Source organism: Streptomyces sp. SPB162, from assembly GCF_029504575.1.
Lineage (GTDB): Bacteria > Actinomycetota > Actinomycetes > Streptomycetales > Streptomycetaceae > Actinacidiphila.
Window position 1 is genome coordinate 1,772,501 of sequence record NZ_JAQFII010000001.1, and the last position, 112,870, is coordinate 1,885,370.

Annotated in this window: 104 protein-coding genes, 4 pseudogenes and 1 riboswitch (2 of these 109 cut by a window edge); of the genes and pseudogenes, 49 read left to right on the forward strand and 59 right to left on the reverse strand. The window is 72.2% G+C overall.

Annotated elements, in window-relative coordinates:
• Both tyrS and M2266_RS08225 read right to left on the reverse strand, forming a co-directional pair.
• Positions 1-1,167: the 5' portion of a tyrosine--tRNA ligase gene (gene tyrS / locus M2266_RS08220; RefSeq protein ID WP_277437566.1), read on the reverse strand. The gene continues 93 nt to the left of window position 1, outside the view; only the first 1,167 of its 1,260 coding nucleotides appear in the window; its start codon is at positions 1,165-1,167; the stop codon falls past the left edge of the window.
• A gap of 112 nt (positions 1,168-1,279) precedes the next feature.
• On the reverse strand, positions 1,280-1,942 hold the full coding sequence (locus M2266_RS08225; protein ID WP_277437567.1) for a DNA-3-methyladenine glycosylase: 663 nt from the start codon (positions 1,940-1,942) through the stop codon (positions 1,280-1,282).
• A gap of 101 nt (positions 1,943-2,043) precedes the next feature.
• On the opposite strand from M2266_RS08225, the gene M2266_RS08230 reads away from it, so the two are divergent.
• From M2266_RS08230 to M2266_RS08240, 3 genes are all read left to right on the forward strand, one after another.
• Positions 2,044-2,826, forward strand: a complete 783-nt coding sequence (locus tag M2266_RS08230; protein ID WP_277437568.1) for a sporulation protein — start codon at positions 2,044-2,046, stop codon at positions 2,824-2,826.
• Between the two features lie 82 nt (positions 2,827-2,908).
• On the forward strand, positions 2,909-3,448 hold the full coding sequence (locus M2266_RS08235; protein ID WP_277437569.1) for a YbhB/YbcL family Raf kinase inhibitor-like protein: 540 nt from the start codon (positions 2,909-2,911) through the stop codon (positions 3,446-3,448).
• Between the two features lie 442 nt (positions 3,449-3,890).
• Positions 3,891-4,394 (forward strand): HNH endonuclease, encoded by a 504-nt coding sequence (locus tag M2266_RS08240; protein ID WP_277437570.1) that lies wholly within the window; start codon positions 3,891-3,893, stop codon positions 4,392-4,394.
• A gap of 111 nt (positions 4,395-4,505) precedes the next feature.
• On the opposite strand, the gene M2266_RS08245 is transcribed toward M2266_RS08240, so the two are convergent.
• The 4 genes from M2266_RS08245 to M2266_RS08260 all read right to left on the reverse strand — a co-directional run bounded on the left by M2266_RS08245 (position 4,506) and on the right by M2266_RS08260 (position 7,960).
• Positions 4,506-5,273, reverse strand: coding sequence for a sulfite exporter TauE/SafE family protein (locus tag M2266_RS08245; RefSeq protein ID WP_277437571.1), 768 nt, complete (start codon positions 5,271-5,273; stop codon positions 4,506-4,508).
• A gap of 49 nt (positions 5,274-5,322) precedes the next feature.
• Entirely contained in the window at positions 5,323-6,273 is a 951-nt protein-coding gene (locus M2266_RS08250; RefSeq protein ID WP_277437572.1) for an SPFH domain-containing protein, read from the reverse strand.
• A 127-nt stretch (positions 6,274-6,400) separates the two neighbouring features.
• The gene (locus M2266_RS08255; RefSeq protein ID WP_277437573.1) at positions 6,401-6,823 is read right to left on the reverse strand and encodes an NfeD family protein; all 423 of its coding nucleotides are present in this window, start codon (positions 6,821-6,823) and stop codon (positions 6,401-6,403) included.
• A gap of 345 nt (positions 6,824-7,168) precedes the next feature.
• Positions 7,169-7,960: an ABC transporter ATP-binding protein gene (locus M2266_RS08260; RefSeq protein ID WP_277441107.1), complete on the reverse strand. Its 792-nt coding sequence runs from the start codon at positions 7,958-7,960 to the stop codon at positions 7,169-7,171.
• A 98-nt stretch (positions 7,961-8,058) separates the two neighbouring features.
• Between M2266_RS08260 and M2266_RS08265 the strand changes: the two genes are divergently transcribed.
• Positions 8,059-8,844: a hypothetical protein gene (locus tag M2266_RS08265; RefSeq protein WP_277437574.1), complete on the forward strand. Its 786-nt coding sequence runs from the start codon at positions 8,059-8,061 to the stop codon at positions 8,842-8,844.
• 26 nt (positions 8,845-8,870) lie between these two features.
• Here the strand turns inward: M2266_RS08265 and M2266_RS08270 are convergent, their stop codons facing one another.
• A complete protein-coding gene (locus M2266_RS08270; RefSeq protein WP_277437575.1) occupies positions 8,871-9,539 on the reverse strand; it encodes a response regulator transcription factor in 669 nt (222 codons plus the stop codon).
• The gene (locus M2266_RS08275; protein ID WP_277437576.1) at positions 9,532-10,686 is read right to left on the reverse strand and encodes a GAF domain-containing sensor histidine kinase; all 1,155 of its coding nucleotides are present in this window, start codon (positions 10,684-10,686) and stop codon (positions 9,532-9,534) included. Before M2266_RS08275 ends, M2266_RS08270 begins: the two co-directional genes overlap by 8 nt.
• Before the next feature lie 168 nt (positions 10,687-10,854).
• Here M2266_RS08275 and M2266_RS08280 point away from each other — a divergent pair, with 168 nt between their 5' ends.
• The 3 genes from M2266_RS08280 to M2266_RS08290 all read left to right on the forward strand — a co-directional run bounded on the left by M2266_RS08280 (position 10,855) and on the right by M2266_RS08290 (position 13,711).
• Positions 10,855-11,553 (forward strand): SDR family oxidoreductase, encoded by a 699-nt coding sequence (locus M2266_RS08280; RefSeq protein WP_277437577.1) that lies wholly within the window; start codon positions 10,855-10,857, stop codon positions 11,551-11,553.
• Entirely contained in the window at positions 11,550-12,623 is a 1,074-nt protein-coding gene (locus M2266_RS08285) for an S-adenosylmethionine:tRNA ribosyltransferase-isomerase (protein ID WP_277437578.1), read from the forward strand. The genes M2266_RS08280 and M2266_RS08285 overlap by 4 nt, the downstream gene beginning before the upstream one ends.
• Positions 12,624-12,937: 314 nt before the next feature.
• Positions 12,938-13,711 (forward strand): transglycosylase SLT domain-containing protein, encoded by a 774-nt coding sequence (locus tag M2266_RS08290; protein WP_277437579.1) that lies wholly within the window; start codon positions 12,938-12,940, stop codon positions 13,709-13,711.
• 76 nt (positions 13,712-13,787) lie between these two features.
• On the opposite strand, the gene M2266_RS08295 is transcribed toward M2266_RS08290, so the two are convergent.
• The gene (locus M2266_RS08295; protein WP_277437580.1) at positions 13,788-16,325 is read right to left on the reverse strand and encodes an FHA domain-containing protein; all 2,538 of its coding nucleotides are present in this window, start codon (positions 16,323-16,325) and stop codon (positions 13,788-13,790) included.
• A 199-nt stretch (positions 16,326-16,524) separates the two neighbouring features.
• On the opposite strand from M2266_RS08295, the gene M2266_RS08300 reads away from it, so the two are divergent.
• Positions 16,525-18,186, forward strand: coding sequence for a streptophobe family protein (locus tag M2266_RS08300; protein WP_277437581.1), 1,662 nt, complete (start codon positions 16,525-16,527; stop codon positions 18,184-18,186).
• Between the two features lie 126 nt (positions 18,187-18,312).
• A pseudogene (serB, locus tag M2266_RS08305) lies at positions 18,313-19,576 on the forward strand (phosphoserine phosphatase SerB).
• A gap of 19 nt (positions 19,577-19,595) precedes the next feature.
• Here the strand turns inward: serB and M2266_RS08310 are convergent.
• The 4 genes from M2266_RS08310 to M2266_RS08325 all read right to left on the reverse strand — a co-directional run bounded on the left by M2266_RS08310 (position 19,596) and on the right by M2266_RS08325 (position 22,143).
• Positions 19,596-20,117 (reverse strand): histidine phosphatase family protein, encoded by a 522-nt coding sequence (locus tag M2266_RS08310; protein WP_277437582.1) that lies wholly within the window; start codon positions 20,115-20,117, stop codon positions 19,596-19,598.
• Positions 20,118-20,196: 79 nt separating this feature from the next.
• Positions 20,197-20,439 (reverse strand): hypothetical protein, encoded by a 243-nt coding sequence (locus M2266_RS08315; RefSeq protein ID WP_277437583.1) that lies wholly within the window; start codon positions 20,437-20,439, stop codon positions 20,197-20,199.
• A 198-nt stretch (positions 20,440-20,637) separates the two neighbouring features.
• Entirely contained in the window at positions 20,638-20,760 is a 123-nt protein-coding gene (locus tag M2266_RS08320) for an SGM_5486 family transporter-associated protein (protein WP_277437584.1), read from the reverse strand.
• Between the two features lie 57 nt (positions 20,761-20,817).
• Positions 20,818-22,143, reverse strand: a complete 1,326-nt coding sequence (locus tag M2266_RS08325; RefSeq protein WP_277437585.1) for an MFS transporter — start codon at positions 22,141-22,143, stop codon at positions 20,818-20,820.
• A gap of 22 nt (positions 22,144-22,165) precedes the next feature.
• Between M2266_RS08325 and M2266_RS08330 the strand changes: the two genes are divergently transcribed.
• Positions 22,166-22,846, forward strand: coding sequence for an FCD domain-containing protein (locus tag M2266_RS08330; protein ID WP_277437586.1), 681 nt, complete (start codon positions 22,166-22,168; stop codon positions 22,844-22,846).
• Between the two features lie 102 nt (positions 22,847-22,948).
• Here M2266_RS08330 and fabI read toward each other — a convergent pair whose 3' ends face one another.
• The 3 genes from fabI to M2266_RS08345 form a co-directional block, all read right to left on the reverse strand.
• A complete protein-coding gene (fabI, locus tag M2266_RS08335) occupies positions 22,949-23,719 on the reverse strand; it encodes an enoyl-ACP reductase FabI (protein WP_250991543.1) in 771 nt (256 codons plus the stop codon).
• A gap of 5 nt (positions 23,720-23,724) precedes the next feature.
• Positions 23,725-24,429: a 3-oxoacyl-[acyl-carrier-protein] reductase gene (fabG, locus tag M2266_RS08340; protein ID WP_277437587.1), complete on the reverse strand. Its 705-nt coding sequence runs from the start codon at positions 24,427-24,429 to the stop codon at positions 23,725-23,727.
• Positions 24,430-24,552: 123 nt separating this feature from the next.
• Positions 24,553-25,497 (reverse strand): lytic polysaccharide monooxygenase, encoded by a 945-nt coding sequence (locus M2266_RS08345; RefSeq protein ID WP_277437588.1) that lies wholly within the window; start codon positions 25,495-25,497, stop codon positions 24,553-24,555.
• A gap of 247 nt (positions 25,498-25,744) precedes the next feature.
• Between M2266_RS08345 and M2266_RS08350 the strand changes: the two genes are divergently transcribed.
• From M2266_RS08350 to M2266_RS08360, 3 genes are read left to right on the forward strand one after another with little or no spacing between them, the layout of a single operon-like run.
• A complete protein-coding gene (locus M2266_RS08350) occupies positions 25,745-27,268 on the forward strand; it encodes a TldD/PmbA family protein (RefSeq protein ID WP_277437589.1) in 1,524 nt (507 codons plus the stop codon).
• Positions 27,265-28,659, forward strand: coding sequence for a metallopeptidase TldD-related protein (locus M2266_RS08355; RefSeq protein WP_277437590.1), 1,395 nt, complete (start codon positions 27,265-27,267; stop codon positions 28,657-28,659). Before M2266_RS08350 ends, M2266_RS08355 begins: the two co-directional genes overlap by 4 nt.
• Before the next feature lie 34 nt (positions 28,660-28,693).
• Positions 28,694-29,245 (forward strand): RNA 2'-phosphotransferase, encoded by a 552-nt coding sequence (locus M2266_RS08360; protein WP_277437591.1) that lies wholly within the window; start codon positions 28,694-28,696, stop codon positions 29,243-29,245.
• 21 nt (positions 29,246-29,266) lie between these two features.
• Here the strand turns inward: M2266_RS08360 and M2266_RS08365 are convergent, their stop codons facing one another.
• The gene (locus M2266_RS08365; RefSeq protein ID WP_277437592.1) at positions 29,267-29,539 is read right to left on the reverse strand and encodes a GlsB/YeaQ/YmgE family stress response membrane protein; all 273 of its coding nucleotides are present in this window, start codon (positions 29,537-29,539) and stop codon (positions 29,267-29,269) included.
• Positions 29,540-29,774: 235 nt separating this feature from the next.
• Between M2266_RS08365 and M2266_RS08370 the strand changes: the two genes are divergently transcribed.
• Positions 29,775-30,140: a DUF3099 domain-containing protein gene (locus M2266_RS08370; protein ID WP_277437593.1), complete on the forward strand. Its 366-nt coding sequence runs from the start codon at positions 29,775-29,777 to the stop codon at positions 30,138-30,140.
• Positions 30,141-30,319: 179 nt separating this feature from the next.
• Positions 30,320-30,583, forward strand: coding sequence for a hypothetical protein (locus tag M2266_RS08375; protein WP_277437594.1), 264 nt, complete (start codon positions 30,320-30,322; stop codon positions 30,581-30,583).
• A gap of 263 nt (positions 30,584-30,846) precedes the next feature.
• On the opposite strand, the gene moaA is transcribed toward M2266_RS08375, so the two are convergent.
• The 3 genes from moaA to M2266_RS08390 form a co-directional block, all read right to left on the reverse strand.
• Positions 30,847-31,836, reverse strand: coding sequence for a GTP 3',8-cyclase MoaA (moaA, locus tag M2266_RS08380; RefSeq protein WP_277441108.1), 990 nt, complete (start codon positions 31,834-31,836; stop codon positions 30,847-30,849).
• A 213-nt stretch (positions 31,837-32,049) separates the two neighbouring features.
• The gene (locus M2266_RS08385) at positions 32,050-33,678 is read right to left on the reverse strand and encodes a cation acetate symporter (protein WP_277437595.1); all 1,629 of its coding nucleotides are present in this window, start codon (positions 33,676-33,678) and stop codon (positions 32,050-32,052) included.
• On the reverse strand, positions 33,675-34,088 hold the full coding sequence (locus M2266_RS08390) for a DUF485 domain-containing protein (protein WP_277437596.1): 414 nt from the start codon (positions 34,086-34,088) through the stop codon (positions 33,675-33,677). Before M2266_RS08390 ends, M2266_RS08385 begins: the two co-directional genes overlap by 4 nt.
• A gap of 162 nt (positions 34,089-34,250) precedes the next feature.
• Between M2266_RS08390 and M2266_RS08395 the strand changes: the two genes are divergently transcribed.
• Together M2266_RS08395 and M2266_RS08400 are read left to right on the forward strand one after the other, a co-directional pair.
• Positions 34,251-34,442 carry a hypothetical protein gene (locus M2266_RS08395; RefSeq protein WP_277437597.1) on the forward strand — a complete coding sequence of 64 codons (192 nt, stop codon included), beginning with the start codon at positions 34,251-34,253 and terminating at the stop codon, positions 34,440-34,442.
• Positions 34,443-34,595: 153 nt separating this feature from the next.
• Entirely contained in the window at positions 34,596-36,125 is a 1,530-nt protein-coding gene (locus M2266_RS08400; protein ID WP_277437598.1) for a S8 family serine peptidase, read from the forward strand.
• A 78-nt stretch (positions 36,126-36,203) separates the two neighbouring features.
• Here M2266_RS08400 and M2266_RS08405 read toward each other — a convergent pair whose 3' ends face one another.
• The 7 genes from M2266_RS08405 to M2266_RS08435 all read right to left on the reverse strand — a co-directional run bounded on the left by M2266_RS08405 (position 36,204) and on the right by M2266_RS08435 (position 43,264).
• Positions 36,204-37,247, reverse strand: a complete 1,044-nt coding sequence (locus M2266_RS08405; protein WP_277437599.1) for a zinc-dependent alcohol dehydrogenase family protein — start codon at positions 37,245-37,247, stop codon at positions 36,204-36,206.
• Between the two features lie 16 nt (positions 37,248-37,263).
• Complete coding sequence (locus M2266_RS08410; protein WP_277437600.1) at positions 37,264-37,950, reverse strand: lysoplasmalogenase; 687 nt, start codon at positions 37,948-37,950, stop codon at positions 37,264-37,266.
• On the reverse strand, positions 37,947-38,834 hold the full coding sequence (locus tag M2266_RS08415) for a sterol desaturase family protein (RefSeq protein ID WP_277437601.1): 888 nt from the start codon (positions 38,832-38,834) through the stop codon (positions 37,947-37,949). Before M2266_RS08415 ends, M2266_RS08410 begins: the two co-directional genes overlap by 4 nt.
• Positions 38,835-39,022: 188 nt before the next feature.
• Complete coding sequence (locus M2266_RS08420) at positions 39,023-40,282, reverse strand: amidohydrolase family protein (RefSeq protein ID WP_277437602.1); 1,260 nt, start codon at positions 40,280-40,282, stop codon at positions 39,023-39,025.
• Positions 40,279-41,565, reverse strand: coding sequence for an amidohydrolase family protein (locus M2266_RS08425; RefSeq protein ID WP_277437603.1), 1,287 nt, complete (start codon positions 41,563-41,565; stop codon positions 40,279-40,281). The genes M2266_RS08420 and M2266_RS08425 overlap by 4 nt, the downstream gene beginning before the upstream one ends.
• 20 nt (positions 41,566-41,585) lie before the next feature.
• Entirely contained in the window at positions 41,586-42,470 is an 885-nt protein-coding gene (locus M2266_RS08430) for an SDR family NAD(P)-dependent oxidoreductase (RefSeq protein WP_277437604.1), read from the reverse strand.
• Positions 42,470-43,264, reverse strand: a complete 795-nt coding sequence (locus M2266_RS08435; protein ID WP_277437605.1) for an acetoacetate decarboxylase family protein — start codon at positions 43,262-43,264, stop codon at positions 42,470-42,472. Before M2266_RS08435 ends, M2266_RS08430 begins: the two co-directional genes overlap by 1 nt.
• Before the next feature lie 129 nt (positions 43,265-43,393).
• Between M2266_RS08435 and M2266_RS08440 the strand changes: the two genes are divergently transcribed.
• From M2266_RS08440 to M2266_RS08465, 6 genes are all read left to right on the forward strand, one after another.
• Positions 43,394-44,011: a TetR/AcrR family transcriptional regulator gene (locus tag M2266_RS08440; RefSeq protein WP_277437606.1), complete on the forward strand. Its 618-nt coding sequence runs from the start codon at positions 43,394-43,396 to the stop codon at positions 44,009-44,011.
• A gap of 25 nt (positions 44,012-44,036) precedes the next feature.
• Positions 44,037-45,047: a DEDDh family exonuclease gene (locus M2266_RS08445; protein WP_277437607.1), complete on the forward strand. Its 1,011-nt coding sequence runs from the start codon at positions 44,037-44,039 to the stop codon at positions 45,045-45,047.
• A gap of 71 nt (positions 45,048-45,118) precedes the next feature.
• On the forward strand, positions 45,119-45,370 hold the full coding sequence (locus tag M2266_RS08450) for a hypothetical protein (protein WP_277437608.1): 252 nt from the start codon (positions 45,119-45,121) through the stop codon (positions 45,368-45,370).
• Positions 45,371-45,426: 56 nt separating this feature from the next.
• Entirely contained in the window at positions 45,427-46,218 is a 792-nt protein-coding gene (locus M2266_RS08455; protein ID WP_277437609.1) for an SURF1 family protein, read from the forward strand.
• Between the two features lie 49 nt (positions 46,219-46,267).
• Positions 46,268-48,055 (forward strand): glycoside hydrolase family 15 protein, encoded by a 1,788-nt coding sequence (locus M2266_RS08460; RefSeq protein ID WP_277437610.1) that lies wholly within the window; start codon positions 46,268-46,270, stop codon positions 48,053-48,055.
• Positions 48,056-48,059: 4 nt separating this feature from the next.
• Positions 48,060-48,821: an SDR family oxidoreductase gene (locus tag M2266_RS08465; RefSeq protein ID WP_277437611.1), complete on the forward strand. Its 762-nt coding sequence runs from the start codon at positions 48,060-48,062 to the stop codon at positions 48,819-48,821.
• A 41-nt stretch (positions 48,822-48,862) separates the two neighbouring features.
• Here the strand turns inward: M2266_RS08465 and amaP are convergent, their stop codons facing one another.
• From amaP to M2266_RS08490, 5 genes are all read right to left on the reverse strand, one after another.
• On the reverse strand, positions 48,863-49,459 hold the full coding sequence (amaP, locus tag M2266_RS08470; protein ID WP_277437612.1) for an alkaline shock response membrane anchor protein AmaP: 597 nt from the start codon (positions 49,457-49,459) through the stop codon (positions 48,863-48,865).
• A 7-nt stretch (positions 49,460-49,466) separates the two neighbouring features.
• Positions 49,467-50,132, reverse strand: a complete 666-nt coding sequence (locus M2266_RS08475) for a DUF6286 domain-containing protein (RefSeq protein WP_277437613.1) — start codon at positions 50,130-50,132, stop codon at positions 49,467-49,469.
• Positions 50,129-50,500: an Asp23/Gls24 family envelope stress response protein gene (locus tag M2266_RS08480; protein ID WP_277437614.1), complete on the reverse strand. Its 372-nt coding sequence runs from the start codon at positions 50,498-50,500 to the stop codon at positions 50,129-50,131. The genes M2266_RS08475 and M2266_RS08480 overlap by 4 nt, the downstream gene beginning before the upstream one ends.
• Positions 50,500-50,682, reverse strand: a complete 183-nt coding sequence (locus M2266_RS08485) for a hypothetical protein (protein ID WP_269272279.1) — start codon at positions 50,680-50,682, stop codon at positions 50,500-50,502. Before M2266_RS08485 ends, M2266_RS08480 begins: the two co-directional genes overlap by 1 nt.
• A gap of 73 nt (positions 50,683-50,755) precedes the next feature.
• Positions 50,756-51,271 carry an Asp23/Gls24 family envelope stress response protein gene (locus M2266_RS08490; RefSeq protein WP_277437615.1) on the reverse strand — a complete coding sequence of 172 codons (516 nt, stop codon included), beginning with the start codon at positions 51,269-51,271 and terminating at the stop codon, positions 50,756-50,758.
• A 136-nt stretch (positions 51,272-51,407) separates the two neighbouring features.
• On the opposite strand from M2266_RS08490, the gene M2266_RS08495 reads away from it, so the two are divergent.
• Positions 51,408-52,205 (forward strand): hypothetical protein, encoded by a 798-nt coding sequence (locus M2266_RS08495; RefSeq protein WP_277437616.1) that lies wholly within the window; start codon positions 51,408-51,410, stop codon positions 52,203-52,205.
• A gap of 27 nt (positions 52,206-52,232) precedes the next feature.
• Here M2266_RS08495 and M2266_RS08500 read toward each other — a convergent pair whose 3' ends face one another.
• From M2266_RS08500 to M2266_RS08525, 6 genes are all read right to left on the reverse strand, one after another.
• Positions 52,233-53,024: an enoyl-CoA hydratase/isomerase family protein gene (locus M2266_RS08500; RefSeq protein ID WP_277437617.1), complete on the reverse strand. Its 792-nt coding sequence runs from the start codon at positions 53,022-53,024 to the stop codon at positions 52,233-52,235.
• Positions 53,025-53,139: 115 nt separating this feature from the next.
• The gene (locus M2266_RS08505; RefSeq protein ID WP_187144825.1) at positions 53,140-53,364 is read right to left on the reverse strand and encodes a helix-turn-helix domain-containing protein; all 225 of its coding nucleotides are present in this window, start codon (positions 53,362-53,364) and stop codon (positions 53,140-53,142) included.
• 387 nt (positions 53,365-53,751) lie between these two features.
• A complete protein-coding gene (locus M2266_RS08510) occupies positions 53,752-55,350 on the reverse strand; it encodes an ABC-F family ATP-binding cassette domain-containing protein (RefSeq protein WP_277437618.1) in 1,599 nt (532 codons plus the stop codon).
• 270 nt (positions 55,351-55,620) lie between these two features.
• Complete coding sequence (locus tag M2266_RS08515; RefSeq protein ID WP_277437619.1) at positions 55,621-57,009, reverse strand: hypothetical protein; 1,389 nt, start codon at positions 57,007-57,009, stop codon at positions 55,621-55,623.
• An 89-nt stretch (positions 57,010-57,098) separates the two neighbouring features.
• Positions 57,099-58,214 carry an alpha/beta fold hydrolase gene (locus M2266_RS08520; protein WP_277437620.1) on the reverse strand — a complete coding sequence of 372 codons (1,116 nt, stop codon included), beginning with the start codon at positions 58,212-58,214 and terminating at the stop codon, positions 57,099-57,101.
• A gap of 56 nt (positions 58,215-58,270) precedes the next feature.
• Positions 58,271-58,945: a class II aldolase/adducin family protein gene (locus M2266_RS08525; RefSeq protein ID WP_277437621.1), complete on the reverse strand. Its 675-nt coding sequence runs from the start codon at positions 58,943-58,945 to the stop codon at positions 58,271-58,273.
• Between the two features lie 110 nt (positions 58,946-59,055).
• Here M2266_RS08525 and M2266_RS08530 point away from each other — a divergent pair, with 110 nt between their 5' ends.
• From M2266_RS08530 to cobC, 16 genes are all read left to right on the forward strand, one after another.
• A complete protein-coding gene (locus M2266_RS08530) occupies positions 59,056-60,447 on the forward strand; it encodes an FAD-dependent oxidoreductase (RefSeq protein WP_277437622.1) in 1,392 nt (463 codons plus the stop codon).
• Between the two features lie 233 nt (positions 60,448-60,680).
• The gene (locus M2266_RS08535; protein WP_277437623.1) at positions 60,681-61,925 is read left to right on the forward strand and encodes an inorganic phosphate transporter; all 1,245 of its coding nucleotides are present in this window, start codon (positions 60,681-60,683) and stop codon (positions 61,923-61,925) included.
• Positions 61,926-61,950: 25 nt separating this feature from the next.
• Entirely contained in the window at positions 61,951-62,184 is a 234-nt protein-coding gene (locus M2266_RS08540) for a hypothetical protein (RefSeq protein WP_277437624.1), read from the forward strand.
• A 135-nt stretch (positions 62,185-62,319) separates the two neighbouring features.
• Positions 62,320-62,514, forward strand: a riboswitch (cobalamin riboswitch).
• A gap of 107 nt (positions 62,515-62,621) precedes the next feature.
• On the forward strand, positions 62,622-63,581 hold the full coding sequence (locus M2266_RS08545) for a cobalamin biosynthesis protein (RefSeq protein ID WP_277437625.1): 960 nt from the start codon (positions 62,622-62,624) through the stop codon (positions 63,579-63,581).
• Positions 63,578-65,137, forward strand: a complete 1,560-nt coding sequence (locus M2266_RS08550) for a cobyric acid synthase (RefSeq protein ID WP_277437626.1) — start codon at positions 63,578-63,580, stop codon at positions 65,135-65,137. Before M2266_RS08545 ends, M2266_RS08550 begins: the two co-directional genes overlap by 4 nt.
• Positions 65,138-65,187: 50 nt before the next feature.
• Positions 65,188-68,835: a cobaltochelatase subunit CobN gene (cobN, locus tag M2266_RS08555; RefSeq protein WP_277437627.1), complete on the forward strand. Its 3,648-nt coding sequence runs from the start codon at positions 65,188-65,190 to the stop codon at positions 68,833-68,835.
• Positions 68,832-70,826 carry a putative cobaltochelatase gene (locus M2266_RS08560; protein WP_277437628.1) on the forward strand — a complete coding sequence of 665 codons (1,995 nt, stop codon included), beginning with the start codon at positions 68,832-68,834 and terminating at the stop codon, positions 70,824-70,826. The genes cobN and M2266_RS08560 overlap by 4 nt, the downstream gene beginning before the upstream one ends.
• Positions 70,826-71,422: a cob(I)yrinic acid a,c-diamide adenosyltransferase gene (gene cobO, locus M2266_RS08565; protein WP_277437629.1), complete on the forward strand. Its 597-nt coding sequence runs from the start codon at positions 70,826-70,828 to the stop codon at positions 71,420-71,422. The genes M2266_RS08560 and cobO overlap by 1 nt, the downstream gene beginning before the upstream one ends.
• Positions 71,419-72,783: a cobyrinate a,c-diamide synthase gene (locus M2266_RS08570; RefSeq protein ID WP_277437630.1), complete on the forward strand. Its 1,365-nt coding sequence runs from the start codon at positions 71,419-71,421 to the stop codon at positions 72,781-72,783. The genes cobO and M2266_RS08570 overlap by 4 nt, the downstream gene beginning before the upstream one ends.
• The gene (cobI, locus tag M2266_RS08575) at positions 72,780-73,508 is read left to right on the forward strand and encodes a precorrin-2 C(20)-methyltransferase (protein WP_277437631.1); all 729 of its coding nucleotides are present in this window, start codon (positions 72,780-72,782) and stop codon (positions 73,506-73,508) included. Before M2266_RS08570 ends, cobI begins: the two co-directional genes overlap by 4 nt.
• Positions 73,505-74,305 carry a precorrin-4 C(11)-methyltransferase gene (cobM, locus tag M2266_RS08580; protein ID WP_277437632.1) on the forward strand — a complete coding sequence of 267 codons (801 nt, stop codon included), beginning with the start codon at positions 73,505-73,507 and terminating at the stop codon, positions 74,303-74,305. The genes cobI and cobM overlap by 4 nt, the downstream gene beginning before the upstream one ends.
• Positions 74,306-74,462: 157 nt before the next feature.
• The gene (gene cbiE / locus M2266_RS08585; RefSeq protein WP_277441109.1) at positions 74,463-75,704 is read left to right on the forward strand and encodes a precorrin-6y C5,15-methyltransferase (decarboxylating) subunit CbiE; all 1,242 of its coding nucleotides are present in this window, start codon (positions 74,463-74,465) and stop codon (positions 75,702-75,704) included.
• Positions 75,701-77,407 carry a precorrin-3B C(17)-methyltransferase gene (cobJ, locus tag M2266_RS08590; protein ID WP_277437633.1) on the forward strand — a complete coding sequence of 569 codons (1,707 nt, stop codon included), beginning with the start codon at positions 75,701-75,703 and terminating at the stop codon, positions 77,405-77,407. The genes cbiE and cobJ overlap by 4 nt, the downstream gene beginning before the upstream one ends.
• Positions 77,408-77,468: 61 nt before the next feature.
• Positions 77,469-78,101, forward strand: coding sequence for a precorrin-8X methylmutase (locus M2266_RS08595; protein WP_277437634.1), 633 nt, complete (start codon positions 77,469-77,471; stop codon positions 78,099-78,101).
• Complete coding sequence (locus M2266_RS08600) at positions 78,098-79,003, forward strand: sirohydrochlorin chelatase (protein ID WP_277437635.1); 906 nt, start codon at positions 78,098-78,100, stop codon at positions 79,001-79,003. The genes M2266_RS08595 and M2266_RS08600 overlap by 4 nt, the downstream gene beginning before the upstream one ends.
• Entirely contained in the window at positions 78,987-80,087 is a 1,101-nt protein-coding gene (cobC, locus tag M2266_RS08605) for an Rv2231c family pyridoxal phosphate-dependent protein CobC (protein WP_277437636.1), read from the forward strand. Before M2266_RS08600 ends, cobC begins: the two co-directional genes overlap by 17 nt.
• Here cobC and M2266_RS08610 read toward each other — a convergent pair.
• The 4 genes and pseudogenes from M2266_RS08610 to M2266_RS08625 form a co-directional block, all read right to left on the reverse strand.
• The gene (locus M2266_RS08610; protein ID WP_277437637.1) at positions 80,077-82,890 is read right to left on the reverse strand and encodes an ABC transporter substrate-binding protein; all 2,814 of its coding nucleotides are present in this window, start codon (positions 82,888-82,890) and stop codon (positions 80,077-80,079) included. The genes cobC and M2266_RS08610 overlap by 11 nt on opposite strands.
• 245 nt (positions 82,891-83,135) lie before the next feature.
• Positions 83,136-83,249: a hypothetical protein gene (locus M2266_RS08615; RefSeq protein ID WP_277441110.1), complete on the reverse strand. Its 114-nt coding sequence runs from the start codon at positions 83,247-83,249 to the stop codon at positions 83,136-83,138.
• Positions 83,230-84,327, reverse strand: a pseudogene (locus tag M2266_RS08620) (SCO1860 family LAETG-anchored protein); the annotation flags it as partial. The gene M2266_RS08615 and the pseudogene M2266_RS08620, both read right to left, overlap by 20 nt.
• A 283-nt stretch (positions 84,328-84,610) precedes the next feature.
• Positions 84,611-85,711 (reverse strand): amidohydrolase family protein, encoded by a 1,101-nt coding sequence (locus M2266_RS08625; protein WP_277437638.1) that lies wholly within the window; start codon positions 85,709-85,711, stop codon positions 84,611-84,613.
• 105 nt (positions 85,712-85,816) lie between these two features.
• Between M2266_RS08625 and M2266_RS08630 the strand changes: the two genes are divergently transcribed.
• The 5 genes from M2266_RS08630 to thpD all read left to right on the forward strand — a co-directional run bounded on the left by M2266_RS08630 (position 85,817) and on the right by thpD (position 90,460).
• Positions 85,817-86,860 carry an aminotransferase class V-fold PLP-dependent enzyme gene (locus tag M2266_RS08630; RefSeq protein ID WP_277437639.1) on the forward strand — a complete coding sequence of 348 codons (1,044 nt, stop codon included), beginning with the start codon at positions 85,817-85,819 and terminating at the stop codon, positions 86,858-86,860.
• 310 nt (positions 86,861-87,170) lie between these two features.
• Positions 87,171-87,686 (forward strand): diaminobutyrate acetyltransferase, encoded by a 516-nt coding sequence (gene ectA / locus M2266_RS08635; RefSeq protein ID WP_277437640.1) that lies wholly within the window; start codon positions 87,171-87,173, stop codon positions 87,684-87,686.
• A 90-nt stretch (positions 87,687-87,776) separates the two neighbouring features.
• Positions 87,777-89,057, forward strand: a complete 1,281-nt coding sequence (ectB, locus tag M2266_RS08640; RefSeq protein ID WP_277437641.1) for a diaminobutyrate--2-oxoglutarate transaminase — start codon at positions 87,777-87,779, stop codon at positions 89,055-89,057.
• Positions 89,058-89,106: 49 nt separating this feature from the next.
• Positions 89,107-89,553 (forward strand): ectoine synthase, encoded by a 447-nt coding sequence (locus M2266_RS08645; protein ID WP_277437642.1) that lies wholly within the window; start codon positions 89,107-89,109, stop codon positions 89,551-89,553.
• A gap of 4 nt (positions 89,554-89,557) precedes the next feature.
• Complete coding sequence (thpD, locus tag M2266_RS08650; protein WP_277437643.1) at positions 89,558-90,460, forward strand: ectoine hydroxylase; 903 nt, start codon at positions 89,558-89,560, stop codon at positions 90,458-90,460.
• 114 nt (positions 90,461-90,574) lie between these two features.
• Here thpD and M2266_RS08655 read toward each other — a convergent pair.
• Positions 90,575-92,054, reverse strand: a pseudogene (locus M2266_RS08655) (aldehyde dehydrogenase (NADP(+))).
• A 188-nt stretch (positions 92,055-92,242) separates the two neighbouring features.
• Between M2266_RS08655 and M2266_RS08660 the strand changes: the two are divergent.
• Positions 92,243-93,013, forward strand: a complete 771-nt coding sequence (locus M2266_RS08660) for an IclR family transcriptional regulator (RefSeq protein ID WP_277437644.1) — start codon at positions 92,243-92,245, stop codon at positions 93,011-93,013.
• 20 nt (positions 93,014-93,033) lie between these two features.
• On the opposite strand, the gene M2266_RS08665 is transcribed toward M2266_RS08660, so the two are convergent.
• From M2266_RS08665 to M2266_RS08675, 3 genes are all read right to left on the reverse strand, one after another.
• On the reverse strand, positions 93,034-94,269 hold the full coding sequence (locus tag M2266_RS08665) for a hypothetical protein (RefSeq protein ID WP_277437645.1): 1,236 nt from the start codon (positions 94,267-94,269) through the stop codon (positions 93,034-93,036).
• 73 nt (positions 94,270-94,342) lie between these two features.
• Complete coding sequence (locus M2266_RS08670; protein WP_277437646.1) at positions 94,343-95,545, reverse strand: hypothetical protein; 1,203 nt, start codon at positions 95,543-95,545, stop codon at positions 94,343-94,345.
• Between the two features lie 65 nt (positions 95,546-95,610).
• Complete coding sequence (locus M2266_RS08675) at positions 95,611-96,543, reverse strand: 5-dehydro-4-deoxyglucarate dehydratase (protein WP_277437647.1); 933 nt, start codon at positions 96,541-96,543, stop codon at positions 95,611-95,613.
• Between the two features lie 186 nt (positions 96,544-96,729).
• Here M2266_RS08675 and M2266_RS08680 point away from each other — a divergent pair, with 186 nt between their 5' ends.
• Complete coding sequence (locus tag M2266_RS08680; protein WP_277437648.1) at positions 96,730-97,539, forward strand: NAD(P)-dependent oxidoreductase; 810 nt, start codon at positions 96,730-96,732, stop codon at positions 97,537-97,539.
• Between the two features lie 96 nt (positions 97,540-97,635).
• A complete protein-coding gene (locus tag M2266_RS08685; protein WP_277441111.1) occupies positions 97,636-98,847 on the forward strand; it encodes a TerD family protein in 1,212 nt (403 codons plus the stop codon).
• Between the two features lie 48 nt (positions 98,848-98,895).
• On the opposite strand, the gene M2266_RS08690 is transcribed toward M2266_RS08685, so the two are convergent.
• Both M2266_RS08690 and M2266_RS08695 read right to left on the reverse strand, forming a co-directional pair.
• Positions 98,896-100,350 (reverse strand): alkaline phosphatase PhoX, encoded by a 1,455-nt coding sequence (locus M2266_RS08690; RefSeq protein WP_277437649.1) that lies wholly within the window; start codon positions 100,348-100,350, stop codon positions 98,896-98,898.
• A gap of 304 nt (positions 100,351-100,654) precedes the next feature.
• Positions 100,655-102,163 carry a hypothetical protein gene (locus M2266_RS08695; protein WP_277437650.1) on the reverse strand — a complete coding sequence of 503 codons (1,509 nt, stop codon included), beginning with the start codon at positions 102,161-102,163 and terminating at the stop codon, positions 100,655-100,657.
• A 156-nt stretch (positions 102,164-102,319) separates the two neighbouring features.
• Between M2266_RS08695 and M2266_RS08700 the strand changes: the two genes are divergently transcribed.
• Entirely contained in the window at positions 102,320-104,248 is a 1,929-nt protein-coding gene (locus tag M2266_RS08700) for an endonuclease/exonuclease/phosphatase family protein (protein WP_346780877.1), read from the forward strand.
• 508 nt (positions 104,249-104,756) lie between these two features.
• On the opposite strand, the gene dapD is transcribed toward M2266_RS08700, so the two are convergent.
• The 11 genes and pseudogenes from dapD to M2266_RS08755 all read right to left on the reverse strand — a co-directional run.
• A complete protein-coding gene (gene dapD, locus M2266_RS08705) occupies positions 104,757-105,755 on the reverse strand; it encodes a 2,3,4,5-tetrahydropyridine-2,6-dicarboxylate N-succinyltransferase (protein WP_277437651.1) in 999 nt (332 codons plus the stop codon).
• Between the two features lie 75 nt (positions 105,756-105,830).
• Complete coding sequence (locus tag M2266_RS08710) at positions 105,831-106,415, reverse strand: TetR family transcriptional regulator (RefSeq protein ID WP_277437652.1); 585 nt, start codon at positions 106,413-106,415, stop codon at positions 105,831-105,833.
• Positions 106,415-106,735 (reverse strand): multidrug efflux SMR transporter, encoded by a 321-nt coding sequence (locus M2266_RS08715; protein ID WP_277437653.1) that lies wholly within the window; start codon positions 106,733-106,735, stop codon positions 106,415-106,417. Before M2266_RS08715 ends, M2266_RS08710 begins: the two co-directional genes overlap by 1 nt.
• 127 nt (positions 106,736-106,862) lie before the next feature.
• Entirely contained in the window at positions 106,863-107,204 is a 342-nt protein-coding gene (locus M2266_RS08720) for a metal-sulfur cluster assembly factor (RefSeq protein ID WP_269272324.1), read from the reverse strand.
• On the reverse strand, positions 107,201-107,665 hold the full coding sequence (gene sufU / locus M2266_RS08725; protein WP_277437654.1) for a Fe-S cluster assembly sulfur transfer protein SufU: 465 nt from the start codon (positions 107,663-107,665) through the stop codon (positions 107,201-107,203). Before sufU ends, M2266_RS08720 begins: the two co-directional genes overlap by 4 nt.
• A 28-nt stretch (positions 107,666-107,693) precedes the next feature.
• Positions 107,694-108,951, reverse strand: a pseudogene (locus tag M2266_RS08730) (cysteine desulfurase).
• Entirely contained in the window at positions 108,948-109,715 is a 768-nt protein-coding gene (gene sufC / locus M2266_RS08735; protein WP_277437655.1) for a Fe-S cluster assembly ATPase SufC, read from the reverse strand. Before sufC ends, M2266_RS08730 begins: the two are co-directional and overlap by 4 nt.
• Before the next feature lie 7 nt (positions 109,716-109,722).
• Entirely contained in the window at positions 109,723-110,052 is a 330-nt protein-coding gene (locus M2266_RS08740; RefSeq protein ID WP_277437656.1) for a non-heme iron oxygenase ferredoxin subunit, read from the reverse strand.
• The gene (sufD, locus tag M2266_RS08745; protein ID WP_277437657.1) at positions 110,052-111,218 is read right to left on the reverse strand and encodes a Fe-S cluster assembly protein SufD; all 1,167 of its coding nucleotides are present in this window, start codon (positions 111,216-111,218) and stop codon (positions 110,052-110,054) included. Before sufD ends, M2266_RS08740 begins: the two co-directional genes overlap by 1 nt.
• Before the next feature lie 129 nt (positions 111,219-111,347).
• A complete protein-coding gene (gene sufB, locus M2266_RS08750; RefSeq protein WP_269272330.1) occupies positions 111,348-112,769 on the reverse strand; it encodes a Fe-S cluster assembly protein SufB in 1,422 nt (473 codons plus the stop codon).
• Positions 112,766-112,870: the end of a metalloregulator ArsR/SmtB family transcription factor gene (locus M2266_RS08755; protein ID WP_277437658.1), read on the reverse strand. The gene runs 696 nt beyond the window's last position; 105 of the gene's 801 nt are visible here — the last part of the coding sequence; the start codon falls outside the window, past its right edge; the stop codon is at positions 112,766-112,768. The genes sufB and M2266_RS08755 overlap by 4 nt, the downstream gene beginning before the upstream one ends.

Sequence of the window (112,870 nt, forward strand, 5' to 3'; positions counted from 1 at the left end):
CTCACTGGTCACCTTGGCGTTGTTCAGGTAGGCGCCACCCTCCTTGATGGCGCGGCGGGCGGCGGACTTGCTCGCCACCAACTCCACCGCGGTCAGCAGGTCGACGATCGGCTCCAACGCCGTGACCTTGGCGTACGGCAGTTCGGAGAGAGCGGCCGTGAGCGTCGCCTCGTCCAGGTCCGCCAGTTCCCCCTGGCCGAAAAGCGCCTTGGAGGCGTCCGTGACCGCGGCGCACTGGGCCTCTCCGTGCACGAGCGTCGTGAGTTCCTCGGCCAGGGCGCGCTGGGCGGCGCGGGCCTGGGGGCGCTCCTCGGTGAGGCGCTCCAGCTCCTCGATCTCCTCGCGGGACTTGAAGCTGAAGATCCGCAGGAACTTGGAGATGTCACGGTCGTCGGCGTTCAGCCAGAACTGGAAGAACGCGTACGGCGTGGTCATCTCGGGGTCGAGCCAGATCGCGCCGCCCTCGGTCTTGCCGAACTTGGTGCCGTCCGCCTTGGTGATGAGCGGCGTGGCCAGGGCGTGGACGGACGCCCCTTCAACGCGGTGGATCAGGTCGATGCCGGCCGTCAGGTTGCCCCACTGGTCGCTGCCACCGGTCTGCATGGTGCAGCCGTGCCGCCGGTAGAGCTCCAGGAAGTCCATCCCTTGGAGGATCTGGTAGCTGAACTCGGTGTAGCTGATGCCCTGGTCGGAGTTGAGCCGCCGGGCGACGGCCTCCTTGGCGATCATCTTGTTGACGCGGAAGTACTTGCCCACGTCGCGCAGGAACTCGATCGCCGACATCCCGGACGTCCAGTCCAGGTTGTTCACCATCAGCGCGGCGTTCGGGCCCTCGAAGGAGAGGAAGGGTTCGATCTGCCGCCGGACGCGCTCGACCCAGTCGGCGACGACATCGGGGGCGTTGAGTGTCCGCTCCGCCGAGGGCTTGGGGTCGCCGATCAGGCCGGTGGCCCCGCCGACCAGGCCCAGCGGGCGGTTGCCCGCCTGCTGCAGCCGCCGGATGGTGAGGATCTGCACCAGGTTGCCGAGGTGCAGGCTGGGCGCCGTGGGATCGAAGCCGCAATAGACCGTGACCGGGCCGTCCGCGAACGCCTTGCGCAGTGCGTCCTCGTCAGTGGATACGGCGATCAGCCCGCGCCACTGCAGCTCGTCGACGATGTCCGTCACGGGTCTCTTGTCTCCTTGGGTCAGTGCGATGGGTCCGGCTCCGCTTCCCGCCCGGGGGCGGTCGCAGAGCGTCTGTGCAGCGTGTCCGAGAGTACGCGTTCGCGGCGAGTCGTTATCGACGGCGTCTCGGGGCGTGCGCGCGGTAGGGACTGACGGTGGGGTCGCCGTCGATCCAGAAGCGCCAGGGGTGGACGGCGCCCTCGCCGCCGACACCGGTGCGGGGGCCGCTGCGCACCAGGCCGGCGGCGGCCGGCGTGCCGGTGAGGACCCGGAACGGGCTGTCGCCGGGTTCGCCCGCCACGCTCGTATAGGGCTCGCACACATCGGAACCGTTGAGCGACCGGTCCACGGCGAGCGCGGTGCCGAGCCGGGCCGGCCCCTGGGCGAGGTCGGCGTCCTTGCGGGACGTGGGGCGGTTCGCCCGGGCGAGGTCCGCGCCCCGGATGACCTCGCCGCCACGCAGCAGGATCCCGCTGGGCGTGCCCTCGGGGCCGCAGACCAGGTTGAGGCAGTGCCACATGCCGTACGTGAAGTACACGTAGCTGTGGCCGGGCGGGCCGAACATCACCGCGTTGCGTGCGGTACGCCCGCGGTAGGCGTGTGATCCCGGGTCGACGGGCCCTGCGTACGCTTCCACCTCGGTGAGGCGCAGCTCGATCGGGCCGTCGGGAGTGGCGCGGACGAGGATGCGGCCGAGGAGGTCCGGTGCGACCTCGAGGACCGGGCGGTCGAAGAAGGACCGGGTGAGCGGGGTCCTTTCGGGGTCGGTGATCATGCGGTACGAGGGTACTGGAACCGTTCACGCCGGTTCTGTGTTCGTAGTGTGCGTAGCAACGTAAAGAAACAGTCAACCGCCGATATGAGGAGAGAACCAACATGGGCTTCAAGAAGCTGCTCGCCAGCATGGGTGCCGGTGGCGCGTCCGTCGAGACGGTGCTGACCGATCCCAACGTGGTGCCGGGTGGTGTCGTCCGGGGCGAGGTGCGCATCCAGGGCGGTTCGGTGGCGCAGCAGATCGAGGGGCTCTCCGTCGGGCTGCAGGCCCGCGTCGAGGTCGAGAGCGGTGACAACGAGTACAAGCAGGACATCGAGTTCCACCGGCAGCAGCTCGGTGGGGCATTCGAGGTCGCGCCGGGTGCCGTGCACACCGTGCCCTTCGCGCTGGAGATCCCGTGGGAGACGCCGGTCACGACGTTCCTCGGCCGGCACCTCTCGGGGATGAACATCGGGGTGACGACCGAGCTGGCGATCGCCCGCGCGGTGGACTCCGGTGACCTCGACCCGGTCAGCGTGCACCCGCTGCCGGCGCAGCAGGCGCTGCTGGACGCGTTCGGGCAGTTGGGCTTCGCGTTCAAGGCGGCGGACCTGGAGAAGGGGCACATCCGGGGGACCCGGCAGCGGCTGCCGTTCTACCAGGAGATCGAGTTCCGGGCCCCGCACCAGTACCGGGGGCTGAACCAGGTGGAGCTGACCTTCATCGCGGACGGCAACGAGATGGACGTCATCCTGGAGATGGACAAGAAGCCGGGTCTGTTCGGCGAGGGCAGCGACTCGTACCGGTCGTTCACGGTCAACCTGCAGTCCTTCCAGGGCACCGACTGGGCGGCCTACCTCAACCAGTGGCTGGCGGAGGTCGGCGGCAAGCGCAACTGGTTCTGACGATCTAGGCTCGGTCCGCAGAGGCTGCCGCCGGCTCCGGCCGGGCGGCGGTACACAGTTCCCGCGATCAGGAGGTGTCGAGGTGACCGAGCAGAAGCGGCGGCCGCTCCCCCACGAGTTCCATCCGCCGGTGCCGTCGTTCACGGTGGTGAGCGACGACGTGGCGCCGGGCGGGGTGTTGCAGGACGAGCAGGTCCACGCGGCCGGGAACACCTCGCCGCACCTGCGGTGGGAGGGCTTCCCCGCCGGGACGAAGAGCTTCGCCGTGACGTGCTTCGACCCGGACGCGCCGACCGGCAGCGGTTTCTGGCACTGGTCGCTCATCGACATCCCCGCGTCCGTCACCGAACTGCCCGCGGGCGCGGGCGGCGGGGATTTCAAGGGGCTGCCCGAGGGCGCGCTGCACGTGCGGAACGACTACGGGACGCGGGACTTCGGTGGCGCCGCGCCGCCGCCCGGGGACGGCCCGCACCGCTACGTCTTCACCGTGTACGCGGTGGACACCGAGAAGCTCGGCCCGGACGCGGACGCGTCGCCGGCCGCGATCGGTTTCAACCTGCGCTTCCACACGCTGGGCCGCGCCCAGCTGATCGGCGAGTACGAGGTACCGGCCGGGAGCTGACGGTTCGTGTCCGCCGCGGCCCGCGGAGCCGCCGGGTCGTCCGGGCGCGGTAATTGCGTTGCGCCCGGGCGTCTCGGATCGCACAGTGGTACGTGTCTGGTGGTGGCCCACCATCACCGGGCAGTCGGTACCGCGTCAGCGGGGGCGGTGGTGCGTCGTGTCGTGGTGGTTCTCGCCCGTGCGACGCCGGACGTCCGTCGGAGCCGGGTGTTTCCCGCCCGGTGCCCGCGCCGGCTGCCGCACGCTCCGGACGCTTCCGTTACGCACGGGGGGAAGCGTCCGGGGCGTTCGGCATTTTCGGCTGACCGCCCGCCGCGCCTGCGTGCGCGCGCCTCTTCACCCCCCTTTTCCCCCACGGAAATTGCGTTGTCCGCGGGGGTCCCGGCAGGCACAGTGGATCCACTTCGCCATGGGGCGGAGACGGATCCTTGGGGTGGGCGCAATGCGTGAGACTCTGGTGCTGAACGCGAGTTTCGAGCCGCTGTCGACGGTGTCGCTGCGACGTGCCGTGGTGCTGGTGATGCAGGAGAAGGCCGTCGTCGAGCAGGCTCATCCCGGGCTGCGCATCCGGGCCGCGGCCGTCGAGGTTCCGGTTCCGCTGGTGATCAGGCTGCGCAGATACGTTCGGGTGCCCTTCCGACAACGGGCTTCGTGGTCGCGGCGGGGAGTCCTGGTGCGTGACCGGCACCGGTGCGCCTACTGCGGTCGACGGGCGAGCACGGTGGACCACATCGTCCCGCGCTCGCGCGGTGGCGGGGACACCTGGCTGAACACGGTCGCGGCCTGTTCGCAGGACAACGGCCGCAAGGCGGACCGGACTCCCGAGCAGGCGGGGATGCGGCTGCTGGTCCAGCCGTTCGAGCCGACGCCGGCGGACACGCTGCTGCTGGCGATCGGGATGAGGGACAGCGGCGCGCTGCCGGGGTGGCTGGCGCTGCCGGCCTGATCCCGGTGGGGCGCGGACGGCGGCGGCCCCGGGGCGGTGTGATCGCCGCGGGCTGATCGCCGCGGTGTAACCGCCGCGGTGTGATCGCCGTCCCGGTCCGCGCGCGGCCGGTCATCTGAGGACGAGTTGGACGATCGCCACGATGCCGACGGCGACGATGACCCCGCGCAGCGCCGTCGGCGGCAGCTTGCGGCCGACGCGGGCGCCGAAGACGCCGCCGAGGGTGGCCCCGGCGGCGATGAGGCCGACGGCGGCCCAGTTGAAGTCGGCGACGAAGAGGAAGAAGACGGCGGCGATGCCGTTGACGAGCATGCCCAGGACGTTCTTGACGCCGTTGATCCGCTGCAGGTCGTCATGGAGCAGCAGGCCCATCAGCGACAGGTAGAGGACGCCCTGGGCGGCGCCGAAGTAGCCGCCGTACATGCTGGCGAGGAACAGTCCGGCGAGCAACAGGGGGCCGCCGTCGGTAGGGACCGCGGTGCCCTCGCGTTCCCTGCGGGCCTTCAGCGCGCGGGCGAGCCGGGGCTGCAGCACGACCAGGACCAGGGCCAGTCCGATGAGTACCGGGACGATCGCGTCGAACGCGTCGGACGGCAGGGTGAGCAGCAGGACCGCGCCGGCGAGGCCCCCGGCGAGGACGGTGCCGCCGAGCCGCATGACGCGGTGGCGCTGGCCGCGCAGTTCGCGGCGGTAGCCGACGGCGCCGCTGAGCGAACCGGGTACCAGGCCGAGGGTGTTGGAGACGTTCGCGGTGATCGGCGGGAGGCCGACGGCGAGCAGCACCGGGAAGGTGATGAGGGTTCCGGATCCGACGATGGTGTTGATGGTGCCGGCGCCGATGCCCGCCGCGAAGACGGCGAGTGCCTCCCAGAACGTCACGCTGTACCCCTCGATGACCGGTGTCGAATACACCGATCATGCCCGAGGGTCAGTCCTTGTCGAAGCGTGGGGTCTCGCGGCGCGGGGCGGGGAACTCGCCGCTGTCCCCGCCGGCGCCGTTGGTCGGAGCACCGGGCAGGTTGACGATGCCGCCGAGGCCCTTGAGCGCGTCGTTGAGCTCACTGGGGATGATCCAGAGCTTGTTGGCGTCTCCCTGCGCGATCTTCGGGAGCATCTGGAGGTACTGGTAGGCCAGCAGCTTCTGGTCCGGATCGCCCGCGTGGATGGACTCGAAGACCGTACGGATGGCCTGGGCCTCGCCTTCGGCGCGGAGCGCGGCGGCCTTGGCGTCACCTTCGGCGCGCAGGATGGAGGACTGCTTCTCACCTTCGGCGGTGAGGATCTGGGACTGCCTGATGCCCTCGGCGGTGAGGATCGCGGCACGCTTGTCGCGGTCCGCGCGCATCTGCTTCTCCATCGAGTCCTGGATGGAGGTGGGCGGCTCGATCGCCTTGAGCTCGACGCGGTTGACGCGGATGCCCCACTTGCCGGTGGCCTCGTCGAGCACACCGCGCAGCGCCGCGTTGATCTCCTCGCGGGAGGTCAGCGTCCGTTCCAGGTCCATGCCGCCGATGATGTTGCGGAGCGTGGTGACGGTGAGCTGCTCGATCGCCTGGATGTAACTGGCGACCTCGTACGTCGCCGCGCGGGCGTCGGTGACCTGGTAGTAGATGACGGTGTCGATGTTGACGACCAGGTTGTCCTGGGTGATCACCGGTTGCGGCGGGAACGGCACGACCTGCTCGCGGAGGTCGATGCGGTTCCGGATGGTGTCGATGAACGGGACGACGATGTTCAGGCCCGCGCTCAGGGTCCGCGTGTAGCGGCCGAACCGTTCGACGATGGCGGCACTCGCCTGGGGGATGACCTGGACCGTCTTGATGAGCGCGACGAAGACGAGCACCACCAGGATGATCAGGACGATGATGATCGGCTGCATGTCCACTCCCGCGCCGTTTGCGGACGTACTACGACATGATCAATTCTGGCAGACCACTACGGCGGTGCGCTCGGGTTCGGCGAATTCCCGGAGCACGGCCGCGGCGGCCGTATCGGATGATTTCGGGTCACATGACGACCGCGGTCGCCCCGTCGATCTCCACGACGTCCACCTTCTCGCCCGGGTCGAAGCTCCGTTCCTCGTCCAGGGCGCGCGCCGACCAGACCTCGCCGGCGAGCTTGATCCGTCCCCCGCCGCCGTGGACCCGTTCGAGCACGACGGCCTGTCGCCCCCTCAGCGCGTCGATGCCGGTTCGCTGTTCGGGCCGCTGAGTGCGGTGCCGGTAGGCGATCGGGCGGACGACGGCGAGGAGCGCGACCGAGACGACCACGAAGACGATGACCTGGATGACGATGCCGCCGCCGAGCGCGGCGGTGATCGCCCCCGCGACGGCGCCGACCGCGAACATCCCGAATTCGGGCATGGTCGTGATCACGAGCGGTATACCGAGTCCTACGGCGGCTATCAGCCACCACACCCATGGGTCCACCTCCCCATCGTAGGGGGGCGGGGGTGATCTGTGACAGGCCTTCCGGGTGCGGGGACGGGCGCGGGACCGGCGCGGAGAAGCACGAACGGGGGCGCCGCCGGGGGGTGTTAGGGGTCCGTCCCCCGGCCGGACCCGTCTGATCGCTAGGCCGTGTCTGACACATACCGGCGTCCGCCCGGAGGACGGGGCCCGGGGCGTCTGGTGGGTGCGATCGCACGGCGGAGGGTCGCCCCTGTACTGGACGTACCGGGGCGGGCCCGACAACTGGGGGCCCCTCCCAGCGGTAGCTGGGGGAGAGCGCGCGTGCCAGACGTCCCGGGCCAGGCGGGATCTGTCAGACACGGCCTAGGAGAGGGGCAGTCCCGTGGCGGCCCAGCGGTCGCCCCTGCGCTCGACGATCAGCGGGAGTCCGAAGCAGTGGGAGAGGTTGCGCGAGGTGAGTTCCAGTTCGATCGGTCCGGCGGCGACGACCTTGCCCTGACGGATCATGAGGACGTGGGTGAAACCGGGGGCGATCTCCTCGACATGGTGGGTGACCATGATCATGGAGGGGGCGATCGGGTCGCGGGCGAGCCGGCCGAGGCGCCGGACCAGATCCTCGCGGCCGCCGAGGTCCAGGCCCGCGGCCGGCTCGTCGAGCAGCAGCAGTTCCGGGTCGGTCATCATGGCGCGGGCGATCAGGGTGCGCTTGCGCTCGCCCTCGGACAGGGTGCCGAACTTGCGGTCCAGGTAGTCCGACATGCCCAGCCGGTCGAGGAAGGCGCGGGCGCGGTCCTCGTCGACCTGCTCGTAGCTCTCCCGCCAGTGCGCGGTCATGCCGTACGCGGCGGTGAGCACGGTCTGCAGGACGGTCTGGCCGCGCGGCATCTTGTCCGCCATGGCCGCGCCGGCCATGCCGATGCGGGGGCGCAGTTCGAAGACGTCGACGCCGCCGAGCTTCTCGCCGAGCACCTGGACGGTGCCGGTGGTCGGGAAGAGGTAGCTGGAGGCGACGTTGAGCAGGGTGGTCTTCCCCGCGCCGTTCGGCCCGAGGATCACCCAGCGTTCGCCCTCACTGACCGACCACGAGACCTGGTCCACCAGAGCCCGTCCGTCGCGGACCACCGATACGTCCACCAGCTCCAGCACATCGCTCATGAGCGCGTTGTCTCCCATTGCAGTTTCGTTGTCACGGGCAGGGCCCCGAGGGAAAACCTACGCCACGCGTCGGGCCGTCCACTCCTTAGGCTGGGGGGATGCTTGACGAACCTCGATCAGGACGGCTGGCGGCGTGGGGAAATGCCCTGCTTGCCGGACTTGCCGCACCGGATGATGTCGCCCAGGAGATCCTGGGCGAGGACGCGATCCACCGGATGACCGGACTGCCGGGCGAGAACGGCCCGGTCGGGCTGACCCTCGGCCTCGGCCGGCTGCGCGCGCTCGGTACGACCGGGCTGCGGATCGCCCTGCCCGCGCCGGGACACCCGCTGGGCCTCAGCGGCCCGGCGGAGTTCAACGCGCGGGCGCTGGCCGCGGGCGAGGCCGTGATCGCCGTCGGCGGCCCGGCGCTCGGCCTCGTACCCGACGTGACGGAGGCCGGGCCGCGCGGCGACGTCCACGTGGAGGTGGAGTGGCGGTGCCTGGACGTGCGGAAGGGCCCGCCGGCCGACGTGCCCTCGCTGAGCGAGGCCGAGCGGGAGCTGGCCGAGGCGCTGCGGGACACCACCGAGGCGCTGACCCGGCTGGACGTGGCCGGGGCGGGGCCGGTCGCCCAGGCCGCCCTGGAGGCGTACCGGGCCCGCGCGGAGCGCGGCCGGGAGCTGCTGGCGCCCGGCTATCCGCCCCGGGCGGTGCGGGTGCTGGCGCTGGCCCAGCGGGTCGGTGCCCTGGTCGCCATCGCGTCCGACGGGCACGGGGGCGCGGTGAGCGCGTCGCAGATCGCCGCGCGGGCGGAATTGCTGCGCCCGGTGGAGCGCACCGCCCGGCGCGCTCAGGTGGCGGCGTACAACGCGTACGTGGAGGAGTCGGGGCGGCGGGCCTGAGCGGCGCCGGTTCCGCTGTGGGGTGGTCAGGCGTCCGGCGGGGCTCCGATGCCGTGTCTGACCGCCCACAGCGCGGCCTGGGTGCGGTCCGAGACGTCGAGCTTCATCAGGATGTTCGAGACGTGGGTCTTCACGGTCTTCTCGGAAAGCACCAGCGCGCGGGCGATCTCGCGGTTGGAGCGCCCGTCGGCGATCAGTGTCAGCACCTCGCGCTCCCGCTCGGTGAGGGCGTTGCCGCGCCCCTGACCGGCGGTGGGGAACTCCTGGGAGAGCAGGGCGTCGGCGACCTCCGGCTGCAGCAGCACATGGCCGGCGTGCACCGAGCGGATCGCGCCGGCCAGCGCCTCGGGGTCCACATCCTTGTAGACGTAGCCGGCGGCGCCGGCCCGCAGGGCGGGCACGATGGTGCGCTGCTCCGTGAAGCTGGTGACGATGAGCACCCGGGCGGGGTTGCCGAGCTCGCGCAGCTTGCGCAGGGCGGAGATGCCGTCGGCGCCGGGCATCTTGATGTCCATGAGGATCACGTCGGGACGCAATTCCTCGGCGCGGGCGACACCCTCGTCGCCGTCCCCGGCCTCCCCGACGACATCGATGTCGCCCTGCACCTCCAGGAAGGTCCGCAGTCCGCGGCGCACCACCTGGTGGTCGTCGACGAGCAACACGCGGATGCGGGCCTGTCCCTCTGCCTCAGCCACCGGGCACCTCCATCTCGATGACGGTGCCCTTGCCGGGCTCCGATTCCACTGTCAGCGTCCCGCCCGCACCGCTCGCCCGGTCCCGCATGGACACCAGGCCCAGATGGCGTCCGGCGCGGCGCACCGCGTTCGGGTCGAAGCCGCGGCCGTTGTCGCGGACCCGCAGGACCGCTCCCTTGCCCCGGCCGGTGAGGCAGACGGTCACGTTCTCGGCGCCGGCGTGGCGCAGCGCGTTGTGCAGCGCCTCCTGCGCGACGCGCAGCAGCGCTTCCTCCTGGGCGGCGGGCAGCGCTTTGACGTGGCAGGACGTGAAGGTGACATGGGCCGCGTGGGCGCGGTCGAGCACCTCGGCTTGGGTGCGCAGCGTCGCGACGAGGCCGTCCTCGTCCAGTCCCGCGGGCCGCAGTTCGACGACGACGGCGCGCAGCTCCTCGGCGGCCTCGGCGGCGAGCGCCGCCACCTGCTTCAGCTCCTCCTTGGCGCGCGCCGGGTCGCGGTCGACCAGGGCGGCCGCGGCCTGGGCGGTGAGGCGCAGCGAGAAGAGCTTCTGGGAGACCGCGTCGTGCAGCTCGTGGGCGATGCGCGCCCGCTCCCCCGCCAGCGTCAGTTCGCGGCCGCGCTCGTAGAGGCGGGCGTTGGTGAGGGCGATGGCGGCGTGCGCGGCCAGGGTCCGCAGCAACGTCTCGTCGTCCTCGGTGAAGGCGCAGTCGGTGGCGGGGCCGGTCCTCGGGCCCAGCTTGTTGGCCAGGAAGATCGCGCCGAGGATCTCCTCGCCGTCGACCACCGGCATCCCGATGAAGTCGCTCATGCCGGGGTGGGCTCGCGGCCAGCCCCCGAAGCAGTCGGCCCGCGTGACGTCCGCGAGCCGCTGCGGGGTCGCTTCATGGAGCATCGCGGCGAGGATGCCGTGCTGTCGGGGCAGCGGGCCGATCGCCTTCCACTGCTCGTCGCTCACCCCGTCGACGACGAACTGGGCGAACCCGCCGTGATCGTCCGGCACACCCAGCGCGGCGTACTCGGCGCCGAGCAGTTCGCGGGCGGACGCGACGATGGTCTGCAGCACCTCGCGCACCTCCAGGTGCCGGCTCATCGCCAGGACCGCGGCGCTGACCGCTTCGATTCCGCCTCGGGGCGACCCGTTGACCATGTCGCCAACCTACCGGCGCCGCGACGCCCGCGGATCGGGCCGACGACCTAGGACGAAGTGCCCCCCGAGCTGCGGCGCACGGCCGACGCGCCGGGCGCGGCGGTGTTCCTACGGTGAAGGCAGCCGCCGGGCACCGGGTCCGGCGGCGGCTCGGAGGGTGGGACGACGATGACGGTAGCGATCATCACTGGGGCGTCGCGGGGGCTCGGTCGTGCGGTGGCGGGCGTGCTCGCCCGGCGCGGATGGGACCTGGTCCTCGACGGGCGGTCCGAGGGGGTGTTGAAAACAGCGGCGGCGGAGCTGGAGCGGGAGGGCCCGGGGCGGGTGGCGGCCGTGCCGGGCGATGTCACCGACGCCGCCCACCGCACCGCGCTGGTCGCGGCGGCCCGCGCGTTCGGCGGCGTCGATCTGCTGGTGAACAACGCGAGCGCGCTGGGCGCCGAGCCGCTGGTGGCGTTGGCGGAGCTGTCGGTGGACGGGTTGCGCGCCGCGCTGGAGACCAACGTGGTGGCGCCGCTGGGGCTCGTGCGGGAGGCGCTGCCGCTGCTGCGGGCGGCGGGCGGCGCGGTGCTGAACATCAGCTCCGACGCGGCGGTGGAGGCCTACGCGACCTGGGGCGGGTACGGGGCGAGCAAGGCCGCGCTGGAGCAGCTGTCCGCGGTGCTGGCCGTGGAGGAGCCGGGGCTGCGGGTGTGGTGGGTGGACCCGGGTGACCTGCGGACCGGGCTGTACACGGCGGCCGTCCCCGACGACGACCCCTCGGACCGGCTGCCGCCGGCGGACGTCGCCCCGGCGTTCCTGCGCCTGCTGGACGAGGAGGCGCCCAGCGGGCGCTACACCGCTCCGGCGCTGCTGGAAGCGCGGTGACGGTCGTGGCGGGGCTGCGGGGGTTGCGGGTGCCGCCCGAGCTGTCGGCGCGGGCGCCCGCCGAGCGGCGGGACGGCGTACGGCTGCTGGTCGGGCGCGCGGCGGCGGGCGAGGTCTCGCACCACGCCTTCCTGGAGCTGCCCACGTTGCTGCGGGCGGGTGACGTCCTGGTCGTGAACACCTCGCGGACGCTGCCGGCCGCGGTCGACGGCCGGCTCGCCGGGGAGGCGGTGACCGTGCACTTCTCGACCCGCCAGGACCCGGGGCACCCGGAAGCCGACGCGGTGGGCCAGCGCTGGGCCGTGGAGGTGCGGACGCCCGACGACCGAGGCACGACCGTGCCGCGGGCCGGCGGGCCGGCCGGCGCGGTCGTGGGGCTGCCGGGCGGGGAGCGGCTGGTGCTGGAGGAGCCGCTGTCGCCGCGCGGGGACCGCATGTGGCTGGCGCGGCCGTCGATGGCGGACACCGCGGCCTATCTGCACCGGCACGGCCGGCCGATCCGGTACGCCTACACGGAGCGGGACCAGCCGCTCGCCGCGTACCAGACGGTGTTCTCGGTTCCGTCGCCCGACGGCCTCGGCTCGGCGGAGATGCCGAGCGCCGGCCGGCCGTTCACGGCCGGGATCGTGACCTCCCTGGTCAGCAGGGGTGTGCAGATCGCGCCGATCGTCCTGCACACCGGGGTCGCCTCGGCCGAGACGCACGAGCCGCCGTATCCGGAGTGGTTCGAGGTGCCGCCGAGCACGGCATGGCAGGTGAACGCGGCCCGCGGCGGCGGGGGCCGGGTGGTCGCGGTCGGTACGACGGCGGTGCGGGCGCTGGAGTCGGCGGCGGACGACCGGGGCACGGTCGGCGCCGCGCGGGGCTGGACGGACCTGGTGTTGACGCCGGAGCGCGGGGTACACGCCGTGGACGGGCTGCTGACCGGGCTGCACGAGCCGGAGGCCTCCCACCTGCTGATGCTGGAGGCGGTGGCGGGCGCTCCGCTGTTGGAGCGGGTCTACGCGGAGGCCGTGCGCGGCGGCTACCTGTGGCACGAGTTCGGCGACGTGAACCTGCTGCTTCCGTAGGGCTCTCGCCGGCTCCCCGCGGCCGCTTCGATCCGCGTCCCGGTGACCCGCCGAAAAGCCGTCACCGTGCGCACCCCCGCCATGACGATACGTCGATGGCGGGGGTGGCGCCGTGTGACCTGCCCGATAGGACGCACGTCACTTACGAAGCCGGTTAGTTGACCCAGGGGGTGGCTGCGGCGCGTAAGACACCCGTAAACGCGCACTCCCGTTCAGTACACAACTACGACATTCGTTAGTAATAGACCTCTTTGCCCTGCGGTTTTTAGCCAGCTATCAATGCCGGAGTCCGCAAATGGAAGAGGTAACTCCGCATGCAGTTCCCGACGCTCCCGAAGCTCGGCCGCCTGAGCAAGGTGCACTCCTTCGCCGTAGCAGGCACCGCAACCGCCGCCCTGACGGTTCTGGCCATCACGGCCGGTGTCCAGGGATCCGACGGAACGGCCCTCGCCGCCAACGAGCCCTCCAGCCTGGCGTCGGTCAGCACCGCTGACCCGCAGACCATCGCCGACCAGGCCGGCGCCGCTTCGCAGCACGCCGCCGCCGACGCCGCGGCCAAGAAGAAGGCCGCCGACGCCGCGGCGGCCGCGAAGAAGAAGGCCGCCGCCGACGCGGCCGCGAAGAAGAAGGCCGCAGACGAGGCCGCCAAGCGCAAGCAGGAGGAGCAGGCCGCGAACCGCTCCAACGAGCGCAAGGCCCTCGCCGCCGCCAAGGAGAAGGCCGCGACCGAGGCCCCGGCTCCCGCTCCGGCCGCCGCCGTCACGTACTCCAACGACCTCGACGGCTGGATCAAGGAGTCGCTGTCGGTCATGGCCGCCCACAACATCCCGGGCAGCTACGACGGCATCTACCGCAACATCATCCGCGAGTCCTCGGGCAACCCGCAGGCCATCAACCTGACGGACTCCAACGCCATGGCCGGCATACCCTCCAAGGGGCTGCTGCAGGTCATCGACCCGACGTTCGCGGAGTACCACGTCGAGGGCACCTCGATGGACATCTACGACCCGGTCGCCAACATCACCGCCGCGTGCAACTACGCGGCCGCGAACTACGGCTCCATCGACAACGTCGACTCGGCCTACTGAGCACCGGTACCAACGCCGAAGGGCGGCCGCACCCACGGGGGTGCGGCCGCCCTTCGGCGTTCTGCGGTCCCGCGCGCTACTTGCGCATGACCTCCGGCTCGTGGCGGCGCAGCAGCCGCGCGACCACGATGCCGCAGATGACGCCGAGCACGACCAGCACGCCCATGTCGACGATCCACTGGGTGGCGGTGTGCTCCCAGAGCTGGTCCGGATTGGCCGCGTCCCACGGCATGAGGACGTTCAGCTGGGCGGTGGTGCCCAGGGCCGAGACGGCCCAGCGGGCCGGCATCAGCCAGGCGAACTGCTCCACGCCGATCGAGTCGTAGAGCTGGAAGAGCACGCCGGTGAAGACGACCTGGACGATCGCGAACATCACCAGCAGCGGCATGGTCTTCTCGGCGGTCTTCACCAGGGCCGAGATGATCAGACCGAACATCATCGAGGTGAAGCCGAGCGCGATGACGGCGAGCGTCATCTCGATCGCCGGCGAGCCCTTGAAGATCACGCCTTCGACGGGCATGTCCCGCGGGGCGAAGCCGATGCCGCAGATGATGACGCCCTGCAGCGCCGTGATCAGACCCAGCACGATGACCTTGGACATCAGGTATGCCGAGCGGGACAGGCCGGTGGCCCGTTCCCGTTCGTAGATCACCCGTTCCTTGATCAGTTCTCGTACCGAGTTGGCGGCGCCCGAGAAGCAGGCGCCGACCGCCAGGATCAGCAGGATGGTGCCCGCGTCCTTGTTGATCAGGTGCGACTTGAGCGGGCCCGGGCCCAGGCCGCTGTCGGCCGGGATGACGACGCTGACCACACCCAGGACCGCGGGCAGGATGAACATCAGCCCGATGAAGCCGCGGTCGGAAGCGATCACCGACAGGTAGCGGCGCACCAGCGTCCACAACTGGGAACCCCAGCTCTGCGGCTTCGGCGGCCGGGTGGCCAGCTGCGGGACGACCGCCGCGGCCTGCGGGGCGGCATCCAGGTCGGCCGCGTACATCTGGTAGTGCTGGGAGCCCTGCCAGCGGCCCGACCAGTCGTAGTCGCGGTAGTTCTCGAACGCCGAGAAGACGTCCGCCCAGGTCTCGTAGCCGAAGAAGTTGAGCGCTTCCTCCGGCGGGCCGAAGTAGGCGACGGAACCGCCCGGCGCCATCACCAGCAGCTTGTCGCACAGCGCCAGCTCGGCCACCGAGTGGGTGACCACCAGGACCGTGCGGCCGTCGTCGGCGAGACCGCGCAGCAGCTTCATGACGTCGCGGTCCATGCCCGGGTCGAGGCCGGAGGTCGGCTCGTCCAGGAAGATCAGCGACGGCTTGGTGAGCAGCTCGAGCGCGACGGAGACACGCTTGCGCTGACCACCCGACAGGGAGGTGATGCGCTTGTCCGCGTGGATGTCGAGCTTGAGCTCCTGCAGCACCTCCTGGATCCGGTGGTTGCGCTCGTCGGTCGCGGTGTCACCGGGGAAGCGGAGCTTGGCCGCGTACCGCAGTGCTTTGCGGACGGTCAGCTCCTTGTGCAGGATGTCGTCCTGCGGGACCAGCCCGATGCGCTGGCGCAACTCGGCGAACTGCTTGTACAGGTTCCGGTTGTCGTACAGCACCTCGCCCTGGTCGGCCGGGCGGTAGCCGGTCAGCGCACGCAGCAGCGTGGACTTGCCGGAGCCGGACGGGCCGATCACCCCGATCAGCGACTTCTCCGGGACACCGAACGAGACGTCCTTGAGGATCGTCTTGGTGGTGTTGCCCTGCGGGACCGTGACGGTCAGCCGCCGGGCGGAGAAGGAGACCTCGCCGGTGTCGACGAACTCCTCGAGCCGGTTGCCGTTCAGCCGGAAGGTGGAGTGGCCGACGCCGACGATGTCGTTCGGACCCAGCAGATGGCGCTGGATCGCCTGGCCGTTGACGTAGGTGCCGTTGTGGCTGCCCAGGTCGACGATCTCGTAGCGGCCGTCCGGGTGCGCCTTGAACTCGGCGTGGAACCGGGAGACCAGGATGTCGGAGACGACCAGGTCGTTCTCGAGCGCGCGGCCGATCTTCGTGACCTGGTTGATCGAGAAGTGGTGCATCGTGGTCGGGCTGCGGTGCTGCTGCCCGGCCTGCGGCTGCTGTTGACCGCCCTGCGGCTGCTGCGGCCAGCTCTGCTGCGGCGGGACCTGCGCCGCCGGCGGCTGGTTCCAGCCACCCTGCGGCGGCTGTTGGGCCGCCGGCTGCTGCGGCGGCTGGTACGGCGGGGCCGGCTGCGCGGCCGGGGCCCCGCGGCCCGCGGACGCCTGGTGCGGCTGCGCCAGCGACGTCTCCGCGCTGTAGAGGTCGGCGCCGACCTCTACCCCGGAGCTGAAGTTGAGACGGGGGCCGTCGGTCGCGTTGCCGAGGTTGACGGCGGAGCCCGGCCCGACCTCCATCTGCTGGATGCGCCGGCCCTGGACGTAGGTGCCGTTGGTGCTGCCGAGATCCTCGACGACCCAACTGCGCTCGCCCCGGCGGATGGTGGCGTGCCGCCAGGAGACCCTGGCGTCGTCGAACACCATGTCCCCCTGCGGATCCCGCCCGAGGCTGTACGACCTGGATGGATCGAGCGTCCAGGTTTGACCGTTCAATTCGAGTACGAGTTCAGGCACCCCAAGCCCCAAAAGTTGTCCCCCGGTATTTCCCCATGCGGGGAGTCTAGGGATTGCGAACATCGGGAGGAACTATTTCAGGCCCGGCAGTCGAACCGGAACCCGCCCTCCGACAAGTACGCCCGCCGGCAGCGTTGACTGTGCTCAAAAGCCACCGGAGAGTAGTAACCGCCCAAGGACACGACCTCGGAGGGCCGGGATGACCGTTAGGACCACGCCCTGGGTGAGCGTACTGCTCTCCGCCGTCGCGTCCGTGAGTTGGGCGTTTCTGGCCATGACGGGCACCGCCGCGCTCGGTCTGCACTTACTCGGGGCGGACACCGCCGGCTCGCTCGGACCGATGACGGCGGCGGTGGTCGCGATGGCCGCGGGCGGCCGGGTCAGCCCGTCCGGCGACGTCGCCGTGTTCGGGATGGACGGCATGGGGACGCAGGGCGCCATCGGCGTCATGCCGTTGGGCGTCGCCCTGGTGGGAGCGCTGCTGCTGGCGTGGGTCTTCCTGCGGTCGTTGCGCAAGGCCGGGACGGTCGTCCCCGCCGGCGAACTGGCCGCCCGGGTGCTCTCGGTCGCCGTGCTCTTCCTGGTCCTGCTCGGCGGCCTCGCCTGGGCCGGCCAGGACACCATCGCCATCGACGGCGCCTCGCTCGGCTCGTCGCAGACCGGCGGTCTGCTGGACAAGCTGCCCGGCATCGGGGGCAGCGGACTCTCCGACGGGTTGGAGGGTCTGATCAAGGCCAAGACGTCGGTCGGCTTCCACGTCGACACCGTCCCCACGCTGCTGCGCGGCCTGGTGTGGGTGCTGGCGGTGCTGTTGCTCGCGCTGCTCGCCTCACGCCGTACGCCGCTGCCGCCGGGTTGGCAGGCGGTGCACCGGGTGGTGCGGCCAACCGTTTCGGCGCTCTGCGGAGTGCTGGTGCTCGCGGTCGCGGCGGGGTTCGCCGCCGCCGGGTACGCGGCGGTCACCGGTGACGAGCCGGGCCGCATCATGGGCGCCGCGCTGCTGGGGGCGCCCAACGGGGTCTGGCTGGCGGTGCCGCTGGGCCTGTTCGTCCAGTGGAAGGGCGTCGCCACCGGCGAACTCGCCAAGCTGCTGCCCCATCCCGTCGACAAACTGCTGAGCGACGGGGTCAACGAGCCCATCACGCTCGGCCGGCTCGCCGACCTGGACAACCGGGTCTGGCTGCTGCCGGTCGCGGTTGCGCTGATGATGCTGACGGCGGGCGCGCTCACCGCGACCCGCACCCCGCTCGGGGCCGGCCCGCGCGCCGGGTTCGTGGGGCGCTGCGCGCTGCGGCTGGGGGTCGCGTCGGCCGTCGCGTTCCCGCTGCTGGTGTGGCTCACCGGCGTCTCGGTCAACGCGAACCTGTCGGTCTTCGGCTTCGACGCCGTCGGAGCCGGGATAGAGCTGCACGGCAGTGCCCCGTGGGCGCTGCTGCTGGGCGCGGTCTGGGGCGCGGGGGCGGGCGGCGCGGGCGCGCTGCTGGCGTTGGCGACCGGCGCCGCGGGGCGGCAGGCGGCGCCCCTGGCGCTCGGCAGGCCCCCGGAGGGCGCGCACAACGACTCCGGCTCCGGCTCCGCGCGGACGTACCCGGCCGTCGCCTACGAGCCGGGGCCGTACGTGCCCAGCCCGGTGTACCGGCCGGAGGAGGACGGGCCGAACCCGTACCAGCAGTCGGCCGGGTCCGCCGGGTCCGCCGCAGGCACCGGCGGTGGGTCGCCGCACGCGGCCCAGACGGTGGCCGGCACTCCGCTGCCCCCGCCGCTGCCGCGCCGCTCCGGTGGCCGCGGCGGCTCCGACAAGTGGCCGGACCCGCCGGGCGAACCCCCGCCCCCACCGGGAGCGCCGCCCCGACGGCGCTGAGCGGCGCCTGCGGAAGGCGGTAGAGGGGGGCATTCCGGTTGATTGCTCCTCCTGGGTCCGTACGGGTGTCCGCCACGCGGGACGGCTCGTCGTGTCCTTGAGGGCGCCGGATACGGTGGTGTCACCATGAACGACGCCACGCAGCCCATCCCTGTCGCCGCCGTTCCCTCCGCGGACGCGCCCACCCTCCTCGTCAAGATCTTCGGCAAGGACCGCCCAGGCATCACCGCCGGACTCTTCGACACCCTCGCCGCGTTCGGCGTCGACGTCGTGGACATCGAGCAGGTCGTCACCCGGGGCCGGATGGTGCTCTGCGCGCTGGTGACCGCGCCGACCGCTCCCGGCGCGGAGGGCGAGCTGCGCTCCACCGTGCACAGCTGGTCCGAGTCGATCAAGATGCAGGCCGAGATCATCTCCGGCATCGGTGACAACCGGCCGCGCGGTGAGGGACGTTCCCACGTGACGGTCCTGGGCCACCCGCTGACCGCCGAGTCGACCGCCGCCATAGCGGCCTGTATCACCGGCACCGGCGGCAACATCGACCGTATCTTCCGGCTCGCCAAGTATCCGGTCACCGCGGTCGAGTTCGCCGTCTCGGGCGCCCGATCCGCTGGCTTTGCGCTCCGCGCTGGCGACGGAGGCGGCCGCGCGCGGGGTGGACGTGGCGGTGGTCCCGGCCGGGCTGCACCGCAGGGCGCAGCGGCTGGTGGTCATGGACGTCGACTCCACCGTCATCCAGGACGAGGTGATCGAGCTCTTCGCCGCGCACGCCGGGTGCGAGGCGGAGGTCGCGGAGGTCACCGCCGCGGCGATGCGCGGTGAGCTGGACTTCGAGCAGTCGCTGCACGCGCGGGTCGCGCTGCTGGCGGGTCTCGACGAGTCGGTCGCGGACAAGGTGCGCGCCGAGGTCCGGCTGACCAAGGGCGCCCGCACCCTGATCCGCACGCTCAAGCGGCTCGGCTACCAGGTGGGGGTCGTCTCGGGCGGCTTCACCCAGGTCACCGACGATCTCAAGGAGCGGCTGGGGCTGGACTTCGCGGCCGCCAACACCCTGGAGGTGGTGGACGGGAAGTTCACCGGCCGGGTGACGGGGCCGATCGTGGACCGGGCCGGCAAGGCGCGGCTGCTGCGGAGCTTCGCCGAGCAGGCCGGGGTGCCGCTGAGCCAGACCGTCGCGATCGGTGACGGGGCCAACGACCTGGACATGCTGAACGCGGCGGGACTGGGCGTCGCCTTCAACGCCAAGCCGGTCGTCCGGCAGGCCGCCGACACCGCGGTCAACGTGCCGTTCCTCGACACCGTCCTGTACCTGCTGGGCATCACGCGCGAAGAGGTCGAGGCGGCCGACGCGCTGGACGGCACCCCGCCGGAGTCCGGCCCGGGCGAGTAGCCCCCGGGAGGGTCGGGACTCAGGCCTCGTGCGGCACCCAGTAGTCGGCCAGCCTGCCGACGCCGTGCTCCACGGACTTCCAGGAGCCGGAGAACGTGATGACGGCGAAGGCCGCGGTCGGGAAGCCGCCGCGGTTCATCCGGGCGAGGGCGTCCGCCTCGGCGCTGCCCGCGAGGGCGTCGGCGAGGGCGTGCACGCCGGGGTTGTGGCCGACGACCAGCAGGGTGCCGATCTCTTCCGGGGTCTCGTTGAGCAGGGCCAGCAGGTCGCCCAGGCCGGCTTCGTACAGCCGCTCCTCGTAGACCGTCCTGGGCCGCTGCGGCATCTCGTGCGCGGCGAGCTTCCAGGTCTCCCGGGTACGGGCGGCGGTGGAGCACAGGACCAGGTCGGGGGCGATCTCCGCGTCGGCGAGTCGGCGGCCGGCCACAGAGGCGTCCGTGCGACCGCGTTCGGCCAGCGGCCGCTCGTGGTCGGCGACCGCGGGCCAGTCGGCCTTGGCGTGACGGAGTAGGACGATCGTGCGGGGCGAGTCGACGCTCATGCCCCTCAGCTTTCCAGAAAATCCGCGATCAGGCGCGGGCTGGCCGTCACGGCCCGTGCCCGCCGGTCGGTGCGGGGGGTCACAGCAGGCGCTGGGCCAGGCCGGGGAGCTCGTCCGCGATACGGGCGATGAGGTGGCCGGCGGGCTCGGCCGCCCCGGTGTCGGTCTGACCGGGTCCCGCGATCAGCATGAGCAGCGCGGCGAAGGCCAGCGCGGGGAGCGCGACGGCCCACCACGGCAGGCGCGTCTGGACCCCGCCGACCCCTCGGCCGACCGAGTGCCGCGAGGGCCGGGTGTGTGCCTGGACGGGCTGGGTGGACACGGTGACCGCCTCGGTGGAGTGCTGGGATGTGCTGACCCTTCGAAACTACGGAAGGGCGCTCGAAGATCCCATCGGGCGGGCCACCCACTCGACCCTGACCTGGCCCCCCTAGGGATGGTGGGGTTGTCCCCACCATCGGCCTCAGGGGCGGCGGTTCAGCGGCGGTTCAGCGGCGGTCCGGGCTCGGTCCTGGGTGGCTCAGCCGAACCTGGCCGCGACGGTCGCGATGACCGCGACGAAGGCCGGAACGGCCAGCATCAGGCCGATGATGACCATCAGCCGCTTCTGGCTGTTCGGGGGGTTGGGCTCGAGTACGGGCATGGTCCCAGTCTCGCATCGGCGCCGGTGCGGACGGCGGCGGGGTGGCCCGCGGCGCGCTCACAGTTCGTCCTCGATGTACCGGTTGCGCCCGGCCAGCACGCCGACGGCGATCTGCGGCAGCATGAGCGCGGCCATCAGCGCGATGGGCAGGTCCCAGCCGCCGCTGTGCTGGTAGAGGGCGCCGACCAGGATCGGTCCCGGGATCGAGATCAGGTAGCCGGTGCTCTGCGCGAAGGCGGAGAGCCGGACCACTCCCGCGCCGGTGCGCGAGCGCATCCCGACCATCGTCAGGGCCAGCGGGAAGGCGCAGTTGGCGATGCCGAGCAGCAGGGCCCACACCCAGGGGGCGCCGGCCGGGGCCAGCCACAGGCCGGTGTACCCCGCGAGGCCGAAGAGCGCGAGGACGACGACGAGCGGGCCCTGGTGCCGCATCCGGCCGGCGAGCGAGGGCAGCGCGAAGGAGAGTGGGACACCCATCACCATCGTCACGGCCAGCAGCGCCCCCGCGGTGCCGGCGGAGAGCCCCGCGTCGCGGAAGATCTGCGGCATCCAACCCATCGTGACGTAGGCGGCGGTGGCCTGCAGCCCGAAGAAGCAGGCCAGCGCCCAGGCCGTGGGGCTGCGGACGATCCGTCCGCCGCCCTCCGCCGTGCCGGCGCCCGCGGCGCTGGGGGCGCTGGGGGCGCTGGGGGCGCTGGGGGTGGGCCGCCCCGCGGCGCCGCGGTCCCGGACCAGACCGAGCCACGGCACGATCGCGACGACGGCGAGCGCCGCCCAGACGCCGAGGCCGAGCCGCCAGCCGTGGCCCATGGCGGAGGTCAGGGGCACGGTCGCCGCGGCGGCGGCCGCGGTGCCCAGCGAGAGCGCCATCGAGTAGAGCCCGGTCATCGCGCCGACCCGGTCGGGGAAGTACCGCTTGACGATCACCGGCATCAGGATGTTGCCGACCGCTATGCCGGCCAGCGCGACAGCGCTGGCGGCGAGGAACAGGACGGTGCCGTTCGCGAACGGGCGCAGCAGTAGTCCCGTGGCGATGGCCGCCATGCCCGCGCACACCACGGCGCCCGCGCCGAAGCGGCGGGCGAGGCGCGGGGCGGCGATCCCGAAGAGCGCGAAGCACAGCGCGGGCACGGAGGTGAGGAGCCCGGCCACGGCCCCGCTCATGCCGAGGCCGGCCCGCACCTCCTTCATCAGCGGCCCGAGGCTGGTGACCGCGGGGCGGAGGTTGAGCGCGGCGAGGATCAGCCCGGCGAGGACGAGGCGCCGCGTCCAGCCGGGGAGCGCCGCCGCCTCCCGTCCGGGGGACGGGGCGGGGGCCAGCTCCGGGTCCGGTGGGGACACGGTTTCGTCGCGGTCGAGGGTGAGGGGTTCGTCATCGCGCATGCGCCCATCATAGAATGATGGGATGAATCTCGGCCCACTCCCCCGGCAGTCCACGCTCGCCGACCAGGTGATCGCCCGGCTGCGCACCCAGATCACGTCCGGTGAGTGGCCGGTCGGCTCCCGCATCCCGACCGAGCCCGAGCTGGTCGAACAGCTCGGCGTCGCCCGCAACACCGTCCGTGAGGCGGTCAGGGCCCTGGCGCACAACGGCCTGCTCGACATCCGGCAGGGCTCCGGCACCTGGGTCCTGGCCACCAGCGAGCTGGCGGGCGTCATGCACCGCCGGTTCGCGGACGCCGACCCGCGGCATGTCGCCGAGCTGCGCAGCGCCCTGGAGGCGTCCGCCGCCGGGCTGGCCGCCGCCCGCCGCACCGACCGCGATCTGCGCCATCTCGACACTCTGCTGGACCGCCGCGAGCGGGCCTGGGAATCGGGGGACGCCACCGCGTTCGTCGACGCGGACGCGACGCTGCATTTGGCGATCGTCGGCGCCTCGCACAACGACGTGCTGGTCCAGCTCTACGCGGACCTCGGCGAGGTGCTCCGCGACTTCCTGCGCGCGGACGTCGGCGAGGTGCTGCGCCCCGAGCAGCACCTGGACCACGCCCGGCTGGTCGAGGCGATCCGCGCCGGCGACGCGGAGGCGGCCGCCGCCGAGGCGGCTGGGCACGCGTTCCACTGCCGGGGGCTGGGCGCCGCGTAACCCGGCCGACCACGGGAAACGCCCGGTCCCGGACGCCGTCGAGGCGTCGGGACCGGGCGTTCGCCGTGGGTCGGGAGCGGTACGGGTCGGGAGCCGTACGGGTCAGGCTCCGACCGCGTGCAGGCCGCCGTCGACGTGGATGATCTCGCCGGTCGTCTTCGGGAACCAGTCCGAGAGCAGGGCGACGACACCGCGGCCGGTCGGCTCGGGGTCGGACATGTCCCACTCCAGGGGGGAGCGGTGGTTCCAGACGTCCGCGAGTTCCCCGAAGCCCGGGATGGACTTGGCGGCCATCGAGCCGATCGGCCCGGCCGAGATCAGGTTGCAGCGCACGTTCTGCTTGCCCAGATCGCGGGCGAGGTAGCGGGAGGTGGCCTCCAGCGCGGCCTTGGCCGGGCCCATCCAGTCGTACTGCGGCCAGGCGTACTGCGCGTCGAAGGTGAGGCCGACGACCGAGCCGCCGCCGTTGCTCATCAGCGGCAGGCACGCCATGGTGAGCGACTTCAGCGAGAACGCGGAGACGTGCATCGCGGTGGCGACGGACTCCCACGGGGCGTTGAGGAAGTTGCCGCCCAGCGCGTCCTGCGGGGCGAAGCCGATGGAGTGCACCACGCCGTCGAGGCTGCCCAGCTCGGCGCGGACGGTGTCCGCGAGCGAGCCGAGGTGCTCGGCGTTGGTCACGTCCAGCTCGATGACCTTGGTGGGCTTCGGCAGCTTCCTGGCGATGCGCTCGGTCAGGGTGGGCCGCGGGAAGGCGGTGAGGATGATCTCGGCGCCCTGCTCCTGCGCCAGCTTGGCGGTGTGGAACGCGATGGAGGACTCCATCAGCACTCCGGTGATCAGGATGCGCTTGCCTTCGAGAATTCCACTCATGGTGATCAGTGACCCATGCCCAATCCGCCGTCTACGGGAATGACGGCACCAGTGATGTATGCGGCCTCGTCGGAGGCGAGAAAGCGGACCGAGGAGGCGATCTCCTCGCCCTGCGCGTAACGGCCCAGCGGGATCTGACCGAGGTACTTGGCGCGCTGCTCGTCGGTGAGCGCGCGCGTCATGTCGGTGTCCACGAAGCCCGGGGCGACGACGTTCACGGTGATGTTGCGCGAGCCGAGTTCACGGGCGAGCGAGCGCGCGAAGCCGACCAGGCCGGCCTTGGAGGCGGCGTAGTTCGCCTGGCCGGCGGAGCCGAGCAGGCCCACGACCGAGGAGATGAGGACGATGCGCCCCTTGCGGGCCCGCAGCATCTTCCGGGCGGCGGCCTTGACGACGCGGAAGGTGCCCGTGAGGTTCGTGTCCAGGACCGAGGTGAAGTCCTCGTCGGTCATCCGGAGCAGCAGCTGGTCGCGGGTGACGCCGGCGTTGGCGATCAGCACCTCGACCGCGCCCTGCTTCTCCTCGATCTCCTTGTAGGCCTGCTCGACCTGCTCGGCGTCCGTGATGTCGCAGCGGACCGCGAGGAAACCCGCCGGTGGCTCGCCCGAGCGGTACGTGATGGCGACCTTGTCGCCCGCGTCGGCGAAGGCCTGGGCGATGGCGAGGCCGATGCCCCGGTTTCCTCCGGTGACGAGAACCGAGCGGCTCAACGGATCACCCTTTCCCATAGTTGTGGCTATCACCACGAAACTATCGGTCCGGGTGGAGATCCGGGGAACCGGCCCCGACAGGGGCATCAGGCTGTCCCTGTCGGGTCCCTACAGTCGACCTTGCTACGCCTGGGTGCGCGACGCCGTCCGGCGCCGGCCGCGCAGGATCATGCCGACGGCTCCGGCGGCGAGGACGGCGCTGCCGCCGAGTGCCGTCCTCAGGGTGCCGGCGGCCCGGCCGCTCGCCGCCGTGTTCTGCGCGACGAGCGAGGTGTCCCCGCCGTGGCCGTGGTGGCTGACGGTCGACCGGCTCGTCCCGGCGGCGATCTGCTGTTCGCTGGGCGCCGCCGGGGCCGCGGCGGCGGTGCCCGCGGTTCCCGTGCCGCCCTGTCCGAAGACGACATCGGAGCAGCCGTAGAACGCCTCGGGGCTGTCGGTGCGCTGCCAGACCTGGTAGATCAGGTGGCGGCCGGAGCGGCTGGGCAGGTTCGCGGTGAAGTTGTAGGAGCCGCCCGTCACGGTGGAGCTGGTGGTGTAAGTGGCGATCGGGGTGGTGTCCAGGTCCGACCACTTGAGCGGCTTCGTCGGGTCGTAGCCGGCCTTGGTGATGTAGAGGGTCATGACGCCGCGGTGGGGCGCGGTGACCCGGAAGGCGATGGCGCGGGAGCCGGCGGTGACGGAGGTGGCCGGCCAGTCGGTACGGGCCATGTCGAGGGCCTTGTACTTGTCGCGGTTGGCCGAGCACAGCTTGCCGTCGGGGATGATGTCCCGGCTGTGGCCGTCGGCGTTGGCGATGTTGACCTCGTTCCAGTCGTACAGCGGCTGCGTGCCGCTCATGGCGACCAGGTCCTTGCAGACCTGCGACTGGGGGTGCTCGGGGCCTTCGGCGTAGCAGGCGGATATCCGGCTGACGGGGCTGCTGAGGGCGCCGTGCGCGCTCGCGGACGCCGGAGTGAGCGCGACGAGCGCCAGCGCCGCGGCGCCGGCGGCACCGATCACCGCGGCACGGCGGACGGCGGGCAGCCGGGGCGGGGGCACGCGGAGGGCCGGAAGGTGGGGGGTTGGCATGGGGGGGCTCCTTGTCGTGCTGTTTCTCAGGACTGCGCGGACAAAGGCGTGGGGGACCAGCAGCCCTGAGCATAGGATTGGTCTGGACCAACGACAAGAGGCGTGCCACTGCCGGGTTCTGACGGATCATCATCGCTGGGGCGGACGCGCCGGAGATACCGTGGCCCCCGGGCTGTCCGAGCGGCATGATTCACTGCGGAGACCTGTCGAAGCAGACCTGTCGAATTGGGCGAAGGGGGAGGCCGCTGTGCCTCACGAGGTCGATCAGTCATTCCTGGCGCTGCCACTGCGGGCGCTGGCCGACGCGGCACTCGCCCGCGCCAGGGCGCTCGGAGCGGAGCACGCGGACTTCCGCTTCGAACGCATCCGCAGCGCCACGCACCGGCTCCGGGACGCCCGGCCGTCCGGCACCACGGACACCACCGACACCGGGTACGCGGTCCGGGTCGTGCACGGCGGCGCCTGGGGCTTCGCGTCCGGCGTCGATCTGACGATGGACGCGGCCGCGCGCGTCGCCGGCCAGGCGGTCGCCATGGCGCGGCTGTCGGCGAAGGTGATCGCCGCCGCGGGATCCGACGAGCGGGTCGAGCTGGCGGACGAGCCGGTGCACGCGGAGAAGGTGTGGGTCTCCGCGTACGGGACCAACCCCTTCGACGTCCCGGACGCGGAGAAGACGGCGCTGCTCGCCGAGTGGAGTGGCCGGCTGCTCGCCGCCAAGGGCGTCGCGCACGCGGACGCGTCCCTGATGACCGTCCAGGAGAACAAGTTCTACGCGGACTCCGCGGGCACCAGCACCACGCAGCAACGGGTGCGGCTGCACCCGCAGCTCACCGCGGTCGCGGTCGACCCCGCCAGCGGTGACTTCGACTCCATGCGCACCCTGGCCCCGCCGGTCGGCCGCGGCTGGGAGTACCTGACGGGCACCGGCTGGGACTGGGACGCCGAACTCGCGGAGATCCCGGAACTGCTGGCGGAGAAGATGCTGGCGCCGACCGTCGAGGCCGGTTCGTACGACGTCGTCGTGGACCCGTCCAACCTGTGGCTGACGATCCACGAGTCGATCGGCCACGCCACCGAGCTGGACCGGGCGCTGGGCTACGAGGCGGCCTACGCAGGCACCTCCTTCGCGACCTTCGACCAGCTGGGCACGTTGAAGTACGGCTCCGCGCTGATGAACGTCACCGGCGACCGCACCGCGGAGCACGGCCTCGCGACCATCGGCTACGACGACGAGGGCGTCGCCGGGCAGACCTGGGACCTGGTGAAGGACGGCACCCTGGTCGGGTACCAGCTGGACCGCCGGATCGCGAAGCTCACCGGCTTCGAACGGTCCAACGGCTGCGCGTTCGCCGACTCCGCCGGCCATGTGCCGGTGCAGCGGATGGCCAACGTGTCGCTCCAGCCGGCGCCGGACGGACCGTCGACGCAGGAGCTGATCGGCGGTGTCGAGCGCGGCATCTACATCGTCGGCGACCGCTCGTGGTCGATCGACATGCAGCGCTACAACTTCCAGTTCACCGGCCAGCGGTTCTTCCGGATCGAGAACGGCCGGCTCGCGGGCCAGCTCAAGGACGTCGCCTACCAGGCCACGACCACCGACTTCTGGGGCTCGATGGAAGCCGTCGGCGGCCCGCAGACGTACGTGCTCGGCGGCGCCTTCAACTGCGGCAAGGCCCAGCCGGGGCAGGTCGCGGCGGTCAGCCACGGCTGCCCGTCCGCGTTGTTCCGCGGTGTCAACATCCTGAACACGACCCAGGAGGCCGGCCGATGAGCCCCCGCAGCACCGCTCCGCACGAGATCGTCGAGCGCGCCCTGGCGCTGTCCCGCGCCGATGGCTGCGTCGTCATCGCGGACGAGGAGTCCAGCGCCAACCTGCGCTGGGCGGGCAACGCCCTGACCACCAACGGCGTCACCCGCGGCCGCACGCTCACCGTCATCGCGACCGTGAACGGCGCGCAGGGCGCCGCCTCCGGCGTGGTGTCCCGCTCCGCGGTGTCCGCCGACGACCTGGAGCCGCTGGTCCGGGCCGCCGAGGAGGCGGCCCGCGCGGCGGGTCCCGCCGAGGACGCGCAGCCGCTCGTCGAGGGCCGCGCGCACTCCGCCGGCTTCACCGAGCCGCCCGCCGAGACCTCCTCCGAGGTCTTCGGCTCGTTCGCCCCCGCGCTGGGCGAGTCCTTCGCGACCGCGCGGGCCGGCGGCCGGCAGCTGTACGGGTTCGCCTTCCACTCGGTGACCTCCAGCTACCTCGGCAGCTCCACGGGCCTGCGGCTGCGGCACGACCAGCCGACCGGCACGATGGAGCTCAACGCCAAGTCGCCGGACCGTTCCCGCTCCGCCTGGGCCGGAGCCTCGACCCGGGACTTCAAGGACGTCGACCCCGCGGCGCTCGACGCGGAGCTCGCCCAGCGGCTCGTCTGGGCCGAGCGGCGCGTCGAACTGCCCGCCGGCCGGTACGAGACGCTGCTGCCGCCGTCAGCCGTCGCCGACCTGGCGATCTACCAGCTGTGGTCGTCCGGCGCCCGGGACGCGGCCGAGGGCCGCACCGTGTTCAGCAAGCCCGGCGGGGGCACCCGGGTCGGCGAGAAGCTCTCCGAGCTGCCGCTGACGCTGCGCAGCGACCCCTCGGCGCCCGGTCTGGAGTCGGCCCCGTTCGTCATCGCGCACGCGTCGGGCGACGAGTCCTCGGTGTTCGACAACGGCCTGCCGGTCGGCCCGGTGGACTGGATCCGCGACGGGGTGCTCACCCGGCTGCCCACCACCCGGCACAGCGCGGACCTCACCGGTCTGCCGGTGACCCCGGCCGCCGACAACCTGATCCTGGACGGCGGCGGCACGAAGTCGCTGGAGGAGATGGTGGCGGCCACCGAGCGCGGGCTGCTGCTGACCTGTCTGTGGTACATCCGCGAGGTCGATCCGGCGACGCTGCTGCTCACCGGCCTCACCCGGGACGGCGTGTACCTGGTCGAGAACGGCGAGGTGACGGGCGCGGTGAACAACTTCCGGTTCAACGAGTCGCCGGTGGACCTGCTCGGCCGCGTCGCCGAGACGGGCCGCACCGAGCGGACGCTGCCGCGCGAGTGGAGCGACTACTTCACCCGGGCGGCGGCGCCCGCGATGCGGATCCCGGACTTCAACATGAGTTCGGTCAGCCAGGGAGTCTGACCGGCCCCTGCCGGGGCCCGCGAGGAGGATGACGGTGGACGAGAAGCGGACGGTCAAGGTCTCGAAGTTCCTGGCCCTGGTGCTGCGGCACGATCCGGGAGCGGTCGGGCTGGCCCTCGACGAGGGCGGCTGGGTGGCGGTGGACGAGCTGATCGCCGCCTGCGACCGGACCGGCCGCCGCTTCTCGCGCGCCGAACTGGACCACGTCGTCGCGACCAACAACAAGAAGCGGTACGAGTACGCGCCGGACGGCCGGCGGATCCGGGCCACCCAGGGGCACTCGGTCCCGGTGGACCTCGGGCTGGCGGCCGCGGCGCCGCCCGACGTGCTGTTCCACGGAACCGCGACGACGACCCTGCCGCTGATCCTGCGGGACGGGCTGCTGCCGATGTCCCGGCAGGACGTCCACCTCTCGGCGGACGTGGAGACGGCCGCGCGCGTGGGGGCGCGGCACGGCCGTCCCGTGGTGCTGGAAGTGGACGCCGCCCGGCTGGCCGCGGAGGGCCACGTGTTCCGGGTCAGTGCCAACGGAGTGTGGCTGACCGACCGGGTTCCGGCCGAGCGGTTGCGGCAGCGGCAGGTCTGAGGAGAGGCCGGACCGCCGGCGTCAGGCCGTCCTCTTGCCCCTGATCGCCGCCCACAGTCCGTCGCCCACGGCGACCACCGCGATGGCTCCGAGCAACTGCAGCAGGTGTCGGGTCCAGTCGATTCCGCTGGTGTTGTTGACGCCGATCCAGGTCGCCACGGCATTGCCCAGGACGCTGCCGAGCATGCCGAAGATCACGGTCAGCCACAGCGGGATGGCCTGCTTGCCGGGCAGGATCGCTTTCGCGATCAGACCCAGAACCAGACCGACGATGATCGCCCACAACCAACTCATGTCACACGCCTCCTCGCGTTCAAGTGACATTGCACTCGTGACGCCAGTCTGGTCCGAGGTGGGCTACGCCGCATGTCGGGGGCGTCCGTACGCTGTACGGCGGGGTGCGCACGCCATCCGCGGGGCGGCCCCGGTCTCGAATGCGGCGGACTCGCGGCGTACCGTGGGTAAGGCCCGGGGCAGGTCCCCGCAACGGAATTCGGTACGGCCCGAGAGGCCGAGCGGACGGTGGAATGTGATGCGGAAGCACAGTGACGGTGAGGTCTTCCGGATCACCGGAGCCCGCACCGGTCTGACGCAGGACGTACAGGGCCGGCAGCGCCGCTATGTCATCTCGATGCTGGTCCGTACCGCGTCGGTCATCGCGACCGTGACCTTGTGGAACGTGCAGCGGCCGCTGGCCTGGGTCGCGCTGGTGCTGGGCGCTCTGCTGCCCTATGTCGCGGTGGTCATCGCCAACGCGGGACGGGAGAACGCGCCCTCGCTGCCGTCCTCCTTCGTCCCGCCGCCGACCCGGCCGATGCTGGAGCAGGCCGTCGTGGAGGGCCGCGTGGTGCCGGGAACGGAATCCCAGGAGGGCCCGTACAGCGGTCGGAACTGAGCCACCCACGGCCGGATTAACCTCAAGAAAAGCTCAGATCAATCATGGGGTTCCCCTCCTCGACCGGGGTGCATGCGTGACATACTTCGTACGCGCTCCGCATCCCCCGTCGGAGCGACGGACCGACGCCGGGCGGCTCCCCCCGTGGCTGCCCGGCGTCGCCATGTTTACTGGCGGCTATGAACGACGTGTCGCCGATCTGCTCGGCCAAGGGCTGCCGCACCACCGCCGCGTGGGTGCTGGCGTGGAACAACCCCAAACTGCACACCCCGGACCGCCGCAAGACCTGGCTCGCCTGTGACGAGCACCGGGAGCACCTGTCGCGGTTCCTGGATCTGCGGGGGTTCCTGAAGGACGTCGTGCCGTTCGGGCAGTGGCAGGAGCCGGAAGACCCCGCGGCGACACCGAATCCGGCGGCTCCGGAGGCTCCTGAGGCGTCCTGATAGCGGACGCAAGCACGCCCCGGACCCCTGCCCCTCGGAGGCCTGACGGGCCTCCCGGAGCGCTAGGCCGTGTCTGACACATCCCGCCTGGCCCGGGACGCCTGGCACGCGCGCTCTCCCCCAGCTACCGCTGAGAGGGGCCCCCAGTTGTCGGGCCGCCCCGGTACGTCCGGTACAGGGGCGACCCTCCGCCGTGCGATCACACGCACCAGACGCCCCGGGCCCCGCCCTCCGGGCGGACACCGGTATGTGTCCGACACGGCCTAGCCGCCGATCGCCGACATCGGGCGGTCGGGCTGCAGGAACGACGGGTCATCGAGCCCGGAGCCGGCCTTCTTGCCCCACATCGCGGTCTTCCACAGCGCGGCGATCTCCGCGTCGGTGGCACCGGAGCGCAGCGGGGCGCGCAGGTCGGACTCGGTGCGGGCGAAGAGGCAGTCGCGGACCTGGCCGTCGGCGGTGAGCCGGGTGCGGTCGCAGGCGCGGCAGAAGGGGCGGGTCACGGAGGCGATGACGCCGACCCGGGCCGGGCCGCCGTCCACCAGCCACCGCTCGGCGGGGGCGGAGCCGCGGGCCCCGTTGGGCTCGGGGGTGAGCGTGAAGCGGGTCCCGAGACTCTCCAGGATCTCTTCCGCGGTCACCATGTCGCCGCGCTGCCAGCCGTGCTGGGCGTCCAGCGGCATCTGCTCGATGAAGCGCAGTTCGTACGCGTTCTCGACGGCCCAGGCGAGCAGCTCCGGGGCCTCGTCGTCGTTGACCCCGCGCATCAGCACCGCGTTGACCTTGACCGGGGCCAGGCCGGCGGCGCGGGCCGCCTCGAGCCCGGCGATGACGTCATGGTGGCGCTTGCGCCGGGTCATGGCCTGGAAGACGTCGGGGCGCAGGGTGTCGAGGGAGACGTTGACCCGGTTCAGACCGGCGTCGCGCAGGGCGGCCGCGGTGCGACCCAGGCCGATGCCGTTGGTGGTCAGGGAGATGCGGGGGCGGGGTTCGAGGGCCGCGACGCGTTCGATGATGCCGACCAGGCCCGGGCGGAGCAGCGGCTCACCGCCGGTGAAGCGGACATCTTTGACGCCGAGGTCGGTGACGCCGATCCGCACCATCCGGACGATCTCGTCGTCGGTGAGCAGCTCGGGCTTGGCCAGCCACTGCAGGCCCTCTTCGGGCATGCAGTACGTGCAGCGCAAATTGCACCGGTCGGTGAGCGAGACCCGCAGATCGGTGGCCACGCGTCCATAGGTGTCGATCAGCACGCGTTCCGCCTCCCTCGCGGGCACCAGGTGCACCCGCCCTTCCAGCTTATGACCACGGCGGCCCATCGCGTATCGCCGCAGCGTACGCGATGGGCCGCCAAATGCAACAGTTTGTTGAAACAGGGGTGGAGGGGTGGATCGGTGCGCTCCGGGTCGGTGCGCACCGGGTCAGTGCGTCCCGGGTCAGTGCGCTCCGGGTCAGTGCGCCCCGGGTCAGTGCGCTCCGGCGCCGGTCATGGAGCGGACCTCCAGTTCCTTGTACTTCTCGAGGTCCGGTTCCTCCTTGGACAGGACCGTGCCCAGCCAGCCGAGCAGGAAGCCGAGCGGGATGGAGACGATGCCCGGGTTGGACAGCGGGAACCAGTGGAAGTCGCTGCCGGTGAAGAGCGAGTCCTGGGCGCCGGAGACGACCGGCGAGAAGATCACCAGGACGACCGAGGAGACCAGGCCGCCGTAGATCGACCAGGTCGCTCCCGAGGTGGTGAACTTCTTCCAGTACAGGCTATAGAGGATGGTCGGGAGGTTGGCGGAGGCGGCGACCGCGAAGGCGAGCGCCACCAGGGCAGCCGCGTTGAGCTTGGTGGCATACATGCCGAGCCCGATGGAAACCGCGCCGATCGCGACCGCGGCGATCTTGGCGGTGACGACCTCGTTCTTCTCGCTGACCTTGCCCTTGCGGATGACGTTCGCCCACAGGTCGTGCGCGAACGAGGCCGACGAGGCGAGGGTGAGGCCCGCCACGACGGCGAGGATGGTGGCGAAGGCCACCGCGGAGATCACCGCGAGCAGGATCGCGCCGCCGGTCGTGCCGGGGCCGCCGCCGACGTACTCGGCGAGCAGCGGCGCCGCGGTGTTGCCGGACTTGTCGCTCGCCTTGATCTTGGCGGCGCCGACCAGGGCCGCCGCGCCGAAGCCGAGGGCGATGGTCATCAGATAGAAGCCGCCGATGATGCCGATCGCCCAGTTCACGGACTTGCGGGCGACCTTCGCCGTGGGCACGGTGTAGAAGCGGACCAGGATGTGCGGAAGCCCGGCGGTGCCCAGGACGAGGGCCAGGCCCAGCGAGATGAAGTTGATCTTGCTGGTGCTGTCGACGCCGTACTTGAGGCCGGGCTCCAGGAACTTGTGCCCGTGACCGCTCTTCTCCGCCGCGGCGCCCAGCAGCGTGGACGGGTTCCAGTGGAACTTGTTGAGCACCAGGATGGTGATCAGCAGGGTGCCGAGGATCAGCATCACGGCCTTGATGATCTGCACCCAGGTGGTGCCCTTCATGCCGCCGATCGTCACGTACAGCACCATGACGATGCCGACCAGCGCCACGATCAGCCGCTTCGGCCCCTCACCGGTGACACCGAGCAGCAGCGAGACCAGAGCGCCCGCGCCGACCATCTGGGCCAGCAGGTAGAAGATCGACACGATGATGGTCGAGGTGCCGGCGGCGGTGCGCACCGGGCGCTGGCGCAGCCGGTAGGCGAGCACGTCGGCCATGGTGAAGCGGCCGGAGTTGCGGAGCGGTTCCGCGACCAGCAGCAGGGCGACCAGCCAGGCGACCAGGAAGCCGATCGAGTAGAGGAACCCGTCGTAGCCGACGAGCGCGATGGCGCCGGCGATCCCCAGGAACGAGGCGGCTGACATGTAGTCGCCGGAGATCGCCAGCCCGTTCTGGAAGCCGGTGAAGCCGCGGCCGCCCGCGTAGAAGTCGGTGGCGTCCTTCGTCTGGCGGCCGGCCCAGACGGTGATGCCGAGGGTGATGGCGACGAACACGGAGAACAGGGTGATGATCAGGGTGCGGTGCTCGGACGCCGCCGCCTCGGCCGCCAGGTTGATCGTGCCGGTGGTCATGAGCGGTCCTCCAACGTAGCGCCGTTCTCCAGGCGCGCCTTGAGGGCCGCGGCCCCCGGGTCGAGCCGGGCGTTCGCGTACCGGGCGTATATCCACGCGATGAGGAACGTGGTGAGGAACTGCGCGAGGCCGAAGACGAACGCCACGTTGATGTTGCCGACGACCTTGGTCGCCATGAACCCGCCCGCGTAGCTCGACAGGAGCACGTACAGCAGGTACCAGGTGATGAAGGCGATGGTGACCGGGAACGCGAACACCCGGTAGGAGTGCCGCAGTTCGGCGAATTCCGGACTCGCCTCCACCGCGGAGTACGAAGCGGGGGTCGGGGGACCCGGGGTGGCGGACGGTGGTGCGGGATCCACGGTGCCTCCATGAGTGATCTGCGTCACGTCGATGATCGGAAACCGCATGCTAGAGGTGTGGCGGCAGGTGTTCAACAGGTCCAGGGGCAAAACTGCCGCCATCCGGGCCGGGGCCGACACCGGGGCCGGGGCGCTTCGTTGTACAGAGCGCCCAGCACCGTCGCCGAGCGGCCCCGACGCGGCCGAGACGTCAGCCCGAGGACAGCGCCCGTGAACACCCAGCCGAGTTCCCCGCCACCGGGTCCGCGCCGACTGCCGTACGGGGCCGTCCGGTTGCCCGTTCCGGTGGCCGCGGCTCCCCAGCCGGCCGGCCGCGCGGCGCCCGGGCGGTGGTACGGACCGCGGGTCGCCATACCGCTGTTGAGCATCGAGGCGCTGCGTTCCGGCCACGGCGGCGGATGACACGCCTCCGGATTGAACGGGAATCGTAGGAATCCGGGATTTCGACCGCAATCCATTGATGGCGCCACCGGTACGACGATAGTTTCCATCGTCATGTACCCGTCCAACGGCAACCGGGCCGTCAGGGCGGGTTGTTGGACGATTGGAGACCCCATGGTTCCTCTTCACAGACGGTCCGGACGGCGCCGCGTGCTCGCGGCGACCGTCGGGATGGCGCTGGCGGCAGCGGTCGCCGTACTGCCGGGCGCCGCTTCGGCGGCCGCGGCGGAGAGCACGGCGGCGGCCGACGGCCCACTGCTGTCGTACGTCGTCAACACCAAGGTGGACCACGGCACCATCAAGAGCGTCGAACGTGCGGTGGCCCGCGCCGGGGGCCAGGTCGTCATCTCGTACGACAAGATTGGCGTCATCGTCGTCCACTCGGCGAACCCGGGGTTCGCCGCCGAGATACGCAAGGCCCACGGGGTGCAGACCGCGGGCGCCACCCGTACCGCGGCCATCGCCCCCGCCTCGACCACCGAACTGGGTGCTCCGGAGCGGCTCACCGCGGCCCAGGTCGCCGCGGCCACCGCGAAGGCCGGCCCCGCGCAGGAGCCGCTGGAGGCGAACCAGTGGGACCTGGTGGCCATCAAGGCCGACCAGGCAGCGAAGGTCAACCCGGGCAGCCGCAAGGTCACGGTCGGTGTCATCGACACCGGCATCGACGACACGCACCCGGACCTCGCCGCGAACTTCTCCGCCTCGCAGTCCGCGAACTGCGTGGGCGGCGTGGCCGACACGACCCCGGGCGCCTGGCGCCCGTACGACCCGGCCAGCGACTACCACGGCACGCATGTGGCGGGCGAGATCGCCGCCGCGCGCAACGGCGTCGGGGTGGCCGGTGTCGCCCCCAACGTCAAGGTCGCGGCCATCAAGGTCAGTGACCCCGTCACCAGCCTGTTCTACCCGGAGAGCGTGGTCTGCGCGTTCGTCTTCGCGGCCGACCACGGCATCTCCGTGACGAACAACAGCTATTACATCGACCCGTGGCTGTACAACTGCCTCGCCGACCCCGACCAGCGGGCGATCGTCGACGCCGTCAACCGCGCGTCGAAGTACTCCGAGCGCAAGGGCGTTCTGAACGTCGCGTCGGCCGGCAACTCCAACGACGACCTGGACTCGGCCGCGCTCACCGACGCGTCCAGCCCGGACGACGGCACCCCGGTCACGCGCACCGTCGACCCGCACCAGTGCTTCGACATCCCGACCCAGCTGCCCGGCGTCGTCACCGTCGCCGCGACCGGCGTGCAGAACCTCAAGTCGTACTACTCCAGCTACGGCCGGGGCGTCATCGACGTCGCCGCCCCCGGTGGAGACAAATACCAGATCCCCGGCACTCCGGACGCGAACGGCCGGATCCTGTCCACCCTGCCCGGCAACACGTATGGATATCTGCAGGGCACCTCGATGGCCAGCCCGCACGTGGCCGCCGTCGCCGCGCTCATCAAGAGCAAGCACCCGCACGCCACACCCGAGCAGATCCAGTGGATCCTCAAGGCCGAGGCCGACAACCCCGGCTGCCCGACGGGCCTGTACGACCCGGACGGCAACGGAGTGCAGGACGCCACCTGCACCGGCCCGAAGCGGGTGAACAGCTTCTACGGGTACGGCATCGTCGACGCCCTGGACGCCGTCACCAAGTAGCCGTCACCGGGTAACGGTCACCGAGGACGCCGGGCGGGCCCTGATCGAAGGGCGCGCCCGGCGTTCGTCCGTCCGCCGTCAGAACCTGACGATCGTCTTCAGTGCGGTGCGCTGGTCCATCGCCTTGTACCCGCCGGGGACGCCGTCCAGGTCGACCGCGAGGTCGAAGACCGGAGACGGGTCGACGGCGCCGGACAGGACATCGGGGAGCAGCTCCGGGATGTAGCTGCGGACCGGGGCCACGCCGCCGCGCAGGGCGATGTTGCGGTTGAACATCTCGCCGAGGTCCAGGCCGGTCCCGCTGCCGTGCGGGACGCCGACGTAGCCGATGGCGCCGCCGTCGCGGGTGATGCCCACCGCGGTGCGCATGGACTGCTCGGTGCCGACCGCCTCGATGACGGCGTGCGCGCCCTGCCCGCGGGTCAGCTCCCGGACCGCCGCGACGGCGGCCTCGCCGCGCTCGGCGACGACGTCGGTGGCGCCGAACGCGCGGGCCAGGTCGGTGCGCGCCTCGTGCCGGCCGAGCGCGATGATCCGCTCCGCGCCCAGCCGCCGGGCGGCGAGCACCCCGCACAGGCCGACCGCGCCGTCACCGACGACGGCCACCGTCGTGCCGGGGCCGACACCGGCGCCGACGGCGGCGTGGTGGCCGGTGCCCAGGACGTCGGACAGGGCGAGCAGCCCGGAGAGCAGCCGGTCGTCGGAGAGCGCCTCGGCGGGCAGCTTGACCAGGGTGGCGTCGGCGAACGGCACCCGGACGGCCTCGCCCTGCCCCCCGTCGGAGCCGACCGAGCCCCAGAAGCCGCCGTGCACGCAGGAGGTCGTCAGCCCCTCGACGCAGTACTCGCACACCCCGTCGGACCACATGAAGGGGGCGACGACCAGGTCGCCCGCCCTCAGCCCCGACACCTCGGAGCCGGTCTCCTCGACGACGCCGAGGAATTCGTGGCCGATGCGCTGCCCCGGCTCGCGGGCGGCCTCGCCGCGGTACGCCCACAGGTCGCTGCCGCAGATACAGGCGCGGACCACCCGGACGACCGCGTCACCGGGCTGCCGGACCGCCGCGTCGGGTACGTCCTCCACCCTGATGTCGAACGGGGCGTGGATGACGGTGGCGCGCATGGGGTGTCCTCGGTGCTCAGCTCAATGGGGTGACTTCACGGTACGCCTGGGGGCCGGGTGCCGCGCGCCGCGGGTCCGGGCAGGTCAGGGCACCGGCCAGCAGGTACTGGGCGGCGAGGTAGGTGAGCATGATCCAGAAGTCGTGGGCCGGGAGCAGCGGCCAGTCGGCGATGCCGGCGGCGATGAGCGTGTCGGAGAGCAGGAACAGCGCGCCCCCGGCCGCCGCTCGCGCACCGAGCCCGGCGGCCCCGGTGGCCATCGCGGTCAGCAGCAGGCTGTAGCCCGCGACCGGGATCCGCATCGACGCTTCCAAGCCGCCCCACAGCAGCGTGATCATCACCAGCCACACCACGGTGTACCCGGCGGCGCGCCGCAGCGCATTCCGGCGGTCGGCGAAGGCGCCGTGCCGGACGAAGAGCACCAGGTAGCAGACGTGTCCGGCGGCGAAGGAGCCCATGCCGGCCAGAAACGCCAGGTCCCCGCCGATCTGCAGGGCGACATCGCCGCCCCAGCCGAACAGCAGCGCGGCGATCAGCGGCCGCGGACCGCCGCGGGCCGCCGCCCAGCCGGCCAGGACGGGCAGCAGGGCGGGCTTGGTGAGCTGCCGCCCCAGGTCCCAGCCCGCGAGGGTCGCGGCCAGGTGGGCGGCGCCGACGACGGCGAACGCGACGAGCAGCGCCCGCTCCGTACGGGCACGGCTCACGCGGCCCGCTCCCCGGCGGCCGGGACCGCGGAGACGGGCGCGGGTGCGGGCACCGGGGCCGGCTGCCAGCCGGGGCCGCGCAGCACATGGCCGAAGCGGGCCCGCCAGGTACCGGCGGCGGCCACGTCGCGGGCGATGGCCGCGTACTCGTGGGTGGCCACGCGCAGCGGGTTGTACGTGTCGATGTTCTTGGTGAGGCCGAACACCGGCCGCTCGGTCTCGGGCGCGAACGAGCCGAAGAGCCGGTCCCAGACGATGAGGATGCCGCCGAAGTTGCGGTCCAGGTAGCCGCCCTGGGAGGCGTGGTGCACCCGGTGGTGCGAGGGGGTGTTGAGCACGTACTCGAAGGGCCGGGGCAGCTTGTCGACCCGCTCGGTGTGCACGAAGAACTGGTAGACGAGATTGGCCGACGAGCAGAAGGCCAGCGCCGCCGGGTGCACCCCGCAGGCGATCAGCGGCACGTAGAACGGCCAGACGGTGAGGGTGGTCCAGGGCTGGCGCAGCGCGGTGGAGAGGTTGAAGTTGCGGCTGGAGTGGTGGACCACGTGGCAGGCCCACAGCAGCCGGATCATGTGGTGCCCGCGGTGCGACCAGTAGTAGAAGAAGTCCTGGCCGAGCAGCATCAGCGGGAGCGTCCACCACAGCACCGGGATGCGCAGCGGGGTGAGTTCGTAGACCGCCGCGTACACGGCGACGATGGGGATCTTCCACAGCAGGTCGAAGACCAGGCTGCCGAGGCCCATCGTGATACTGGTGGCGGCGTCCTTGCCGACGTATCCCGCGGCGTCCTCGTCGGGATGGATGCGGTAGCTCACCATCTCCAGGACGGTGAGCAGGACGAAGGCCGGTATCGACCACAGCACGACATCGGGCAGTTGCGGCATGCACGCACGATAGGGGCGCTCGGGCGCCCACCGCTAGGGGTTGTTACCGACAAGTACGCAGAGTGTTACGGCGCCCGTTACGGTCCCCGGCGCCCGGGGGCCGCCGGAGCCCCGGAGCCGCGGCGGGGCGGCCCGCCGGGATACGGGGTGATCCACCCCCGTACCCCCGCCGCCCGGCCGGGCCCTCCTCACCACACGCGGACCGAACCTCCCGGTGCGAACGCCGGGCTGGTCGCGTCGGCGGGCACCTCCTCCAGCGGTTCGGCGAGCTCCGCCACCGTGGGGCCGGACTTCGCGGCGACCGCGTCCAGCAGCCCGAGGTCGAAACCGTAGACGCGGGCCGCGTTGCCGCCCACCATCGCGGCCACCTCCTCGGCCGGCAGCCCGGCGAACGCGATCCGCAGGCCCTCCCGGGTGTACGGGTACGTGCCCTCGTCATGCGGGTAGTCGCTGCCCCACATGATCTTCTCCAGGCCGATCCGGTCGCGCAGCGGCACCTCGTGGGGACGCATGAAGCTCGCGCCGACGAAGCAGTTGTCCCGCCAGACGGCCCGCGGGCCCTTGCCCATCGAATCCGCCAGTCCGGTACCGAACTTGGCCTCGGCGGTGGCCGCCCGGGTCGCGGCGCTGACCAGCCGCCCGTGGTAGTACTCCAGCATGTCGAGCACGGCCGGGATCCACCCCGAGCCCTGCTCGGTGAGGACCAGCCGCAGCCCGGGATGGCGTTGGAACGCCCCGCCGAAAATCAGGTGCCACAGTGCCCGGTGCGAGAACCACGTCGTCTCGACCATGAAGACCGCGCGCGCCGCCGGTTCGTCGCCCAGCGGCGGGGACGCCGAGCCCCCGTGGTGGTTGACCGGCACGTCCAGTTCGTCGCAGACCGCCCAGAGCGGGTCGTACACGCCCGAGTACAGCTCGGGGACGCCGGAACCCGGTGGCGCTCCCGGCAGCAGGATGCCGCCGGTCAGCCCGTGCTCCCTGGCCCACCGCACCTCGCGGACCGCCGCGTCCACGTCGTTGAGGAGGATCTGCGCGACGCCCGCGCGCCGGCCGGGGGCCCGCGCGCAGAAGTCGGCGAGCCAGCGGTTGTGGGCCCGCAGCCCGGCCCAGCGCAGCGCGAACTCCTCCTTCGTCGGCGCGGGGGCCAGCAGCGAGCCGCTGGGGAAGAACGGCGGCACGGTGTTGGGGAAGACGACCTCGGCGACGATGCCGTCCGCCTCCAGCTCCGCGAGCCGGCGGTCGGAGTCCCAGTTGCGCGGCGCCTCGGGCGCGATCAGGTCCTCGTACGGGTTGACGTAGGTGGCCGCCCACGCGTCGAACTCCTCGTGGTGGGCGCTCTCCAGGTACGGCCGGTAGTCGAGCAGGTCGGCGCCGGCGTGGCAGTCCGCCGAGATCACCGTGCAGCGGTCGTCGGGTCCGGGGCCGGGGCCGGGGTCAGGGGCCGTCATGTGCCCGCCTCCATCCCGACGTACGGGAAGTCGTGGCCGGTCAGCCAGTGCCGTCCCGTCTCGCGGGCACGCGCCCAGGACGCCTCGACGGCCTGCTGGTCGTCCGGCTGGCCCAGCTCCGCCGGGGTCGGGCCGATGCGGGCGGCGATCGGCGCCAGTTTCCCGGTGTCGAAGCCGAAGACCTCGGCGGCGGCCAGCCCCAGCATCTGCCGGGTCTCGGTCACCGGGATGTCGTGGAAGGTGTTCCGCAGCCACTCCCGGGTCGCGGGCCAGGTTCCCTCCGGGTGCGGGAAGTCGCTGCCCCACAGGATGTTGCCGACCCCGATCTCGTAGCGCTGGGCGAGCTCGCGCCGCTTGGTGTTGGTCGCGCAGATGAAGACCTGGCGGTCCAGGTACTCGCTCGGCGGCCGCTTCAGTTCCGCGAACGGCGAGAGCTTCTTGCCGCCGTGCGCGCCGAGGTAGAGCCGGTCCATGAACCACAGCTGGTTCGGCAGCCACCAGCAGCCGGACTCGGCGATCCCGAACCTGAGCCCGGGGAAGCGCTCGAAGACCCCGGCCCACAGCAGGAACCACAGCGGCCGGGACGGCCAGAACGTCACCTCGCTGACGTAGATGCCCAGGTGGTCCCCGTACTCGTGGTGCGGGGCCGACCCGGAGTGGGTCACGATCGGCATCTCCAGCTCCTGCGCCACCGCCCATACCGGGTCGTAACGGGCGTCGTGGTAAGCCGCTTTGTCGACCCACCGGGCGGGGATCATCAGGGCGCCCAGACCGGACGCCTTCGCCCGGCGCACCTCGGCCACCACCGCGTCGACCTCGCCGGTGATGGGCAGCAGCGCCACCCCGCAGCGGCGCTCGGGGCTGCGTTCGGCGCAGAACTCCGCCAGCCAGCGGTTGTGCGCCTGCGCGCCCGCCATCCCCAGCGCGGGGTCCTGGTCGCCGGAGAGCCCGAGGCCCACCCCGAAGGGCGCGGCGGTCTGGCTGTCGACGGCGTCGGCGTCCGGGAAGACGACCTCGGCCGCCACCCCGTCGCCGTCGAGCTCCTTGTCACGCTGCGCGCTGTCCCAGCCGCCGCGCAACCCCTCCTCGTTCTCGCTGAACCACTTCCGCGCGAACGCCTCGTTGCGCACCCCGAGCCGCGTCATCGCCTCGCGGCGCGCCTGGCGCTGCCCGAGGAACTCGTCGAAGTCCGGGTGGAACCTGCTGTCGAGGTACGGCCGGTACTGCTCCGTCGGCAGGCCCGCGTGGCAGTCCGAGGAGATGATCAGGTACGGATCCGTCATGGTGTCTCCTGTCCCCTCGTTCAGTCGAGGATGAAGTTCTCCAGGTAGCCCGGGTCGGCCCGGTCGAGCATCGACTGCGAGCGCGCCCTGATCTGGGCGTCGCTGCGCTCGCTGTCCGGCAGCATCCAGAAGCGGCCCGCGCGGATGCCGTCCACCACGAAGGCGGCGACCTCCTCCACGGGGGTGAACGCCACCTCGTGCCCGGCCTCCTTCATCGCGGCCTCCCACTGGTCGAGGCTGCGGTAGGGGGTGCGGCGGGGCGCGGACTTGGCGTACCGCTCGGGGCGGTTGCGGTGCGACTCCCACAGGCCGGTGCGGAGCATGTGGGGGCCGGGGAAGAGCACGGAGGCCCCGACGGCCGCGCGCTCGGCCTTGAGATGGGCGTACAACGACTCCGTCATCGTCACCACGGCGGCCTTGGTGACGGCGTACACCGACGCGGTCGGCAGCGGGGCGATCCCGCCGTCGCCCGACGAGGTGTTGACGACGTGTCCCGGCTCACCGGCCGCGAGCATCCGGGGCAGGAACGCCTGGATGCCGTGGAAGACGCCCCAGACGTTGACCGAGAACGCCCACTGCCAGTCCTTGGGGTCGTGCTCCCACATCCGGCCCTCGGCCCCCGAGCCGACCCCGGCGTTGTTGCACAGCACGTGGACGGCGCCGAAGGCCCCGTACGCGGCCTCGGCGAGCGCGTCGACGGACGCCCGCTCGCTCACGTCGGTGAGCTGCCCGACGGCCTCCGCGCCGCCCTCCCGCAACCGGGCGACGGCCTTGTCGAGGGCGCCCTCCTCCACGTCGGCGAGGACCACCCGCAGCCCTTCCGCGGCGAACCGTTCCGCCATGGCGTACCCGATGCCGCTCGCCGCGCCGGTCACCACGGCCGTCTGTCCGGCCCGCAGCTCCATCAGGCCTCCCGGTGGGGCGCGTCGAGGAGCTGCTGGACGTCGTCGTAGCGCTGGTGGATGTAGGGCAGCAGCGCCTGCGCGCTGACCCGTTCGACGACCTGGCCGGACTGGTCGCTGGTCTTCTCGCCGATCGTGATCCCGACGAGCCGGCGCACCACGAGGTCGGCGACCGGGTCGTAGGCGGACTCGCGGAGCACCACGCTGCCGGTCACCGCCTCCAGCTTGCGCACCCGTTCGCGCCGGGTGCAGCGCACGAGCACCGGGTCGCCGTCGAAGCCCTGGCCGTCCACGGCCGGGAGGAACTTGAAGTAGAAGTCGGTCTTCTCGGTGACCTCCGGCAGCGGCAGCGCGCCGCTGACGGCGCCGGCGACCTCGACGAACGCGATGCCGTGCCGGGCGAGTTTGGCCATCACGACGTCACCGACCCGCTCCACGGCGACCTCGCCGAGCTTCTTCGGTTCGCCGAAGACCTCCCGGCCGCCGATCAGCGCCCGTTCGGTCGTCATGGGCATCACCAGCGGATACCAGCCTTCGACACCGTCGTGCTGTGCGGAGACCGCGACCGAGCCGGCGCCCAGCGGGTGCCCGAACAGGTCGACACGGCTGATGTTCACCCGCACCAGGGGCCGTTCCCCCGGCTTGAGCGGCGGCGGCAGGACCTGCGCCACCACGTCCGGGTCGGTCTCCCAGACCGCCACCACCCCGGTGGACCAGATGTCGGGGAGCTTGCCGCCGACGGCCTTCGCCGCCCGCATCTCCGCTGCGCTGCGCGGGCCGTACCGTACTCGCGTCATGTCGTGCCGCCCTTCGTTCATGCCAGTCACACGGGTGTGTCATGAGAGATTCGGGACGAGCTCTGTAACACAGTTACACCGACGCGCTCGAAGGGTAAATAGGCGTGCACGGTCCACAATGGGAGCACCATGCCGCGCACCGCCCTGACCCGCGACGACGTACTCGACGCCGCTGCCGTGCTCGTCCGGCGGCTCGGTCCCGAGGCGTTGACCATGCGCAAGCTCGCGGCGGAACTGGGCACCGCGGTCACCTCGATCTACTGGCACGTGGGCAACCGTGAATCGCTGCTCGACGAGCTGGTGGCCCGCACCGTGCGGGAGATGGGCGCCATCGCGCCCGCCGGCCGCGGCCCGCTCGACCGGGTGCTGTCCATCGCGCGCGCCCAGCGCCGGATGCTGCGCGACCGCCCGCACCTGATCGCCATGGTGCACGAACGCGGCCTGACCGAGCTGATGTTCCTCCCCGCCCAGCAGGCCCTGATCCGCGAGCTGCACGACGCGGGGCTGCGCGGGGGGCGGGCCGCGGAGGCGCTGCGCGCCATCGAGTTCCACGTCATCGGCTTCGTCCTGGTCGAACGCAACCGCGAGCGTTCCCCCGCCCAAAGCCCTGCGGAACAGGACTTGTGGGACAGCGCCGCGGCCGGCCACGACCCGGCGCTCGCCCGCGCGCTGGCCGCCCCGCCCGACCCCGAACGCCTCTTCACCACCACGACGCGCGCCCTGGTCGGCTCCCTGCTGCGTGGCTGAGTGTCAGCGACGCCCCCTATTCTCAATGACCATGCTGGACAACCGCACCGAGCCGACCGCCTCCCCGTCCCCGTGGCCCGCCGCGTACCCGGACGGATATGCCGTGGTCGACGTCGAGACCACCGGTCTCGGCCGCGACGACCGGATAGTGTCCGCCGCCGTCTACCGGCTGGACTCCCGGGGCGAGGTCCAGGACCACTGGTACTCGCCGGTCAACCCGTTGCGCGATCCCGGCCCGGTGTGGATCCACGGACTGACCAGCGCGATGCTCGCGGACGCCCCGCTCTTCCCGGAGATCGCCGCCGAACTGGCCGAGCGGCTGGCCGGCCGGGTCCTCGTGGCGCACAACGCGGTCTTCGACTGGTCCATGCTGGCCCGCGAGTACGCGCGGGCGAAGTCCACCGCCCCGGTCGAGCAGCGGCTGTGCACGATCGTGCTCGCCAAGGAGCTCCGGCTGCCGCTGGCCAACCACAAGCTGGAGTCGCTCGCCGCGCACTACGGCGTCATCCAGCAGCGCGCCCACCACGCCCTGGACGACGCGCGGGTGCTCGCCGAGGCGTTCCGCCCCAGCCTGCACCTGGCGGCCGCCACCGGCCTGCCGCTGCCGCTGCACACCTGCCGGGCGCTGACCGAATGGGTCGAGGGCGGCGTCCCGGCGGCCCGCCCGGCGCCGGCCGGCGGCTCGTACGGCTCCTACCGCCCCGGCAGCTGGCGCCCCGCGCGCAAGCGGCCGTCCTGCCCGTACCCCAACCCGGGCCGGCTGGCGGCCGACGGTCCGCTCATGCAGGGGATGCGGGTGGCGTTCTCCGGTGACACCGGGATCGACCGCGAGCTGCTGGAGGACCGGGCGACCGACGCGGGGCTGCACGTCGCGTCCAGTGTCAGCCGGCTCACCAGCGTGCTCGTCACCAACGACCCGGACTCCTCCACTGGCAAGACCGTCAAGGCGCGCGCCTTCGGCACCCCCGTCATCGACGAGCGGCGCTTCGCGGAACTCCTCAAGGCGGTGACGCCCGCGCCGGGGGTACACGGCTGATCGAGTGGCGCGGCCGCGACGCGCCCGGCCGCGTGTTGCCCGCCGCCTCCCTGCGGCGCAATCTGTGCCCCATGGCCCGTTGTGAAGTGTGCGGAAACGACTACGTCATGAGCTTCGAGGTGCACGCCCAGGGGGCGGTGCACGTCTTCGACAGCTTCGAGTGCGCCATCCACCGCATGGCGCCCATCTGTGAGCACTGCCGGGTGCAGATCGTCGGCCACGGCGTCGAGGCCGACGGCCAGTGGTACTGCAGTGCGCACTGCGCCAAGGCGGAGGGCGCGCACGGCGTAGTCGACCGTGTCGGCTCCGCCCCGATCTCCTGATCCGTCCCCATCGACCCGCTATCGGCAGGCATCCCGCGACCGAGTACCGTCGTGGGGTGTACCGCTTTCTGCTGTCCCGCCAGTGGGTGATCCTCACGCTGCTCGGCCTGGTCATGATCCCCACGATGGTCAAGCTGGGCTACTGGCAGCTGCACCGCCACCAGCACCGGGTGGCCAACAACCACCTGATCAGCCAGAACGTCAAGGCCGCCGCCGTCCCTGTGGAGGAGCTGGCAGCGCCGGGCAGGACCGTGCCCCGCAAGGACCTGTACCGCGCGGTCAGCGCGACCGGCCGCTACGACCCCGCGCACGAGCTCGTCGCCCGCCAGCGCACCGCGGCCGACGGGCAGAAGAACGGGTATCACGTCATCACCCCGCTCGTGCTGGACGACGGCAGGGCGGTCCTGGTCGACCGGGGGTGGATCGACGCCGACGGCGGGCTCACCACGCTGCCGAGGATCCCGGCCGCCGCGTCCGGCGAGATCACCGTCACCGGGCGGCTGCGCCCCGACGAGACGAGTTCGAGCACCGGCATCAGGAACAAGAGCGGTCTGCCGGACCGCATGATCATGCTCATCAACTCCGCCGACCTGGCGAAATCCGACCCCCGGCCGCTGCTCGGCGGCTATCTGGAGCTGGCCACCACCTCCCCCAAGCCCTCAGGACCCCAGCCGGAACTGATCCCCGAGCCGGACGACTCCAGCATCGGCCCGCACATGGCGTACGCGATCCAGTGGTGGCTGTTCTCGGCGATGATCCCGGTCGGCTGGGTCATTCTGGTGCGCCGCGAGCGCAAGGAGCGCGACTCCGGGCAGGAGTCCCCGAAAGGCGTTCCGGTCGCGGTGTGAACCCGTCCCCGGCACGCTACGACCAGCAGTGTGTACGAAAGGCGGCCCCGTGCCAGGACTGATCGAGGACTACGCGCTCATCGGCGATCTGCAGACCGCGGCGCTCGTCGGCAAGGACGGCTCCATCGACTGGCTGTGCCTGCCCCGCTTCGACTCCGCCGCGTGCTTCGCGGCGCTGCTCGGGGACGAGGAGAACGGCTCGTGGCGGATCGCCCCGGCCGGCGGCGACCAGTGCACCCGGCGCGCGTACCGCGGCGACACCCTGGTGCTGGAGACCTTCTGGGAGACCGAGACCGGCACGGTCAAGGTCATCGACTTCATGCCGCAGCGCGACCGCGCCCCCGACGTCATGCGGATCGTGGAGTGCGTCTCCGGCACCGTGCAGATGCGCAGCGAGCTGCGGCTGCGCTTCGACTACGGCAGCATCGTGCCCTGGATGCGGCGGGCCGACGGCCACCGCATCGCGGTCGCGGGACCCGACTCGGTCTGGCTTCGCAGCTATCCGTCGCAGCTGCCGATGTACGGCAAGGACTTCTGCACCTACGCCGACTTCTCCGTCTCGGCGGGCGAGCGCGTCGCCTTCGTCATCACCTGGCACCCGTCGCACGAGACGCGGCCACGCCGGATCGACCCGTACGAGGCGCTGGACACCAGCATCGAGGACTGGGAGAAGTGGTCGGCGCAGTGCACCTACGACGGCCCCTGGCGCGACGCCGTGCTGCGCTCCCTCATCACCCTCAAGGCGCTCACCTACGCGCCGTCCGGCGGCATCGCCGCGGCCGTCACCACGTCGCTGCCGGAGGAGATCGGCGGGGTGCGCAACTGGGACTACCGCTACTGCTGGCTCCGCGACGCCACCCTGACGCTCAACGCGATGGTCTCCAGCGGCTACCTCGAGGAGGCCTCGAAGTGGCGCAACTGGCTGCTGCGCGCGGTCGCCGGGGACCCGGCCGACCTGCAGATCATGTACGGGATCTCCGGTGAGCGGCGGCTGACCGAGTACGAGGTGCCGTGGCTGGCGGGGTACGAGGCGTCCGCCCCGGTCCGGATCGGCAACGCCGCGGCCGGGCAACTGCAGCTCGACGTCTACGGCGAGGTGCTCGACTCGCTCTACCTGGCGCGCGAGAGCGGACTCGCCGACGACAAGCACGCCTGGAGCCTGCAGCGCACCCTGATGGACTTCCTGGAGTCGAACTGGCGCGAGCCGGACGAGGGACTGTGGGAGGTCCGCGGGCAGCGCCGGCACTTCACGCACTCCAAGGTGATGGCGTGGGTCGCCGCGGACCGCGCGGTCCGCACGCTGGAAGCGCAGCCCAAGCGCGGCGGGGACCTGGCCGGCTGGCGGGCCATGCGCGACCAGGTGCACCTGGAGGTGTGCAAGCGCGGCTACGACAACGAGCGCGGCACGTTCACCCAGTTCTACGGCTCCACCCAGCTCGACGCGGCGACGCTGCTCATCCCCCAGGTCGGATTCCTGCCCGCCTCCGACCCGCGCGTGATCGGCACGGTCGACGCGGTGCGCAGGGAGCTGGACCACGGCGGCCTCGTCCGCCGCTACACCCTGGACGAGAAGGCCGTGGACGGGCTGCCCGGCCAGGAGGGCGCCTTCCTGGCCTGCTCGTTCTGGCTGGTCGACGCGCTGCACTCAACCGGCCGCGAGCGCGAGGCGCGCGAGCTGTTCGGGCACCTGCTGAGCCTGCGCAACGATGTGGGGCTGCTCGCCGAGGAGTGGGACCCGGTCTCCCACCGCCAGCTCGGCAACTTCCCGCAGGCCTTCAGCCACATCGGGCTCGTCAACACCGCGCTGCACCTGTCCGGGGCACGTAAGGGAGCATGAGCGCATGGATCTCGAACTGAAGGACCGGGTGTACATCGTCACCGGCGCCACCCGCGGGCTGGGCCTGGCGGCCGCCCGCGAGCTGGCGGCGGACGGCGCGAAGCTGGTCGTCACCGGCCGCTCGCAGGAGTCGGCCGACGCGGCGGCCGGCGCGCTGGGCGGCCCGGGGAACACCGTCGGGCTGGCCGCCGACAACACCGCCGCGGACACTCCCGACCGGCTCATCGACGCCGCCCGCGCGGAGTTCGGACGGCTGGACGGCGTGCTGATCAGCGTCGGCGGCCCGGCAGTCGGCCTGACCGAGGACATCACGGACGACCAGTGGCGGGACGCGTTCGAGACGGTCTTCCTCGGTGCGGTGCGGCTGGCCCGGGCCGCCGCGGCGGCGCTCGGCGAGGGCGGCGTGATCGGCTTCGTGCTCTCCGCGTCGGTGTACGAGCCCATCACGGGCCTCACGGTCTCCAACGGACTGCGGCCGGGGCTGGCGGGCTTCGCCAAGAACCTCGCCAACGAGTTGGGCCCGCGCGGCATCCGCGTCGTCGGGCTGCTGCCGTCGAGGATCGACACCGAGCGGGTGGCGGAACTCGACGCCCTCAGCGGCGACGCGGCGGCCGCCCGCGCCCGGCACAGCGCCGGCATCCCGCTGCGCCGCTACGGCACCCCGGAGGAGTTCGGCCGCGCCGCGGCCTTCCTGCTCTCTCCCGCCGCCTCGTACCTGACGGGCGTCATGCTCCCGGTCGACGGCGGCGCCCGGCACGGCTTCTGACCTACGGCGCGCGGGGGCCCTCCCGGGCCGCCGCGCGCCGGTCAGCTGACGCGGCTGGCCCGGTGCTTGACGGCGCGCAGCCGCGCCTCGGCCGGGAGGTGGTCGAGCCCGGCGGAACTGCCCGCGCGCCGCAGGATGTCGGTGTCCAGGCGGGAGACGACGGTGTCGGGGGCCGCGTGGGGTGCCAGCGCGAGGGTGAGGCGCGCCCGGGGCGCGGAGCGCTTGCCGGTCAGCGTCGCGCCGGCCCGGTCCACGCCGTGCAGCGCCTCGGTCTCGGTGACCAGGACGTCCTCCAGGGCGCGCCCCCGCAGGACGGCGTCCTGGCCGTCACGGCTGTCGACGCGCAACTGGCGCATCCGGTGGCTGCGCAGCTGCGCCAGGAACCACCACAGGGCCGCGAGCACCAGCACGCCCAGGGCGGCCAGCACGGCGGGCCACCACCAGCCGTCGTCCCGGTAGCGGGTGCGCTCGTGGGCCGTGAGGAGCACGTCCTTCGGCCCGTCGAAGGGCCACTTGTCCGGCAGCGTGAATCCCCAGCGGCGCTGCAGGTCCAGGCTGCCGACCAGCACGGCGAGACCGGCGACCAGCAGGAACAGGCCGGTCAGTGCCAGCAGGATCCGGTTGAGGGTGCTGCGCATCGGCGGATCAGCCCTTCTGGGCGCGCTGGACGGAGATGGTCAGGGCGGGCGGACGGGCCAGCCCGAGCTGGACGACTCCCTCTCTCAGGGCGGTGTCCAGATCGGCCCGTACCTCGTCCAGGTCGCGGAAGTGCGACGCGGCGCGGGCGGTGACCCGGTGGCGGCCGACGCGGACCCGGACGGTGTGCACCCCGCCGACCTCCATCGCCCGGTCGCGCAGCGTGAGTTCGGCCGCGTGCCGGTCGAGCCCGGCGCGCACCCCCGTCGTGCTGCGGCGCATCGGCAGGACGTCGCGCAGACCCGGGGTCACGGCCAGCACGATCAGCCACAGGCCGATCGCCGCCGCGACCGCCGCGGCGGTGATGACGAGCCAGTCGTCCAGCGGCCGGGTGGCCAGTTCGCGCGCCAGCCGGGGCCGCCAGCTCATCGCGGCGCGGTCGGTACGGACCGCGGCGATGTCGTAGAGCAGGATCCCGGCGGCGCCCAGCACCACCAGCGCGGTCAGCGCCGACGGCACCCTGCGCTGCGACCAGAACCGGGACGCACGGCCGGCCGGCGGCTCGGCGGGGCGCTCGGCGGTGGGCCCGTCGGGCCGGTCCGGCTCATGGGAGCCGATGACCGGCAGCTGCCGTGTCGTGCCATCGGGTTCGGATGACGCACCGGTCCCGGTCACAGCACCCTCCCCTCACTCTGCTGCCGAGCTGTCGCGGAGTGCAGACGCTCGATCTCGACGGCGACCTCGGGTACCTCCATACCCGTCAGCGCCCGCACGCGGTCCGCGACGTGGCTGCGGACCGAGCCGCAGACCCTGCCGAGATCACCCGGATAGCCCAGTTCCACCGACAACCGCACCCGCGCGGTCTCCTTGCGCACCGAGACCGACGCGTGCGGCTTGCGGTCCGGCGGCACGAGCCCGGACTCCGGGACGTCCGCGAGCACCTCGGACGCGGCCCGAGCGGCGATCTTCGCCACCACCCGGTCAGCGATCCTCAGCGCGCCGCGATCCGCGGCCGGCAGGGTGGCCGGGGCGGCAGCGGCCATCACCGCCGCCGGTCGCGGCTGCGGAAGAACTCTCCGGGCTCCAGGTCGCCGTCCAGGAACTTCCCGGCCACGAAGCCGACCGCGCCGAGCGCGGCCACCAGCAGGAACGCGCCGAATCCGCCGAAGTACCCGGCGAACCCGAGCGCCATGCCCACGATCAGTCCGACCAGTGACATCCTCATCGTCCGCTCACCGTCCTCGTCTCACCGCTGTCGCCGGCGACGCCGGCCGCCGTCCCACCTGTCCGCGCGGTCGTCACTGGACCCTCTGCTCGCGGTCGTCCTCGTCGTCCTCGTCCGGCAGCTTCACATCGCCGACCGCGACGTTGACCTCGACGACCTCCAGGCCGGTCATCCGCTCGACCGCGGCGATCACGTTCTCCCGCACGGCCCGGGCCACTTCGACGATGGACACCCCGTACTCGACGACGATGTCCAGGTCGAGCGCGGTCTGCACCTCGCCGACCTCCGCCTTCACACCACGGGTGACGGACTTACTGCCGGGCACCCGGTCGCGCACCGCGCCGAAGGTGCGGGCGAAGCCGCTGCCCATCGCGTGCACGCCGAGCACGTCACGGGCGGCCAGCCCGGCGATCTTCTCGACCACGCCGTCGGCGATGGTGGTCCTGCCGCGGGTCGCGGGGTCGCCCAGCGGCGCCCGCCGGCCGGGCGTCCCCGAACCCGCGCTCGTGCCCTTCTCCAACGTTCTGCCTTCGCCCGCGGCATCGGGGCCGTTCGGCTCGGACATGTTGCGCTGTGCCGCCTCGGTCATCGCGAGTCGTCCCTTCGTCTGGGCTGCTCCGTGCACCACACTATGTGCGCATGCCCTACCGCGCTGCGGAGATGCGGCCAGGAGATACGGGGCGGACCGCCGTTCGGGTGGTGCGCGACGAAGGAGGCGGAGACCGGTGACTGTGGACCGTTTGACCCGTGCGGTACGGGAGCAGATCGCGTTCGGGCGCGTACTGCCGCTCGGCGGGGTGGGAGACGGTGTCTGGATCACCGAGAGCGCGGCCGCCGAAGCGCTGCGCCGGGCGGTGGCCGGGCTCTCCGGTGTACGGGTCGGGTCCCTGCGCATCAGTCCGGAAGCGGAGGGGCCGACGGGCCCGGCTACGGAGGTGGAGCGGACGGCGGACGGGGCCGGCGCTACGTCGCCCGTACCGCCGGGTGCGGTGCCGCCCGGCCCGCTGTGCGTGTCCGCGGCCTTCGAGGCCGCCGTGGACCGGCCGCTGACCGCCACCGCCGAACGGCTGCGGGCGGCTCTGTGGAGTGCGGCCCACGATGTGCTGGGGCTGCCCGTCGCCTCGGTGGACCTCGACGTCACCGGCCTGCTGGACCTCCCGGCCGGGCAGCGGGCCGTGCCGGTCCTCGATGCCGTCCCCGCCCCCGTTCTCGAAGGCGGCGCCACCGGTCAGGACCTTGAGGACACCGGGCCGGCGCCTGCCGCGAACGGCGTGGTCGTCGCCGCGCTCCTGGTGCCGGGCGTCGCCCGGGTGACCTCGCGGCTCGGCGGTTTCGCGTCCGGGATCCGCACGGCCGACGTCGGGGACCCGCCGGCCCGGGAGGTCAGGGCGCAGATCGCGGTCGTGCCCGGCCACCGCGCGCTGGACGTGGCCCGCGCGGTGCGCGTGGCGGTCACGAAGGCCGCGGACGCCGGTTCGCCGGGCCCGGTGACGACGGCGGTCGTGGTCACCGCCATCGGGTGACCACAACCGTCCATCGCCCCGGTGGAACTACTCGCCGACCCCGGCGAGGTCGCGCAGCCGGCGGCCCTGGGCGGCGCGCTCGGCGGGGCGCTGCTCCTCGTAGGAGCGGCCGACGGCGCCCTGCAGCAGGGCCTTGGTCTCGATGACGGCGTCGCGGGGCGCGGCGAGCAGCGCGGCGGCGAGGTCACGGACGGTGGCGTCCAGTTCGGTGACCGGGACGACCAGGTTGGCGAGGCCGAGGCGCTCGGCCTCCGAGCCGTGCACGAAGCGCCCGGTGGCGCAGATCTCCAGCGCCCGCGCGTAGCCGACGAGGTCGACCAGCGGCTTGGTGCCACCGAGGTCGGGGACCAGGCCGAGGCTGGTCTCGCGCATGGCGAACTGAGCGTCGTCCGCGCACACCCGCAGATCGCAGGCGAGGGCGAGCTGGAAGCCGGCACCGATGGCGTGGCCCTGTACGGCCGCGATGCTCACGATGTCGCTGCGCCGCCACCAGGTGAACGCTTCCTGGTACTCGGCGATGGTCGCGTCGAGCTGCTTGTCGGAACCGCGCGCGAGGTCGATGAACGACGGCTCGCCGTCGAAGCCCTCGGGCGTGAAGGCCTGCCGGTCGAGTCCGGCGGAGAAGGACTGACCTTCGCCGCGGAGCACGACGACGCGTACGTCGCCCGGCAGGAGCCGGCCGGCTTCTGTCAGCGTCCGCCACATGGCGGGCGACTGGGCGTTGCGCTTGGCCGGATTGCACAGTGTGACGGTCGCGACGGAGTCGTCGGCGGTGAGCCGCACTCCGTCCCGCTCGAGCAGCACGGTGGGGTCGGGCATCGGGCACCTCCGAGCGAACCACGGAATTGATTACCGAAGAGTAACCACCCGGTCGACACACGCGACGACCGGGTGGGCACGCCGGGAATCCGGATCGCGGGAGATGCCCTGCCCGTCAGGCCGTAGCGGCCTTCGACTTGCCTCGTGTTGCGCCGCCGCGACCGCGAAGGGTCACGCCGGACTCGCTGAGCATCCGGTGCACGAATCCATAGGAGCGGCCGGTTTCCTCGGCCAACGCCCGGATGCTCGCACCGGAGTCGTACTTCTTCTTCAGGTCTGCCGCGAGCTTCTCGCGCGCGGCGCCGGTTACCCGGCTGCCCTTCTTCAGAGTCTCGGCCACCCGTGCCTCCTCTAGGGAAGTGCGCTCTGGACTCTCATGATCACCCCTAGGCGGCTTCCTGGCCACCCATTCGGCAAGGTCCGTACGACAACATTTGAAGAGGAGACCTTTTTTCGGCGACCGAGCAGCACGGGAAGATCCCTGAATTCGGCCGTCGTTTTCCGGACAATTGTCCGAGCGCCGCGAGAAGCGGCAGGTCATCCATGGTCGGTAAGGAGTTTCCCGACGTCACACCACTGATCGACTCAGGGCGGCACCCATACCGCGCCACCGGGTGGCGCGGTATGAGCTCGTCTCACACAGATGATGGATCACCCATAGGCCGAATGATCCACTGCCAAGTGATCAGAGGGGCCGGCGGCGATCCGACAGGCCGCGCGGGAGGGGTCAGGCCAGCGAGACCAGATCCGCGTAGTCCTCGCCCCACAGGTCCTCGACACCGTCGGGCAGCAGGATGATCTTCTCGGGCGCCAGCGCGTGCACCGCGCCCTCGTCGTGCGTCACCAGGACGACGGCGCCGCTGAACGTGTGCAGCGCGCCGAGGATCTCCTCGCGGCTGGCCGGGTCGAGGTTGTTGGTGGGCTCGTCGAGCAGCAGCACGTTCGCGCTGGAGACCACCAGCGACGCGAGCGCCAGCCGGGTCTTCTCACCACCGGACAGGACACCGGCCGGCTTGTTCACGTCGTCGCCCGAGAACAGGAACGAGCCGAGGATCTTGCGGATCTCGACCAGGTCGGTGTCCGGGGCGGCCGAGCGCATGTTCTCCAGGACCGTGCGGTCCGGATCCAGCGTCTCGTGCTCCTGGGCGTAGTAGCCGAGCTTGAGGCCGTGGCCCGGCTCGACCTTCCCGGTGTCGGGCGTCTCGACGCCCGCCAGCAGGCGCAGCAGCGTCGTCTTGCCGGCGCCGTTGAGGCCGAGGATGACGACGCGGGAGCCGCGGTCGATGGCCAGGTCGACGTCGGTGAAGATCTCCAGCGAGCCGTACGACTTCGACAGTCCGGTCGCCATCAGCGGGGTCTTGCCGCAGGGCGCGGGGTCCGGGAAGCGGAGCTTGGCGACCTTGTCCGAGACCCGGACGGCGTCGAGGCCCGCCAGCAGCCGGTCGGCGCGCTTGGCCATGTTCTGCGCGGCGACCGTCTTGGTGGCCTTGGCGCGCATCTTGTCGGCCTGCGAGTTGAGCGACGCGGCCTTCTTCTCGGCGTTGCTGCGCTCGCGCTTGCGGCGCTTCTCGTCGGCCTCGCGCTGGGCCTGGTACAGCTTCCAGCCCATGTTGTAGACGTCGATCTGGGTGCGGTTGGCGTCCAGGTAGAAGACCTTGTTGACGACCGTCTCCACGAGCTGGATGTCGTGGGAGATCACGATGAAGCCGCCGCGGTACGTCTTGAGGTAGTCGCGCAGCCAGGCGATCGAGTCCGCGTCCAGGTGGTTGGTCGGCTCGTCCAGCAGCAGGGTGTCGGCGTCGGAGAACAGGATCCGGGCCAGCTCCACCCGGCGTCGCTGACCGCCGGACAGGGTGTGCAGCGGCTGGCCGAGCACCCGGTCGGGCAGCCCCAGCGCGGCGGCGATGGTGGACGCCTCGGCCTCGGCCGCGTAGCCGCCCTTGGTGAGGAACTCGGTCTCCAGGTTGGAGTACTTCCGCATCGCCTTCTCGCGGGTGGCGCCCTTGCCGTTCGCCATCCGCTCCTCGTTCTCCCGCATCTTGCGCAGGACGGAGTCCAGGTCGCGTGCGGAGAGGATGCGGTCGCGGGCGAGGGTCTCCAGGTCGCCGGTGCGCGGGTCCTGCGGGAGGTAGCCGACCTCGCCCGACCGGGTCACGGTGCCGCCGGCGGGCTGGCCCTCACCCGCCAGGACCTTGGTCAGGGTGGTCTTGCCGGCACCGTTGCGGCCGACGAGGCCGATGCGGTCGCCCTTGGCGATACGGAAGGAGGCGGACTCGATGAGGATGCGGGCTCCAGCACGCAGCTCGAGGCCGGTGGCAGTAATCACGGGAAAAGCTCCAGGGCATGGCGAACGACAGAAAGGGGCGCGGGGAGGTCGTACGCCGCCGGCTAATGAACGAGAGGGACTGCCATACAGGCCAGTCTACCGGGGCGTGGCAAGCCGGTTGTTGCCCGAGACGGGGGGTCGAGGTGGTACGCACCGGGCGCCGTGGGCCCCGATCAGCGGACTTCCGGCGCGCCGGTGTGGGGCACATCACCATCCGGGCGCGAGGACGGTGCGGCCCCTCGCCGGGGCCGCACCGTTCGCCGTAGTCCTTCAGACGCCGCCGGTGTGCACCTGGAAGGCGGCGCGGCGGACGGCCTTGGCGACGGCCGGGTCCGGGTGCGCGGCGGCCAGCGCCACGAGCACCTGGACGGTACGGGGGTGCCCCGCGCCGCGGATCTCCACCAGGAGCGACCGCACCGAGCCCTCCACCGCCGCGTCGAGGTGGCTGACGAGCAGCTGCCCCTCGCCGTGGTCGGCGACGGCCGCGGCGGTGTCCACCCACAGCCAGGCCGTCTCCTCGCGCGTCAGCAGCCCCGCGACGGCCTCCGGGTCGTCGCCGTCCTGCTCGGCCAGCCACAGCAGCGCGTACGGACGCAGCGTCGGCTCCTCCGAGGCGGCGCGGACGGCGGGCTCGGCGGGCGCCCCGACCACCCGGAGCGCCTCGAAGGCCAGGCCGCGCAGCAGCGCGTCGTCACCGCGGGCGGTCTCCAGCAGCTCGGCGACGGCCAGGCCGGCGGGCCGGGCGGCGAGCCAGGCGCGGTACTCGGCGCGGGCCGGGCCGGGGGACAGCCGCGCGCAGGCGCGCAGCATGTTCTCGGCGGGCTGCTCGATGTGGCCGGCCGGGCCCTGGGCGGCCACACAGATCTGCTCCAGCTTGACCCAGACCGCCCAGTTGCCGAGCGGGGTGAGCACGACCTCCCGGGTGTCGGAGCAGGCGTCGCGCGGCTGCAGCGCGCCGACCCCGGCCACCGCGTCGAGCACCCAGTCCAGGAGCCCGGGCAGCGGGTCGTGGGCGCCGTCGGCGGGCGGCTCGTGCCGTTCGGTCCGCAGCTCCGCGACCCGCTGGCGCAGCAGGTCGAGCAGGGTGTCGACCGGCACCGGCCCCGAGGACAGGTGCAGGAAGGACAGCAGCTGGGGGGTGGCCTCGACGACCTCGGCCACCAGCGAGGGGTCCGCCGCGGCGGAGTCGCCGGGGGGATGCGCGAGGGACCAGGCGTCGAAGAGCGCGACCCAGCCACGCAGTACGGCGGTGTTGTCGCGGTCCCAGGCGCGCAGCCGCCAGCCGGGGCGGGCGGTCCCCCGGTGGAGTTCGATCAGGCCGGCGAGCCGGGCGCGGTCCCAGCCGGACCGGATCTGCCGTTCCGTCAACTCCAGCTCGGCTGCCGCCTGCTGGACGTCGGCGTCGGGAAGTATCCCGGTCGGGCCGGCGGTGCCGGGGCCCGCTTCGGACCACCGCGCGAGGCGGACGGTGTCGGCGAGTTCGGCACGTGCCTGGCGCGCGAGCTCGGAGAGCGCGGGGGTGCCCTCGGGCGGCCGCGGCGGCCGGGAGCGCCGCGCCGTCGCCGTGGGGCGGGCGGCGGAGCCCCCCACGGCGAAGGCCAGGGAGGGTCGTCGGGGGACAAGACGGAGCGGAGTGTCTCGCGAAGTACGGGACGTCACTGGAGCAGTGTCCCGGGTGAGGCCCCAGAATCCCAAACGCGCTCCGGGGCGGCGCCCCTCACGCTGTGCTCCCGGCCCCGCGCCGAGCGCTACATCAGGGGGGTCAGAAATCGCCGCAGAGCCTCTTCGTACGCCACCGGGTCGACATTCCACATAGCGCCGTGGGAGGCCCCGGGGACGGTGTGCAGCGTGACCAGTTCCGGTCGTCTCGCGGCGAGTTGGCGCGAGCCTGACCAGGACGAGAGGGTGTCGTCGGGACCATGCGCGATGAGGGTGGGGACGCTCAGCCGGTCTGGGTCGGCGGCGTCCGAGATACGTTCCGCATGCAGCCCCGTGCGCCCCTCCGCGGCGCGCACGCCGAGCGGCACCAGCGCTCCCGGCACGCCGTGCGAAAACGCCGCGGAGCGCACGGTCGACTTCCAGTCCAGAACGGGCGAATCGAGGATCAGCCCGCTGATCCGGTCCCGCAGCCCCGAGTGGTCGGCGGCCCGCAGGGCCATCGTGGCGCCCGTCGACCACCCGTAGAGCACGATCCGTTCGGCGCCGTACTCGACGGCGTACCGCATCGCCGCGTCCAGGTCGCGCCATTCGGTGTCGCCGAGGTGGCCGAGGCCGTCGGGTGAGGCCGGGGCGCCGGGATCGTTGCGGTAGCCGAGGCCGAGCACCGGGAAGCGGTGCCCGCTCAGGGCGGGCAGGACGTTGAGCGGGAGTTCGCGGGTGGTGCCCAGGCCGTGCACGGCGATCACCCACGTCGAGCGGTCCCCGGGGACGAACCAGGCGGGCAGCGGGCCGAGTTCGCCCGGCACCAGCACCTCGGCGTAGTCAAGACCGAGGGCGCCGCGCGGGTCGCCCGCGTGGACCTGGGCCGTCAACCGCACCCTGGTGCCCGGATCCAGCGCACCGGTGTACACGCGGTCCAGGCGCCGCGCGACCGTGCCCGGCGTCGTCCACAGCACCTCGCCGACCGCGGCGTGCACGCCGTCGCCGGACAGGCCGTAGACGCCCGGCCGCAGGGAGGCCAGGGCGCGCGTCAGGGTGACCTGGCCCGCCGCGGTGGCGTGGACGGTCAGCCATTCGTCCGGTTCCGCGCCGTCGGTGGACGGCTTGAGGGCAACGTCGGACACGTACCGTCCGGCCGCCACAACGGCCGCCCCGGCACCGATCACGGTGGTGGCGGCAAGGACCGCCACGGTTCGCTTACGCATCGGTTCCAGTGTCCGCGCAGCGGCGCGATGCGGCCAGTGGACGTCGGCCGCCCGTGTCAGGGGGCGCTGCCGCCTGGACGCCGTCGGCCCGGCTGGCCGTAGCCGCGCAGCCGCCCGGCCGCCTCGTCCATCTGTGCGTCCGACAGCAGGGCGGGGGTCAGCCCGGGGACGGAGCGGGCGGTGAGCCAGACCCGGCACATCCACTCCAGCTGCGCCGTACGGTCGTACGCCTGGTCCAGCGTGTCCCCGTACGCGACGGTGCCGTGGTTGCGCAGCAGGCACGCGCTGCGGTCGCGCAGCGCTTCCAGCACCCGCTCGGCCAGCTCGTCCGTCCCGTAGAGGGCGTATCCCGCGACCCGGATCCGGCCACCCATCGCGGCCGCCATGTAGTGGATCGAGGGGAGCTCGTCCACCAGCGTCGAGACGGCCGTGGCGTGGACCGCGTGGGTGTGCACGACGGCCCGCGCGTCCGTGCCGCGGTAGACGGCCAGGTGCATCGGCAGTTCACTGGTGGGGCGCAGCCGTCCGGAGACCTGGCGGCCGTCCAGGTCGACGGCGACGGCGTCGACCGGGCCGAGCCGGTCGTACGGGACGCCGGTCGGGGTCACCAGCACCAGATCGCCCACCCGGACCGAGACATTGCCGGACGTACCGACCACCAGGCCGTCCGTGACGCTTCGCCGGGCCGTGGCGACCAGTTCCGACCAGGCTTTCTCCATGGCATCGCGCATCCGTCGATCCTTACAGGTTGGCCGTTGCCGCGTGCTCGCGGGGCGCAGTACCGTCCCGCACACCACCGGCCGCACACCACGGCCGAACGCACACGGATTGCAGGGGCATCATGACCACCGTCAACGGCGGCATCTCCTTCTGGTACTCGCAGACCGGCGTGCCCGTGCCCCGCGAGCCACTGCCGGGGGACACCACCGCCGACGTCTGCATCGTCGGGGGCGGCTACACGGGGCTGTGGACGGCGTACTACCTCAAGAAGGCCGTGCCGTTCCTGCGGATCACCGTCCTGGAGCAGAAGTTCTGCGGCTACGGCGCGTCCGGGCGCAACGGCGGCTGGCTCTACAACGGCATCGCGGGCCGCGACCGGTACGCGAAGCTGCACGGCCATGACGCCGCCGTGGCGCTGCAGCACGCGATGAACGAGACGGTGGACGAGGTGGTGCGGATCGCCGCCGAGGAGGGCATCGACGCCGACATCGTCAAGGGCGGGGTGCTGGAGGTGGCGCACTCCCCCGCGCAGCTCGCCCGGCTGAAGGCGTTCCACGAGGCCGAGGTGGCCTTCGGCGAGAAGGACCGGTTGCTGCTGGGCGCCCGCGAGTCCGCGGAGCGGATCCGGGTCGCCGGGACCTCCGGCGGCACCTGGACGCCGCACGGCGCTCGTATACATCCGGTGAAGCTGCTGCAGGGGCTGGCGAAGGCCGTCGAGGCACTGGGGGTGGTGATCCACGAGTCCACCGCGGTGACCGAGATCAAACCGAAGCACGCGATCACCCCTTACGGAACCGTGCGCGCCCCGTACGTGCTGCGCTGCACCGAGGGCTTCACGGCCTCGATCAAGGGGCAGAAGCGGGCCTGGCTGCCGATGAACTCGTCGATGATCGCCACCGAGCCGCTGCCGCGGCAGGTCTGGGACACCATCGGCTGGGACGGCCGCGAGACCCTCGGCGACATGGCGCACGCGTACATGTACGCGCAGCGCACCGCCGACGACCGGATCGCGCTGGGCGGCCGCGGGGTGCCCTACCGCTTCGGTTCGCGGACCGACAACGACGGGCGCACCCAGCCGGCCACGGTCGAGGCGCTGCGCGAGATCTTGGTCCGCTTCTTCCCCGCGACCGCCGGGGTGGCCATCGATCACGCCTGGTCAGGGGTGCTGGGCGTGCCGCGCGACTGGTGCGCGAGCGTGGAGCTGGACCGGGCCACAGGGCTCGGCTGGGCGGGCGGCTACGTCGGCAGCGGCGTCGCGACGGCGAATCTGGCGGCGCGGACCCTGCGCGACCTGGTGCAGCTGGACTCGGGCCAGGGCCACGGCACCGAGCTGACGGCGCTGCCCTGGGTGGGGCACCGGGTGCGGCGCTGGGAACCGGAGCCGTTCCGCTGGATCGGGGTGCACGGGATGTACGCGGCCTACCGCGGCGCGGACCGCCGTGAGCTGGCCGGACGCAGCAGCGAGACCGACCCGGTGGCGCGCGTCGCCGACCGGATCTCCGGGCGGCACTGAGCGCGACCCGCGGGCGGCGCCGTACGGAATTTCCGGGTGATACCGGACACGGTGCCCGGACCGCGCCGGAGCCGGTCCCCAAGGGGCGCCTGAACCGTCCAACACCCGCCGTGGCCCGGAGAATCGGACGCGCGGACACCGGCACCATGCGGCCGCCACCAGTTAACCTTCCGTTCACTCAGGCTCCGTACGGTCGCCATCGCCACTGTCCGATCAAACGATTGCCTGGGTACATGGAACACATCACGCTCCTGATCGGAATCGTGATCGTGACCGCACTCGTGTTTGATTTCACGAACGGTTTCCACGACACCGCCAACGCGATGGCCACCACCATCTCCACCGGCGCACTCAAGCCCAAGACGGCGGTGGCCATGTCCGCCGTGCTGAACCTCGTCGGCGCCTTCCTGTCCGTGGAGGTCGCCAAGACCATCTCCGGCGGCATCATCGACGAGAGCGCCGGGATCCGGCCCGAAGTCATCTTCGCGGGCCTGGTCGGCGCCATCGTCTGGAACATGCTGACCTGGCTGGCCGGGCTCCCGTCCAGCTCCTCCCACGCACTGTTCGGCGGCCTGATCGGCGCCACCCTGGTCTCCGTCGGCGCCCACGGCGTCAACGGCGACAAGGTCGTCATGAAGGTCCTGATCCCGGCGCTCGCCGCCCCGATCGTCGCGGGCCTGGCGGCGATGCTCGCCACGAAGCTCACCTACCGCATCGGCCGGAACAGCGACCCGAAGGCGACCGCCAAGGGGTACCGCGCCGGGCAGATCGCCTCGGCCGGGCTCGTCTCGCTCGCGCACGGCACCAACGACGCGCAGAAGACCATGGGCGTCATCACCCTCGCGCTGATCACCGGCGGGGTCGTCGCCCCGCACGCCGACCCGCCGATGTGGGTCATCGTCGCGGCGGGCAGCGCCATCGCGCTCGGCACGTACCTCGGCGGCTGGCGCATCATCCGCACCATGGGCAAGGGCCTCACCGACATCGAGGCGCCGCAGGGCTTCGCCGCCCAGACCGGCGCGGCGGCCACCATCCTGGCCTCCTCGCACCTCGGCTTCGCGCTCTCCACGACGCAGGTCTGCTCCGGCTCCGTGATGGGCTCCGGTGTGGGCCGCAAGGGCGCCGTGGTCCGCTGGAGCACCGCGGGCCGCATGGTCGCCGCATGGGGCCTGACGCTGCCCGCCGCCGGCCTGGTGGCCGCCGGCGCCGCGCTGCTGGCCGACCAGGGCAGATGGGGCATCACGGCGGTCGCCGTCCTGGCGCTCACCGCCTGCACCGCGATCTGGCTGGCCTCGCGCCGCAAGCCGATCGACCACAGCAACGTCAACGAACTCCCGGCCGAGCCGCAGGGTGCGGTCACCGCCGCCATCGCGGCCGTCACCCCGCCGCCCGCCGGCCCCGTCGCTCCGCTCGCCGCGACCATCCCGGCTCCCGCGTCCGTCGTCGGCCCCGTCGACGCCGCACCGGCCACGGCCTGATCCCGGCCCGGAAGGAACCAGCACCATGCAGATCGACTGGCAGGCCCTCGGCACCGTCCTCGGCGTCACCCTCGCGGTGACCATCGGGCTGGTGGGCGTCTTCACCCTCGGCATCGTCGGGCTCGCCAAGCGGGAGTCCGCCGCGGACGGCGCCGCCGTCTCCGGCGCCTCCGCAGCCCTGACCCGGACCGGCGCCTACGCGTGCTTCGCGCTCTGCGCGGCGGCCGTCGCGTACGGCATCTACCTGATCGTCGCCTGATGGTCGCCTGATCAGCGCCCGATCACCGTTCGACCGTCCCGCGATCACCGCGCCGCCCCGTCGAAGGCCCACATCCGCGAACCGCGGGTGTGGGCCTTCGCACATCTTCCGCCGCAGGTCAACAGTGAGTTGACGGGGTTCGCGGCACGTGGTGGACTGCCCGGTGCCATACGGCGGTAGGAGAGGAAGTCCGGTGCGAATCCGGCGCGGTCCCGCCACTGTCACCGGGGAGTGCACCCCACCCGAACGTCACGGCCGAGCGATCGGCCCGACGGACCGGGGTGCGCGCATCCGGGAGCCAGGAGACTCTCCACCGTCGGTCACGTCGAAACCAGGGCGCGGACCCTGAGTGAGGACTCCTGCCATGCCCGGCCGCCGTCGTACTCCACCGGATTCCCAGGCCCTGTCCCGTCGAGGCGTGACGGCGGGCTGACGCCGTGCGAGCCGGACACGCCTTCGCGTGCGGCGCCGCCCTCGGCCACCTCGTCGACCTGATCGCGGGCGATCCACGCCGCGGCCACCCGGTCGCCGGCTTCGGACGTGCCGCGGCCGCCGCCGAACGCCACCTGTGGCGCGACCACCGCGGCAGCGGCGCGCTCTGGACGGCGCTGTGCGCGGGCGGCGCGACCGCCGCCGCCGCGCTGGCCGCCCGCGCCGTACGCCCCTCCCCCGCCGCCACCGCCGCCCTGACCGCGGCCGTCACCTGGTCGGTGCTGGGCGGCGCCTCGCTGGGCCGCGAAGCGCTGGCCATCGGTTCCGCGCTGGAGGCCGGCGACCTCGAAGCCGCCCGCGAGCGGCTGCCGAACCTGTGCGGCCGCGACCCGCAGGCCCTGGACGCCGCGCAGATCGCGCGGGCCGTCGTGGAGTCCGTCGCCGAGAACACCTCGGACGCGGTCGTCGGCGCCCTGGTGTGGGGCGCGGCGGCGGGCGTGCCGGGGCTCGTCGGCTTCCGCGCCGTCAACACCCTGGACGCGATGGCCGGCCACAAGTCGCCGCGCCACCGCCGGTTCGGCTGGGCCGCCGCCCGCCTCGACGACGTCGCGGGCTGGCCCGGCGCCCGGCTGACCGCCGTCCTGGCCACGCTCGCCGGCCCCGACCCGCGCGGCGCGCTGCGCGTCTGGCGCGCGGACGCCGCCGGCCACCCCAGCCCCAACGCGGGCCCCGTGGAAGCCTCCTTCGCCGGCGCGCTGGGCGTCCGGCTCGGCGGCACGCTCGCCTACGCCGGCCGCGTGGAGCACCGCGCCGTGCTCGGCGCGGCCAACCGGCCGCCCGAGGTCGCCGACATCGCCCGCGCCGTACGGCTCTCGCGCCGGGTCGGCGCGCTGGCGCTGGCGGTCTGCGTGGGCGGCCGACTGGCCGCCACCGCGCTGTCGTCCGTTGAGGAAGGATCCCGATGAGCGGTACTCGCGGCGCGAGCCGTACCGGCGGAGGGCTGCTGGTCGCCGGGACCACGTCCGACGCGGGCAAGAGCGTCGTCACGGCGGGCATCTGCCGCTGGCTGGTCCGGCAGGGCGTGAAGGTCGCGCCCTTCAAGGCGCAGAACATGTCGCTCAACTCGTTCGTCACGCGCGAGGGCGCGGAGATCGGCCGGGCGCAGGCCATGCAGGCGCAGGCGGCGCGGGTCGAGCCGACGGCGCTGATGAACCCGGTGCTGCTCAAACCCGGCAGCGACAGCAGCAGCCAGGTCGTGCTGCTCGGCAAGCCGGTGGGAGAGATGAGCGCCCGCGGGTACCACGGAGGGAAGCAGTCCACACTGCTCCCCGTCGTCGTGGAGTGCCTGGCCGAACTGCGGGGCACGTATGACGCGGTGATCTGTGAAGGGGCGGGCAGTCCGGCCGAGATCAACCTGCGGCACAACGACATCGTGAACATGGGCCTGGCGCGCGCGGCACGGCTGCCGGTCGTGGTGGTCGGCGACATCGACCGGGGCGGCGTCTTCGCCTCGTTCTTCGGCACGACGGCGCTGCTGAGCCCCGGGGACCAGGAGTTGCTCTGCGGCTACCTCGTCAACAAGTTCCGCGGCGACGTCTCGCTGCTGGAGCCCGGCCTGGACATGCTGCGCGGGCTGACCGGCCGGTCGGTGTACGGGGTGCTGCCGTTCGCGCACGGACTGGGCATCGACGAGGAGGACGGGCTGCGGGTCTCGATGCGCGGCGCCGTGCGCGAGTCGGTCGTCGCGCCCCCGCACGGCGAGGACCTCCTACGGGTCGCGGTCGTCGCCGTGCCGCTGATGTCGAACTTCACGGACGTCGACGCGCTGGCCGCCGAGCCCGGCGTCGTCGTGCGCTTCGTCGACCGGCCCCAGGAACTGGCCGACGCCGACCTGGTGGTGCTGCCCGGCACCCGGGGCACCGTCAGGGCGCTGGCCTGGCTGCGCGAGCGCGGGCTCGCCGACGCGATCGTCCGTCGGGCGGCGGAAGGCCGTCCGGTGCTGGGCATCTGCGGCGGCTACCAGATCCTCGGCGAGAGCATCGAGGACGACATCGAGTCGCGCGTCGGCCGGGTCGACGGGCTCGGACTGCTGCCCGTCCGCGTCCGGTTCGCGGCGGAGAAGACCCTGGCCAGGCCGGTCGGCGAGGCGCTCGGCGAACCGGTCGAGGGGTACGAGATCCACCACGGGGTCGCCGAAGTGCTGGGCGGCGACGGGCCCTTCATGACGGACGACGACGGCCGGGCGCTGGACGGCTGCCGGGCAGGCGCCGTCTGGGGCACCCACTGGCACGGCTCGCTGGAGAGCGACGGCTTCCGCCGCGCCTTCCTGCGCCGGATCGCCGACCAGGCGGGACGCCGTTTCGTCCCCGCCCCCGACACCTCCTTCGGGGCGCTGCGCGAGGAACAGCTCGACCGCCTCGGCGACCTGATCGAAGAACACGCGGACACCGCCGCGCTCATGCGGCTCATCGAGGACGGCGCACCCGCCGGCCTCCCCTTCGTCCCGCCAGGGATGCCATGAACACGAATCCCGCCAGGGATGCCGTGCACACGACTTGCTCCGGGGGCACCGTGACCACCGTTCTGCTTCTGTCCACCGCCGACACGGACCTGCTGGCGGCCCGCGCCTCCGGTGCGGAGTACCGGATCGGCAACCCGACCCGGATCTCCCCCGAGGAGCTGGCCGCGCTGACCGAGGGCGCGGACATCGCCGTCGTGCGCCTGCTCGGCGGCAAGCGCGCCTGGGAGGACGGACTCGCGGCGCTGCGCACGTCCGGCATCCCGACGGTGCTGCTCGGCGGGGAGTCGGTACCGGACGCCGAACTCATGGCGGAGTCCTCCGTTCCGGCGGGCGTCGTCGCGGAGGCGCTGCGCTACCTGGTCGAGGGCGGTTCGGCGAACCTGGTGGAGCTGGCCCGCTTCCTGTCGGACACCGTGCTGCTGACCGGCGAGGGCTTCGAACCCCCCGCCGCCATGCCGCAGTACGGGACGCACGGCGCGTACCCGTTCACCGAGGGCCGCCCGACCGTCGGTGTGCTCTTCTACCGCGCCCACGAACTGTCCGGGAACACCGGCTTCGTGGACACGCTCTGCGCCGCGATCGAGGCGAAGGGCGCCAACGCGCTGCCGGTGTACTGCGGGACGCTGCGCGGCGCCGACGACGGCCTGTACGCGCTGCTCGGCCGGGCGGACGCGCTGGTCGCGACCGTCCTGGCGTCCGGCGGCACCCGCGCCTCCGACGCCTCGGCGGGCGGGGACGACGAGGCCTGGGACATCGGCGCGCTCGCCGACCTGGACATCCCGGTCCTCCAGGGCCTGTGCCTGACGTCGTCCCGCGCGGCCTGGGAGGCCTCCGACGCGGCCCTGTCCCCGATGGACGCGGCGATGCAGGTGGCGATCCCGGAGTTCGACGGCCGGCTGATCACCGTCCCCTTCTCGTTCAAGGAGACCGGCGAGGGCGACGTGCCGGTCTACGTCGCCGACCCCGAGCGCGCCGCGCGCGTCGCCGGGATCGCGGTCCGGCACGCCGTGCTCAAGCACAAGCCGAACGCGGAGAAGAAGCTCGCGGTCGTCTTCACCGCGTACCCCACCAAGCACTCGCGGGTCGGCAACGCCGTCGGCCTCGACACCCCCGCTTCGGCGGTGGGCCTGCTGGACGCGCTGCGCGGCGCCGGATACGCCGTCGACGGCTACCCCTCGGAGGGCGACGAGCTGATCCACCGGCTGATCGCCGCGGGCGGCCACGACGTCGAGTGGCTCACCGAGGAGCAGCTGTCCGCCGCCCCCGCCCGGGTCCCGCTCGCCGACTACCAGCGGTGGTTCGCGACGCTCGACCCCGAGCTGCGCGCCGGGATGCTGGAGCACTGGGGCGAGCCGCCGGGCACCCTCTACCTCGACGGTGAGGACATCGTCCTGGCGTCCCTGCGGTTCGGGAACGTCGTGGTGATGATCCAGCCGCCGCGCGGTTTCGGGGAGAACCCGATCGCGATCTACCACGACCCGGACATGCCGCCCTCGCACCACTACCTGGCGGCCTACCGTTGGCTCGACCAGACCTTCGGCGCCGACGCGATCGTCCACATGGGCAAGCACGGCACCATGGAGTGGCTGCCCGGCAAGGGCCTCGGCCTGTCGGCGGGGTGCGCGCCGGACGCGGTGCTCGGCGAACTGCCGCTCGTCTACCCGTTCATCGTCAACGACCCGGGCGAGGGCACCCAGGCCAAGCGGCGCGGCCACGCGACCGTGGTCGACCACCTGGTGCCGCCGATGGCGCGCGCCGACACGTACGGCGACCTCGCCAAGCTGGAACAGCTTCTGGACGAGTACGCGCTCGTCTCGGACCTGGACCCGGCGAAGACCCCGGCCGTCCGCAGCCAGATCTGGACGCTGGTGCGGGCCGCCGAGCTCCACCACGACCTGCACGTGGACGACCAGCCCGACGAGGACGCCTTCGACGAGTTCGTCATGCACATCGACGGCTGGCTCTGCGAGATCAAGGACGTGCAGATCCGCGACGGTCTGCACATCCTGGGCGGCGGCCCCGTCGGCGAGGCCCGCGTCAACCTGGTCCTGGCCATCCTGCGCTCCTCCCAGGTGTGGGGCGGCGTCGGTGCCGCCCTGCCCGGTCTGCGAGCCGCGATGGCCGAGGCGTTCGGCCTCGACGAGAAGGCGCTGCTGGCCGAGCCCGGCGCCCGGGTCACGGTGCCGGCCGCGCTGACCGCGCTCGCGGACGGGCCCGCGCGGACCGCCGCCGACGCCGTCGACCTGCTGGAGACGCTCGCGCGGCGGCTGGCCGGGGCGATGGAGGAGGCGGGCTGGAGCCGGGCGGCGGTGCCCGCGATCGTCCGGGACGTGCTGGGCACGGAGGTGGCCGACGCCGTCCGGATCCTGGAGTTCGCCGCCGAGGAGGTGGTGCCCCGCCTGGCGCGCACCACCGACGAGATCGACAACATCCTGCGCGCGCTGCGCGGCGGCTACGTGCCGGCCGGTCCTTCCGGGTCCCCGACCCGCGGCCTGGTCAACGTCCTGCCGACCGGCCGCAACTTCTACTCCGTCGACCCCAAGGCCATCCCGTCCCGGCTCGCCTGGGACGTCGGCACGGCGCTGGCCGACTCGCTGCTGGCGCGGCACCTCGCCGACACCGGCGCGTACCCCAAGTCCGTCGGCCTGACGGTGTGGGGCACGTCCTGCATGCGCACCCAGGGCGACGACATCGCGGAGATCCTCGCCCTGCTGGGCTGCCGCCCGGTCTGGGACGACGCGTCGCGCCGGGTGACGGGCTTCGAGGTGGTGGGCCTGGAGGAGTTGGGCCGCCCGCGCATCGACGTGACGGTCCGCATCTCCGGCTTCTTCCGGGACGCCTTCCCGCACGTCATCCAGCTCCTCGACGACGCCGTCCAGGCCGTCGCCGAACTCGACGAGCCCGCCGAGTCCAACTACGTCCGCGCGCACGCCGACGAGGACACCGCGGAACACGGCGACCGCCGCCGGGCGACGGCCCGCATCTTCGGCTCCAAGCCGGGCGCCTACGGGGCGGGTCTGCTGCCGCTGATCGACGCCCGCAACTGGCGCTCGGACGCCGACCTCGCCGAGGTCTACGCGGTCTGGGGCGGCTACGCGTACGGGCGCGGCCTGGGCGGGCGGGCGGCGCGCGGGGACATGGAGCAGGCGTTCCGCCGCATCCAGGTCGCCGCGAAGAACGTCGACACCCGTGAGCACGACATCGTCGACGCCGACGACTACTTCCAGTACCACGGCGGCATGGTGGCGATGACGCGCCACCTGACGGGCGTCTCCCCCGCCGCCTACGTCGGCGACAGCGCCACCACCGACCAGGTCAAGACCCGCACGCTGGGCGAGGAAACCCACCGCGTCTTCCGCGCCCGGGTCGTCAACCCCCGTTGGATGGCCGCGATGCGCCGGCACGGCTACAAGGGCGCCTTCGAGATGGCCGCCACCGTCGACTACCTCTTCGGCTACGACGCGACGGCGGGCGTCGTGGACGACTGGATGTACCAGCGCCTCGCGGCGGAGTACGTGTTCGACAAGGAGAACCAGGACTTCATGAAGAAGTCCAACCCCTGGGCCTTGCGCGGCATCACGGAACGGCTCCTGGAAGCCGCCGACCGGCAGCTGTGGGCCGAACCCGACCCGGAGACCCTGGACCGGCTCCGCGAGATCTATCTGCAGCTCGAAGGCGACCTGGAAGGCGACTCATGAGCACCCCTTACCCGTTCACCGCGATCGTCGGGATGACCGACCTGCGGCTCGCGCTGCTGCTCAACGCCGTGTCGCCGGCGGTCGGCGGGGTGCTCGTGCGCGGCGAGAAGGGCACCGCCAAGTCCACGGCCGTGCGGGCGCTCTCCTCGCTGCTGCCGGACGTCGCCGTCGTCGCCGGGTGCCGGTTCAGTTGCGATCCGGCGGCGCCGGACCCGGCGTGCCCGGACGGGCCGCACGCGGGCGGTGCGGGCACCGCCCGCGCGGCGCGGATGGTGGAGTTGCCGGTCGGGGCGTCGGAGGACCGGCTGGTCGGTTCGCTGGACATCGAACGCGCCCTGTCAGAGGGCAAGAAGTCGTTCGAGCCGGGGCTGCTGGCCGACGCGCACCGCGGTGTCCTCTACGTCGACGAGGTCAACCTGCTCCACGACCACCTGGTCGACCTGCTGCTGGACGCCGCCGCCATGGGCGCCTCCTACGTCGAGCGCGAGGGCGTCTCCGTACGGCACGCCGCCCGCTTCCTGCTCGTCGGCACCATGAACCCGGAGGAGGGCGAGCTGCGCCCGCAGCTCCTCGACCGGTTCGGGCTGACGGTGGAGGTCGCGGCGTCCCGCGAGACGGACGAGCGCGTCGAGGTCGTGCGCCGCCGGCTCGCGTACGACGAGGACCCGGCGGCGTTCGCCGGGAAGTGGGCCGGCGACGAGGACGAGCTGCGCGCGCGGATCGTGGCGGCGCGGGCGCTGCTGCCGTCCGTGGTGCTCGGGGACCGGGCGCTGCGCCAGATCGCGGCGACCTGCGCGGCGTTCGAGGTCGACGGGATGCGCGCGGACATCGTGATGGCGCGTACCGCGACCGCGCTGGCGGCGTGGGACGGGCGGACCGAGGTCATCGCGGAGGACGTCCGGCAGGCGGCGCTGCTGGCGCTGCCGCACCGGCGGCGCCGCAACCCCTTCGACGCGCCGGGCCTCGACGAGTCGAAGCTCGACGACACGCTGGAGCAGAACAGCGGCGGCTCCGACCCGGAGGACGACCCGGATCCGGAGGGGCCGGACGACGGCGGCGGGCAGCCGCCGGAGGGTGGTCCCGAGGGCGGCCGGGACGACGGGCCGCAGGACGCCGCTTCCGACTCCTCGGAGCAGCCGCAGGGTGGGGCGGCGGGCGGCGGCGAGCAGAGTGCCGCTCCGGCCGGCGATCCGTTCAAGACCAAGGCGTTCACCATCCCCGGCATGGGCGAGGGCGCGGCCGGCCGCCGGTCTCGCGCGCGGACGGCGCACGGCAGGACGACCAGCGCTCGCCGCCCGCAGGGCCAGTTGACGAAGCTGCATCTGGCGGCCACGGTGCACGCGGCGGCCCCGCACCAGCGGGCGCGCGGGCGCAGCGGCCCCGGGCTGGTGATCCGGAAGGACGATCTGCGGCAGGCGGTGCGGGAGGGGAAGGAGTCGAATCTGGTGCTGTTCGTCGTGGACGCCTCCGGCTCCATGGCCGCCCGGCAGCGGATGACCGCCGTCAAGGGCGCTGTCCTGTCGCTGCTGATGGACGCGTACCAGCGGCGCGACAAGATCGGGATGATCACCTTCCGTGGCGCCGACGCCGAACTGGCGCTGCCGCCGACGTCGTCGGTCGAGGCGGGCGCCGCGCGGCTGCAGGTGCTGCCGACGGGTGGCAGGACGCCGTTGGCGGCCGGACTGCTGAAGGCGCGCGAGGTGCTACGGATCGAGCGGCTGCGGGACGCGTCCCGCCGGCCGCTGCTGGTCGTGGTGACGGACGGCCGGGCGACCGGCGGACCCGAGCCCGTGCAGCTCGCCTCGCGGGCGGCGCGGCTGCTCAACGCCGAGGGTGTGGCGTCGGTCGTCGTCGACTGCGAGTCGGGCCCCGTGCGGCTCGGCCTCGCGGGCGCGCTCGCCGCCGACCTGGCGGGGACCGCCGTGACGTTGGAGGAACTGCGCGCGGACACCGTGTCCGCGCTCGTACGGGATGTGCGGAGGGCCGCGTAATGCCGCAGGGACAGCCGAGCAGCGTGCCGGACGACGGGCTCACGACGCGCCAGCGCCGCAACCGGCCGCTGACGATCGTGCACACCGGCATCGGCAAGGGGAAGTCGACGGCCGCCTTCGGGCTCGCGCTGCGCGCGTGGAACCAGGGCTGGCCGATCGGGGTGTTCCAGTTCGTCAAGTCGGCGAAGTGGAAGGTCGGCGAGGAACGGGCGCTGCGCGTGCTCGGCGATTCCGGCGAGGGCGGCACCGTCGCCTGGCACAAGATGGGCGAGGGCTGGTCCTGGGTGCAGCGCGACATCGCCGACAGCGAGGAGGCGGCGCGCGAGGGCTGGGAGCAGGTCAAGCGGGACCTGGCCGCCGAGACCTACCAGCTGTACGTGCTCGACGAGTTCGCGTACCCGATGCACTGGGGCTGGGTGGACACCGACGAGGTGATCCAGGTGCTGAACGACCGGCCCGGGACCCAGCACGTGGTCATCACCGGCCGCAACGCGCCGGAGAAGCTGGTCGGCGCCGCCGACCTCGTCACCGACATGTCCAAGGTCAAGCACCCGATGGACGCGGGGCAGAAGGGCCAGAGGGGCATCGAGTGGTGACGTCCGTCCCCCGTCTGGTCATCGCCGCGCCCTCGTCGGGCAGCGGCAAGACCACCGTGGCCACCGGGCTGATGGCGGCCTTCACCGGGTCCGGCCTCGCCGTGTCCCCGCACAAGGTCGGCCCCGACTACATCGACCCGGGCTACCACGCGCTGGCCACCGGCCGCCCGGGGCGGAACCTCGATGCCTTCCTGTGCGGGCCCGATCTCGTCGCCCCGCTCTTCCTGCACGGTGTCGCCGGAACGGACCTGGCGGTCGTCGAGGGCGTCATGGGCCTGTACGACGGGGCCGCCGGGCAGGGTGAACTGGCGTCGACCGCGCATGTGGCGAAGCTGCTGCGCGCGCCGGTGGTGCTGGTCGTCGACGCGTCGTCGCAGTCCCGCTCGGTGGCCGCGCTGGTGCACGGCTTCGCGTCCTGGGACCCGGAGGTGCGCCTCGCGGGCGTCATCCTCAACAAGGTCGGCTCCGACCGCCACGAGGCTCTCCTGCGCGAAGCGCTGGACGAGTCCGGCGTCCCGGTCCTCGGCGCCCTGCGCCGAGCCGAGCAGGTGGCTACGCCGTCGAGGCATCTGGGATTGGTCCCGGTCGCCGAACGCAGCGCCGACGCGGTCGCGGCGGTCCGCGCGATGGCGGCCCAGGTCCGCGAGGGCTGCGACATGGACGCGCTGCTGGCGCTGGCGCGCAGCGCCCCGGCGTTGGACGCGCAGCCGTGGGACCCTGCGGGGCTCTTCCCCGGGGTCGGGGAGACGCCCCGCCGCGGGCGCCCGGTGATCGCCGTCGCGGGCGGGCCCGCGTTCACGTTCTCGTACGCGGAGCACGCGGAACTGCTGACGGCCGCCGGCGCGGAGGTCGTGACCTTCGACCCGCTCCGGGACGAAGCCCTCCCCGACCACGCCGCCGGCCTGGTGATCGGCGGCGGCTTCCCGGAGGTGTACGCGCCCGAGCTCTCGGCCAACGAGCCGCTGCGCAAGGCCGTGGCGGCGCTCGCCGAGTCGGGGGCACCGGTCGCCGCCGAGTGCGCGGGGCTGCTCTATCTGGCGCGGGAGCTGGAGGGCAGACCGATGTGCGGGGTGCTCGACGCGACCGCGCGGATGTCGGAGCGGCTGACGCTCGGATATCGCGAGGCGGTGGCGGTCTCGGACAGCGTTCTGGCGGAGGTCGGAACGCGGGTGCGCGGACACGAGTTCCACCGCACGGTCGTCGAACCGGGCGCGGGCGCCACGCCCGCGTGGGGGGTGACGCGGCCGGAGCGCCGCGTCGAAGGATTCGTCCACGGGGGCGTGCACGCCTCGTATCTGCATGTGCACTGGGCCGCCGTTCCGAGCGTGGCCCGAAGACTGGTGGAGAGGTGTGCGACATGAGCGGTCGGCTGATCGGGGTCGGGGTGGGCCCCGGCGATCCGGAGCTGGTGACCGTCAAGGGGGTGAACGCCCTGCGGGCGGCGGCGGTCGTGGTCGTCCCCGTCATGGACACCCTCGAACGCGGCAGGGCCGAGGCGACCGTGCTGCACTACGTGGAGCAGGCGAAGATCATCAGGATCGTGTTCGCGCTCAATGAGCGGACCGACCGGGCCCGGCGCGAGGCCGCGTGGGACGCGGCGGGCGAGCAGGTGGCCGAGCTGCTGCGCACGCACGGCACGGTGGCGTTCGCGACGATCGGCGACCCCAACGTCTACTCGACGTTCACGTATCTCGCGCTGACCGTCGGGGAGCTGGTCGCCGGCGTCGCCGTCGAGACCATCCCCGGCATCACCGCAATGCAGGACCTGGCCGCGCGCAGCGGCGCCGTGCTGGCCGAGGGGACCGAGCCGCTGACGCTCGTGCCCGTCACCGCCGGGTCGGCGGTGCTGAAGGAGGCCCTGGAGGGTCCCGGCACCGTCGTGGCGTACAAGTTCGGACGGCTGGCGGCGGAGGTCGCGACCGCGTTGCGCGAGACCGGCAGGACCGAGGGCGCCGTGTGGGGTTCCGCGCTCGGGCTGCCCGAGGAGTCGATCCGGCCCGCCGCCGAGCTGCTCGAAGGCCCGCTCCCCTATCTCTCGACACTGATCGCGCCCGCTCGCCGGGACACCCGTGGAGGCAAGCTGTGACCGGCAAGGTGACCATCGTGGGGGCGGGGCCCGGCGCCGCCGACCTGTTGACGTTCCGGGCGGCCCGCGCCATCGCCGCCGCCGACATCGTCATCTGGGCGGCGAGCCTGGTGCAGGCGGAGGTGCTGGAGCACGCCCGTGAGGGCGCGGAGATCCTGGACTCGGCGACGATGTCGCTGGAGGACGTCGTCGCGGTCTACGAGCGGGCGCAGGCCGAGGACCTGAAGGTGGCGCGGATCCACTCCGGCGACCCGGCCCTGTGGGGCGGCACCCAGGAGCAGGTCGACCGGCTCGACGGGCTCGGCATCGAGGTCGAGATCGTTCCGGGCGTCTCGTCCTTCTCCGCGGTCGCGGCGATCGCGCAGCGCGAGCTGACGATCCCCGAGGTCGCGCAGTCCGTGATCCTGACCCGGCTGGGCGGCGGCAAGACGCCGATGCCGCCGGGCGAGGAGGTACGGGAGTTCGCCCGGCACGGCACGACGATGGCGCTGTTCCTGTCGGCCGCCCGGTCGGGCCAGCTGGTCACGGAGCTGCTGGAGGGCGGCTATCCGACGGAGACGCCGGTGGTGATCGCCCACCAGGCGACCTGGCCGGAGGAGCTGGTGCTGCGCTGCACGATCGCGACGCTCGAGGAGACGGTCAAGGAGCACAAGCTCTGGAAGCACACCCTCTTCCTCGTCGGCCCCGCGCTCGCGGCGTCCGGCACCCGCTCGCACCTGTACCACCCGGGGCACTTCCACGGTTTCCGCCGGGCCGACCCGGTGGCCCGGCGCGCGTTGCGCGAGTCCAAGGCGTAAACCGCCCGCGCCCCCGACCGCACCGAAGCAACCCCCGCAGCAACCCCCGACGGAAGGGACGGCCTTGAGTCGGACGACGCCGTACGAGCCGTACGCCCAGCCCGGCCCCCGCGAGCCGGAACTGCCGCGTACCTCCAGCCCGCCCGCACCCGGCGCGATCACCGTCATCGGCACCGGAACCGGCGGCGCCGCCACGGCTCCGGCCGGCGCCACGCTCGTCGTCGGCGCGCGCCGCCATCTGGAGGCGGCGCGGCTGCCGGACACCGTGGAGCGGATCGTCCTCGGTCCGCTCGCTCCGGCCCTCGACGGTATCGAGCGGCACCTCGGCTCACCGGAGCACCGGAACCGGCAGGTGACCGTACTCGCCTCCGGCGACCCCGGGTTCTTCGGGATCGTCCGGGCCCTCGGGGCGCGTTTCGGCCCGGCGGCCCTCAACGTCCGCCCGTCCTCCCCCTCCATCGCCGTGGCCTTCGCCCGGCTCGGTCTGTCCTGGGACGACGCGGTCGTCGTCAGCGCGCACGGCCGCGATCCGCGCACGGCCGTCAACGTGTGCCGCGCGCACCCCAAGACCGCGGTGCTGACCGGGCCGGGGGCCGGTCCCGCCGAGCTGGGCGCCGCGCTCGCCCGGACCGGCATCGAGCGCACGCTGGTGGTCGCGGCGGCCCTCGGGACGGCGGACGAGACCGTCGAGCGGGTCTCCCCCGCCGACGCCGCCGTCCGCGACTGGTCGGGGACCGGGGTGAGCGTCGTGCTCTGTCTGGACGAGGCGCGGGTGCTGTCGCCGGTCCAGCGGATCGTCGCGGGACCGCCGGCCGCGCCGGCCGGATGGGCGCTGCCCGAGTCGGCGTTCGGGTACCGCGACTCGATGATCACCAAGTTCGAGGTGCGGGCCCTGGCCCTGGCCCGGCTCGCCCCGCGCACCGGTGACCTCGTGTGGGACATCGGGGCCGGTTCGGGCTCGGTGGCCGTGGAGTGCGCCCGCTTCGGCGCCGCCGCGGTCGCCGTCGAGCAGACCTCCGACGGGATCGGGCGGATCCGGGCGAACGCGGCGGCCCACGGCGTGGACGTGCAGATCGTGCACGGCGCCGCGCCGACCGTGCTCTCCCAGCTCCCGGACCCCGACGCCGTCTTCATCGGGGGCGGCGGGCGCGATCTGCCCGGCATCGTCGGCGCCTGTGCCCGGCGCGCCCGCAGGACCGTGGTCGTGACCCTGGCGGCCGTCGACCGCGTCGGCGACGTACGCGACGCCCTGTCCGCGGCCGGTCTCGAGCCGGACGGACTGCTGCTGCAGTCCTCCCGGCTGGCGCCGCTGCCGGGCGGCGTCACCCGGCTCGCCGCCAACAATCCCGTATTCGTCCTGTGGGCCACCCGGCCCGGCACCGAAGGAGCAATTCTGTGATCGGCCTGATTTCCGCCACGTCGGCGGGGCAGCGCGGCTGCGAACACCTGGCCGCCGCCTGGCCGGACGAGGTCCGGGTCTACGACCGGCCGGTCCGCGAGGCGGTCGGGCGTGCCTTCGCCGAGTGCGAGCAGCTGGTGTGCTTCCTCGCCACCGGCGCCGTCGTCCGCATGGTCGCGCCGCTGCTGCGCGGCAAGGACACCGACCCCGGCATCGTCACGGTGGACGAGACGCACCAGCACGCGATAGCCCTGCTGGGCGGCCACCGCGGCGGCGCGAACGAACTGGCGCAGCGCGTCGCGGACGTGCTGGGCTGCCGTCCGGTGGTCAGCACCGCCACGGACGCCGCCGGTGTGCCCGGCCTCGACATGCTGGGCTGGCCCGTCGAAGGCGCGGTCGCGGCCGTCAGCCGCGCGATCCTCGACGGCGACCCCGTACGTCTGGACACCCCCCATGGCGTCCACCCCCTTCCTGCTCTGCCACCCAACGTAACGGCCACCACTGACAGTGACGTCTCACTCATCGTCACCGACCGTGTGACCAGTGCCGATGTGGCCGCTGCCACCGTGCTGCTCCGTCCGCCGTCACTGGTGGTAGGCGTGGGCGGTAGCCGGGGAGTACCCGTCGACGAGGTGCTGACGCTGATCGGGGAGGCGCTCGCCGATGCCGCTCTCTCGCCCCGGTCGGTCGCCGCGCTGGCCACCGTGGACGCGAAGGCGGACGAGGTGGGGATCGTCGAGGCCGCCGAGCGCCTCGGGGTGCCGCTGCTGACGTTCGGCGCGGACCGGCTCGCCGGGATCGACGTGCCGAACCCGTCGGACGCGCCGCTGGCGGCCGTCGGCACTCCGTCCGTCGCCGAGGCGGCCGCGCTCGCGGCGGCGCCCGGCGGCGAACTGCTGGTGCCCAAGCGGAAGTCCGCGCCCGCGCGGGGGGCCGCCATGGCGACCGCCGCCGTGGCGCGGCGCCGGCCGCGCGGCCGCCTCGCGGTGGTCGGGCTCGGCCCCGGCGCGCGTGACCTGCTCACGCCGCGGGCCCGCGAGGAGCTGCGCCGGGCGTCGGTGATCGTCGGCCTGGACCAGTACGTCGACCAGATCAGGGACCTGCTGCGGCCCGGCACCCGGATCCTGGAGTCCGGTCTGGGCGCCGAGGAGGAGCGGGCCAGAACCGCCGTGGAGCAGGCGCGCGCGGGCCACGCGGTGGCCCTGATCGGCAGCGGTGACGCCGGCGTCTACGCGATGGCGTCGCCCGCGCTCGCCGAGGCCGCGGACGACATCGACGTCGTCGGGGTCCCCGGCGTGACGGCCGCGCTCGCCGCCGCCGCGATCCTGGGGGCGCCGCTGGGCCACGACCACGTGTCGATCAGCCTGTCGGATCTGCACACCCCGTGGGACGTCATCGAGCGCCGGGTCCGGGCGGCGGCCGAGTCCGATCTGATCGTCACCTTCTACAACCCCCGCAGCCGGGGCCGCGACTGGCAGCTGCCGAAGGCGCTGTCGCTGCTCGCGGAGCACCGGGAGCCCGGTACCCCGGTCGGCGTCGTACACGCCGCGTCCCGGCCCGACGAGCGCAGCGAGGTGACGACCATCGCGGCGCTGGACGTGACGACGGTCGACATGGTGACCGTCGTGACCGTCGGCAACACCGCCACCCGCAACGTGGCCGGCCGCATGGTGACGCCGCGCGGCTACCGGTGGCAGGCATGACCGGCCCGCGCCCGCACCCGTGCCCCGCCCCACCCGACAACGACAGACCGGGAGGTTCCCCGTGACCCGCACCGTCCACCCCATCGAGCAGGAGTCGTTCCGCAGACTGCGCTCCCGCCTCGACACCTCGCACTTCCCGCCGCTGACGCGGGCCGTCGTCGAGCGGGTCATCCACTCCAGCGCCGATCTGGAGTACGCCCGGGAACTCGTCTGCGACGAGGACGAGTTGCGCGCCGCCCACACGGCGCTGCACGCGGGCGCCCCGATCGTCGCGGACGTCGAGATGGTCGCCGCCGGGATCACCACCCGGCCTGTCGTCTGCCGGCTCAAGGACGGACGCTCGGGACCTGGACTGACCCGCAGCGCGCACGCGATCCGGCTCGCCTACGAGCAGGTCGGGCCGGGCGCCGTCTGGGTGATCGGGTGCGCGCCGACCGCGCTGGAGGAACTCCTGACGCTGGACGCCGCCCCCGCCCTGGTGATCGGCCTGCCGGTCGGCTTCGTGGGGGCCGCGGAGAGCAAGGCCGCGCTGCGCGCCACCGGCCTGCCCGCCGTCAGCAACATCTCCGAGAAGGGCGGCTCGGCCGTCGCGTCCGCCGCGCTCAACGCCCTGCTCTACACCGAATTTCCCGGCACTGCCCCCGGTACTGCACCCGTCACCGCACCCCTCAACAACAAGGAGAACTCCCTGTGACCCCGCCCGCACTCCTGCTCGTCGGCCACGGAACCCGTGACGAGGCCGGGGCCGAAGCCTTCCGCGCCTTCGTCCGGCAGCTCGGCGAGCACAACCCGGGCCTGCCGGTCGGCGGCGGTTTCATCGAGCTGTCGCCGCCGCCGCTGGCCGACTCCGTCGCCGAACTGGTCGGCCAGGGCGTCCGCGGCTTCGCGGCGGTGCCCATGGTGCTGGTCTCCGCGGGGCACGCGAAGGGCGACATCCCGGCGGCCCTGGCCCGCGAGGAGCAGCGGCACCCCGGCACGACGTACACCTACGGCCGGCCGCTGGGCCCGCACCCGGGCCTGCTGACCATCCTGGAGCGGCGGCTGGACGAGGTGCTGGGCGACGACGACCGCTCGGACACCACCGTGCTGCTCGTCGGCCGCGGCTCCACTGACCCGGACGCCAACGCCGAGATATACAAGGTGGCGCGCCTGCTGTGGGAAGGCCGTGGTTACGCGAGCGTCGAGACGGCGTTCGTGTCGCTGGCCGCGCCGGACGTGCCCTCGGGTCTCGATCGCTGCCGCAAGCTGGGTGCCGGGCGCATCGTGGTGCTGCCGTACTTCCTGTTCACCGGAATCCTGCCGGACCGGGTCCGTGACCAGGCCGCCGAGTGGGCCGCCGCACACCAGGAGACCGACGTGCGGCAGGCGGCCGTCATCGGGCCGGAGCCGGAGCTGGCCGACCTGGTGATGGAGCGCTACCGCGAGACGCTCAAGGGCGATCTGCGGATGAACTGCGACTCCTGCGTGTACCGCGTCAAGCTCCCCGGTTTCGAGGACCGGGTCGGCGCCCCACAGCAGCCGCACCACCACCCCGACGACCCGTCGGGCGAGCACGGCCACGACCACCACCACGGTCACCATGCCCACTCCCACTGACCACACCGAAGGTGACGGTTACGACCTGCGGCACCACGGCGACGCGGAGGTGCGCGACGACGGCGGGGTGCTGACCGACCTCGCCGTCAACGTCCGCACCGGTACGCCGCCGCAGTGGCTGAAGGACGTGATCGCAGTCTCGCTCGATGGCCTGGCCGCCTACCCCGACGGGCGGGCGGCCCGTGCCGCCGTCGCCCGGCGGCACGGGCGGCCGGTGGACGAGGTGCTGCTGACGGCGGGCGCGGCGGAGGCGTTCGTGCTGCTGGCGCGGGCCTTCGCGCCGCGGCACGCGATCGTGGTGCACCCGCAGTTCACCGAGCCGGAGGCGGCGCTGCGCGACGCGGGGCACCGGGTGCACCGGGTGGTCCTGGAGGCCGCCGACGGCTTCCGCCTCGATCCGGCGGCCGTCCCCGAGGACGCCGACTTCGTCGTGCTCGGCAACCCGACGAACCCGACCTCGGTGCTCCATCCGTCCGACGCGGTCGCACGGCTGGCCCGGCCCGGCCGAACCCTGGTCGTCGACGAGGCGTTCATGGACGCCGTGCCCGGCGAGTCCGCCTCGCTGGCCGCGCGCCGCGACGTGCCGGGCCTCGTCGTGCTGCGCAGTCTCACCAAGACCTGGGGTCTGGCGGGACTGCGGATCGGCTATGCGCTCGCCGGGCCGGAGCACATCGCCCTGCTGGAGCGGGCGCAGCCGCTGTGGGCGGTCTCGTCGCCCGGGCTGGCCGCCATCGAGGCGTGCGTGGCACCGGACGCGCTCGCGGAGGCGGACCGGGCCGCGGCCGACATCGCCGGCTGCCGCGCGCATCTGCTCGCCCGGCTGGGCGAGTTCGACGACCTGAGGGTCGCGGGCACGCCCGCCGGGCCGTTCGTCCTGGTCGAGCTGCCGGGGGCGGCGGCCGTCCGTGAGCGGCTGCGCGACCTCGGCTTCGCCGTCCGCCGCGCCGACACCTTCCCCGGGCTCGACGCGCGGTGGCTGCGGATCGCCGTCCGCGACGCCGCCACCACGGACGCCTTCGTCGAGGCCCTGGCCAAGGCGCGCGGCAGCGGGCCGGAGCGGGGGAACCCGACGCTCAGCCCTTGACGCCGAGCGCCTGAAGGTCGATACCGCCCAGCGCCGGGTGGAGGTAGACGTTGGTCAGCCGCGCCGAGCGGTAGTTCAGCTCCCGCACGTACATGAACGGGATCAGCGTGCCGCGGTCCTGCGAGGTGGAGTCGACGGTGCGCCAGACGCTGTCGGCGGAGTTCCGGTCGGTCTTGGCGTCGGCCTCGTCCATCAGGTCCTTCAGCTGCTGGTCGGCGAGGGCCGCGTAGTTGGACGGGCTGCCGGTCAGCAGCAGCGGGCGCAGGAAACCGGCCGGGGTTGGCCAGTCGGCCTGCCAGGTGGTGAGGATGATGCCCCACCCGCGCTCCTTGAGCTTCTTCTGGTCGGGCAGCGTCGCGTACAGGTCCGCGGCCTCGGGGTACTCCGTCCTGGCAGTGATCCCGACGGCGGCCAGCTGGGTGCGCAGGCTCTCCGCGACGGCCTTGGTCCGGGGATTGCCGTTGGCCGTGACGATCGTGGTCGAGAAGCCGGACGCGTGACCGCAGTCGGACAACTGGCGCTTGGCGAGGTCGGGATAGGCGCGGCCGGAGGTCGTCCCGTAGGTGTTCAGATGCGGGTCGTAGCCGCCGACCGTCGGCGGCAGCATTCCGCCCGCGACGTCCCCCGCGTCCTTCCCGCCGCCCGCGTCGCGCAGCGCCGTGCGGTTCGCCGCGTACTGCACCGCCCATCGGCAGCGGTAGTCGTTCAGGGGCGCGACGGCCGTCTGCAGGGAGAAGTACCGGACGGCACCGACCAGGGCGGAGTCCGCGTTCGCCTTGAGGCTGTCGCTGGCGAGGATCTTGGTTCGGGTGGCGTCCTGGACACCTGCCTGGCCGGGATCCAGGTCGGCCTCCCCACTGAGGAGCGCGGCGTCGACCGCGTCCGAACTCGCCGCGACCGTGAAGTCGACGGTGTCCGGCAGGGCCGTGCGGATGCCGTCGGTGGCCGGGTCCCACTTGTCGTTGCGCACCAGGCGCAGCTTCTTGTCGCGGTCGTAGGAGGCGATCTTGTAGGGACCGCTGGCGACCGGCTGCTTCTCGTAGTTGTCCTTGGTGTCCTTGTCCTGCGGCACGGGCGAGGACATCGGCAGCGCCAGCACGTACGGGAAGTCGGCGAAGGGCGCGTCGAGATGGAAGACGATGGTCCGGTCGTCCGGCGTCTGCACGCTCTTGAGGCCCAGCTGGTCCGGGTCGGTGTCCTTGTAGGGGCCCGGGTAGGACTGGCCCTGGTCGAGCAGGTCCCTCAGATGCGTGGGCCCGCCGCTGAACAGGTCGGTCGCGAACGTCCGCTCGATGCCGTACTTGATGTCCTTGGACGTGATGGCCGTGCCGTCCTCGAACGCCACGCCCTTCTTGAGGGTGTACGTGTACGTCCGCCCGTCGTCGCTGATCGTGCCGGTGGTGGTGGCGAGGTCCGGCGCGAGCGCGGCGCCCGCCTGGCCGGGTTGGGGGGCGAAGTCCACGAGCTTGCGCAGCAGGAGCCGGTCCAGGTTCCAGGCGAGCGGGGAGTAGGAGCGCGCCGGGTCCAGCGAGTCGGGGGCGTAGAACGACATCAGTTTGAGGGTGCCGCCCTTGGCCGTGGACGGGTTGACGGTGCCCGTGACAGCCCCGTTGAAACCGGTGCCGGGGTGGCGCTGGTCGACGAGGTCAAGAGCCGTGACGGTGTGCTCGGGCGAGCGCGACGAGGTGCCGAGGCGGACGGCGAGCACCGTGCCGACCGTCAGCACCACGGCCGCCGAGACGGCGACGAGCGCGATCCGCCGCACCTTGCCGCGCCGCGGGTCGGCCGGTGCCGCGCCCCACCGCTGCGCGGTGTACACCTCCGCGGGCCGCTGGGACACCGGCGGCAGGAACTGCGGCACCGGGGTGTGCGGTGGTGTGTGCGGCGGGTTGTAGGCCGGGTGCAGGGGCACGACCGGCCGCGGGGCGGGGGCCGGGACGGCCGGCGGGGCCGGGGCGGCACCGCCCCGGGGAGCCGCGAGCCAGCCGTTCAGGTCGTCGCGCATGGCGGCCGCGCTGCGCGGGCGCAGCGCCGGGTTCTTGGAGAGGGCGGCGATCACGACCGCGTCCAGTTCGGGCGGGACCGCCGCGTTCCGCGCCGAGGGCGGTTCCGGGGTGGAGTGGACGTGGGCGTACATCACCGTCAGCGGCGTCGGACCGGGGAACGGAACGGTGCCGGTGAGCAGTTCGGTCAGCATGCACCCGACCGCGTACAGGTCGCTGCGCGCGTCGACCTCGCGGTCCTCGATCTGCTCGGGTGACATGTAGCCGGGGGTGCCGAGGGCGGATCCGGTGCCGGTGATGCGGGTCAGCGAGTGCACGACCCGGGCGATCCCGAAGTCGGCGACCTTGACCGAACCCGTCGAGGTGATCAGGACGTTGGACGGTTTGACGTCCCGGTGGACCAGCCCGCGGGTATGGGCGTGGGCGAGCGCGTCCAGGATGTCGCAGGTGATCCTGACGGCCCGCTCGATGTCGAGCCTGACCTGGCTGCGGGCCAGGTCGGCGAGGGTGCTGCCGTCCACGTACTCCATGACGAGGTACGGCACGATGTCCTCGTCCGTCCGCACCTCGTCCTGGTCGTGGACGGTGACGATGCCGGGGTGGTTGAGCCCGGCGGCGGCGCGGGCCTCGCGCGCGAAGCGGCGGCGGGCCTCGGCGTCCTTGGCCAGCTCCGGCAGGAGGGTCTTGACGGCGACGGTCCTGCCGAGCCTGGTGTCGTACGCGAGATGGACCCGCGCCATGCCTCCGGACCCGAGCAGCTCCCGGATCTCGTACCTGCCCCCGAACAGCGCGCTGTCCATCGCGTCCCCCGACCCCCGGCCCGTCCAGCGGACCCCGTGACCCCTGAAGCGAACCCAGAAACGAACTTTGTAACGAACCGTGAAGCGAACCGTGAAGCGAACCCTGTGAACTCTGCTTGCTCTCCCCTGGACACCACAGTAGAGGGCGACGCCGACAACGGCGCCGCCCTCCACTATTCCCCCTCCGGGACCCTCGGTTCCCCCTCACACCCCCTCGGGCCCCCATCCGGTCGTAAGCCGGCCGTCTACGCGTCCGCTTCGGCGGCCGCCGGCGCCTGCGCGGCCTTGCGGCGGCGGGACGCCAGGTACAGTGCTCCGCCGCCGACCACCACGAGCGCACCGGCGCCCGTGGCGAGCAGCGGGGCGTTCGAACCGCTGCCGGTCTGGGCGAGGTTTCCGGGTGGTGGGACCGGACTGCGGCTGGGACCCGCCGCTGCCGCCGGTGCCCCCGGAACCGCTCGCGCCGCTCGACCCGCCGCTCGCCCCGGAGCTCCCGCCCGAGGCGCCACCGGTCGACGACCCGCCGGACGACGCTCCCCCGGTGGAACCGCCGTCGCCGGTACCGCCGTTCGCAGCGCCGCTGGTAGCACCACCGTTCGTGGCACCCCCGTTGGCGGCCCCGCCGTCGGTAGCACCACCGTTCGTGGCGCCCCCGTGGGTGCCGCCGGTCGTCGGGTCGATCACCTTCGGTGCCTCGCACGCCGCCTTGACCAGCGTCACGGTGCCGCTGACGTCGGCGACGTTCAGGTGGCCCGGGTTGACCTTCACCTTCAGCTCCAGGCCGGTGGCCGCGGCCGTCCGCGTCGTGATCCAGGTCTTCGACAGGTCGAGGCTGACCTCCCCGACCCCTGGCACCGCCACCTTCGTCGCCGGCCCGGTGGCGGTCAGGCTGATCTTCTTGTCGAGCACCCGCACACCGGCGAGGGTGGCCGACGCGGTCGGCTTCCGGCCCGCCTCGCAGGTGGCCTTGGAGGTGACCGCCTCGATCCTGATCAGGGACAGCAGCGGCAGGCCGGGCAGATGCACCTCGGCGCGGACCAGGTTCGCGTAGCCCTCCGCCTTGTGCGCGTCGGCCGTCGCCCGGGCGGTGGCGACGTCCGCCCGGAGCATGGTGAACGGCTTGCCGTTGTCGACACCCGCCAGTTTCGCGGTGAGCGCGGTCTCGTCGGCGTCGGCCGGCGCCTTCACGTCGTTGAGCGAGACATTCAGGGGCACGTCGACCGTCTTGTTCAGCAGCGACACGTCGAGACCCGCGCGCAGAACGGTCGCGGTCGACCTGCCCCTCTCCGAGCCGCTGCCGGAGGCGCCCCCGGAGGTGCCGGAGGGATGCGCCTGGGCCGCCGGGGCGACGGCCAGCGCACCTGCCGCCAGCGCGACGGCCGCGCCGATGGCGGCGGCCGAACGGCGTGCGGGCAGGCTGAAGTTGGAGCTGTACACGGTGGAACCCCCACGAGTGGCTTGGAGTCAGCGGCGTCGCTTGAGGGGACAACGCGTCCGCCGGGGACCTCGGTCCCGCCATATTTACGCACCGAGAGTGAACCGACGACTACCCGAAGCTAGTTCACCCATACGGGTGGTTTCCGGCACTGTCTTCGAATCTCGCTGCACGTACGTTCCCACCTGTCACCCGTGCCACGTGATGGCGGCCTCGCTCCCGTTGACGCACCACCGCGTCCGCGTTGCTGTCCAACGATCCACAGCCCCTTCACGTAACGCTGCGTCAACCCACCACCCGCCCGCGCAGCACGATGCGCCGCGGGTCGGCCAGCACCCGTACGTCCGCGCGCGGATCGGTGGCGTACACGACCAGGTCGGCGGAGGCGCCCTCGGTGAGCCCGGCACGGCCCAGCCACGCGCGGGCACCCCACGTCGCGGCGGAGAGCACCTCGACGGGCGGGAGGCCGGCCAGGACGAGTTCGGCGACCTCGTCCGCGATCAGGCCGTGCGCCAGCGAGCCGCCCGCGTCGGTACCCGCGAAGATCCGGATGCCGGCGTCGTGCGCGGCGCGCACCGTGTCGTGCCGGCGCTCGTGCAGCCGCCGCATATGGGCCGCCCAGCGCGGGAACTTGGACTCGCCGCCGGCCGCCATCGCGGGGAAGTTCGCGATGTTGACGAGGGTCGGGACGATGGCGACGCCGCGTTCCACGAAGAGCGGGATGGTGTCCTCGGTCAGTCCGGTCGCGTGCTCGACGCAGTCGATACCCGCCTCCACGAGGTCGCGCAGCGAGTCCTCCGCGAAGCAGTGCGCGGTGACCCGGGCGCCCTCCTCGTGGGCGGCGGCGATGGCCTCCTCCAGGGCGCCGCGCGGCCAGCAGGCCGTCAGGTCGCCCGCCTCGCGGTCGATCCAGTCGCCGACGAGCTTCACCCAGCCGTCACCGCGCCGCGCCTCCCGGCGGACGTACGCCGTCAGGTCGCCCGGCTCGATCTCGTGCGCGTAGTTGCGGATGTAGCGGCGGGTGCGCGCGATGTGCCGCCCGGCGCGGATGATGCGCGGCAGGTCCTCGCGGTCGTCGATCCAGCGGGTGTCGGACGGTGACCCGGCGTCGCGCAGCAGCAGGGTGCCGGCCTCACGGTCGGTCAGCGCCTGCTTCTCCGCGGTCTCCGCGTCCACCGGGCCGTGCGTGTCCAGGCCCACGTGGCAGTGCGCGTCGACGAGGCCGGGCAGCGCCCAGCCCTCGACGGTGGTCACCTCGCGCGCCCCGGCCGGCCGGTCGTAGGAGATCCGGCCGTCCAGCACCCACACCTCGTCCCTGACGTCCTCGGGCTCGACCAGCACCCGGCCCTTGACGTGCAGCGCACCGCGATCACCCAGGAGACTCATGCCCAGCACCCTAAAAGGTCGGAGGTACGCTCGCGACGGCGCCCTCGGGCGCCGGAAGGCCCCAGGTCCACCCCGGGCTCCTCACACGTACGGAAGAGACACATCGTGACGCACCCCCTCCTCGACCTGCCACCGCTGACCGCCGCGCGTTTCGCCGCGATCGAACGACGTGTCGCGGCGTTGCTGGACACCGAGCAGGACGTCGTCATCACCCAGGGCGAGGCGCTGCTGCCCCTGGAGGGCTGCATCCGGAGCGGGGCGCGGCCCGGCTCGGCGGCGCTCAACGTGGTGACCGGCCCGTACGGCAAAACGTTCGGCGACTGGCTGCGCGACGCGGGCGCCGAGGTCATCGACCTGGCCGTACCGTTCCACGGAGCGGCGAGCGCCGAGCAGGTGGAGCGCGCGCTGGCGGAGCACCCCGGGATCGACTTCGTCTCGCTGGTGCACGCCGAGGCGGCCACCGGCAACACGAACCCGGTGGCGGAGATCGGCGAGGTGGTGCGCGCGCACGGCGCGCTGTTCATGCTGGACGCCGTCGCCTCGGTGGCCGCGGAACCGCTGCTGCCGGACGCGTGGGGCGTGGACCTGTGCGTCATCGGCGCGCAGAAGGCGATGGGCGGCCCCGCGGGCGTCTCGGCGGTCTCGGTCAGCGCCCGCGCCTGGGAGCGGATGGCGGCCAACCCGGCGGCGCCGCGCCGGTCGTACCTCTCCCTCCTGGACTGGAAGGAGCGCTGGATCGACGCCGGGCGCGCCGTGCTGCCGCACGCGCCCGCGCAGCTGGAGATGCTGGCGCTGGACGCGTGCCTGGAGCGGATCGAGGCCGACGGCCTCGGCGCGGTGATCGCCCGGCACCGGGCGGCCGCCACCGCGACCCGCGAGGGCGCACTCGCGCTCGGCGGCGGCCTGGAGCCGTATGTGCACGAGGTGCGCGACGCCGCGCCCGTCGCGACGACGCTGCGGGTGCCCGCGGGCACCGACGCGACCGCGCTCGTGTCGCGGGCGCTCGCCCTGGACCCGTCGGTACCGCTCGTCGCGGGCGGCGGCGCGCTCGCCAAGGAGATGGTCCGCGTCAACCACTACGGGCCCGCCGCGGACCCCGCGGTGGTCGCGCGGAGCCTGGCGGCACTGGGCACGGCGCTTTCTGGCTGACGCCGCTTCCGGGGAATTCGGCTTTTCCTGACACTTCTCAGGTGAATTCCCCGGAGGTATTCTTCCGAATGACTCCTGCCCAACACCCCAGAGGCTAAACACATTGATTTTTCTCCTACTGCCGGGCGCAATCCCATAATGTGACGGAGTCCACACCAAGATCTAATTGCCCGGTAATATCAGGACATACCATCAGGTCTCGGTACGGTTTCAGCCACCCGCACCTGCCCGCGCGATAACATGGCCGACCAGCTCCGTAAAGGCCTTTGCCCCATGCAATTCCACTTTTAGCTCGGTAAGTTCGTTCCGCATGAACGCCGCTACGGAATTGAAGGCGCCGATCGCCCCCGCATTCCTCGACACCCCCTCGGTCGACGACGGCGGAGCGATGTGGCGCATAGCCCGCGACGCAAGGACGCTCGACCTCAACTCCTCGTACAGCTATCTCCTGTGGTGCCGCGATTTCGCCGCCACCTCGGTGGTGGCCCGCGACGCCGACGAGGCCCCGGTGGGCTACGTGACCGGTTACATCCGTCCCGAGGAGCCGCAGACGCTGGTCGTCTGGCAGGTGGCCGTCGACGCCGAGCAGCGCGGCCGCGGTGTGGCCGCCGCCATGCTCGACCACCTCGCGGCACGCGTCGCCGCCGGCGGGGTCCGCTGGATCGAGACCACGATCACGCCGGACAACGCCGCCTCGCAACGGCTGTTCACCTCCTTCGCCGAGCGCCACGGCGCGCCGGTCGAGCGCGACGTCCTCTTCCCCGAAGCCCTGTTCCCGGACGGGCACGACTCCGAGGTGCTGTTCCGCATCGGCCCGACGGCCTGACGCGACCGCGCTCACCCTGACTTCGCACCACCAGAACCACCAGCACCACCCCCGCACCCCCCTCATCCCGTCTCACGGAAAGCAGGCACAGTGACCATCACCGCCCCCGACATGACCGTCTTCGAGGCCCTGGAGTCGGAGGTCCGCAGCTACTGCCGCAGCTGGCCCGTCGTCTTCGACCGGGCCCAGGGCAGCGTCATGTACGACGAGGACGGCCACGCCTATCTCGACTTCTTCTCCGGTGCCGGCGCGCTCAACTACGGGCACAACAACCCGGTGCTCAAACGCGCGCTGCTGGACTACCTGGAGCGCGACGGCGTCACCCACGGCCTCGACATGAGCACCACCGCGAAGCGCACCTTCCTGGAGCGCTTCCAGCAGGTGGTGCTGGAGCCGCGCGCGCTGGACTACAAGGTGATGTTCCCCGGCCCGACCGGCACCAACGCCGTCGAGGCCGCACTGAAGCTGGCCCGCAAGGTCAAGGGCCGCGAGTCGATCGTCTCCTTCACCAACGCCTTCCACGGGATGTCGCTGGGCTCGCTCGCCGTCACCGGCAACTCGATGAAGCGGGCCGGCGCGGGCATCCCGCTGGTGCACGGCACCCCGATGCCGTTCGACAACTACTTCGACGGCCGGGTACCGGACTTCCTGTGGTTCGAGCGGCTGCTGGACGACCAGGGCTCCGGCCTCAACCAGCCGGCCGCCGTGATCGTCGAGACGATCCAGGGCGAGGGCGGCATCAACGTCGCCCGCGCGGAGTGGCTGCGGGCGCTGGCCGACCTGTGCAAGCGCCGCGACATGCTGTTGATCGTCGACGACATCCAGATGGGCTGCGGTCGCACCGGCGCGTTCTTCTCCTTCGAGGAAGCCGGGATCACGCCCGACATCGTCACGCTCTCCAAGTCCATCAGCGGCTACGGCATGCCGATGTCCCTCCTGCTCTTCACGCCGGAACTGGACGTCTGGGAGCCGGGCGAGCACAACGGCACCTTCCGCGGCAACAACCCGGCGTTCGTCACCGCCACCGCCGCGCTGGACGCCTACTGGGCCGACGGCCAGCTGGAGAAGCAGACGGTGATGCGCGGCGAGCAGGTCGAGACGGCGCTGCGCGCGATCTGCCGGGCGCAGGCTCGCGCGGGCGCCGAGTACCGGGGCCGCGGCATGGCCTGGGGCCTGCAGTTCATCGACCCCTCGATCGCCGGCCGGGTCTGCGCCCGCGCCTTCGAGCTGGGTCTGCTGCTGGAGACCTCGGGACCGCGCAGCGAGGTCGTCAAGCTGCTGCCGGCCCTGACCATCACCCCCGACGAGCTGGACGAGGGCCTGCGCACCCTCACGCGGGCCGTGAGCGAAGTGGTCGGCGAGACCGTCTGAGCGAGCACCCGCACCCGGCCGCGAACGGAACGAAAGCAGAGGCACGTACATGATCGTCCGATCCTTCAAGGACATCGAGGGCACCGACCGCGATGTGACCGCCGAGACCGGCACCTGGCGCAGCAAGCGCATCATCCTCGCCGCCGAGGGCGTGGGCTTCTCGTTGCACGAGACCACGATGTACGCCGGGACCGAGACGTCCATGTGGTACGCCAACCACATCGAGGCGGTGCTGTGTGTCGGGGGCGAGGGCGAGCTGACCAACGACGAGACCGGCGAGACCCACTGGATCTCCCCGGGCACGCTCTACCTCCTCGACGGCCACGAGCGGCACACCATGCGCCCCAAGACCGATCTGCGGTTCGTCTGCGTCTTCAACCCGCCCGTCACCGGGCGGGAGGTGCACGACGAGAACGGGGTCTACCCGCTGCTGACCGAGACCGGGGGCGCGACCGCCACCCGTACCAAGACCCGGACCGAGACCGAGGGAGCCTGACGCCATGACGACGATCACCACCGACACCATCACCAGCCGCTACCCGACGCGTGGCGCGTCCGAGGTCGTCACCCCGCGCCGGGACCCGGTCGTGTGGTCCGAGTACGGCACCCCCGGCCCGATCCAGCCCGCCGAGCTGCGCGGCTACGACCGGGACGGCTTCCTCGCCGTCGACCAGCTGCTGATGCCGGGCGAGGTGGACCGCTACCGCCAGGAGCTGGACCGACTCTGCGCCGACCCGGCGGTCCGGGCCGATCCGCGGGCGATCGTCGAGCCGAAGTCCGGATCGATCCGCTCGGTCTTCGAGGTGCACAGGATCAGCGAGGTCTTCGCCGAGCTGGTGCGCGACCCCCGGCTCGCGGACCGCGCCCGCCAGATCCTCGGCTCCGACGTCTACGTCCACCAGAGCCGGATCAACGTCAAGCCCGGCTTCGGCGCGTCGGGGTTCTACTGGCACTCGGACTTCGAGACGTGGCACGCCGAGGACGGCCTGCCCGCCATGCGGACGGTCTCCGTCTCGGTCGCGCTGACCGAGAACCACGACACCAACGGCGGCCTGATGATCATGCCGGGATCGCACCGCACGTTCCTCGGCTGCTCGGGCGAGACGCCGAAGGACAACTACAAGCAGTCGCTGCAGATGCAGGACGCGGGCACCCCGTCCGACGAGGCGCTCACCGAGCTCGCCGGGGAGCACGGCATCAAGCTCTTCACGGGCGCGGCGGGTTCGGCGACCTGGTTCGACTGCAACTGCATGCACGGCTCCGGCGACAACATCACGCCGTTCCCGCGCAGCAACGTCTTCATCGTCTTCAACAGCGTGGAGAACGCGGCGGTCGAGCCCTTCGCGGCGCCGGTGCGGCGGCCGGAGTTCATCGGCGCACGGGACTTCACACCGGTGCGTTAGTACGTGCTCCTCGGTGCGTTAGTACGTGCTCCTCGGTGCGTTAGTACGTGCTCCTCGGGGACGGGTCGCCGCGGGCGGCCCGTCCCCGACGTCTGTCCCGGGGCGGAAACGCCGTCAGATCTCCAGCCGGCCGTCATAGCGGCGCGGCAGGCCCAGCGGGTTCTCATCCCGCAGTTCGGCGGGGAGCAGCGCGACCGGGGTGTCCTGGTACGCGACCGGGCGCAGCCAACGCTCGATGGCGGTGCCGCCGACCGAGGTGGACGTGGAGGTGGTCGCCGGGTACGGGCCGCCGTGGTGCTGGGCGGGGGCGACGGCGACGCCGGTCGGCCAGCCGTTGACGAGCAGCCGGCCCGCCAGCGGGGTGAGTTCGGCGAGCAGCGCGGTGGCCGGGCCGTCCTCCTGTCCCGCCTCCTCCTCGCCGATGTGGACGGTGGCGGTGAGGTTGCCGGGCAGCCGCTCCAGCACCGCGGTGATCTGGTCGCGGTCCTCGTAGCGCGCGACGACCGTCACCGGCCCGAAGCACTCCTCCAACAGCAGGTCGTGCGGCCCTTCCGCGGCCAGCCGGCCGGCGGGAACGGTGAGGTAGCCGGCGCTGACGGTGTGCTCGCCGCCCGAGCCCGGCGTCACCGGGGCCTCGACGCCGGGCAGCGCGGCCCTGGCCTCGACGCCCGCGACGAAGGCGTCGCGCATCCGGGTGTCGAGCAGGACGCCCGCGTCCGAGTCGCTGACGGCCGCGGTGACGGCCTTGAGCAGCCGGTCGCCCGCCGCACCGGCCGGGGCCAGCACCAGTCCGGGCTTGACGCAGAACTGGCCGACGCCGAGCGTCATGGACCCGGCGAGTCCCGCGCCGATCTGCTCGGCCCGCTCGTCCGCCGCGGCCCTCGGTGATCACGACGGGGTTGAGGCTGCCCAGCTCGCCATGGAACGGGATCGGCTTCGGACGGGCCGCGGCCGCGTCGAAGAGCGCCCGCCCGCCACGTACCGAGCCGGTGAACCCGGCGGCGCTGACCAGCGGGTGCTTGATGAGGTCGATGCCGGCCTGGAAGCCGTGCACGACGGCGACGACGTCGGCCGGCAGCCCGACCTGGACGGCGGCGCGGCGCAGCACGCTCGCGCACAACTCCGACGTGGCGGGGTGGTCCGGATGCGCCTTGACGACGACCGGGCAGCCGGCGGCCAGCGCGCTCGCGGTGTCGCCGCCGGGGACGGAGAACGCGAGCGGAAAGTTGCTGGCCGAGTAGACCGCGACGACGCCGAGCGGGATCTTGTAGCGCCGCAGGTCGGGGCGGGGAGCCGGCTTGGCGGCCGGGTCCGCGTGGTCGATGACGACGTCCAGGAAGGCGCCCTCATCGACGATGTCGGCGAACGCGCGCAGCTGGAAGGTGGTGCGGGCGAGCTCACCGGTCAGCCGGCCGGGGCCGAGCGCGGTCTCGGCGTCGGCCGCCTCCAGCACCTGCGGGCCGGCCTCCTCCAGCAGGTCGGCGGCGGTGCGCAGCAGCCGGGCGCGTACGCTGCGGTCGGCGAGCGCGGGGAGCACGGCGGCCGCGGCGCGGACGGCGGCGTCGATCTCCGCCGTGGTGGCCTCGTCCGCCACCTGCTCCCGCTGCTTCCCGGTACGGGGGTCGACGGACCAGACTGGAACAGCCACCGGGGAACCTCCAGATTTGCCTCATGCGGATCAGCCACTGTTCGATATGCTGAACAGCGTCTTCACTTATGAATCTTTGAACCATTCCGGAGCCTACTTGCAGGGTCCGGGGCCGAACAAGAGGGGTCAGGACGATGTCTGCTGGCGAGGGTGGCGGTTCCCAGGTCAAGTCCGCGGTCCGTACGGTCGAACTGCTGGAGTTCTTCGCGGGGCGCCCCGGAATGCACAGCCTCGCGGCCGTACAGGAGTCCGTCGGCTACCCCAAGTCCAGCCTGTACATGTTGCTGCGCACCCTGGTCGAGCTCGGCTGGATCGAGACCGATGCCACCGGGACGCGGTACGGGATCGGCGTCCGCGCCCTGCTGGTCGGCACCTCGTACATCGACGGTGACGAGGTCGTCGCCGCGGCCCGCCCGACCCTCGACCGGCTCTCCGACGACACCAGCGAGACGATCCACCTCGCCCGACTGGACGGCACCAGCGTCGTCTACCTCGCGACCCGTCAGTCCCAGCACTACCTGCGCCCCTTCACCCGGGTCGGCCGCCGCCTGCCGGCCCACTCCACCTCGCTCGGCAAGGCACTGCTCGCCACGTACTCCGACGAGCAGGTCCGCAAGCTGCTCCCCGAGACCCTCGAACCCCTCACCGAGCACACCCACACCGACCGCGAGAAGCTCATCGAGGAACTCGCGGTCATCCGGGAGCAGGGCTTCGCCGTCGACCGCGAGGAGAACACCCTCGGACTGCGCTGCTTCGGCATCGCCATCCCGTACCGTACTCCGGCCCGGGACGCGGTCAGTTGCTCCGTCCCGGTGGCCCGCCTCACCCCCGCCCACGAGCAGATGATCAAGGACGCCCTCTTCGACGCCCGCGACCGCCTGACCCTGGCCACCCGCCGCCTCTGACGGGCCCTCGGCTCCCTCCGTCAGACGCGGAGGGTCCGGCCGCAGTCCTTCGGCTCCGCGTCGAGGGACTTGCTGCGGTCGTAGGGGTCCACGGCGGGGCCTGAGGGGTCCGGGGTCCCGTCGCCGGTCGCGGCGAGGTTCGGGTGCAGGAAACCGTCGTCGGTGTCGCAGGCCGTGTTGCTGATGTCCAGCTGGTTCTGGATGAGCCAGAGCTTGCCCGCGGTCGCCCGCCTGGCCTGGGGGTCGGCGACGTCGAAGTCCAGCACGCGCCGCACGATGGTGCGGGTGACGACCGACGAGTGGCCGTCGGCGGCGGTCACCGGGTAGACGAAGGAGAAGTCGGCGTGCACGGCGACCGAACCGAACCTGCCCTCCTTGAACGTGACCAGGCCGCGGGTCTTGACCACGTCACCGACCAACCGCACCTTGGCCGGGTCGAACCGGCTCGCCAGGTCCAGCGGGTCGTGATCCTTGCCCGGCTTGTGGAAGGAGGCGTCCCAGCCCGCGAGGGTGTCCGTCTCCAGCGGGTCGATCAGGCCCATCGCGGTCCGCGGGCGCTCCCCGCGCAGCGTCGCCGGATTGAGGTTCGTGTCGACCAGGAACTCCTTGGTCCGGCTCAGCGCGCTCTCCACCTGCTGGAGCGTCATCCGGCCCACCGGCTTGGCCGGGGGCAGGACGATCCCGGCCGCGCCGTCCGCGTACAGCAGCGCCGGCGAGCCGCGGAAGGGCTCCTCGAGCGTCGGGGTGTCCGCCATCGGGTCGAGGGGCGGGGCGGCCGTGGGCGGCGCCGTCTCCGGAGGCAGGGGGGCGGGACGGCCGGAGCCGTCGGAGCGGTGGCCCGTCGCGTCGGTGGAGCCGGAACCGCCGAAGTCGCCGTGCAGCCAGTCCAGCGCGGTGCCCGGATTGAGCACCACGAGGAGGACCACCACCACCAGCGCCACACCCAGCGCTCCGCGCAGGCGCCGCCGGGTCGCCCGGCGCTCCCTGTCCTGCCAGCTGGGCCCGGTGCGCCAGCCCGAAGGCTCAGCGGACCGCGCCGGTTTCGCGCGACGCCCCCACCGCCCGCCGCTCCTCTGCTGCCGGCGCGCGTCAAGTTCCGCCTCACGCCGGAGCCGCTCCGTCACCATCCGGGCGCGCGCCGAGGGCTCCTTGGGAGCCTGCGCCCGGATATCCCGTTCGCTGTCCTGGAGCAGCCTCTCCCAGACGTCGTCCGGTATGGCCGACTCGTCCCCGGAAACGGGTGGTTCAGTGGTCATGGAAAGCCCCCCACAGGCTGGTCCGACAGGTGAGGGCAGTTGTACAGGCCCATCACACACCCTACAAATCGGTTCAGGACCGCAGGGTCCCGAGGGCCGCGCGGACCGTTTCCAGGTCCGCGTCGGAGGCCAGACCCGCGTGGTAGAGCCGGACTTCGGTGGCGCCGAGGCCCGCGGCGTGGGTGATGTCGGCCGCCAGGGTGCCGGGGCTGCCGCCCATGCCGGCGACGACGGGGAAGTTGGCGGCGAGGACGGTCCCCGGACGCCGGTGCGGCGCGAAGGGGCCGAGTACGGCGGCCCGCTCGGCCGGGCCGCCGGCGCAGGGCAGGACGAGGCCGTCGGCGTGCGCGAGCACGTCCTCGGCATCGACGCCGACGTTCGCGCCCGTGCGGTGCGTGCCGGGGTCGCCGTGCAGGAGTATGCGGAAGCCGGGGCCGGCCTCGGCGCGGACCGCCGCGACGATCTCGCGCTGGAAGTGGCGGGCCACCATCGCGCGCCAGGACAGCGTCGCGCCGGCCAGGTCCACGCCGAGCACCTTTTCGACCTCGGCCCACTCGGCCGCGCGGTCGCCGGGCGCCGGCTCCCGCTCGCCGGACCACACGGGTGTCAGCGCGGCCCGCACGGCACCCTGCAGCGCGTCCGGGTCCTGCCCGAGCCCCTCGTAGCCGTCCCGGCAGGTGCGGCAGAAGCAGAGCGACATCAGATACTGGGCCGCCCCGTCCAGCGGCACTCCCCCGACCTTGTCGTGCGCGTGCAGATGGCCGAATCCGTACCAGCCGCAGGACTCCAGCTCGGTGCCGTCGGTCCCCGGCCTGACCGCCGCCTCCACCGCGAGGTCGACGGCGTAGGCGCGTACTTCGGGCTGGGCGATGCACGGCGCCCACGGGTAGCGGTCGCCGTAGGCGTTGCGCACGGAGGTGCGGGGGAACTCCTCGCCCAGCCGGGAGTTGTGCGCGAGCACCACCCACGAGTGGACGGAGAGCCCGGCCGCCGACAGCGCGGCCGCCGCCTCCCCGTAGGCGTCGGTCGCCGGCACCCACGACTGCGGGTACGGGTGCAGCGCGCGGCCGCTCCAGCGCCGGGGGTCCGGCGGGTAGAGCACGGCCGCGTGCCGGGCCGTGACGATGCGCCGGCGCGGGTGGCGGGGGGTCAGGGCGCGCGTGGAGTGGTACGCGGACGCGAGCGTGACCTGCTGAACGCCGAGGTCGGCGATCCGGCGTGGGGCGTCCGGGTCACCGACGACGTCCCACGGGTACACGAAGGCGGAGGCTTTCACTGTGGCTCCTCAAACAGCGGGTCGGCACTCGCGGGCCCGATGCTGCCGCACCGGGCGCCCGTTCGTCAGCTGTCGCTCAGCAGCGCCATGCCGCGCTCGATCAGTTCGGCGAGCTCCTTGACATGCGCGGGCGCGGGCTCGACCAGCGGTGACCGCACCTCGCCGACGTCCAGGCCGCGCAGCCGGACACCCGCCTTGACCAGGGAGACCGCGTAACCGCGCCCTTGGTTGCGCAGCGCGACCAGCGGCCGGTAGAAGCCGTCAATGAGCCGGTTGACGGTCGCGTCGTCGCCGGTGTTCAGCGCCTTGTGGAAGGCGAGGGCGATCTCGGGCGCGAAGCAGAAGACGGCCGAGGAGTAGAGCAGCACGCCGATGCCGCGGTAGGCGAGCCCGGTGAGTTCGGCGGTGGGCAGCCCGTTGAAGTAGAGGAAGTCGCGCTGGGGCAGCCCGGTGCGCACGGCGCTGACGATCCGCTGCATCAGGTCGAGGTCGCCGAGGCCGTCCTTGAGGCCGATGATGTTGGGGATCCTGGCCAGTTCGATGACGGTCTCGGGGTCGAAGACGGCGTTGTCACGCTGGTAGATGATGATGTCCAGGTCGGTGCCGGCAGCGAGGCCGGAGTAGTGGCGCAGCAGGCCGGCCTGGTCGGGGACGACGAGGTAGGGCGGCATGGCGAGCAGGCCGTCCGCGCCCGCGTCCTGTGCCAGCCGCGCGAACTGCACCGCCAGCGCGGTCCCGTAGCCGGCGCCCGCGACCACCGGCACGCGGCCGGCCGAGACCTCGACGGCCGCGGCGACGCAGGCGCGGAACTCCTCGGGGGTGAGCGCGTGGAACTCGCCCGTGCCGCAGCACGCGAAGACCGCCGCCGCGCCCGCTTCGATGCCTTCGCGCACGTGCGCGCGGAAGGTGTCGAGATCCAGCTCGCCGTCCGGGCCGTAGGCGGTGACGGGGAAGAACAGCAGGCCGTCGAGGCGCTCGGCAAGTGAGGCTGAGGTCATCGGATCCCCTTGAAGTTCTGTGCGCTCATCTGGCTGTGCGCTCTTCTGATTCACGTCCATATTCGTGAACGCTGCCACGCTAAGCGAGCCCAGCCGCGCCGGTCAAGCGAACGGACATGCCTTGACGGTGATCGGGGCGCTCTTTAGCCTGTCCATAGATATGAATGATGTCCACGGAGGAGAACAATGCCCGTCCCCCGTACCATCCTGCTCACCGGCGCCGCGGGCGGCCTGGGCACCCTGATGCGCGAACTGCTGCCCGCGTACGGCTATGAGCTCCGCCTGCTGGACGTCCGCCCCGTCGAGGGGGCGCCGGACGCCGTCACGGCCGATCTCACGGACGCCGACGCGCTGCGCGAGGCGGTCCGGGGCGTCGACGCGATCATCCACCTCGCGGGCATCTCGCTGGAAGCACCCTTCGAGAAGATCATGCGATCCAACATCGAGGGGACCTACCACCTCTACGAGGCGGCGCGCCAAGAAGGCGTGCGGCGTGTGGTGTTCGCCTCCAGCAACCACGCGGTCGGCTTCACCCCGCGCCCCACCGGTGACGACCCGCTGATCCCGATCGACACCCCGCGCCGCCCGGACACCTTCTACGGGCTCTCCAAGTGCTTCGGCGAGGACCTCGCCTCCCTCTACTGGGACCTGCACGGCCTGGAGACCGTCTCGCTGCGGATCGGCTCCTGCTTCCCGGAGCCGACCTCCGTGCGGATGCTCTCGGTCTGGATGAGCCCCGCGGACTGCGCCCGGCTGCTGCACGCCGCGCTCACCGCCGAGGACGTCCGGCACACCGTCGTCTACGGCAGCTCGGCCAACACTCGCCTGTGGTGGGACCTGACGACCGCCCGCGAGCTCGGGTACGAGCCGCAGGACGACTCCGAGCCCTTCGCCGCCGCCCTCATCGCCGAGCACGGCGAACTCGACCCGGCCAACCCCGACCACGCCCACCTGGGCGGCCCCTTCTGCACGAACCCGCCCGTCTGGCCGTACTGAGGGCACGGGCGCACCTGCGACCAGGCCGTTCCTCACGGGTGGCGCAAGGTAATGGAACCGCAAAGCCCGGTCGATCGTTAGCGGGACATGACCGCTATGACACCCGGCTCGAATGTCCCGCTCTCCGTACCGCGCGTCGCGGTGGACGTCACCGCTCCCGTGCGGCTGGACGTGTCGGGCCTGCTGCTCACCGCCGACGGCAAGGTGCGCTCGGACGACGACTTCGTCTTCTACAACCAGCCGGCCGGCCCGGGCGTGACGCACCAGTCGGGCCGTGGCACCGGACCCGACTCCATCACCGTGGACACCGGCGCCGTGCCCGAAGGAATCGAGAAGATCGTCGTGACGGCGAGCCTGGACGCGGCGGCCGCCACCTTCGCCGGCACCGAGCCGACGGCCACGGTCCGGGACGCGGACACCGGCAGCGTCATCGCGACGTTCACCCCGCCCCGGCTGGGCTCGGAGACCGCGCTCGTGGTCGCCGAGGTCTACCGGCGCGGGGGCGCGTGGAAGGTGCGCGCGGTCGGCCAGGGGTACTCCAACGGGCTGGCCGGGATCGCCACCGACTTCGGGGTGAGCGTGGAGGAGCCCGCCGCCGCCCCGGCCGCCCCGCAGGCACCCGCGGCCCCGCAGCCGCCCGCGGCCCCCCAGGCACCCGCCGCCCCGCAGGGCTTCGGCCCGCCGCCCGCCATGCCGAGCACGCCCCCGGCGCAGCCCCCGGCCGCGCCCGCGAAGATCAACCTGGACAAGGGCCGGGTCAGCCTGACGAAGAACCAGTCCGTCTCGCTGGTCAAGGCCGGCAAGCCGTTGATGTCCTCGGTGCGCCTCGGCCTCGGCTGGGAGCCGGCCGCGGGCGGCCGCTCCATCGACCTGGACGCGTCCGTCATCGCGTACGGCCCGACCCGCAACCACATCGAGACCTGCTATTTCGGCCGGCTCAGCATCATCAACGGCGCCATCCAGCACTCCGGCGACAACCTCACGGGTGCGGGCGCGGGCGACGACGAGACGATCACCGTGCACCTCGGTGGGCTGCCGCCCGAGGTCACCGGCCTCGTCTTCACCGTCAACTCCTACTCCGGGCAGAAGTTCAACAAGGTCGCCAGGGCGTACTGCCGACTGCTGGACGGCGCCACCGGCGAGGAGCTGGTGCGCTTCGACCTGACCAACGGCGAGGCCCGCACCGGGGTCCTGATGTGCAAGATGGTCAAGCAGTTCTCCGGCGAGTGGGAGATGACCGCGCTGGGCGACTTCATCGACTCCCGCAGCGCCAAGGGCATGGTGAAGCCGGCCGCCGCGGCGCTGTAGCGCCAGGACGGCCGGCCAGGCCCCGCATCAGATCAGCCGATCAGCTGGTCAGCAGTGCTTCTGCCGCCGCCAGGGGCCGGTGATCGCGAGCATGATCCCCGGCTCCTGGATGTTGGCGAACAGCATGTGCCCGTCGGGCGAGAAGGTCACCCCGGTGAACTCGCTGTACGCCGGCTCCAGATCGGTGCCGATGTTCAGCTCGTTGCGGGCGATCGGGTAGGTCCGGCCGTCGTCCAGCGCTCCGAAGAGGTGCTGGATGCCCTCGCCGTCCTCGGCGATGACCAGGCCGCCGTAGGGTGAGACGGTGATATTGTCCGGGCCGTCGAACGGGCCGTCGGCGCCCGGGTCGGGGTTGACGCCGAGCAGCACCTTGAGGGTCAGGGTGCGGCGCTTCGGGTCGTAGAACCAGACCGCGCCGTCGTGCTGGACCGGGCTCTCGTCACGGGCGAAGGACGAGACGATGTAGGTGCCGCCGTCGCCCCACCACATGCCTTCGAGCTTGCGGGCGCGGGTGACCTCACCCTCTGCGAACTGCTTGCGCACCGAGACGGTCTTCGCGTCGCGGTCCGGGACGTCGACCCAGTCCACGCCGTAGACCGTGCCGGTCTTCGTGGCCCGCGACAGGTCGTCGATGAACGTGCCGCCCGAGTCGAAGCACTTGAAGGCCTGGAGCACGCCCGCGTCGTCGGCGAGGTGGCGGAGCTTGCCGCGGCCGTGGTGGAAGCCGGCCGGCGGGGTCCAGCGGTAGAGCAGGCCGTTGGGGCCTGCGGCGTCCTCGGTGAGGTAGAGGTGACCGCGCTTCGGGTCGACGACGACCGCCTCGTGCGCGTAACGGCCCAGCGCCTTGATCGGCTTGGGGTCGCGGTTGGCCTTGCGGTCGTGCGGGTCGACCTCGAAGACGTAGCCGTGGTCCTTGGTGAAGCCGAACTTGCCGGCCTTGTCCTCGGTCTCCTCGCAGGTCAGCCAGGTGCCCCACGGGGTGGACCCGCCGGCGCAGTTGGTGGCGGTGCCCGCGATGCCGACCCATTCCGCGACGTGACCGCCGTGCTTGGCGACCTCGACGACGGTGCAGCCGCCGGCCGCTCCCGGGTCGTACGTGATGCCCTCGATCAGCGGCACCGGGTGCGGCCAGTCCGCCCGCGCGCCGCGCAGCTCGTGGTTGTTGACGAGCAGCGTCGCGCCGCGCACGCCCTCGAAGGTGGCCGTGCCGTCGTGGTTGGACGGGGTGGACTCACCGGTCTCCAGCGTGGTGACGCCAGTGCGGGTGATCACCCGGTAGGAGAAGCCCGCGGGAAGCCCGAGCAGACCGTTCGGGTCCTCGACGATCGGGCCGTAGCCCAGTTCGGGCGCGTGGTGCCCGGCGGCCGGCTTGGCGGCCGTGGCCGGGGTGTCGGCGGCGAGCGCCCCCGGGGCGGTGGCGAGGACGTCGACGGCACCCGCCAGTGCGACGCCGGCACCGGTGATGGCTGTGCGCTGGACGAAGTCTCTACGGCTGAGCGGCACTCTGGGCTCCTTTTGTCGCGGGCTGCGGCGGTTACGTTCCCTTCCCGAGACGAACGCCGCATGAACGACATCCGGCCACGGGGAAGCCACGTATGGATAAGCTCAAATACCTGTAAAGAATCTTCGTATACAAGGTCAAGTCATGACCAATGGCCTGAACTATGAGTTTCTGTGGGAAAGTGCTTGACCTTCGCTACGGGCCGCAATAGACGGGCAGTTGTCGCAACCGTTCACCGGGAGCGCGCGCCGGCCGGACCGGGTTCCGACGGCCCGGTCGGCGCGCACCGCTGTACGCCGGGGCGGATCAGCGTTCCGTGCCCGCCTTGGAGCGGGCTTTGAACGCCGCCTTGCGGGCGGTCTTGGCCACCGACTTGTCGGGGTGCAGCCGCCCCATCGCCTCCAGGACGTCGGAGGTGGCCGGGTGGTCGACGCGCCAGACCGCGTCGAAGAAGCCGTCGTGCTGGGTGACGAGGCCGGTCACGAGTTCGGCGAGCAGTTCGGGGGCGTGGTCCGAGTCGAGCTGCGCGGCCAGGGTGTCGACGGTCAGCCAGAACACCATCGCCTGGTCCGGCGCGGGTACGTCCCGCGCGTCGCGTTCGGTCAGCCATACGCGGGCGAGCCCGCCGAGCTGCCGGTCGTCGAGCACCTCGCGCAGCGCGGGCTCCGCGTCGGCGCCGAGCAGGCTGAGGGTCTGCTGGCACATCAGCCGGCGGCCGGGCGCGCCCAGGTCGTCCCCGGTGGACGCGGCGAGCAGTTCGCGCGCCGCCTCGACGGGCTTGCGGCCGTCGAGCCACAGTTCGGCCTCGGTGCGGGCCGCCTGGTCCGGGTAGTCGGTCATCGCGTCCAGGAGCACGGACGCGGGCCGGTCGGCGAGATCGCCGACGGCGGGGGCGTGGGCGCCCGCGTCGAGCAGCCGGGCGCGGACGCCGAACACACCGAGCGGGGTGAGCCGGACCATGCCGTAGCGGGAGATCTCCTCCGGGTCGAGTTCGGCCGGAAGGTCCCGGTCGCCCGCGGCGCCGCCGTCCTCGTCGCCCTCCTCGATGAGCGCGTCGTCGACCGGCTGGTACTCGATCAGGCCGGTGGGGGCGAGCAGCCGGAAGTGGTCGTCCAGTCGCATCATGACCTCGGTGACCTCTTCGAGGACGTCGTCCGACGGCTCGGCCATGTCCTCGGGGACGACGAGTGAGGCCGCCAGGACGGGCAGCGGCACGGACTCGTACCCGGCCTCCTCGAGCGCGCAGTACGCGTACAGGTTGGCGAGCGCCGCGTCGAGGAACTCGGCCTCCTCCTCCGGGTCCCAGTCCAGCGCGTCGAGGTCCAGGACACCGTCGTCGTCCTGGTCGTCGCCGCCGATGGCGGCGCGCAGTCCCTCGAAGTCCGGCGAGGCGGCCTCGCCGAGGGCGGTCTCGGCGGTGGCGAGCCACACCTCCAGGACGTCCTGCGGCTCGCCCGCGGTCAGTTGGGCGAGCGCCTCGCCGGGCAGTGCGCTGCCCGCGGGCTCACCGGGCTCCGTGGCCTGGGCCGCGGCCTCGTCGATGTCCAGCTCGACCATGCCGGTGTCGATGGCGATGCCCCAGGCCTGCGAGGTCTCGGCCAGGCCGTCCTGGTCGTCGGCGAGGCCGAGTTCGGCCGCCGCGCGCAGCCGGTCGTCCTCCGTCAACTCGCCCATGACGTCGACCCGGGTGTCGGGACCGGCCCAGCGGGCCAGCCGGACCGCGCGCTCCAGCAGCGGCACGGCGAGCGCGAGCCGTGCCAGCTCGTCCTCGGGCAGCAGCCGCACAGGCGGCAGGGCGAGGCGGTCAGCGGCCATGGCGGGGTTCTCCTCAACAGCGGTGGGGGGTGACAGCGCCGCGCTTGCGGGACAGCGCGGACCCAGCCTAGACGCGTCGGGAGGCGGCACGTCCGGTTCGTCTCCCCTTCACGGTGCGTTCCCTTTCCGTCCCTTGTCCGGCTCTTGACAACACCCATGCCCTACAAGGAAATTGACGCGCGTAGACCTTTGCGCCGGACCTGTGCCCAGAGACCTTTGCCCGTCAAGACCTTTGCCCTCACGGAGGCCACGTTGACCACCCCTCGCTCCATCGGCGCCATAGTCACCGCCGCGCTGGCGGCAGGACTGATCGCCATGCCGCAGTCCGCGACCGCGGACACGTCCGCTGCCGACGGCGTGCGCGTGCACGACCTCCAGGGCGCCACCCGGCTCTCCCCGCTGGCGGGCCAGGCCGTCACCGCGGTGCCCGGCATCGTCACGGGCGTGCGCGCCTACGGCTCGTCCAAGGGCTTCTGGATGCAGGACCCGACGCCGGACGCGGACCCGGCGACCAGCGAGGGCGTCTTCGTCTTCACCAGCTCCAACCCCACGGTGGCGGTCGGCGACTCGGTGACGGTCTCCGGCACGGTCAGCGAGTACTACCCGGGCGGCAAGGCCGCCGGCGACCAGTCCGTCACCGAGATCACCAAGCCGGTGGTCACGGTCGTCTCCTCCGGCAACGCGCTGCCCGCCCCGGTGGTCCTGAACAGCACCGCCGTCCCCGCCGCGTACGCCCCGGCCGGCGACCCGGCGGCCGGTAACAGCATCGAGGCGCTGCCGCTGCGGCCCGCGGCGTACGCGCTGGACCTGTACGAGTCCCTGGAAGGCATGAACGTCCAGGTCGCCGACGCCCGCGTGGTCGGCGCCACCGACCCGTACTCCGAGCTGTGGGTGACGGTCCGGCCCCAGGAGAACCCGACGCCGCGCGGCGGCACCGTCTACGGCTCGTACGCGAACCAGAACTCCGGCCGGCTGCAGATCCAGTCCCTGATCCCGACGGCCCAGCAGCCCTTCCCGTCCGCGAACGTCGGCGACGTCCTCACCGGCACCACCGAAGGCCCGCTGGACTTCAACCAGTTCGGCGGCTACACCCTCACCGCCCGCGCCATCGGCACCGTCGCCTCCCACGGTCTGCAGCCGGAGACGACGCGCAAGCAGCGGAAGGACGAGCTGGCGGTCGCGACGTACAACGTCGAGAACCTGGACCCGTCCGACCCGCAGACCAAGTTCGACCGCCTCGCCGTCGGCGTCGTCACGCACCTCGCCTCGCCGGACATCGTCGCCCTGGAGGAGATCCAGGACAACAACGGTGCCGTCAACGACGGTACGGTCGCCGCCGATCAGACGGTGAACAAGTTCATCGACGCGATCGTCGCCGCCGGCGGCCCGCGCTACCAGTGGCGCTCCATCGACCCGACGAACGGGACCGACGGCGGCGAGCCGGGCGGCAACATCCGCCAGGCGTTCCTCTTCAACCCGGCGCGGGTCGCCTTCACCGACCGGGCCGGCGGCGACGCCACCACGCCGGTCTGGGTCACCGGCAACCACGGCAAGGCCGCGCTCAGCGTCTCCCCCGGCCGCATCGCCCCCGGTGACAGCGCCTGGGCCGACAGCCGCAAGCCGCTCGCGGGCGAGTTCACCTTCCGCGGCAAGCCCGTCATCGTCATCGCCAACCACTTCGCGTCCAAGGGCGGCGACAGCCCCCTGACCAGCCGCGTCCAGCCGGTGGTGCGCAGCTCCGAGACCAAGCGCCTGCAGCAGTCCGTCCAGGTCAACACCTTCGTGCGGCAGATCCAGGCGGTCCAGAAGGACGCCCGGGTCGTCGTGCTCGGCGACATCAACGACTACGAGTTCTCCGCCGCCGGGCTGCGGCTCACCGAGGGCCGCGCGCTCAAGGACCTCGTCCTGTCGCTGCGTCCGAGCGAGCGCTACTCGTACGTCTTCCAGGGCAACTCGCAGGTGCTCGACCACATCCTCGTCAGCCCCTCCCTCGGTTCGCCGGACTACGACGTCGTCCACATCAACGCCGAGTTCGCCGACCAGGCGAGCGACCACGACCCCCAGGTCGTCCGCGTCCGCCCGTAACGCTCTCCCGGACCCGGGGCGCTCCGCCGTTGTGGCGGGCGCCCCGGGCCGTCTCACATCCGCCCCGCCCCCGGTGGCCGCTGGAGGGCGTCGCCGCCGATCAGCGCGGCGTTCACCAGGTTGGAGTCGCCGTAGATCAGGGTGTTGTTTCCGGATGATGCTCACCTGGCGAACGAACCCCGCGACGGCCACGCGGTGTTCCTCCGGCGTGGCCGACGACGCGGTACGCGCCGACCGCCGGCGCGACGGTGTCCGCGACGCAGTCCACCGGCAGTTTGGAGGCCTGCAGCGCGAGCCGGCGCCCCGGCGCGGCCGGCCGGCGTCTGGAAGAACGGCGGGGCGATGATGTGCGGCCGGGTCACGAAGTGCGGGGTCCTGCCCTCCGGCGCCGCGTGGACGAAGACCGTGACGACGACGTTCCCGCCCCAGCTCACCACCTGTGGCGCGGGGCGTTCAGCGGGGCGGGAGTGCGGCGCCGGGCGGGTCGGACCCGCCCGGCGCCGTCGGCTCAGTTGTGGCTGTGCAGCAGCTCGTTCAGGCCGCCCCACGAGCCGGTGCGCTGCAGGACCTCGACCGTGCCGGTGGTGGAGTTCCGGCGGAAGAGGAGATTGTCGGCGCCGGAGAGCTCCAGGGCCTTGACGATCTTGCCGTCCGGGAGCGTGACGCGGGTTCCGGCGGTGACGTAGAGGCCGGCCTCGACGACGCAGTCGTCACCGAGCGCGATGCCGATGCCCGACTCGGCGCCGAGCAGGCAGCGCTCGCCGATGGAGACGACCTCCTTGCCGCCGCCCGAGAGGGTGCCCATGATGGATGCGCCGCCGCCGATGTCGGAACCGTCGCCGATGACGACGCCCTGCGAGATGCGGCCCTCGACCATGCTCGTCCCGACGGTGCCGGCGTTGAAGTTGCAGAAACCCTCGTGCATCACGGTGGTGCCGGCGGCGAGGTGCGCGCCCAGGCGGACCCGGTCGGCGTCGGCGATGCGGACGCCGGCGGGGGCGACGTAGTCCGTCATGCGGGGGAACTTGTCGACACCGTAGACGGACAGGTGGAGACCCTCGCCGCGGGCGGCGAGGCGCGCGGCGTTGATCCCGGCGACCGGCACCGGGCCGATGGAGGTCCAGGCGACGTTGGCGAGCAGCCCGAACAGGCCTTCCAGGTTCTGCCCATTGGGACGCACCAGGCGGTGGCTGAGCAGGTGCAGGCGCAGGTAGGCGTCGTGCGCGTCGAGCGGCTTGTCGTCCGTCGAGGCGATGACGGTACGCACGGCGACGACCTCCACCCCGCGTCGCGGGTCCGGCCCGAGCGCCTTCGGCGCGGCGGCTCCCAGCAACTCGGCGGCGCGCTCGGCGGTCAGCCGCTCGGTGCCGGCCGGACCGGGGTCGGCGACGAGCTCGGGGGCGGGGTACCAGGTGTCCAGGACCGTGCCGTCGTCGGCGATGGTGGCAAGGCCGGCGGCAACGGCGCCGGTGGAGCGGTGAACAGTCGAAGCGGTCGTGTCAGTCATGCCTCGCACGCTAGCCGCTGGCCCTGCCCGATGCCCAACCGGCCCGACATGCGAAATGCGCTTTCCGCGCGCCGCCTATCGCACCGCCGGCCGGCGCGCGGCGCCCCCCGTCAGCAGGCGGGTGAACATGTCGCGTGCGTAGGGGCGGTCGTAGGGGGAGTCGGTCAGGAGGGACTGGAGGCAGACGCCGTCGATGAGGGCGATGAGGGCTCGGGCGGTGGAGGGGTCGGTGTGGGCGGCCAGGAGGGTGGTGGCCTGGGCGACCCACTCGGCCGCGATGGGGCGGACCGCCTCCCGGCGCAGCGCGGCCAGGTAGAGGTCGTAGTCGAGTTCGATCAGCGTGCGGTCGCCGGTGAGCCAGACCTCCAGCAGCCGGGACAGTTCGTCCGCGAGAGCGGCCGACGAGGCCGGCCTCGGGCCCGGGTCGGCGAAGAGCGGGCTGTCCCGGATGGTCTGGGCGAAGCCCTCGTTGGACTGGCGGAGCGCGGCGACGAGCAAATCGTCAAGGGTCGCGAAGTGGTACGTGGTCGAGCCGAGGGGCACGTCCGCCTCGGCGGCGACCGAGCGGTGGCTCAGCCCGGCGATGCCGCGGGCGCCGACCACCCGGATCGCGGCGTCGATGATGCGCCGGCGCCGCTCGGGGTCGTAGCGGCGGGCCATCAGTGCGAACCGCCGAGGTTGAGCACGATGACGCCCGCGATCACCAGCAGCACCCCGAGAACCTTCGCGGCGTTCGCCGCCTCCCCCAGGAAGACCATCCCGATCGCCGCGATGGTCGCGGTGCCGACGCCCGCCCAGATCGCGTAGGCGGTGCCGACCTCGACCGTCTTCAGCGTCTGTGCGAGCAGCGTGAACGCGATGACGTAGCCGGTGATCGTGATCGCGGACGGCCAGAGCCTGCTGAAGCCCTCGCTGTACTTCATCGCCGTGGTGCCGAGTATTTCGGCGATGATGGCGCCGCCCAGCATGATGTACCCCATGTGTACAAGCGTACGCAGCGATGCGTACGCCCGTACACACCGAGATACCCCATACACCGGAACGGCCCGCACGCTCGAGGCGTGCGGGCCGTTCCGGTGTATGGGCCGTGCGATGGAACGGTCCTGCTCAGCCGATGTTGAAGCCGAGCGCCCGCAGCTGCTCGCGGCCGTCGTCGCTGATCTTGTCCGGGCCCCACGGCGGCATCCAGACCCAGTTGATCTTCAGGTCGGCGACGATCCCGTCGGTCGCCGAACGCGCCTGGTCCTCGATGACGTCGGTCAGCGGGCAGGCCGCCGAGGTGAGCGTCATGTCCAGCGTCGCGACGTTGGAGTCGTCGACGTGGATGCCGTAGATCAGGCCCAGGTTGACGACGTCGATGCCCAGCTCGGGGTCGACGACGTCGTACAGCGCCTCGCGCACTTCCTCCTCGGAAGCGGGCTTCGTCGTCACGTCTGCGTTGTCGGTCATGCGGTCTCCCTCGCCGTGCCATTCGCCAGTGCCTGCGAGGTGGCGTCTTTCCACGCCATCCAGCTGAGCAGGGCACACTTCACACGCGCCGGGTACTTCGAGACGCCGGCGAACGCGACCGCGTCCTCCAGCACCTCTTCCATCGCGTCGTCCGGTTCCACCTTGCCCTTGGACTGCATCAGCTCCAGGAAGACCTCCTGGACCTTCAGCGCGTCCTCCAGCTCGCGGCCCACCACCAGGTCGTTCAGCACCGAGGCGCTGGCCTGGCTGATCGAGCAGCCCTGTCCCTCATAGGAGACGTCCACGATCTTCGAGCCGTCGAGCTTGACCCGCAGCGTGATCTCGTCACCGCACGTCGGATTGACGTGGTGCACCTCGGCGTCGCCGTCGCGCAGGCCACGCCCGTGCGGATGCTTGTAGTGGTCCAGGATCACTTCCTGGTACATCGAATCCAGCTTCACCAGTCAGCCCTCACCCGCTGTGCCCAACTCAACCGAAAAAGTTCCGTACGTGCTCCAGCCCCTCTACGAGGGCGTCGACCTCCGCGGGGGTGGAGTACAGATAGAACGACGCCCGCGTGGTCCGCGGGAATTCCGTAGCGCAGGCAGACAGGGCGTGCGCAGTGGTGTCCGACGCGGACGGCGATGCCCTGTTCGTCCAGCACCTGGCCCACGTCGTGCGGGTGGATGTCACCGAGCACGAACGAGATCGCCGCGCCCCGGTCCTCGGCCGTCATCGGGCCGATGATCCGCAGGTCCGGGACCTCCAGCAGGCGCTTCACCGCGTACTCGGTGATGGCGTGCTCATGGGCCTCGATCTTGTCCATGCCGATCGCGGACAGGTAGTCCACAGCCGCGCCCAGCCCGACCGCCTGGGCGATCGGCGGGGTGCCGGCCTCGAACTTGTGCGGTGCGGGCGCGTACGTCGAGGAGTGCATCGAGACGGTTTCGATCATCTCGCCGCCGCCGAGGAACGGCGGCAGGTCCTCGAGCAGCTCCTGGCGGCCCCACAGCACGCCGATGCCGGTCGGGCCGCACATCTTGTGGCCGGTGAAGGCCACGAAGTCGGCGCCGAGCGCCTGCACGTCCAGCGGCATGTGCGGCGCGGCCTGCGAGGCGTCGATGAGGACCAGCGCACCGACGTCCTGGGCGCGCCGGACGATCGCGTCGACCGGGTTGATCGTGCCCATGATGTTGGAGACCAGGGTGAACGAGACGATCTTCGTCTTCTCGGTGATCACCTGTTCGATGTCGGAGAGGTCGAGCCGGCCGTCGTCGGTCAGCCCGAACCACTTCAGCTTCGCGCCGGTGCGCTGCGAGAGCAGCTGCCACGGGACGATGTTGGAGTGGTGCTCCATCTCCGTGATGACTATCTCGGTCTCGCGGTCCACCCGGTAGGGCTCGTCGGCCCAGCCCAGCATGTTCGCGACGAGGTTGAGCGACTCCGAGGCGTTCTTGGTGAAGATCACCTCGTCGCGACTCGGCGCGTTGATGAACGCGGCGACCTTGTCGCGGGCGCCCTCGTAGAGCGCCGTGGCCTCCTCGGCGAGCACGTGCACGCCGCGGTGGACGTTGGCGTTGTGCCGCTCGTAGTACGCGTTCAGCGCGTCGAGGACCTGGCGCGGCTTCTGTGACGTCGCCGCGTTGTCCAGGTAAACGATCTTCTTGCCGTCGTGGACGACGCGGTCCAGGATCGGGAAGTCCTTGCGGATCGCCTCGGTGTCGAGGAGGCCATGCAGTGGTGTCACGCTGTTGCGCCGCCCTTCGTGCTGTATGCCTCGTAGCCCTCGTTCTCCAGCTTGTCGGCCAGCTCGGCGCCACCGGACTCGGCGATGCGGCCGTTCGAGAAGACGTGGACGAAGTCGGGCTTGATGTAGCGCAGGATGCGGGTGTAGTGGGTGATCAGCAGCGTCCCGACCTCGCCGGTCTCGCGAACACGGTTGACGCCCTCGGAGACCTGGCGCAGCGCGTCGACGTCCAGACCGGAGTCCGTCTCGTCCAGGATCGCGATCTTCGGCTTGAGGAGCTCCAGCTGGAGGATCTCGTGGCGCTTCTTCTCACCGCCGGAGAAGCCCTCGTTGACGTTGCGCTCGGCGAAGGCCGGGTCCATCTGGAGCTGCTCCATCGCGGACTTGACCTCCTTGATCCAGGTGCGGAGCTTGGGGGCTTCGCCGCGGATCGCGGTGGCCGAGGTGCGCAGGAAGTTGGAGACCGAGACGCCGGGGACCTCGACCGGGTACTGCATGGCGAGGAACAGGCCGGCGCGGGCGCGCTCGTCGACGGTCATCGCGAGGATGTCCTCGCCGTCGAGCGTGACGGTGCCGCTGGTGATCGTGTACTTCGGGTGGCCGGCCACCGAGTAGGCGAGAGTGGACTTGCCCGAGCCGTTGGGGCCCATGATGGCGTGCGTCTCGCCCTGCTTCACGGTCAGGTCGACGCCGCGGAGGATCTCGCGGGGGCCGTTCTCGGCCTCGACGGAGACGTGCAGGTCGTGGATCTCAAGCGTTGCCATGGGTGCCTCAGGACTCCTGGGTGACGGAGACGAGCACGTCGTCGCCGATGATCTTTACGGGGTATACGGGTACGGGCCGCGTGGCGGGTAGCCCGGACGGCTTGCCGGTGCGCAGGTCGAAGCTGGAGCCGTGCAGCCAGCACTCGATCTGACAGTCCTCGACCTCGCCCTCCGAGAGGGAGACGTTCGCGTGCGAGCACATGTCGTTGATCGCGAACACCTCGCCCGCGGTGCGCACCACGGAGACCGCCGTGCCGTCGAGGTCGACCCGCTTGGGCGTGTCGTCCTCCAGCTCGGTCACCGCGCACACGCGGACGAAACCTGGGGCCGTGGTCATCAGACGGACGCCTCCAGCTCCGCGTCGATCTTCGCCATCAGGCGCTCCTCGAGGTCGGGCAGGCCGATCTGCTGGACCAGCTCGCCGAAGAAGCCGCGGACGACGAGGCGGCGGGCCTCGGCGGCCGGGATGCCGCGGGCCATCAGGTAGAAGAGCTGCTCGTCGTCGAAGCGGCCGGTCGCCGAGGCGTGGCCGGCGCCGGCGATCTCGCCGGTCTCGATCTCCAGGTTGGGGACCGAGTCGACCCGCGCGCCGTCCGTGAGGATCAGGTTGCGGTTGAGCTCGTAGGTGTCGGTGCCCTCGGCCGCGGCGCGGATGAGGACGTCGCCGATCCAGACCGCGTGCGCGTCCTTGCCCTGCAGCGCGCCCTTGTAGGTGACGTTGCTGCGGCAGTGCGGCGTGTCGTGGTCGATGAAGAGCCGGTGCTCCTGGTGCTGGCCCTCGTCGGTGAAGTACAGGCCGAACAGCTCGGCCTCGCCGCCCGGGGCGCCGTAGACGACCCGCGGGTGCAGCCGGACCACGTCGCCGCCGAAGGTGACGATCACGGACTTGAAGCTGGCGTCGCGCCCGACCAGCGCGGTGTGCTGGGCGACGTGCACCGCCTTGTCGTCCCAGTCCTGGACCGAGACGACGGTGAGCTTGGCGCCGTCGCCGATCAGGTACTCGACGTTCGCGGCGAGCGTGGCGTCACCGGTGTGGTCGATGACCACGACGGCCTCGGCGAAGGCGCCGATCTCGATGACCTGGTGGCCGTAGGCGGTGCCGCCCTCGCCGTGCACGGCGATCCGGACCGGCTCGGTGAGCACGAGGTCCTTGGGGATCGAGACGAGCGAGGCCTTCTCGAAGGAGCTGAACGCCTGGGCCACGACCCGGTCCGCGGGCTTGCCGGCCTTGCCGACGCGGGCGTCGGTGCGGTCCACCGACTCGACGGTGACGCCCTCGGGGGCGGTCACGTCGACGCGCAGGCCGCCGTTGGCCTTCGCGGTGCCGTCGTGCAGGCCGCGCAGCCGCTCCAGAGGAGTGAAACGCCACTCCTCCTCGCGGCCGTGCGGCACCGGGAAGTCGGCCACGTCGTAGGACGGCGCGGCGCTGACCCGGGCATCGGCGGGGTGGCCCACCGTGATGGCACCCTCGGTGGTGCTGCCGGCAGGGATGTTGTCAGCCATGGCTTGTCGTACTGCTCTCTTTCTGGAGAAACGTCGACTATCGAGTCTCTGGAGGAACGTCGTCGCGTCGCCGGTGGACGGCCGTCAGGCCGTACGGGTGCGCGGGCGCACCCGTACGGGGACGTCGTACTAACCGACGGAGCCTTCCATCTGCAGCTCGATCAGGCGGTTCAGCTCCAGCGCGTACTCCATCGGCAGCTCACGCGCGATCGGCTCGACGAAACCTCGCACGATCATCGCCATCGCCTCGAACTCCGTCATACCACGGCTCATCAGGTAGAAGAGCTGGTCGTCCGAGACCTTCGAGACGGTCGCCTCGTGGCCCATGGACACGTCGTCCTCACGGACGTCCACGTACGGGTACGTGTCCGAGCGGGAGATCGTGTCGACGAGCAGGGCGTCGCAGAGCACGTTGGACTTCGATCCGGCAGCGCCCTCGCCGATCTCGATGAGACCGCGGTAGGACGTACGGCCGCCGCCGCGCGCCACGGATTTGGAGACGATGTTGGACGACGTGTTCGGCGCCATGTGCACCATCTTCGCGCCGGCGTCCTGGTGCTGGCCCTCGCCCGCGAAGGCGATGGACAGGGTCTCGCCCTTGGCGTGCTCGCCCATCAGGTAGACGGCCGGGTACTTCATGGTCACCTTGGAGCCGATGTTGCCGTCGACCCACTCCATCGTGGCGCCCTCGTAGGCGACCGCGCGCTTGGTAACCAGGTTGTAGACGTTGTTCGACCAGTTCTGGATGGTCGTGTAGCGGCAGCGGCCGCCCTTCTTCACGATGATCTCGACCACGGCGCTGTGCAGCGAGTCCGAGGAGTAGATCGGGGCGGTGCAGCCCTCGACGTAGTGGACGTAGGCGTCCTCGTCGACGATGATCAGCGTCCGCTCGAACTGGCCCATGTTCTCCGTGTTGATACGGAAGTAGGCCTGCAGCGGGATGTCGACATGGACGCCCTTGGGGACGTAGATGAACGATCCGCCGGACCACACGGCCGAGTTCAGCGAGGCGAACTTGTTGTCACCCACCGGGATGACGGTGCCGAAGTACTCCTGGAACATCTCCGGGTACTGCTTCAGCGCCGTGTCGGTGTCCAGGAAGATGACGCCCTGCTCCTCCAGGTCCTCACGGATCTGGTGGTAGACGACCTCGGACTCGTACTGGGCGGCGACACCGGCGACGAGACGCTGCTTCTCGGCCTCCGGGATGCCCAGCCGGTCGTAGGTGTTCTTGATGTCCTCGGGCAGGTCCTCCCAGGAAGCGGCCTGCTTCTCGGTGGAGCGCACGAAGTACTTGATGTTGTCGAAATCAATACCGCTGAGGTCCGAGCCCCAGGTCGGCATGGGCTTCTTGCCGAACAGCTTCAGACCCTTCAGCCGCAGCTTCAGCATCCACTCCGGCTCGGATTTCTTCGCGGAGATGTCGCGCACGACATCCTCGTTGATTCCACGCCGGGCGTTGGTACCGGCGGTGTCCGAGTCGGACCAGCCGAACTCGTACGTGCCCAGCCCATCGAGTTCCGGGTGCGTGGTCTCCGTGGGAGCAGTCATGCGGGGTTCCTCCCGGCCGTACTGGCGGATGCGTTATGCACTGCGGTGGTGGTATTCACTGCGGTGTTGATATCTACTGCACTGCTGACCTGCTGGTGCCG

Bases quoted from the DNA above. Each gene is read 5' to 3' on its own strand.
- cobO (WP_277437629.1), top strand. From the start codon at position 70,826: ATGCCGCAGGGACAGCCGAGCAGCGTGCCGGACGACGGGCTCACGACG.
- M2266_RS08385 (WP_277437595.1), bottom strand. From the start codon at position 33,678: ATGACCACCGGCACGATCAACCTGGCGGCCGAGGCGGCGGCGTCCGAG.
- M2266_RS08435 (WP_277437605.1), bottom strand. From the start codon at position 43,264: ATGACGCGAGTACGGTACGGCCCGCGCAGCGCAGCGGAGATGCGGGCG.
- M2266_RS08320 (WP_277437584.1), bottom strand. From the start codon at position 20,760: ATGCCCGTACTCGAGCCCAACCCCCCGAACAGCCAGAAGCGGCTGATG.
- M2266_RS08740 (WP_277437656.1), bottom strand. From the start codon at position 110,052: ATGACCACGGCCCCAGGTTTCGTCCGCGTGTGCGCGGTGACCGAGCTG.
- M2266_RS08275 (WP_277437576.1), bottom strand. From the start codon at position 10,686: ATGGTCAACGGGTCGCCCCGAGGCGGAATCGAAGCGGTCAGCGCCGCG.
- M2266_RS08700 (WP_346780877.1), top strand. From the start codon at position 102,320: ATGCCCTACAAGGAAATTGACGCGCGTAGACCTTTGCGCCGGACCTGT.
- M2266_RS08450 (WP_277437608.1), top strand. From the start codon at position 45,119: ATGGCCCGTTGTGAAGTGTGCGGAAACGACTACGTCATGAGCTTCGAG.
- M2266_RS08525 (WP_277437621.1), bottom strand. From the start codon at position 58,945: ATGCGCGATGCCATGGAGAAAGCCTGGTCGGAACTGGTCGCCACGGCC.
- M2266_RS08310 (WP_277437582.1), bottom strand. From the start codon at position 20,117: ATGAGCGTCGACTCGCCCCGCACGATCGTCCTACTCCGTCACGCCAAG.
- M2266_RS08265 (WP_277437574.1), top strand. From the start codon at position 8,059: ATGCTTGACGAACCTCGATCAGGACGGCTGGCGGCGTGGGGAAATGCC.
- M2266_RS08535 (WP_277437623.1), top strand. From the start codon at position 60,681: ATGGAACACATCACGCTCCTGATCGGAATCGTGATCGTGACCGCACTC.
- M2266_RS08440 (WP_277437606.1), top strand. From the start codon at position 43,394: ATGCCGCGCACCGCCCTGACCCGCGACGACGTACTCGACGCCGCTGCC.
- M2266_RS08375 (WP_277437594.1), top strand. From the start codon at position 30,320: ATGAACGACGTGTCGCCGATCTGCTCGGCCAAGGGCTGCCGCACCACC.
- cobI (WP_277437631.1), top strand. From the start codon at position 72,780: ATGAGCGGTCGGCTGATCGGGGTCGGGGTGGGCCCCGGCGATCCGGAG.
- M2266_RS08260 (WP_277441107.1), bottom strand. From the start codon at position 7,960: ATGAGCGATGTGCTGGAGCTGGTGGACGTATCGGTGGTCCGCGACGGA.
- M2266_RS08240 (WP_277437570.1), top strand. From the start codon at position 3,891: ATGCGTGAGACTCTGGTGCTGAACGCGAGTTTCGAGCCGCTGTCGACG.
- M2266_RS08520 (WP_277437620.1), bottom strand. From the start codon at position 58,214: ATGCGTAAGCGAACCGTGGCGGTCCTTGCCGCCACCACCGTGATCGGT.
- M2266_RS08345 (WP_277437588.1), bottom strand. From the start codon at position 25,497: ATGCCAACCCCCCACCTTCCGGCCCTCCGCGTGCCCCCGCCCCGGCTG.
- M2266_RS08430 (WP_277437604.1), bottom strand. From the start codon at position 42,470: ATGGAGCTGCGGGCCGGACAGACGGCCGTGGTGACCGGCGCGGCGAGC.
- M2266_RS08465 (WP_277437611.1), top strand. From the start codon at position 48,060: ATGGATCTCGAACTGAAGGACCGGGTGTACATCGTCACCGGCGCCACC.
- sufC (WP_277437655.1), bottom strand. From the start codon at position 109,715: ATGGCAACGCTTGAGATCCACGACCTGCACGTCTCCGTCGAGGCCGAG.
- M2266_RS08610 (WP_277437637.1), bottom strand. From the start codon at position 82,890: ATGGACAGCGCGCTGTTCGGGGGCAGGTACGAGATCCGGGAGCTGCTC.
- M2266_RS08425 (WP_277437603.1), bottom strand. From the start codon at position 41,565: ATGACGGATCCGTACCTGATCATCTCCTCGGACTGCCACGCGGGCCTG.
- M2266_RS08250 (WP_277437572.1), bottom strand. From the start codon at position 6,273: ATGCAGCCGATCATCATCGTCCTGATCATCCTGGTGGTGCTCGTCTTC.
- M2266_RS08365 (WP_277437592.1), bottom strand. From the start codon at position 29,539: ATGAGTTGGTTGTGGGCGATCATCGTCGGTCTGGTTCTGGGTCTGATC.
- M2266_RS08665 (WP_277437645.1), bottom strand. From the start codon at position 94,269: ATGACCACTGAACCACCCGTTTCCGGGGACGAGTCGGCCATACCGGAC.
- M2266_RS08445 (WP_277437607.1), top strand. From the start codon at position 44,037: ATGACCATGCTGGACAACCGCACCGAGCCGACCGCCTCCCCGTCCCCG.
- M2266_RS08675 (WP_277437647.1), bottom strand. From the start codon at position 96,543: ATGACCTCAGCCTCACTTGCCGAGCGCCTCGACGGCCTGCTGTTCTTC.
- sufD (WP_277437657.1), bottom strand. From the start codon at position 111,218: ATGGCTGACAACATCCCTGCCGGCAGCACCACCGAGGGTGCCATCACG.
- M2266_RS08540 (WP_277437624.1), top strand. From the start codon at position 61,951: ATGCAGATCGACTGGCAGGCCCTCGGCACCGTCCTCGGCGTCACCCTC.
- M2266_RS08480 (WP_277437614.1), bottom strand. From the start codon at position 50,500: ATGGCCGCTGCCGCCCCGGCCACCCTGCCGGCCGCGGATCGCGGCGCG.
- M2266_RS08300 (WP_277437581.1), top strand. From the start codon at position 16,525: ATGACCGTTAGGACCACGCCCTGGGTGAGCGTACTGCTCTCCGCCGTC.
- M2266_RS08230 (WP_277437568.1), top strand. From the start codon at position 2,044: ATGGGCTTCAAGAAGCTGCTCGCCAGCATGGGTGCCGGTGGCGCGTCC.
- M2266_RS08720 (WP_269272324.1), bottom strand. From the start codon at position 107,204: ATGACCGACAACGCAGACGTGACGACGAAGCCCGCTTCCGAGGAGGAA.
- amaP (WP_277437612.1), bottom strand. From the start codon at position 49,459: ATGCGCAGCACCCTCAACCGGATCCTGCTGGCACTGACCGGCCTGTTC.
- M2266_RS08325 (WP_277437585.1), bottom strand. From the start codon at position 22,143: ATGCGCGATGACGAACCCCTCACCCTCGACCGCGACGAAACCGTGTCC.
- fabI (WP_250991543.1), bottom strand. From the start codon at position 23,719: ATGAGTGGAATTCTCGAAGGCAAGCGCATCCTGATCACCGGAGTGCTG.
- M2266_RS08485 (WP_269272279.1), bottom strand. From the start codon at position 50,682: ATGAGGATGTCACTGGTCGGACTGATCGTGGGCATGGCGCTCGGGTTC.
- M2266_RS08405 (WP_277437599.1), bottom strand. From the start codon at position 37,247: ATGCGCGCCACCGTCATCCACGCCCCGTTCGACATCAGGGTGGAGGAC.
- M2266_RS08400 (WP_277437598.1), top strand. From the start codon at position 34,596: ATGGTTCCTCTTCACAGACGGTCCGGACGGCGCCGCGTGCTCGCGGCG.
- ectA (WP_277437640.1), top strand. From the start codon at position 87,171: ATGAACGCCGCTACGGAATTGAAGGCGCCGATCGCCCCCGCATTCCTC.
- M2266_RS08500 (WP_277437617.1), bottom strand. From the start codon at position 53,024: ATGCCCGACCCCACCGTGCTGCTCGAGCGGGACGGAGTGCGGCTCACC.
- M2266_RS08490 (WP_277437615.1), bottom strand. From the start codon at position 51,271: ATGACCGAGGCGGCACAGCGCAACATGTCCGAGCCGAACGGCCCCGAT.
- M2266_RS08645 (WP_277437642.1), top strand. From the start codon at position 89,107: ATGATCGTCCGATCCTTCAAGGACATCGAGGGCACCGACCGCGATGTG.
- M2266_RS08680 (WP_277437648.1), top strand. From the start codon at position 96,730: ATGCCCGTCCCCCGTACCATCCTGCTCACCGGCGCCGCGGGCGGCCTG.
- M2266_RS08530 (WP_277437622.1), top strand. From the start codon at position 59,056: ATGACCACCGTCAACGGCGGCATCTCCTTCTGGTACTCGCAGACCGGC.
- M2266_RS08330 (WP_277437586.1), top strand. From the start codon at position 22,166: ATGAATCTCGGCCCACTCCCCCGGCAGTCCACGCTCGCCGACCAGGTG.
- M2266_RS08695 (WP_277437650.1), bottom strand. From the start codon at position 102,163: ATGGCCGCTGACCGCCTCGCCCTGCCGCCTGTGCGGCTGCTGCCCGAG.
- M2266_RS08225 (WP_277437567.1), bottom strand. From the start codon at position 1,942: ATGATCACCGACCCCGAAAGGACCCCGCTCACCCGGTCCTTCTTCGAC.
- M2266_RS08290 (WP_277437579.1), top strand. From the start codon at position 12,938: ATGCAGTTCCCGACGCTCCCGAAGCTCGGCCGCCTGAGCAAGGTGCAC.
- M2266_RS08625 (WP_277437638.1), bottom strand. From the start codon at position 85,711: ATGAGTCTCCTGGGTGATCGCGGTGCGCTGCACGTCAAGGGCCGGGTG.
- cobC (WP_277437636.1), top strand. From the start codon at position 78,987: ATGCCCACTCCCACTGACCACACCGAAGGTGACGGTTACGACCTGCGG.
- M2266_RS08660 (WP_277437644.1), top strand. From the start codon at position 92,243: ATGTCTGCTGGCGAGGGTGGCGGTTCCCAGGTCAAGTCCGCGGTCCGT.
- dapD (WP_277437651.1), bottom strand. From the start codon at position 105,755: ATGACTGACACGACCGCTTCGACTGTTCACCGCTCCACCGGCGCCGTT.
- M2266_RS08415 (WP_277437601.1), bottom strand. From the start codon at position 38,834: ATGCCGCAACTGCCCGATGTCGTGCTGTGGTCGATACCGGCCTTCGTC.
- M2266_RS08280 (WP_277437577.1), top strand. From the start codon at position 10,855: ATGACGGTAGCGATCATCACTGGGGCGTCGCGGGGGCTCGGTCGTGCG.
- M2266_RS08710 (WP_277437652.1), bottom strand. From the start codon at position 106,415: ATGGCCCGCCGCTACGACCCCGAGCGGCGCCGGCGCATCATCGACGCC.
- M2266_RS08355 (WP_277437590.1), top strand. From the start codon at position 27,265: ATGAGCCCCCGCAGCACCGCTCCGCACGAGATCGTCGAGCGCGCCCTG.
- M2266_RS08715 (WP_277437653.1), bottom strand. From the start codon at position 106,735: ATGGGGTACATCATGCTGGGCGGCGCCATCATCGCCGAAATACTCGGC.
- sufB (WP_269272330.1), bottom strand. From the start codon at position 112,769: ATGACTGCTCCCACGGAGACCACGCACCCGGAACTCGATGGGCTGGGC.
- M2266_RS08390 (WP_277437596.1), bottom strand. From the start codon at position 34,088: ATGCGGTTTCCGATCATCGACGTGACGCAGATCACTCATGGAGGCACC.
- M2266_RS08420 (WP_277437602.1), bottom strand. From the start codon at position 40,282: ATGACGGCCCCTGACCCCGGCCCCGGCCCCGGACCCGACGACCGCTGC.
- M2266_RS08550 (WP_277437626.1), top strand. From the start codon at position 63,578: ATGAGCGGTACTCGCGGCGCGAGCCGTACCGGCGGAGGGCTGCTGGTC.
- M2266_RS08685 (WP_277441111.1), top strand. From the start codon at position 97,636: ATGACACCCGGCTCGAATGTCCCGCTCTCCGTACCGCGCGTCGCGGTG.
- thpD (WP_277437643.1), top strand. From the start codon at position 89,558: ATGACGACGATCACCACCGACACCATCACCAGCCGCTACCCGACGCGT.
- M2266_RS08560 (WP_277437628.1), top strand. From the start codon at position 68,832: ATGAGCACCCCTTACCCGTTCACCGCGATCGTCGGGATGACCGACCTG.